Source organism: Geodermatophilus sp. SYSU D00697, from assembly GCF_054050175.1.
Map to the genome: position 1 here is coordinate 1 of NZ_JBJGYV010000001.1, position 113,376 is coordinate 113,376.

General features: G+C 75.1%; 106 protein-coding genes, 4 tRNA genes and 1 pseudogene (1 of these 111 only partly in view). 58 read left to right on the forward strand and 53 right to left on the reverse strand.

Going from position 1 to position 113,376, the window contains the following annotated elements:
* Both ACI79C_RS00005 and ACI79C_RS00010 read right to left on the reverse strand, forming a co-directional pair.
* Positions 1-192, reverse strand: a pseudogene (locus tag ACI79C_RS00005) (valine dehydrogenase); the annotation flags it as partial.
* 400 nt (positions 193-592) lie between these two features.
* On the reverse strand, positions 593-916 hold the full coding sequence (locus ACI79C_RS00010; protein ID WP_456943561.1) for a hypothetical protein: 324 nt from the start codon (positions 914-916) through the stop codon (positions 593-595).
* 222 nt (positions 917-1,138) lie between these two features.
* Between ACI79C_RS00010 and ACI79C_RS00015 the strand changes: the two genes are divergently transcribed.
* Complete coding sequence (locus ACI79C_RS00015; RefSeq protein ID WP_456943562.1) at positions 1,139-1,915, forward strand: GAF and ANTAR domain-containing protein; 777 nt, start codon at positions 1,139-1,141, stop codon at positions 1,913-1,915.
* 190 nt (positions 1,916-2,105) lie between these two features.
* On the opposite strand, the gene ACI79C_RS00020 is transcribed toward ACI79C_RS00015, so the two are convergent.
* Positions 2,106-3,176: a Glu/Leu/Phe/Val family dehydrogenase gene (locus ACI79C_RS00020; RefSeq protein WP_456943563.1), complete on the reverse strand. Its 1,071-nt coding sequence runs from the start codon at positions 3,174-3,176 to the stop codon at positions 2,106-2,108.
* Between the two features lie 129 nt (positions 3,177-3,305).
* Here ACI79C_RS00020 and ACI79C_RS00025 point away from each other — a divergent pair, with 129 nt between their 5' ends.
* From ACI79C_RS00025 to ACI79C_RS00040, 4 genes are all read left to right on the forward strand, one after another.
* A complete protein-coding gene (locus ACI79C_RS00025; RefSeq protein WP_456943564.1) occupies positions 3,306-4,289 on the forward strand; it encodes a sugar ABC transporter substrate-binding protein in 984 nt (327 codons plus the stop codon).
* A 110-nt stretch (positions 4,290-4,399) separates the two neighbouring features.
* Positions 4,400-5,335 (forward strand): ABC transporter permease, encoded by a 936-nt coding sequence (locus tag ACI79C_RS00030; protein ID WP_456943565.1) that lies wholly within the window; start codon positions 4,400-4,402, stop codon positions 5,333-5,335.
* A gap of 11 nt (positions 5,336-5,346) precedes the next feature.
* On the forward strand, positions 5,347-6,150 hold the full coding sequence (locus ACI79C_RS00035; RefSeq protein WP_456943566.1) for an ATP-binding cassette domain-containing protein: 804 nt from the start codon (positions 5,347-5,349) through the stop codon (positions 6,148-6,150).
* 222 nt (positions 6,151-6,372) lie between these two features.
* Positions 6,373-7,659, forward strand: a complete 1,287-nt coding sequence (locus ACI79C_RS00040; RefSeq protein WP_456943567.1) for a M23 family metallopeptidase — start codon at positions 6,373-6,375, stop codon at positions 7,657-7,659.
* Between the two features lie 33 nt (positions 7,660-7,692).
* Here the strand turns inward: ACI79C_RS00040 and ACI79C_RS00045 are convergent, their stop codons facing one another.
* Positions 7,693-8,232 (reverse strand): hypothetical protein, encoded by a 540-nt coding sequence (locus ACI79C_RS00045; RefSeq protein WP_456943568.1) that lies wholly within the window; start codon positions 8,230-8,232, stop codon positions 7,693-7,695.
* Between the two features lie 59 nt (positions 8,233-8,291).
* On the opposite strand from ACI79C_RS00045, the gene ACI79C_RS00050 reads away from it, so the two are divergent.
* From ACI79C_RS00050 to ACI79C_RS00060, 3 genes are all read left to right on the forward strand, one after another.
* Positions 8,292-9,158: an MBL fold metallo-hydrolase gene (locus tag ACI79C_RS00050; RefSeq protein ID WP_456943569.1), complete on the forward strand. Its 867-nt coding sequence runs from the start codon at positions 8,292-8,294 to the stop codon at positions 9,156-9,158.
* Positions 9,155-10,462 (forward strand): class I adenylate-forming enzyme family protein, encoded by a 1,308-nt coding sequence (locus tag ACI79C_RS00055; protein ID WP_456943570.1) that lies wholly within the window; start codon positions 9,155-9,157, stop codon positions 10,460-10,462. Before ACI79C_RS00050 ends, ACI79C_RS00055 begins: the two co-directional genes overlap by 4 nt.
* A gap of 79 nt (positions 10,463-10,541) precedes the next feature.
* Positions 10,542-12,161, forward strand: a complete 1,620-nt coding sequence (locus ACI79C_RS00060) for a GMC family oxidoreductase (RefSeq protein ID WP_456943571.1) — start codon at positions 10,542-10,544, stop codon at positions 12,159-12,161.
* Between the two features lie 14 nt (positions 12,162-12,175).
* On the opposite strand, the gene ACI79C_RS00065 is transcribed toward ACI79C_RS00060, so the two are convergent.
* Together ACI79C_RS00065 and ACI79C_RS00070 are read right to left on the reverse strand one after the other, a co-directional pair.
* Positions 12,176-14,218, reverse strand: a complete 2,043-nt coding sequence (locus ACI79C_RS00065) for a transglycosylase domain-containing protein (RefSeq protein ID WP_456943572.1) — start codon at positions 14,216-14,218, stop codon at positions 12,176-12,178.
* Between the two features lie 158 nt (positions 14,219-14,376).
* A complete protein-coding gene (locus tag ACI79C_RS00070) occupies positions 14,377-14,580 on the reverse strand; it encodes a hypothetical protein (RefSeq protein ID WP_456943573.1) in 204 nt (67 codons plus the stop codon).
* 177 nt (positions 14,581-14,757) lie between these two features.
* On the opposite strand from ACI79C_RS00070, the gene ACI79C_RS00075 reads away from it, so the two are divergent.
* From ACI79C_RS00075 to ACI79C_RS00085, 3 genes are read left to right on the forward strand one after another with little or no spacing between them, the layout of a single operon-like run.
* The gene (locus ACI79C_RS00075; RefSeq protein WP_456943574.1) at positions 14,758-15,447 is read left to right on the forward strand and encodes a phosphodiesterase; all 690 of its coding nucleotides are present in this window, start codon (positions 14,758-14,760) and stop codon (positions 15,445-15,447) included.
* A gap of 10 nt (positions 15,448-15,457) precedes the next feature.
* Positions 15,458-15,937, forward strand: a complete 480-nt coding sequence (locus tag ACI79C_RS00080) for a helix-turn-helix domain-containing protein (RefSeq protein WP_456943575.1) — start codon at positions 15,458-15,460, stop codon at positions 15,935-15,937.
* Complete coding sequence (locus tag ACI79C_RS00085) at positions 15,934-16,362, forward strand: VOC family protein (RefSeq protein WP_456943576.1); 429 nt, start codon at positions 15,934-15,936, stop codon at positions 16,360-16,362. Before ACI79C_RS00080 ends, ACI79C_RS00085 begins: the two co-directional genes overlap by 4 nt.
* A 44-nt stretch (positions 16,363-16,406) precedes the next feature.
* On the opposite strand, the gene ACI79C_RS00090 is transcribed toward ACI79C_RS00085, so the two are convergent.
* Positions 16,407-18,989, reverse strand: coding sequence for an ATP-binding protein (locus ACI79C_RS00090; protein ID WP_456943577.1), 2,583 nt, complete (start codon positions 18,987-18,989; stop codon positions 16,407-16,409).
* Positions 18,990-19,156: 167 nt separating this feature from the next.
* On the opposite strand from ACI79C_RS00090, the gene ACI79C_RS00095 reads away from it, so the two are divergent.
* The 3 genes from ACI79C_RS00095 to ACI79C_RS00105 all read left to right on the forward strand — a co-directional run bounded on the left by ACI79C_RS00095 (position 19,157) and on the right by ACI79C_RS00105 (position 22,925).
* Positions 19,157-20,038 carry a hypothetical protein gene (locus ACI79C_RS00095; protein WP_456943578.1) on the forward strand — a complete coding sequence of 294 codons (882 nt, stop codon included), beginning with the start codon at positions 19,157-19,159 and terminating at the stop codon, positions 20,036-20,038.
* A complete protein-coding gene (locus ACI79C_RS00100) occupies positions 20,035-21,729 on the forward strand; it encodes an FAD-dependent oxidoreductase (RefSeq protein ID WP_456943579.1) in 1,695 nt (564 codons plus the stop codon). Before ACI79C_RS00095 ends, ACI79C_RS00100 begins: the two co-directional genes overlap by 4 nt.
* 155 nt (positions 21,730-21,884) lie before the next feature.
* On the forward strand, positions 21,885-22,925 hold the full coding sequence (locus ACI79C_RS00105) for a glycosyltransferase (RefSeq protein ID WP_456943580.1): 1,041 nt from the start codon (positions 21,885-21,887) through the stop codon (positions 22,923-22,925).
* Here the strand turns inward: ACI79C_RS00105 and ACI79C_RS00110 are convergent.
* The 4 genes from ACI79C_RS00110 to ACI79C_RS00125 form a co-directional block, all read right to left on the reverse strand.
* The gene (locus ACI79C_RS00110; RefSeq protein WP_456943581.1) at positions 22,871-23,353 is read right to left on the reverse strand and encodes an N-acetyltransferase family protein; all 483 of its coding nucleotides are present in this window, start codon (positions 23,351-23,353) and stop codon (positions 22,871-22,873) included. The genes ACI79C_RS00105 and ACI79C_RS00110 overlap by 55 nt on opposite strands.
* A 51-nt stretch (positions 23,354-23,404) precedes the next feature.
* Positions 23,405-23,478 (reverse strand) — tRNA-Phe (locus ACI79C_RS00115).
* Between the two features lie 23 nt (positions 23,479-23,501).
* A tRNA-Asp gene (locus ACI79C_RS00120) sits at positions 23,502-23,575 on the reverse strand.
* 23 nt (positions 23,576-23,598) lie between these two features.
* Positions 23,599-23,671 (reverse strand) — tRNA-Glu (locus ACI79C_RS00125).
* Between the two features lie 1,578 nt (positions 23,672-25,249).
* On the opposite strand from ACI79C_RS00125, the gene ACI79C_RS00130 reads away from it, so the two are divergent.
* On the forward strand, positions 25,250-25,930 hold the full coding sequence (locus tag ACI79C_RS00130) for an AMIN-like domain-containing (lipo)protein (RefSeq protein ID WP_456943582.1): 681 nt from the start codon (positions 25,250-25,252) through the stop codon (positions 25,928-25,930).
* Between the two features lie 36 nt (positions 25,931-25,966).
* Here the strand turns inward: ACI79C_RS00130 and ACI79C_RS00135 are convergent, their stop codons facing one another.
* Genes ACI79C_RS00135 through ACI79C_RS00145 form a run of 3 tightly spaced genes read right to left on the reverse strand, consistent with a single transcriptional unit; the run spans position 25,967 to position 28,411 of the window.
* The gene (locus tag ACI79C_RS00135; protein WP_456943583.1) at positions 25,967-26,305 is read right to left on the reverse strand and encodes a hypothetical protein; all 339 of its coding nucleotides are present in this window, start codon (positions 26,303-26,305) and stop codon (positions 25,967-25,969) included.
* 23 nt (positions 26,306-26,328) lie between these two features.
* Positions 26,329-27,858 carry a metallophosphoesterase family protein gene (locus tag ACI79C_RS00140; protein ID WP_456943584.1) on the reverse strand — a complete coding sequence of 510 codons (1,530 nt, stop codon included), beginning with the start codon at positions 27,856-27,858 and terminating at the stop codon, positions 26,329-26,331.
* A 52-nt stretch (positions 27,859-27,910) separates the two neighbouring features.
* On the reverse strand, positions 27,911-28,411 hold the full coding sequence (locus ACI79C_RS00145) for a GtrA family protein (RefSeq protein ID WP_456943585.1): 501 nt from the start codon (positions 28,409-28,411) through the stop codon (positions 27,911-27,913).
* A 164-nt stretch (positions 28,412-28,575) separates the two neighbouring features.
* Between ACI79C_RS00145 and ACI79C_RS00150 the strand changes: the two genes are divergently transcribed.
* The 5 genes from ACI79C_RS00150 (at position 28,576) to ACI79C_RS00170 (ending at position 32,262) form a co-directional block, all read left to right on the forward strand.
* Positions 28,576-29,034, forward strand: a complete 459-nt coding sequence (locus ACI79C_RS00150) for a VanZ family protein (protein WP_456943586.1) — start codon at positions 28,576-28,578, stop codon at positions 29,032-29,034.
* Between the two features lie 10 nt (positions 29,035-29,044).
* Positions 29,045-29,926 carry a Rieske 2Fe-2S domain-containing protein gene (locus ACI79C_RS00155; RefSeq protein ID WP_456943587.1) on the forward strand — a complete coding sequence of 294 codons (882 nt, stop codon included), beginning with the start codon at positions 29,045-29,047 and terminating at the stop codon, positions 29,924-29,926.
* Between the two features lie 25 nt (positions 29,927-29,951).
* Positions 29,952-30,818: a hypothetical protein gene (locus ACI79C_RS00160; protein WP_456943588.1), complete on the forward strand. Its 867-nt coding sequence runs from the start codon at positions 29,952-29,954 to the stop codon at positions 30,816-30,818.
* Positions 30,819-31,196: 378 nt separating this feature from the next.
* Complete coding sequence (locus tag ACI79C_RS00165) at positions 31,197-31,997, forward strand: ANTAR domain-containing protein (protein WP_456943589.1); 801 nt, start codon at positions 31,197-31,199, stop codon at positions 31,995-31,997.
* 189 nt (positions 31,998-32,186) lie between these two features.
* Positions 32,187-32,262, forward strand: a tRNA-Lys gene (locus tag ACI79C_RS00170).
* Positions 32,263-32,410: 148 nt separating this feature from the next.
* Here ACI79C_RS00170 and ACI79C_RS00175 read toward each other — a convergent pair.
* A complete protein-coding gene (locus tag ACI79C_RS00175; protein ID WP_456943590.1) occupies positions 32,411-35,305 on the reverse strand; it encodes a toll/interleukin-1 receptor domain-containing protein in 2,895 nt (964 codons plus the stop codon).
* A 437-nt stretch (positions 35,306-35,742) separates the two neighbouring features.
* Between ACI79C_RS00175 and ACI79C_RS00180 the strand changes: the two genes are divergently transcribed.
* On the forward strand, positions 35,743-36,204 hold the full coding sequence (locus tag ACI79C_RS00180; RefSeq protein ID WP_456943591.1) for a PGPGW domain-containing protein: 462 nt from the start codon (positions 35,743-35,745) through the stop codon (positions 36,202-36,204).
* A 7-nt stretch (positions 36,205-36,211) separates the two neighbouring features.
* Here the strand turns inward: ACI79C_RS00180 and ACI79C_RS00185 are convergent, their stop codons facing one another.
* The 3 genes from ACI79C_RS00185 to ACI79C_RS00195 form a co-directional block, all read right to left on the reverse strand.
* Positions 36,212-36,697 carry a response regulator gene (locus tag ACI79C_RS00185; RefSeq protein WP_456943592.1) on the reverse strand — a complete coding sequence of 162 codons (486 nt, stop codon included), beginning with the start codon at positions 36,695-36,697 and terminating at the stop codon, positions 36,212-36,214.
* A 145-nt stretch (positions 36,698-36,842) separates the two neighbouring features.
* Positions 36,843-37,457: a hypothetical protein gene (locus ACI79C_RS00190; protein ID WP_456943593.1), complete on the reverse strand. Its 615-nt coding sequence runs from the start codon at positions 37,455-37,457 to the stop codon at positions 36,843-36,845.
* Positions 37,458-37,541: 84 nt separating this feature from the next.
* The gene (locus tag ACI79C_RS00195) at positions 37,542-38,336 is read right to left on the reverse strand and encodes a DUF2382 domain-containing protein (RefSeq protein ID WP_456943594.1); all 795 of its coding nucleotides are present in this window, start codon (positions 38,334-38,336) and stop codon (positions 37,542-37,544) included.
* Positions 38,337-38,610: 274 nt separating this feature from the next.
* On the opposite strand from ACI79C_RS00195, the gene ACI79C_RS00200 reads away from it, so the two are divergent.
* Positions 38,611-39,366, forward strand: a complete 756-nt coding sequence (locus ACI79C_RS00200; RefSeq protein ID WP_456943595.1) for a TetR/AcrR family transcriptional regulator C-terminal domain-containing protein — start codon at positions 38,611-38,613, stop codon at positions 39,364-39,366.
* Between the two features lie 25 nt (positions 39,367-39,391).
* On the opposite strand, the gene ACI79C_RS00205 is transcribed toward ACI79C_RS00200, so the two are convergent.
* Entirely contained in the window at positions 39,392-39,736 is a 345-nt protein-coding gene (locus ACI79C_RS00205; protein ID WP_456943596.1) for an STAS domain-containing protein, read from the reverse strand.
* Positions 39,737-40,151: 415 nt separating this feature from the next.
* Between ACI79C_RS00205 and ACI79C_RS00210 the strand changes: the two genes are divergently transcribed.
* Positions 40,152-40,397: a hypothetical protein gene (locus ACI79C_RS00210; protein ID WP_456943597.1), complete on the forward strand. Its 246-nt coding sequence runs from the start codon at positions 40,152-40,154 to the stop codon at positions 40,395-40,397.
* Complete coding sequence (locus ACI79C_RS00215) at positions 40,387-41,298, forward strand: hypothetical protein (protein WP_456943598.1); 912 nt, start codon at positions 40,387-40,389, stop codon at positions 41,296-41,298. The genes ACI79C_RS00210 and ACI79C_RS00215 overlap by 11 nt, the downstream gene beginning before the upstream one ends.
* A 6-nt stretch (positions 41,299-41,304) precedes the next feature.
* Here ACI79C_RS00215 and phaZ read toward each other — a convergent pair whose 3' ends face one another.
* The 5 genes from phaZ to ACI79C_RS00240 all read right to left on the reverse strand — a co-directional run bounded on the left by phaZ (position 41,305) and on the right by ACI79C_RS00240 (position 47,338).
* Complete coding sequence (gene phaZ / locus ACI79C_RS00220; RefSeq protein WP_456943599.1) at positions 41,305-42,141, reverse strand: poly(3-hydroxyalkanoate) depolymerase; 837 nt, start codon at positions 42,139-42,141, stop codon at positions 41,305-41,307.
* Between the two features lie 7 nt (positions 42,142-42,148).
* Complete coding sequence (locus ACI79C_RS00225; protein ID WP_456943600.1) at positions 42,149-43,873, reverse strand: PHA/PHB synthase family protein; 1,725 nt, start codon at positions 43,871-43,873, stop codon at positions 42,149-42,151.
* Between the two features lie 113 nt (positions 43,874-43,986).
* On the reverse strand, positions 43,987-45,048 hold the full coding sequence (locus tag ACI79C_RS00230) for a flippase-like domain-containing protein (protein ID WP_456943601.1): 1,062 nt from the start codon (positions 45,046-45,048) through the stop codon (positions 43,987-43,989).
* A complete protein-coding gene (locus ACI79C_RS00235) occupies positions 45,045-45,647 on the reverse strand; it encodes a hypothetical protein (RefSeq protein ID WP_456943602.1) in 603 nt (200 codons plus the stop codon). The genes ACI79C_RS00230 and ACI79C_RS00235 overlap by 4 nt, the downstream gene beginning before the upstream one ends.
* On the reverse strand, positions 45,644-47,338 hold the full coding sequence (locus ACI79C_RS00240; protein WP_456943603.1) for a phosphatase PAP2 family protein: 1,695 nt from the start codon (positions 47,336-47,338) through the stop codon (positions 45,644-45,646). Before ACI79C_RS00240 ends, ACI79C_RS00235 begins: the two co-directional genes overlap by 4 nt.
* A gap of 103 nt (positions 47,339-47,441) precedes the next feature.
* Between ACI79C_RS00240 and ACI79C_RS00245 the strand changes: the two genes are divergently transcribed.
* Positions 47,442-48,347, forward strand: a complete 906-nt coding sequence (locus ACI79C_RS00245; protein WP_456943604.1) for an ABC transporter substrate-binding protein — start codon at positions 47,442-47,444, stop codon at positions 48,345-48,347.
* Positions 48,348-48,435: 88 nt separating this feature from the next.
* Positions 48,436-49,143, forward strand: a complete 708-nt coding sequence (locus tag ACI79C_RS00250) for a hemerythrin domain-containing protein (protein WP_456943605.1) — start codon at positions 48,436-48,438, stop codon at positions 49,141-49,143.
* Between the two features lie 75 nt (positions 49,144-49,218).
* On the opposite strand, the gene ACI79C_RS00255 is transcribed toward ACI79C_RS00250, so the two are convergent.
* Positions 49,219-50,262 (reverse strand): YihY/virulence factor BrkB family protein, encoded by a 1,044-nt coding sequence (locus tag ACI79C_RS00255; protein ID WP_456943606.1) that lies wholly within the window; start codon positions 50,260-50,262, stop codon positions 49,219-49,221.
* Positions 50,263-50,369: 107 nt separating this feature from the next.
* Entirely contained in the window at positions 50,370-51,854 is a 1,485-nt protein-coding gene (locus tag ACI79C_RS00260) for an MFS transporter (RefSeq protein ID WP_456943607.1), read from the reverse strand.
* Positions 51,855-52,069: 215 nt separating this feature from the next.
* Between ACI79C_RS00260 and ACI79C_RS00265 the strand changes: the two genes are divergently transcribed.
* Positions 52,070-52,228 carry a hypothetical protein gene (locus tag ACI79C_RS00265; RefSeq protein WP_456943608.1) on the forward strand — a complete coding sequence of 53 codons (159 nt, stop codon included), beginning with the start codon at positions 52,070-52,072 and terminating at the stop codon, positions 52,226-52,228.
* A 169-nt stretch (positions 52,229-52,397) separates the two neighbouring features.
* Here the strand turns inward: ACI79C_RS00265 and ACI79C_RS00270 are convergent, their stop codons facing one another.
* The gene (locus tag ACI79C_RS00270; protein ID WP_456943609.1) at positions 52,398-54,191 is read right to left on the reverse strand and encodes an acyl-CoA dehydrogenase; all 1,794 of its coding nucleotides are present in this window, start codon (positions 54,189-54,191) and stop codon (positions 52,398-52,400) included.
* A gap of 110 nt (positions 54,192-54,301) precedes the next feature.
* On the opposite strand from ACI79C_RS00270, the gene ACI79C_RS00275 reads away from it, so the two are divergent.
* Entirely contained in the window at positions 54,302-54,778 is a 477-nt protein-coding gene (locus ACI79C_RS00275; protein WP_456943610.1) for a hypothetical protein, read from the forward strand.
* Between the two features lie 20 nt (positions 54,779-54,798).
* Entirely contained in the window at positions 54,799-55,944 is a 1,146-nt protein-coding gene (locus ACI79C_RS00280) for a zinc-dependent alcohol dehydrogenase (protein WP_456943611.1), read from the forward strand.
* A 69-nt stretch (positions 55,945-56,013) separates the two neighbouring features.
* On the opposite strand, the gene ACI79C_RS00285 is transcribed toward ACI79C_RS00280, so the two are convergent.
* Positions 56,014-57,798: an MDR family MFS transporter gene (locus ACI79C_RS00285; RefSeq protein ID WP_456943612.1), complete on the reverse strand. Its 1,785-nt coding sequence runs from the start codon at positions 57,796-57,798 to the stop codon at positions 56,014-56,016.
* Positions 57,795-58,313: a MarR family winged helix-turn-helix transcriptional regulator gene (locus ACI79C_RS00290; RefSeq protein ID WP_456943613.1), complete on the reverse strand. Its 519-nt coding sequence runs from the start codon at positions 58,311-58,313 to the stop codon at positions 57,795-57,797. Before ACI79C_RS00290 ends, ACI79C_RS00285 begins: the two co-directional genes overlap by 4 nt.
* A gap of 236 nt (positions 58,314-58,549) precedes the next feature.
* On the opposite strand from ACI79C_RS00290, the gene hrpA reads away from it, so the two are divergent.
* Positions 58,550-62,674 carry an ATP-dependent RNA helicase HrpA gene (hrpA, locus tag ACI79C_RS00295; RefSeq protein ID WP_456943614.1) on the forward strand — a complete coding sequence of 1,375 codons (4,125 nt, stop codon included), beginning with the start codon at positions 58,550-58,552 and terminating at the stop codon, positions 62,672-62,674.
* A gap of 111 nt (positions 62,675-62,785) precedes the next feature.
* Here the strand turns inward: hrpA and ACI79C_RS00300 are convergent, their stop codons facing one another.
* Positions 62,786-63,151, reverse strand: coding sequence for a hypothetical protein (locus ACI79C_RS00300; protein WP_456943615.1), 366 nt, complete (start codon positions 63,149-63,151; stop codon positions 62,786-62,788).
* A 207-nt stretch (positions 63,152-63,358) separates the two neighbouring features.
* Here ACI79C_RS00300 and ACI79C_RS00305 point away from each other — a divergent pair, with 207 nt between their 5' ends.
* Positions 63,359-63,523 carry a hypothetical protein gene (locus ACI79C_RS00305; protein WP_456943616.1) on the forward strand — a complete coding sequence of 55 codons (165 nt, stop codon included), beginning with the start codon at positions 63,359-63,361 and terminating at the stop codon, positions 63,521-63,523.
* 84 nt (positions 63,524-63,607) lie between these two features.
* Positions 63,608-64,990, forward strand: a complete 1,383-nt coding sequence (locus tag ACI79C_RS00310) for a cytochrome P450 (protein WP_456943617.1) — start codon at positions 63,608-63,610, stop codon at positions 64,988-64,990.
* Between the two features lie 31 nt (positions 64,991-65,021).
* Here the strand turns inward: ACI79C_RS00310 and ACI79C_RS00315 are convergent, their stop codons facing one another.
* The gene (locus ACI79C_RS00315; RefSeq protein WP_456943618.1) at positions 65,022-66,260 is read right to left on the reverse strand and encodes an MFS transporter; all 1,239 of its coding nucleotides are present in this window, start codon (positions 66,258-66,260) and stop codon (positions 65,022-65,024) included.
* Between the two features lie 122 nt (positions 66,261-66,382).
* On the opposite strand from ACI79C_RS00315, the gene ACI79C_RS00320 reads away from it, so the two are divergent.
* From ACI79C_RS00320 to ACI79C_RS00330, 3 genes are all read left to right on the forward strand, one after another.
* A complete protein-coding gene (locus tag ACI79C_RS00320; protein ID WP_456943619.1) occupies positions 66,383-68,668 on the forward strand; it encodes a xanthine dehydrogenase family protein molybdopterin-binding subunit in 2,286 nt (761 codons plus the stop codon).
* Positions 68,665-69,168, forward strand: a complete 504-nt coding sequence (locus ACI79C_RS00325) for a (2Fe-2S)-binding protein (protein ID WP_456943620.1) — start codon at positions 68,665-68,667, stop codon at positions 69,166-69,168. The genes ACI79C_RS00320 and ACI79C_RS00325 overlap by 4 nt, the downstream gene beginning before the upstream one ends.
* Positions 69,169-69,241: 73 nt before the next feature.
* Entirely contained in the window at positions 69,242-70,072 is an 831-nt protein-coding gene (locus tag ACI79C_RS00330; RefSeq protein ID WP_456943621.1) for an FAD binding domain-containing protein, read from the forward strand.
* Between the two features lie 194 nt (positions 70,073-70,266).
* On the opposite strand, the gene ACI79C_RS00335 is transcribed toward ACI79C_RS00330, so the two are convergent.
* From ACI79C_RS00335 to ACI79C_RS00365, 7 genes are all read right to left on the reverse strand, one after another.
* Positions 70,267-71,598 (reverse strand): sulfate adenylyltransferase subunit 1, encoded by a 1,332-nt coding sequence (locus ACI79C_RS00335; protein WP_456943622.1) that lies wholly within the window; start codon positions 71,596-71,598, stop codon positions 70,267-70,269.
* The gene (gene cysD / locus ACI79C_RS00340; RefSeq protein ID WP_456943623.1) at positions 71,598-72,506 is read right to left on the reverse strand and encodes a sulfate adenylyltransferase subunit CysD; all 909 of its coding nucleotides are present in this window, start codon (positions 72,504-72,506) and stop codon (positions 71,598-71,600) included. Before cysD ends, ACI79C_RS00335 begins: the two co-directional genes overlap by 1 nt.
* Positions 72,507-72,600: 94 nt before the next feature.
* The gene (locus ACI79C_RS00345; RefSeq protein WP_456943624.1) at positions 72,601-73,365 is read right to left on the reverse strand and encodes a 3'(2'),5'-bisphosphate nucleotidase CysQ; all 765 of its coding nucleotides are present in this window, start codon (positions 73,363-73,365) and stop codon (positions 72,601-72,603) included.
* Complete coding sequence (locus ACI79C_RS00350; protein ID WP_456943625.1) at positions 73,362-74,075, reverse strand: PaaI family thioesterase; 714 nt, start codon at positions 74,073-74,075, stop codon at positions 73,362-73,364. The genes ACI79C_RS00345 and ACI79C_RS00350 overlap by 4 nt, the downstream gene beginning before the upstream one ends.
* 30 nt (positions 74,076-74,105) lie before the next feature.
* Positions 74,106-75,689: a sensor histidine kinase gene (locus ACI79C_RS00355; protein WP_456943626.1), complete on the reverse strand. Its 1,584-nt coding sequence runs from the start codon at positions 75,687-75,689 to the stop codon at positions 74,106-74,108.
* Positions 75,686-76,408 (reverse strand): response regulator transcription factor, encoded by a 723-nt coding sequence (locus ACI79C_RS00360; RefSeq protein ID WP_456943627.1) that lies wholly within the window; start codon positions 76,406-76,408, stop codon positions 75,686-75,688. The genes ACI79C_RS00355 and ACI79C_RS00360 overlap by 4 nt, the downstream gene beginning before the upstream one ends.
* Positions 76,409-76,508: 100 nt before the next feature.
* The gene (locus ACI79C_RS00365; RefSeq protein ID WP_456943628.1) at positions 76,509-77,321 is read right to left on the reverse strand and encodes a siderophore-interacting protein; all 813 of its coding nucleotides are present in this window, start codon (positions 77,319-77,321) and stop codon (positions 76,509-76,511) included.
* 278 nt (positions 77,322-77,599) lie between these two features.
* Here ACI79C_RS00365 and ACI79C_RS00370 point away from each other — a divergent pair, with 278 nt between their 5' ends.
* Both ACI79C_RS00370 and ACI79C_RS00375 read left to right on the forward strand, forming a co-directional pair.
* Complete coding sequence (locus ACI79C_RS00370; RefSeq protein WP_456943629.1) at positions 77,600-77,809, forward strand: DUF2945 domain-containing protein; 210 nt, start codon at positions 77,600-77,602, stop codon at positions 77,807-77,809.
* A gap of 25 nt (positions 77,810-77,834) precedes the next feature.
* Positions 77,835-78,266, forward strand: coding sequence for a DUF2795 domain-containing protein (locus ACI79C_RS00375; RefSeq protein ID WP_456943630.1), 432 nt, complete (start codon positions 77,835-77,837; stop codon positions 78,264-78,266).
* A 12-nt stretch (positions 78,267-78,278) separates the two neighbouring features.
* On the opposite strand, the gene ACI79C_RS00380 is transcribed toward ACI79C_RS00375, so the two are convergent.
* Positions 78,279-79,541, reverse strand: coding sequence for a hypothetical protein (locus ACI79C_RS00380; RefSeq protein WP_456943631.1), 1,263 nt, complete (start codon positions 79,539-79,541; stop codon positions 78,279-78,281).
* A 183-nt stretch (positions 79,542-79,724) separates the two neighbouring features.
* Here ACI79C_RS00380 and ACI79C_RS00385 point away from each other — a divergent pair, with 183 nt between their 5' ends.
* A complete protein-coding gene (locus ACI79C_RS00385) occupies positions 79,725-81,953 on the forward strand; it encodes a LytR C-terminal domain-containing protein (protein WP_456943632.1) in 2,229 nt (742 codons plus the stop codon).
* A gap of 277 nt (positions 81,954-82,230) precedes the next feature.
* Here the strand turns inward: ACI79C_RS00385 and pstB are convergent, their stop codons facing one another.
* From pstB to ACI79C_RS00415, 6 genes are all read right to left on the reverse strand, one after another.
* Entirely contained in the window at positions 82,231-83,010 is a 780-nt protein-coding gene (gene pstB / locus ACI79C_RS00390) for a phosphate ABC transporter ATP-binding protein PstB (protein WP_456943633.1), read from the reverse strand.
* A 26-nt stretch (positions 83,011-83,036) separates the two neighbouring features.
* Entirely contained in the window at positions 83,037-84,116 is a 1,080-nt protein-coding gene (gene pstA / locus ACI79C_RS00395) for a phosphate ABC transporter permease PstA (protein WP_456943634.1), read from the reverse strand.
* Positions 84,116-85,066, reverse strand: a complete 951-nt coding sequence (pstC, locus tag ACI79C_RS00400) for a phosphate ABC transporter permease subunit PstC (RefSeq protein WP_456943635.1) — start codon at positions 85,064-85,066, stop codon at positions 84,116-84,118. Before pstC ends, pstA begins: the two co-directional genes overlap by 1 nt.
* A gap of 103 nt (positions 85,067-85,169) precedes the next feature.
* Positions 85,170-86,288: a phosphate ABC transporter substrate-binding protein PstS gene (gene pstS / locus ACI79C_RS00405; RefSeq protein WP_456943636.1), complete on the reverse strand. Its 1,119-nt coding sequence runs from the start codon at positions 86,286-86,288 to the stop codon at positions 85,170-85,172.
* Between the two features lie 213 nt (positions 86,289-86,501).
* Positions 86,502-87,443, reverse strand: a complete 942-nt coding sequence (gene mshD / locus ACI79C_RS00410) for a mycothiol synthase (protein WP_456943917.1) — start codon at positions 87,441-87,443, stop codon at positions 86,502-86,504.
* Positions 87,444-87,450: 7 nt separating this feature from the next.
* Positions 87,451-88,194: a winged helix-turn-helix transcriptional regulator gene (locus tag ACI79C_RS00415; protein ID WP_456943637.1), complete on the reverse strand. Its 744-nt coding sequence runs from the start codon at positions 88,192-88,194 to the stop codon at positions 87,451-87,453.
* Between the two features lie 293 nt (positions 88,195-88,487).
* Between ACI79C_RS00415 and ACI79C_RS00420 the strand changes: the two genes are divergently transcribed.
* The 5 genes from ACI79C_RS00420 to ACI79C_RS00440 all read left to right on the forward strand — a co-directional run bounded on the left by ACI79C_RS00420 (position 88,488) and on the right by ACI79C_RS00440 (position 91,787).
* Entirely contained in the window at positions 88,488-89,309 is an 822-nt protein-coding gene (locus ACI79C_RS00420) for a hypothetical protein (protein WP_456943638.1), read from the forward strand.
* Positions 89,309-89,998, forward strand: coding sequence for an LmeA family phospholipid-binding protein (locus tag ACI79C_RS00425; RefSeq protein WP_456943639.1), 690 nt, complete (start codon positions 89,309-89,311; stop codon positions 89,996-89,998). Before ACI79C_RS00420 ends, ACI79C_RS00425 begins: the two co-directional genes overlap by 1 nt.
* Positions 89,999-90,041: 43 nt before the next feature.
* Positions 90,042-90,404 (forward strand): thioredoxin family protein, encoded by a 363-nt coding sequence (locus ACI79C_RS00430; protein WP_456943640.1) that lies wholly within the window; start codon positions 90,042-90,044, stop codon positions 90,402-90,404.
* Positions 90,405-90,658: 254 nt separating this feature from the next.
* Complete coding sequence (locus ACI79C_RS00435; protein WP_456943641.1) at positions 90,659-91,492, forward strand: sulfurtransferase; 834 nt, start codon at positions 90,659-90,661, stop codon at positions 91,490-91,492.
* Position 91,493: 1 nt separating this feature from the next.
* Positions 91,494-91,787 carry a DUF1416 domain-containing protein gene (locus tag ACI79C_RS00440; RefSeq protein ID WP_456943642.1) on the forward strand — a complete coding sequence of 98 codons (294 nt, stop codon included), beginning with the start codon at positions 91,494-91,496 and terminating at the stop codon, positions 91,785-91,787.
* A gap of 73 nt (positions 91,788-91,860) precedes the next feature.
* On the opposite strand, the gene ACI79C_RS00445 is transcribed toward ACI79C_RS00440, so the two are convergent.
* Both ACI79C_RS00445 and ACI79C_RS00450 read right to left on the reverse strand, forming a co-directional pair.
* Positions 91,861-93,111: a PP2C family protein-serine/threonine phosphatase gene (locus tag ACI79C_RS00445; protein WP_456943643.1), complete on the reverse strand. Its 1,251-nt coding sequence runs from the start codon at positions 93,109-93,111 to the stop codon at positions 91,861-91,863.
* 482 nt (positions 93,112-93,593) lie between these two features.
* Positions 93,594-94,286: a TetR/AcrR family transcriptional regulator gene (locus tag ACI79C_RS00450; protein WP_456943644.1), complete on the reverse strand. Its 693-nt coding sequence runs from the start codon at positions 94,284-94,286 to the stop codon at positions 93,594-93,596.
* A 126-nt stretch (positions 94,287-94,412) separates the two neighbouring features.
* On the opposite strand from ACI79C_RS00450, the gene ACI79C_RS00455 reads away from it, so the two are divergent.
* The 3 genes from ACI79C_RS00455 to ACI79C_RS00465 all read left to right on the forward strand — a co-directional run bounded on the left by ACI79C_RS00455 (position 94,413) and on the right by ACI79C_RS00465 (position 97,770).
* Positions 94,413-95,342 carry an NAD-dependent epimerase/dehydratase family protein gene (locus ACI79C_RS00455; protein WP_456943645.1) on the forward strand — a complete coding sequence of 310 codons (930 nt, stop codon included), beginning with the start codon at positions 94,413-94,415 and terminating at the stop codon, positions 95,340-95,342.
* A 188-nt stretch (positions 95,343-95,530) separates the two neighbouring features.
* Positions 95,531-96,064: an FABP family protein gene (locus tag ACI79C_RS00460; RefSeq protein WP_456943646.1), complete on the forward strand. Its 534-nt coding sequence runs from the start codon at positions 95,531-95,533 to the stop codon at positions 96,062-96,064.
* Complete coding sequence (locus tag ACI79C_RS00465) at positions 96,061-97,770, forward strand: DUF885 domain-containing protein (protein ID WP_456943647.1); 1,710 nt, start codon at positions 96,061-96,063, stop codon at positions 97,768-97,770. Before ACI79C_RS00460 ends, ACI79C_RS00465 begins: the two co-directional genes overlap by 4 nt.
* Before the next feature lie 2 nt (positions 97,771-97,772).
* Here the strand turns inward: ACI79C_RS00465 and ACI79C_RS00470 are convergent, their stop codons facing one another.
* Both ACI79C_RS00470 and nhaA read right to left on the reverse strand, forming a co-directional pair.
* Positions 97,773-98,525 (reverse strand): hypothetical protein, encoded by a 753-nt coding sequence (locus ACI79C_RS00470; protein ID WP_456943648.1) that lies wholly within the window; start codon positions 98,523-98,525, stop codon positions 97,773-97,775.
* A 321-nt stretch (positions 98,526-98,846) separates the two neighbouring features.
* Positions 98,847-100,232, reverse strand: coding sequence for a Na+/H+ antiporter NhaA (gene nhaA, locus ACI79C_RS00475; RefSeq protein ID WP_456943649.1), 1,386 nt, complete (start codon positions 100,230-100,232; stop codon positions 98,847-98,849).
* 170 nt (positions 100,233-100,402) lie between these two features.
* Between nhaA and murD the strand changes: the two genes are divergently transcribed.
* The 11 genes from murD to ACI79C_RS00530 all read left to right on the forward strand — a co-directional run bounded on the left by murD (position 100,403) and on the right by ACI79C_RS00530 (position 109,952).
* Positions 100,403-101,737 (forward strand): UDP-N-acetylmuramoyl-L-alanine--D-glutamate ligase, encoded by a 1,335-nt coding sequence (gene murD, locus ACI79C_RS00480; RefSeq protein WP_456943650.1) that lies wholly within the window; start codon positions 100,403-100,405, stop codon positions 101,735-101,737.
* Positions 101,730-103,064, forward strand: coding sequence for a hypothetical protein (locus tag ACI79C_RS00485; RefSeq protein ID WP_456943651.1), 1,335 nt, complete (start codon positions 101,730-101,732; stop codon positions 103,062-103,064). The genes murD and ACI79C_RS00485 overlap by 8 nt, the downstream gene beginning before the upstream one ends.
* Complete coding sequence (locus tag ACI79C_RS00490) at positions 103,061-103,966, forward strand: glutamate cyclase domain-containing protein (protein WP_456943652.1); 906 nt, start codon at positions 103,061-103,063, stop codon at positions 103,964-103,966. The genes ACI79C_RS00485 and ACI79C_RS00490 overlap by 4 nt, the downstream gene beginning before the upstream one ends.
* A 10-nt stretch (positions 103,967-103,976) precedes the next feature.
* Positions 103,977-104,444 (forward strand): Fur family transcriptional regulator, encoded by a 468-nt coding sequence (locus tag ACI79C_RS00495; protein WP_456943653.1) that lies wholly within the window; start codon positions 103,977-103,979, stop codon positions 104,442-104,444.
* On the forward strand, positions 104,441-105,550 hold the full coding sequence (gene ygfZ, locus ACI79C_RS00500; RefSeq protein ID WP_456943654.1) for a CAF17-like 4Fe-4S cluster assembly/insertion protein YgfZ: 1,110 nt from the start codon (positions 104,441-104,443) through the stop codon (positions 105,548-105,550). The genes ACI79C_RS00495 and ygfZ overlap by 4 nt, the downstream gene beginning before the upstream one ends.
* A 158-nt stretch (positions 105,551-105,708) precedes the next feature.
* Positions 105,709-106,554 carry a 3-keto-5-aminohexanoate cleavage protein gene (locus ACI79C_RS00505; RefSeq protein ID WP_456943655.1) on the forward strand — a complete coding sequence of 282 codons (846 nt, stop codon included), beginning with the start codon at positions 105,709-105,711 and terminating at the stop codon, positions 106,552-106,554.
* Positions 106,551-107,108 carry an RsiG family protein gene (locus ACI79C_RS00510; protein WP_456943656.1) on the forward strand — a complete coding sequence of 186 codons (558 nt, stop codon included), beginning with the start codon at positions 106,551-106,553 and terminating at the stop codon, positions 107,106-107,108. The genes ACI79C_RS00505 and ACI79C_RS00510 overlap by 4 nt, the downstream gene beginning before the upstream one ends.
* Positions 107,109-107,200: 92 nt before the next feature.
* Positions 107,201-108,145 carry an asparaginase gene (locus tag ACI79C_RS00515; protein WP_456943657.1) on the forward strand — a complete coding sequence of 315 codons (945 nt, stop codon included), beginning with the start codon at positions 107,201-107,203 and terminating at the stop codon, positions 108,143-108,145.
* Between the two features lie 88 nt (positions 108,146-108,233).
* Positions 108,234-108,740 (forward strand): helix-turn-helix domain-containing protein, encoded by a 507-nt coding sequence (locus tag ACI79C_RS00520; protein ID WP_456943658.1) that lies wholly within the window; start codon positions 108,234-108,236, stop codon positions 108,738-108,740.
* Positions 108,737-109,483, forward strand: coding sequence for a hypothetical protein (locus ACI79C_RS00525; protein WP_456943659.1), 747 nt, complete (start codon positions 108,737-108,739; stop codon positions 109,481-109,483). The genes ACI79C_RS00520 and ACI79C_RS00525 overlap by 4 nt, the downstream gene beginning before the upstream one ends.
* Before the next feature lie 181 nt (positions 109,484-109,664).
* Positions 109,665-109,952, forward strand: coding sequence for a DUF2516 family protein (locus ACI79C_RS00530; RefSeq protein WP_456943660.1), 288 nt, complete (start codon positions 109,665-109,667; stop codon positions 109,950-109,952).
* Positions 109,953-109,959: 7 nt separating this feature from the next.
* Here the strand turns inward: ACI79C_RS00530 and ACI79C_RS00535 are convergent, their stop codons facing one another.
* The 4 genes from ACI79C_RS00535 to ACI79C_RS00550 form a co-directional block, all read right to left on the reverse strand.
* Positions 109,960-110,163: a PspC domain-containing protein gene (locus tag ACI79C_RS00535; protein ID WP_456943661.1), complete on the reverse strand. Its 204-nt coding sequence runs from the start codon at positions 110,161-110,163 to the stop codon at positions 109,960-109,962.
* 93 nt (positions 110,164-110,256) lie between these two features.
* A complete protein-coding gene (locus ACI79C_RS00540) occupies positions 110,257-111,102 on the reverse strand; it encodes a spermidine synthase (protein WP_456943662.1) in 846 nt (281 codons plus the stop codon).
* Positions 111,103-111,113: 11 nt separating this feature from the next.
* Entirely contained in the window at positions 111,114-111,878 is a 765-nt protein-coding gene (locus tag ACI79C_RS00545; RefSeq protein WP_456943663.1) for a maleylpyruvate isomerase family mycothiol-dependent enzyme, read from the reverse strand.
* Positions 111,879-111,907: 29 nt separating this feature from the next.
* The gene (locus ACI79C_RS00550) at positions 111,908-112,765 is read right to left on the reverse strand and encodes a class I SAM-dependent methyltransferase (protein WP_456943664.1); all 858 of its coding nucleotides are present in this window, start codon (positions 112,763-112,765) and stop codon (positions 111,908-111,910) included.
* Positions 112,766-112,799: 34 nt separating this feature from the next.
* Between ACI79C_RS00550 and ACI79C_RS00555 the strand changes: the two genes are divergently transcribed.
* Positions 112,800-113,376, forward strand: partial view of a UDP-N-acetylmuramate dehydrogenase gene (locus ACI79C_RS00555; protein WP_456943665.1) — the 5' portion only. Its footprint extends 431 nt past the window's final position; only the first 577 of its 1,008 coding nucleotides appear in the window; the start codon lies at positions 112,800-112,802; its stop codon lies off the right edge, out of view.

The following is a 113,376-nucleotide window of genomic DNA, read 5'->3' on the forward strand; positions in this document are numbered from 1 at the left end:
GATCGTCGCCAGCCGGTCGATGGCGGCCATCCGCTCCTCGGCCAGCCGGTCGGCCGCCACCGCCGGGGAGACGCCCTGCTCCTCCGCCGCCCGGAAGACCCGCAGCGCGACGTCGAAGATCCCGGCGGCCTCGGCCTCGGCGCGGACGGAGGAGGACCCGTGCAACTGGTGCTTCACCTGCTGGTCGCGCACAGCGAGCTCCGGGCGCCGGGGCGAGCTGCCAGGTCATGTCGGTGTAGGGGCGCTGACGGTGGTGACCGCCTCCGCTGCGTCGGACCCCGGGCCTGTTCCGAGAAGACTCGTGGTCATCGACTGCTCGGGGCGCCGCTCCAGGATCCGACCGAACGGTTCGGGGGAGACGGCCCCACTGGCCACTGTTCAACCAGCGGAACCTCGGCCGCCGGAGGGAACGGCGCCTGCCCCGGTGACCTGCCTCACACAGTAGCCCCGGGTGCTGCGGTGCACAGGACTCCACCGCCGCTCGGACGCTGAAGCGGGACCCGGACAGCCTCGGGTCAGCATGTCGGCGTTCGCGCGGAGTCTCCCGACCTGTGCCGGCAGTGCCGGAGGCGGCTTCGCTCGCCGTGCCGGATCAGCGGTCGAGGGGGCCCTTGAGCAGGGAGGAGACGCGCTGGCGAGTGACGCCGAACAGCCGGGCGATCACGTCCATGGTCAGACCCTCACCGTGGAGCGCGCGGGCCTCGGCGCGTCGCCAGCGACTCCCCGCGTCGGCGAGCTGGGACAGGGTGTCGCTGATCAGTTCCACGATCAGCGGGCGCGGCTCAGTCGGCACGATCTCCCGATAGGAGGCGCCGGCTGCTCGCTGGTCCCGGATGTAGGCCGCGCGCTCGAGGATCTGCTCGCCATTGGTGATCATCTGGCGCGCGGTGGCGCACACCTCGTCCAGCGCCGTCATCGCCGGATCCTCCGAGGGGTCTGGCCGCCGCACTGTGTCTCCTGTCGGTTGGAGGCCACGCCGCTGCTCGGTGCTCGCACCCCAGGATAGTTGGCGCGCAAGGTCCGTTGCAGCAAGGACCATTGCCGCAATGGCCAGTGCCGCAAGGCCCGTTGCTGTCCGGGGGGTCACGTGCCACCGTCGGCTTGTCGTCAGTGGGAGCGGGGGCCTCGGAGGTGTCCGATGGTCGATCTCGCCCAGGTCATGTGCGACCTCGCCGCCCAGCTGCGCACCGGGCGGCATCCGCCGGTGCAGACGACGCTGGAGGCGATCACCGCCGCCGCCGTGGAGGCCGTGCCCGGCGCCGAGGACGCCGGCATCAGCTTCGTGGTCGGCCGCTCCAGGATCGAGGCCCAGGCGCCCACCGGGGAGCGACCCAGGGCCCTGGACAGGCTGCAGGACCAACTCGGGCAGGGCCCGTGCTACTCGGCGATCCGCGAGCACGAGACGGTGCACGCCCCGGACGTGGCCACCGAGGACCGCTGGCCCCGCTTCGCCGCCGTCGCGAGCGAGGGTGGGGTGGGCAGCATGTTGACCGTGCGGCTTCACGACACCGCGGATGCGACGCTCGGCGCGCTGAATCTCTACGCCAGCACCCCGAACGCCTTCGACGCCGACTCCGAGGCCATCGCACGGATCTTCGCCGTTCATGCCGCGCTCGCGTTGGCCGCCGCCGAACGCGAGGAGCACCTGGAGGCGGCGCTGCGCAGCCGCGACCGGATCGGTCAGGCCAAGGGCATCCTCATGGAGCGGTACAAGCTCACACCCGAGCGGGCCTTCGCCGTGCTCGCAAGCATCTCCTCGGCCACCAACCGCAAGCTCAGGGACATCGCCGACGAGATCACCACCACCGGCGCCATCCCCACGGACCCACGCGATCGCCCAGTCCACCGCCGGAGCGGGCAGCATCCTGACACCGCACTCACCGCCCTCGACCGGCCCCCACAGCCACGCGGGTGACCGTCCAGTCCGGGACTGGAGATCGCTGCCGTCCGGCCTGACGGCGATGGCGCTCGGGTCACCTGTCCCCATGGGTCCGAGCCTGTGACGTGACCCTGAGGGTCAGCGTCACCACGCTGTTCTCCGGTGGAGGTCGACCGCGAGTGGAGCGGCGTGAGCGTCCGCGGAACGTCCGTGTCGAGGCGCCCGCTCACCAGTCACGCGACAGTCGGATGGCCCGGAGCCGGCCGACGTCGGCCATCCGCTCCTCGGCCAGCCGGTCGGCCGCCACCGCCGGGGAGACGCCCTGCTCCTCCGCCGCCCGGAAGACCCGCAGCGCGACGTCGAAGATCCCGGCGGCCTTGGCCTCGGCGCGGGCGAAGGAGAACCCGTGGCGCTCGTCCTCGACCTGGATCACCCCGCCGGCGTTCACCAGGTAGTCGGGGGCGTAGAGGATGCCGCGGCGCACCAGTTGCTCGGCGATCCCGTCGTGCGCCAGCTGGTTGTTGGCCCCGCCGCACACGATCTCGGCCTCCAGCACCGACACCGTCTCGTCGTCGAGGGCGCCGCCCAGGGCGCAGGGGGCGTAGACGTCGGCGGAGGTGCGGACCAGCGTCGCGGTGTCGGCGACCGCGTCCACCCCGGGGTGGCGGGCGAGCACCCGCTCCACCGCCCGCGCGTCGACGTCGGTCACGACCACGTCGGCGCCGTCCTCGACGAGCCGGTCGACCAGCCAGCTGCCGACCTTGCCGACACCCGCGACGGCCACGGTGCGTCCCGCGAGGGAGGGCTTGCCCCAGCGGTGCTGGGCGGCGGCCCGCATGCCCTGGAACACGCCGTAGGCGGTGAGCACCGAGGAGTCGCCACAGCCGCCGTGGGCCTCCGACCGGCCGTGCGCGTACCGGGTCTCCCGGGCCACCACGTCGAGGTCGGCGTTGTAGGTGCCGACGTCGCACGCGGTCAGGTACCGGCCGCCGAGGGACTCGACGAACCGGCCGTAGGCGCGCAGCAGGGCCTCGGTCTTGTCCCGGTGCGGGTCGCCGATGATGACCGCCTTGCCGCCGCCGAGGTCCAGGCCGGCCAGGCTGTTCTTGTAGGCCATGGCCTTGGACAGGGCCAGCGCGTCGGCCACGGCGGCCTCCTCGCTGGGGTAGGGGTAGAACCGCGTGCCGCCCAGCGCGGGCCCCAGCGCCGTCGAGTAGATCGCGATGACCGCCCGCAGCCCCGAGCCCGGGTCGGAGCAGAAGACGACCTGTTCGTGACCGGAGCCGAGAACGTCCACGGTGGCGAGCGTAGAACGCCGGCGTCCGCCCGACCGGGGTCCCGGAGGTGGGCTCACGCCGCGCGCGCCCGGGGAGCCGGGCATGATCCTGGGGCGACACCCGCACGGCGACCGGAGGACGACGGACCCATGGCTGCACCCAAGCGACTGCTGGCGTTCGTGGTGGCCGCGCCGCTGGTGCTCTCCGCCTGCACGACCGGGGGCGGGGGCGACGACGGCGGCAGCGGCGGCGGGACCGGAGGCGGAGGCGGAGGCGACCTGTCCTTCGCGGTGGTCACCCACGGGTCGGCGGGCGACGCCTTCTGGGACGTCGTGCAGAACGGCGCCGAGGCCGCGGGGGAGGACCTCGGGGTGTCGGTGGACTACCAGAGCGACGGTGACCCGCAGCGCCAGTCGCAGCTCATCGACGCCGCGGTCAACCAGGACGTCGACGGGATCGTGGTCTCGATGGCCAACCCGGACGCGCTGCAGGACTCCGTCGAGGCCGCCGTCGCGGCGGGCATCCCGGTGGTGACCATCAACTCCGGCGGGGACCGCTCGGCCGAGTTCGGCGCCATCGGCCACGTCGGGCAGGACGAGGCGATCGCCGGGCAGGGGGCCGGCCAGCGGCTGGCCGCCGACGGGCGGCGCAACGTGCTGTGCGTCGTGCACGAGGCCGGCAACATCGGGCTCGAGCAGCGCTGCGCGGGCGCGGCGGAGGGGCTGGGTGCGCCGCTGACCCCGCTGCAGGTGGACATCAACGACCTGCAGACGGCGCAGTCGACGATCACCTCCCAGCTGCAGAGCGACCCGAGCATCGACGGCGTCCTCGCGCTGAACTCGGCCGTCGCCGCGGTGGCCGTGGCCGCCGTCTCGGACGCCGGTTCGCAGGCGCAGGTCGCCACCTTCGACCTCAACCAGGACGTCATCAGCGGCATCCAGGCCGGCGAGGTCTCCTTCGCCGTCGACCAGCAGCAGTACGAGCAGGGCTACCTGCCGATCGTGATGCTCAAGCTCTACGCGGAGAACCTGAACACCGTCGGGGGTGGGCAGCCGGTCCTGACCGGGCCGGCCATCGTCGACGAGTCCAACGTCGACGCGATCGCCGACCTGGCCACGGCCGGCACGCGCTGAGCGCCGCCACGGCGCCCGCCCAGCGGGCCGACGAGCGCGTCGCCGCCGTCGGCCCGCTGCGCCGGCTGCTGGTCAAGCCCGAGCTCGGTGCCCTCATCGGCGCCGTCTTCGTGTTCGCGTTCTTCGCGGTGCAGTCGCCGGTGTTCCGGTCCCCCGGCGGGGTGGCCAACTGGCTGGACCCGGCCTCGACGCTGGGCATCATGGCCGTCGCCGTCGCGCTGCTCATGATCGGCGGGCACTTCGACCTGTCGGCCGGCGTGATGACCGGGACCACCGCGCTGACCGTCGGCATCGTCGCCACCGAGCTCGGCCAGCACATCTGGGTGGCGATCGCCGTCGCGCTGGTGCTGGCCCTGGCCGTCGGGTTCCTCAACGGCTGGCTGGTCACCCGCACCGGCCTGCCCAGCTTCATCATCACGCTGGGCACCTTCCTCATGCTCCAGGGCCTCAACCTGGGCCTGACCAAGCTGTTCACCGGCACGGTGACCGCCGGCGGCATCGCCGGCGCTCCCGGCTACGGCAGCGCCGAGTGGGTCTTCGCCTCCCGGATGCAGATCGCCGGGGTGGAGTTCCGGGTGGCGATCCTGTGGTGGGTGCTGTTCACGGCGCTGGCCACGTGGGTGCTGCTGCGCACCCGGTTCGGCAACTGGGTGTTCGCCACCGGGGGCGACGACGTGGCGGCGCGCAACGTCGGCGTCCCGGCCCGGCGGACGACGATCACGCTGTTCATGACCACCGCGGGGGCCGCCTGGTTCGTCGGCACCACCACCGCGATCCGGCTCACCTCGGTGCAGGCCAACACCGGCATCGGCCAGGAGCTGATCTACATCGTCGCCGCCGTCATCGGCGGCTGCCTGCTCACCGGCGGCTTCGGCTCGGCGGTCGGCGCTTCGCTGGGGGCGCTCATCTTCGGCATGACCCAGCTCGGCATCGTCTACCTGCGCTGGGACGCCGACTGGTTCTACTTCTTCCTCGGGGTGATGCTGCTGCTCGCCGTCCTGGCCAACCGGCTGGTCCGCCGCTACGCCGAGGCGGCGCGGCGGTGACCGGGACGGGGGTGGGTGAGGGGCCAGCACTGCTGGAGCTGCGGGACGTCGGCAAGGACTTCGGCTCGGTCATCGCCCTGGACGGCGTGAGCACCACCGTCCGCGCCGGCGAGGTGACCTGCGTGCTCGGCGACAACGGCGCCGGCAAGTCCACGCTGATCAAGATCCTGGCCGGGGTGCACCGGCCCGACCGGGGGGAGGTGCGCCTCGACGGACGGCCGGTGTCGTTCGCCGCGCCGCGCGACGCCCTCGACGCGGGGATCGCCACCGTCTACCAGGACCTGGCGATGATCCCGCTGATGGCCATCTGGCGGAACTTCTTCCTGGGCGCCGAGCCGACGAGGGGCTGGGGCCCGTTCCGCCGCTTCGACTCCGCGCGCGCCAAGGAGGTCACCCGGCGGGAGCTGCTCGCGATGGGGATCGACATCCGCGACCCGGACCAGCCGGTCGGCACGCTCTCCGGCGGTGAGCGACAGTCGGTCGCCATCGCCCGGGCGGTCCACTTCGGGGCCCGGGTGCTCATCCTCGACGAGCCGACGTCGGCCCTCGGCGTGAAGCAGGCGGGCATCGTCCTGCGCTACATCGCGCAGGCGCGCGACCGCGGGGTCGGCGTGGTCTTCATCACCCACAACCCCCACCACGCGTACCCGGTGGGCGACCGCTTCCTCCTCCTGGGCCGGGGGCACAGCCTCGGCGACTACGCGAGAGGCGAGGTCAGCGTCGAGGAGATCACCCGGATGATGGCCGGCGGCGCGGAGCTCGAGGAGCTGACGACCCAGCTGGAGCGGGCGGACCCGCAGAAAGGTCGCGGCTAGCCCTCAAGGTCACCCCGACGGGTGACGAGAACAAGAGGGACAGGAGAGGAACCGGTGCTCCGCGAGCACGGTGTGACGACTGTGCCGCGTGTTGCCTTTGTCGTCGCCTGCGGCGCTGCGACGCTGCCCCGGTTCCTCCGCACCCCTCTTCCCCAGGGAGCGCCAGTGCTGCACAGCCGTCCTCGCCGGTGCGCGACCGGGGCGCCGGCGCACCGCCCGCGGGTGCGGGCCGGTGCCGTGCGGGTGCTGCTGGCCGGTGCGGTGGCCGGCGCGGTGCTGCTGGGCGGCGCCGGCCCTGCCGCAGCCGCGCCCGAGCCGCCGCCCAACCCCACCGACGCCGAGCTCGGCGCCGCGCAGTCCGAGCAGGACGCCGCCGCCGCCGAGGTGGGCCGCATCGCCGGGCTGGTCGCCGAGGCCGAGGCGGAGCTGGAGCGCTACGCGGTCCAGGCCGAGGCCGCCGGTGCCGCCTACCTCGCCGCGGAGGAGGCCCTGACCCAGGCCCAGGAGGAGGCCGAGCGCACGGCAGCGGCGCTGCAGGAGGCCGCGGACGCCGTCGCCGCGGCCGAGTCCCGCATCGCCGGCTTCTCCCGCGACAGCTACATGAGCGGCAGCACGCTCTCCGGTGCGGCGGTCCTGCTCGACGCCGACGGCCCGGCCGAGCTGATCGAGCGGGCCGCGATGCTCGACTACGTCTCGGAGAACCAGCTCGACGTCCTCGGCCAGCTCGAGGTCGCGAAGGTGCGGCAGGCCAACGCCGACTCCGAGGCCCGCGCCGCGCGCGACCGGATGGCCGAGCTCGAGGAGGTCGCCGCCGCCGCCAAGGCCACCGCCGACGACCAGCTGGCCGCCCAGCAGAACGCCTACGCCCAGGTCTCCGCGCAGAAGGCCGAGTACGACCGGCAGCTGCAGGCCGCCCAGATCCGCCTCCTTGAGCTGCAGGGAGCCCGGGACGCCTACCAGCAGTGGCAGGCCCAGAAGGCGGCCGAGGAGGCCGCCGCGGCCGACGCCGCCCGCCGTGCCGAGCAGGAGGCCGCCGCGCAGGCCGCCGAGGCGCGCCAGCAGGCCAGCAGCTCCTCCGGGGGCGGGGGCTCCTCGGGCGGCTCGGGCCCGTACGTGAAGCCGACGTCCGGCCGCACTTCGAGCTGCTTCGGCTGGCGCTGGGGCGCCCTGCACGGCGGCGTGGACATGGCCGCGCCCATCGGCACCCCGGTCTACGCGGCCCACTCCGGCGTCGTGCAGCGCGCCGGCACCGCGACCGGCTTCGGCTACGCGGTCTACATCCGCGGGGACGACGGCGCGGTCACCGTCTACGGCCACGTCAACCGCTACTTCGTCAGCGCCGGCGAGCGCGTGGTCGCCGGTGAGGAGATCGCCGAGGTCGGCAACCGCGGCCAGTCCACCGGCCCGCACCTGCACTTCGAGGTCCACCCCAGCGGCGCCATGTACGGCAGCCAGGTCGACCCGGTGCCGTGGATGCGCGCCCGCGGGGTCTCGATCAGCGGCTGCTGACCGGCCGCTCCGTCCTCGGGACGGGGTCCTCGCTCAGCTGGCCGGCGCGGGGGTGACCGTGGACCCGCCGAGGCCGCAGGTGGCCTCCACGTAGCCCGCGACGCTGGCCTGCGCGGGGGCCAGCTGCTGGGCCACCTGCGCCTCGGCCGCGGTGAACTGCTGCTGGCCCTCGGGCGTGGACAGGTCGAGGGACGCGGCGGTGTCCTGCAGCGAGCGCAGCCCGTCGGCCACGGCCTGCCAGTCGCCGGCGATCTCCGCCGGTGGCTGCACGGCGTCGAACCCGGCGACGACGTCGGGCAGCAGGCCGGGGACCTGGTCCGGGGTCACGCCCTGGAGCGCCGCGGCGACCTGGGCGAACACCGACTCCACCCGGTCGCAGAACTCCGCGGCGGCGGGGTCGGGCGTCGCGGTCCCGCTGGGCCCCGGCTCGGCGGGGGCGCTGGTCGAGCCCGACGCGGCCGGGCTCGACGGGGCGGCCGGCTCGTCGTCCCCGGAGCTCCCGCAGGCGGTGAGCAGGACGAGGGTCGCGGCCGTCGCGACGGCCGAGCGGAACAGGGCGGCGGGGGGACGCATGGCCGGAACGCTAGCCGCCGGTCGCGCCGGGCCGGGCGGGCACGGCTAGCGTGCCGGGCGTGCACACCCCGGCCGACCCGCGTGCGACGTGGGACCTCCCGGCGCCGGGCGCCATGCCGCGCACGGCGGAGCTCGAGCCGCTCGTCACCCGCGTGCTGGCGCCCAACCCCTCGCCGATGACCCTCGACGGCACCAACACCTACCTGGTGGGCGCACCCGGCAGCGGGCAGGCCGTCCTCGTCGACCCCGGCCCCGACGACCCGGCGCACCTGGCCGCGGTCGAGGCGGCGCTGGCGGCGCGGGACGCCCGCTGCGTCGCCGTCCTCGTCACCCACCACCACGGCGACCACGCCGAGGCCGCGCTGCCGTGGGGGGAGCGCTTCGGCGCGCAGGTGGCGGCCGCCGACGCCCGCGTCGCCGGGCCCTCGGGGCGGGTCCTGACGCCCGGGGAGCAGCTGCCGCTGGCCGGGACGACGGTCGCCGTCGTCCCCACCCCGGGGCACACCGGCGACCACCTGGCGTTCCGGCTGGACTCAGGGGCGGTGCTCGTCGGCGACCACGTGCTCGGCCGCGGCACGTCGGTGGTGACCCACCCGGAGGGCGACGTCCTGGCCTACCTGGAGTCGCTGCGGCGGGTGCACGACCTGGGCCCGAGCGCGCTGTACTGCGGCCACGGGCCGGAGTTGACCGAGGACCCGGGCGCGGTGCTCGACTTCTACCTCGCCCACCGCAGGTTCCGGGAGGGCCAGCTGCTCGCCGCGATGGTGCGCGGCGCCGGGACGGTGGACGAGCTCGTGGCCGACGTCTACGCCGAGGTGCCCCGGGAGGTGTGGCCGGCCGCCGCGCAGTCGACCCGGGCGACGCTGGCCAAGCTCGCCGCCGAGGGCCACGTGGCGGTCGACGGCGACCGGGTGCGGTTGCCGTGAGCGCCGTGCCGCTGGTGACCGCCGCCGACAGCGAGCGCGACCAGCGGCGGGCGGCGGCGGCGCTGCGGGCCGCGGGGCTGCGGGCCGGTGACCGGCTGCTCGTCTCGGCGGCGTCCTCGCCGGCGCTGCTCGCGGTGGTGCTCGGGGCGCTGCGCACCGGCGTCGTCCCCGTCGTCCTCGACCCCGCCCTGCCCCCGTCCGAGCGGGCCGCGCTCGCCGAGGACGCCGACCCCGCCCTCGACGTCGGCAGCGACCCTGCGCGGCTGATGACCGGCAGTGGGGAGGCCGAGCTCGCCGAGGTCCCGCTGGCCCGGCCCATGCACTACACGTCGGGCACCACCGGCCGGCGCAAGGGCGTGTGGTCGGGGGTGCTGGCCGAGGACGACGCCCGCGCGCTGGCCGGCGAGGAGATCGACCTGTGGGGCTTCGGGCCGGGCGACCGGCACCTGGTGCTCTCCCCGCTGCACCACTCCGCGCCGCTGCGCTTCGCCGTCTCCACGCTGCTGGCCGGCGGTCAGGTGCTGCTGCCCGGCCCCTTCGACGCCGCCCGGGCCGCGCGGGTCATCAGCACGCTGCGGCCGACGACGACGTTCTGCGTGCCGACCCACCTGCAGCGGCTGACCGCGCGCGACGACGTGGACTGGTCGTCGTTCCGGCGGCTGGTGCACGCCGGGGCGCCCTGCCCCGAGCCGCTCAAGAGGGCGGTCCTGGCGGCGCTGCCCGAGGGCAGCGTGTGGGAGTTCTACGGCTCCACCGAGGCGCAGTTCACGGTCTGCTCACCGGAGGACTGGCTGGCCGCCCCGGGCAGCGTCGGCCGGGCGCGGCCGGGGCGGGCGCTGGAGACCGACGAGCGCGGCCAGCTGTGGTGCGCGGTGCCGCGGTGGGCGCGGTTCGAGTACTGGCGCGCGCCGGACAAGACCGCCGCGGCCTGGCGGGGGGACCGGGTCACCGTCGGCGACCTGGGCCGGGTCGACGGCGACGGCACCGTGTGGCTCGACGGCCGCCGCGAGGACCTGGTGATCTCCGGCGGGGTGAACGTCTACCCGGCCGAGGTGGAGGCGGTCCTCGACGCCCACCCCGGAGTGGTGGAGAGCGCCGTGGTCGGGGTGCCCGACGAGCAGTGGGGGCAGCGGGTCGTGGCCGCGTACGTGGGCAGCGCCGATCCCGCGGAGCTCGCCGGCTGGGCCCGCGAGCGGCTCGCCCCGGCCAAGCGGCCCAAGAGCCTGCACCGGGTGGCCGAGCTGCCCCGGACCTCCACCGGCAAGGTGCGCCGGCTGGACCTGCCGGGGGTCCTGGGGCTGTGACCCCGCCCGACGACAGCCGAGGGAGCATCGCAGCGAGCGCCGGCGAGCGAGGAGCGGATCGAGGCGCGGAGTCGGGCCCATGATGCCGCCGGAGTGGGACGTCGTGGTCGTGGGCGCGGGGACGTCGGGCGCGCCGCTGGCCGCCCGGCTGGCCGACGCCGGGCGGCGGGTGCTGGTGCTCGAGGCCGGCGCCGACCACGCCCGGCCCGAGGACTTCCCGCCGGAGCTGCGCGACGCCGCGACCATGGGCGCCGCGGTGCCCGGGCACCCGGCGAACTGGGACCTGACCGGGATCCTCACCGAGGACGTCACGTTCCCCGTGCCCCGCGGCCGGGTCGTGGGTGGGTCCAGCGCGCTCAACGGCGGCTACTTCATCCGCGGCACGCGGACCGACTTCGACGGCTGGGCGGCCGCCGGCAACGACCTGTGGTCCGCCGACGCCGTCCTGCCCGCGTTCGTGCGGCTGGAGGACGACCGCGACTGCGGCGACCGCCCCGGGCACGGCCGCGGCGGGCCGGTGCCGGTGCGCCGGCCCGCCGGCGGGCACCCGCTGGCCGACGCCTTCGCGGGCGCCGCCGCGGACCTCGGCTTCCCCGCCGAGCCGGACAAGAACGGCGACGGCCCGCCCGGCTACGGCCCGGTGCCGCTCAACGTCGACCGCGGCGTGCGGATCAACACGGCCATGGCGTACCTGTCCCCGCGGCGGGGGCACCCGGGGCTCGCCGTCCGCGGAGGTGTGCACGTGCGGCGGGTGCTGGTCGAGCGCGGCCGCGCGGTCGGCGTGGCCACCGAGGACGGGGTGGTCCGGGCCGGGGAGGTGGTGCTGAGCGCCGGTGCCGTCGGCTCACCGCAGCTGCTGATGCTCTCCGGCATCGGACCGGCCGACGCGCTGCGGGCGCTGGGCATCGACGTGGTGGCCGACGTCCCGGGCGTGGGCGCGGACTCCACCGACCACCCCGACCTGTACGTCACCTACCGGCCCGCCCGCCGGCTGCCCATGCCGCGCGGCCTGCACCCGCTGCACGGCGTCCTCCACACGACCGCCGACGGGTCGGCCACCGCGGGGGACCTCGAGGTGCTCCCGTGGCTCACGCCGTTCAGCCGGGTGATGGTCAGCCGCACCGCCACGGGGGTCGCCGGCGCGCTGCGCCGTCCGCGGGCCACCCTGCGCGCGCTGCGCGGGGCGTCCCTGCACCGGCTGGTCGACACCGCCCGCCGCCGGGACGACCTGTTCGTCGGGGTGGGGCTGCAGGCCGAGGACAGCCGCGGCCGGCTGTCGCTGACCTCGGCCGACCCGCACGTCCAGCCGCGGGTCGAGTACCGGTACCTGAGCGAGGAGTCCGACCGCCGGCGGATGCGGCAGGCGGTGCGGCTGGCGGCCGAGCTGCTGCGCACACCGTCCCTGGCGCCGCTGGTCGCCGAGCGGACCGGCCTGCCCGACGACGTCCTGGCCGACGACCGCGCGCTGGACCGATGGGTCCGCCGGCACCTGGCCACCGCGGTGCACCTGGCCGGGACGGCGCGGATGGGGCCCGAGGCCGACCCGGGCGCGGTGGTCGACCAGCACCTGCGGGTCCGCGGGGTCGAGGGGCTGCGGGTCGTCGACACCTCGGTCATGCCGCGGGTGACCTCGCGCGGGCCGGCCGCGACCGCGGTGATGCTCGGCGAGCGTGCTGCGGAGCTGATGACCGGCGCGTGACCCGGCCCCCCGTCTCAGGCCGGCGGGGGCGGGGGCGGCGGCCCCAGCGGGATGCCCGGCGGCGGGAAGAGGGCGGGCGGCTGGGCGGACAGGATCGGCAGCATCGCGGCGTGCCAGACCGGCGCCGCCAGACCGCCGCCGAACCCGCCGACGTCCTGGTTCTGCTTCGGGTTGAGCAGCATGACGCTGGCCGCGTACTGCGGGGTGTAGCCGACGAAGGCGACCGAGAAGCGGTCCTGGCTGGTGCCGGTCTTGGCGGCCACCTGGTGACCGGGGATGGCGGCGCGGGTGCCGGTGCCGATGGGCAGCGCGGTGTCGCCGACCAGGATCTGGTTCAGCGTGGTCGCGACCGCCGGGGGCACGGCCTCGGGGGTGCAGGAGTCGCCGGTGGGCACCGGCGACCCGTCGTCCCGGGTGAGGGGCTGCCCGTCCCGGTCCAGGATCTCGGTGACCGGAGTGGGGTCGCACTGGGTGCCGTTCGCGCCCAGCGTGGAGTAGGCGCTGGCCAGCGCGAGTGGGCTGGTCGCCTCGGCACCGAGGGTGAAGGAGCCGCGCTCCCTGGCGATGATCTCGTCGGCCACCGGGTCCAGCGAGAACAGCCCCATCCGCTGGGCCATCCGCACCGGCCCCTCCACGCTCCCCAGCTGGTCCTGGAGGGCGACGAAGTAGGTGTTGGAGGAGCGGATCAGCGCCTCGGTCATGCTCAGGGTCGGGGGGAAGTTGGGGCTGGCGTTCTCGACCACGTACGGCGCCTGGTTGTTGCGGTACACGCTGGACACGTACGGGTTGCTCGTCGTGATGACGTGGGACGGCGGGAACCCGCGCTCCAGGGCCGCGGCGGCGACGAACACCTTGTAGGTGGAGCCCGCGCCCTGGCTGGCGGCCACGCTGAGGTTCACCGACTCCTGTGCGGGGTCGTTCGCGTCGTAGCCGAAGACCCGGTTGACGCTCATCGCCTGCACGTGCCCGGTGCCCGGCTCGACCGCGGTGAAGATCGCGGCGATCGGGTCGCCCATGGGCTTGGCGGCCAGCACCGAGGCGTCCCCGGACCGCTGGATGTCCGGCCGCAGCGTGGTGCGGATGGTCAGCCCGCCGTCCTCCAGCCGCTCCTGGGAGATGCCGAGGGTCTCGGTCAGGTGGCGCTGCAGGAAGTCGCAGAAGAACCCGCCGACGACCGCGTCGACGCAGCCGTTGGGCGGGGCGGGGGCGGGCTTGGTCTCCACCGGCTGGGCGGACACGTCGGCGAGCTCCTGGCCGCTGATGTGCCCGAGGTCGTGCATGCGCTCGAGCACCTGGTTGCGCCGCTCCCGGCCCTGCTCCGGGTCGGCCAGCGGGCTGTCGGTCGCGGGGTTCTGCACGAGCCCGGCCAGCATGGCCGCCTGCGGCAGGGTCAGGTCGGCGGCGTCCACCCCGAAGTAGGCCTGGGCCGCGGCCTGGATGCCGTAGGCGCCCTCGCCGAAGTAGACGATGTTCAGGTAGCGGTTGAGGATCTCCTGCTTGTCATAGGTCTCCTCCAAGGCCAGCGCCAGCCGGGCCTCGCGCAGCTTGCGGCCCACCGTCTGCTCGGTGGCCGCCTGCCGGTCCTCGGGGGTGACCGCGGCCTGCAGCAGGGTCTGCTTGACCAGCTGCTGGGTGATGGTCGACCCGCCCTCCTGCACCGAGCCGGCGGTGGCGTTGCGGACCAGGGCGCGCAGCGTCCCCTCGACGTCGATGCCGTTGTGCTCGTGGAAACGCGAGTCCTCGATGTCGACCAGCGCCTGCTCCATGACGTCGGCGACCTGGTCGGGCCCGACCGGCGTGCGGTTGTTCCGGTAGAAGTACGTGACCACCGAGCCGTCCGCGGCCAGGACGACGGTGTTGCCCGGGGGTGTGGCGTCGGTCAGCTCGACCGGCAGGGGGGCCAGCAGGTTCGCCGAGGAGCTCGCGGCCATCCCCGGTCCGACCACCCACGGCAGCAGGACGGCGGCCACCAGGGCCCCGGTCAGTGGCAGGACGAGGAGCAGCAGGCCGAGGGCCCGCAGCCGCGGGTGGGGGCGTGCACCGACCGACCTCTGCATGTGTGACCTCGCCGTCGGCGACCCACCCGGAGTGAGCGGGTCGACGCGGTCCGATCATCGCGCACGGCGGCGTTCCGAAGAAGTCGATCAGGTGCGGGGCCGGAGCGTCCCGGCGGCGCGCTGCCCGCAGCCGCCGGGACGCCGGGTCGAGGGGCCCGTCAGCGAGCGGTGGGGATCTCCGACGTGGGTGCCGACCAGGCGTCGGGGTGGCGGCGCCCGGTGTCGGCGACCCAGCCGGGTGCGCCGCTCCCGGAGGGGACGCTGCGCCGGGCGGCGGGCCGGCCGCTCAGGCCGACGATGAGGGCCAGCAGGGCGACGAGCCCCACGAGGACACCGCCGATCACCAGGAGCGTCGTGAGCATGTACTGAACGTAGGCGCCGGACCGGTCCGGCCCACACGGCGAATGACCACGGACATCCGGCCCGGATTGCACAGGATGTGCCGGTTGACGACGCGCGAGCACGCCGTCCGTCGATGGATGCGCGGAGTCCGCGGTCCGCGGGTAGGGGCAGGGGCGATGACGTCGACTGGAGGACGCGTGCCCGACCTGCCCCTTCTCGCCGGCCGCGCGGTCGCGGTCCCCCTCGCTGTCCTCGCCCGGCTGCGGACGGGCAAGCCCATGCACCCCCGTGGCGTGGTCGTCGACGCCGTCCTCGAGCGGTCCGGCGGCCCGGCCGGCTGGGGGGTGCCCTGGCTGGCGGCCCGAGCCGAGGACCAGGTGCTGGTGCGGTTGTCCCGGGGCGCCGGGCTGCCCGCCCCGCTGCCGGACCTGCTGGGCCTCGCCGTGCGGGTACCGGCTGCCGGGGGGCCGGTGGACCTGTTGCTGTCGAGCACCGGCCGCGGCCGGCTGACGCGGCGGGTGACCGTGCCCCGGCGGGACGCCGCGACGGTCTACTCCTCGATCATGGGCTACCGCTCCGACGCCGGGACCGTGCTGCTGGCGGCGCTGCCGGAGCCGGGCACCGGGCCGCTGCCGTCGGACCCGGACCCGCTGGCGGCGGCCGTCGCGGTCCGCCGTCCGGCGTTCACCCTGGTGGCCGCGCGGGGGAGCGGGGACTGGCGGCCCTTCGGCCGGTTGCGGCTGCTGGACCCGGTCGACGAGTTCGACCCGGACCTGCGCTTCGACGCCGTCCGCCACCCGCCGCCGGGGCTGGTCCCGGACGGGCCGATGGCGCGGTTCCGCGCCCCGGCGTACGCGGCGGCGCAGGAGGCGCGTGGCCGGTCGTAGGGTCCGGGCGGTGACGGCGGCTCGTGCGGGCTCTCCCGCGCTCCGGGTCCACCTGCGCCGCGCGCGGGACCACGTCGACCGGCACTTCGCCGAGGACCTCGACCTGGAGCGGATCGCGCGGGTGGCCGGGGTCTCGAAGTACCACTTCGTCCGCTCCTTCGAGGCCGCCTACGGCGAGACGCCGATCCGGTACCTCACCCGCCGCCGGATCGAGCGCGCCCAGGACCTGCTGCGGTCGGCCAACCTGACGGTGACCGAGGTCTGCACGGCCGTCGGCTTCGCCAGCCTCGGCTCGTTCTCCTCCCGCTTCCGGCGGCTGGTGGGGGAGTCGCCGGTGGCCTACCGCGACCGGTGGGCCGCGCGGGGCGGAGCGCACGTCCCCGGCTGCCACCTGTTCATGCGCGGCGTCGTCGACCTCGGCGGGACGACCGGCACCGAGCAATCCGGGAGAAGCCAGCGGGGCGATCGGTCCGTACGGTCGACGCCATGATCACCAACATCTCGCTGGTCACGGTCTACTGCCTGGACCAGAGCGCGGCCCGCGACTTCTACGTCGACGTCCTCGGCTTCGAGCCGCGCACCGACATCACGATGGGCGAGGGCTTCCGGTGGGTGACCATCGCGCACCCCAGCCAACCCGAGCTCGAGGTGACCCTGATGACGCCGGGTCCGCCCCTGGACGACGCTGCCGCGGACTTCGTGCGGGGGCAGCTCGAGAAGGGGTCGATGGGCGGGCTCGGGCTCGCCGTCGACGACTGCCGGAAGACCTTCGAGGAGCTGTCGGCGAAGGGCGTGACCTTCCTGCAGGAGCCGGCCGAGCGGCCCTACGGCGTCGAGGCGGTCATGCGGGACGACTCGGGCAACTGGCTGGTGCTGGTCGAGCGGCGGGAGTTCACACCCGCCGACTTCGGCTGAGGAGGACCCCTCCCCGCGACCACGGAGGAGGCGGCGTCCCGGCCTCAGCCGAGTGCCGCCAGGCCCTCGTCGAGCGCCGTCCAGGGGTCGGTGGCCGCCCCGGCGGCCCGCAGCCGGCGGTCCTCCGCGGGCCCGAGGACGGCGCGGATCCCCTCGTCCAGCCGCTCGGCCAGTGGTCGCAGCGGCGGCCAGACGGCCACCCCGAGCTCGGTCCGGACCGCCTCGGCCGCCCCGGACAGCCGGGCGGCCCGGCCGGCGTCCCCGCGGGCGAGCGCCAGGGCGGAGAGCCCGTCGAGGCAGTAGGCCAGCCCCTCCAGGTCACGCAGCTGCCGGTGCAGGGCGGCGGCCTCGGCCAGGAGCGTCCGGGCCTCGCCCGCGTCGCCGGCGAGCAGCGCGTCGAGCGCGAGCTGGTCGGCCAGGGTGGCGGCGAGGTGCTCGTCGCCCAGCGAGCGGGCCAGGTCCAGGGCCTCGCGGTGGATCCGCGCGGCCTCCGCCGGCTTCTCGGCGAGCACCGCGACCGCCCCGCGGAACACCTGGGCGAAGGCCACCGACCAGGTGTCCCCGCTGGCCCGCAGCGCGTCCACGGCGGCGTCCAGGGTCGGTGCCAGGCCCGGGTCTCCCGCTGGCAGGGTCATGGCCAAGCCGTTGAGCCCGTGTCCGAGCAGCCAGGGGTCCTTCCTCGCGCGTGCATCGGCCACCAGGCGCTGCAGCAGCGGCCGGGCCTCGGCGGTCCGGCCCAGCGCCACCCGGGTGGCGCCCCGGGCCCAGAGCAGCTGGCCGGCGAGCTCGGGCGGCAGCCGCGCCGCGGAGGGCAGCTCGGCGGTGCGCTCGGCGAGGTCGGCCATGGTGGCGAGCAGGCCGCGGGCCCACCACCAGCGGGCCAGCGGAGCGGCGAGCCGGACGGCGAGCTCGGCGCGGTCGGTGGTGACCGCCCAGCGCAGCGCCGCCTGCATGTCGGCGGCCTCCGCCTCCAGCCGGGCCAGCCACGCCCCGCGCTCGGGGCCGGCGAGCCCGGGACCGGCGGCGGCGCTCACCCCGGCCAGGTGCTCGGCCAGCCGGAGCCGGGTGGCCTCCTCCTCGCCGCGCTCGCGCAGCCGCTCGGCGGCGAAGGCCCGCACCAGCGTCAGCATGCGGAAACGGGGCTCCCCGGCGCCGGTGTCGCTGGAGCTCACCAGGCTGTGGGCCACCAGCGACGAGAGCGCCTCGAGGACGTCGAGGTCGTCGTCCGCGGCGCCGACGGCCTCGGCGGTGTCGATCGTCCAGCCGCCGGCGCAGACCGACAGCCGGGCCAACAGGGCCCGCTCGGGCTCACGGAGCAGGTCATGGCTCCAGGCGATGGTGTCCCGCAGCGTGCGCTGCCGGCCGGGGGCGTCGACGTCGGGACCCCGCAGGTCCAGCGCCCGTCCCAGCCGCCGGAGGAGCGCCGCCGGCGGCAGGGTGCGCACCCGCGCGGCGGCCAGCTCCACCGCCAGCGGCAACCCGTCGAGCCGGCGGACGACCTCGGCGACCGCCGAGGCCGTCGCGTCGGTCACCGCGAAGGAGGGGTCGGCCCGCCGCGCCCGGGCCACGAACAGCTCGACCGCCGGGGCCGCTCCCACGCGGTCCGCGCGGGTCTCGCCGGGCTCCGGGACGGCCAGGGGGGTGAGCGGGACGTCGTGCTCCCCGCGCAGCCCGAGCACCGAGCGGCTGGTCACCAGCAGCTGGGTGTTGGGGCAGCGGGCGAGCAGCGCGGCGGCGGAGGGTGCCGCGCGGAGCACCTGCTCGGCGTTGTCGACCACGAGCAGCGCGTGCAGCCCGGCCAGCCGCTCGGCCACCAGGTCCAGCAGCGGACGACGGCCCTCGGCGGTCACCCCGAGCGTGGCGGCGACCGCGACGGGCACCTCGGCGGGGTCGCGCAGCGGGGCGAGGTCGATCCACCAGACGCCGTCCCGCCGCGGCACCAGCTGCTCGGCCACGGCGAGGGCGAGCCGGGTCTTGCCGGTCCCCCCGGGCCCGGTCAGGGTCACCAGGCGCACCGCGGGGTCGGCGAGCAGGCCGGTGACCAGGTCCTGCTCGGCTCCCCGGTCCACCATCGGCGTCGCGGGGGTCGGCAGCCAGCCGGCGGACAGCCCGGGCGGGGGTGCGGCGGGCGCGCCGAACCGCTCGCTGAGCAGGACGGCGAGGTCGTCGGCCACCAGCTCGCCGAGCTGCACGGGGTCGTCGTAGAAGACGGTGGACGCCCCGCCCCCGGCCTGGATGCGGGTGATCAGCTCGGTCAGCCGTGGGTCCCGGCCGGGGGCGGTGCGGCGGACGTAGATCAGCCGCGGCTTGCCGGCGGAGAGCTGGAACTCGTCCTCCAGGCCCGAGACGGCCATCCCCGGCGCGATCCAGCCGTAGCGCTCGCCGTAGACCCCGACGAAGACGTCGCTCTGCGCCAGGTAGGCGCGGTAGAGGTCGCGTGGCGGGTGGGGGCGGGCGCCGAGCTCGAAGAGCACCGGGGTGAGCCGCATCGCGGTGATGGCCTCGCGGACGGCGCGCCGTTCGGCGGCGAGCTCCTCCATGGTGGAGGAGACGAACACCTTGAGCCGCCGGTCGGGGGTCGCGATCGCGGGAGGGGCGCCGTCGGTCGCCGGTTCCGGTCCGGCCACGGCCACCTCCCGGACGGGCGCCGCCGGGGCGCCGCAGGTGCGGCCCCGTGCCCGGAGTCTAGGGAGGCCCCGGGTGCCCGGAAAGGCCGTGACAGTGCAGGACGACCGGTGGTTCGATGCCCCTGTCCGACAGCCCGCGCACGGGGACCGAGGCGCACGGAGGTCCGGTGGACGCCTCTGCCACCCACGCCGCACCACCCGCCGCACCGCCCCGCCGGCTGCTGCCGGGGATGCGGGTGCTCCTGGCCGCCTTCGCCGTGCTCACGGCCCTGGCGGTGGGCGCGCTCTACGTCCTGGCCGACCAGACCGACCGGACGTTCGCCTGGACCATCCAGCCACCCCTGACCGCCGCCTTCCTCGGCGCGGGCTACGCCGCCGGGTGCGTGCTGGTCGTGCTGTCGCTGCGCGACGGCGTGTGGGCGCGCACCCGGGTGCCGCTGCTGACGATCCTCGTGTTCGTCGTGGCCACCCTGGCCGCGACGCTGCTGCACCTCGACCGGTTCCACCTCGCCGCGGAGTTCGCGGGCCTGCCGTTCCTCGCGCGCGCGGCGGCCTGGTTCTGGCTCGGCGTCTACGTCGTCGTCCCGCTGGCGATGCTGGCGCTGCTGGCGCCGCAGGAGCGGGCGCCGGGGACCGACCCGCCGGCGCGCTCCCCCGTGCCGCGGCTGCTGCGCGGGTTGCTGGGGGTGGAGTCGGCGGCGTTGACGGTCGTGGGGGCGGCGCTGTTCGTGGCGCCGGCGACGGCGGGCGCCCTCTGGCCGTGGCCGCTGACCCCGCTGACCGGCCGCGTGGTGGCCGCCTGGCTGGTCGCCTTCGGCCTGGCGACGGCGCTGGCCGCGGTCGCGGGGGACCTGGAACGGCTGCGGACGGCGGCGATCGCCTACACCGTCTTCGGCGTCCTCGTGGCGGTGGCGGTGGTGCGGTTCCCCGGCACCGTCCGGTGGGACCAGCCCGCGGCCTGGGTCTTCACCCTCCTGGTGGTCGCGGTGGTCGGCACGGGCGCCGCGGGCTGGCGGCTGGCGCCGCGACCGGGATCGGGGCCGGCGTGATCGAGCAGTACCCGGGGGCGCTCGTCGTCGTCTGCCGGGACGAGAAGCCGCGGCTGGCCACGGTCCGCGAGCTCAAGCGGCGCTACGGGGGCGACTACGTGGTGATCGCCTGCGTCTCCGCCGACGAGGTGCCGGTCGCCCTGGCGGCGTGGGGCGACCCACCGGTGGCCGCGCTCCTCGGCGGCCTGGGCACGGAGGACCCGGACGGGCTCGCGGTGCTGCGGTCGCTGCACGCCCGGCACCCCGGCGCGCTGGCCGTGGCGCTGATCCGGTGGGGGGCCTGGGAGACCGCGCGCCCGATCTTCGAGGCGCTGACCCTCGGCCAGCTCGACCGGTGGGTCTACGCGCCCGAGGAGCAGGTCGACGAGGAGTTCCACTGCGCCATCACCGAGGTGCTCGACGAGTGGGCGAACCGCCACAACGGCGGCCGGGAGGCGGTGCGGATGATCGGGGACCGGTGGTCCCCGCGTGCCCAGCACCTGCGCGACCAGCTCACCCGCAACCGCATCCCGACCGGGTTCTACGAGGCCGACAGCCCCGAGGGGCGCGACCTCCTGGCCGGCCTGGAGCTGGACGAGCCGCGGCTGCCGGTGCTCGTGCTGCGCTTCCAGCCGGAGCGGACGGTGCTCCAGGACCCGACCGACCTGCAGCTGGCCGAGGCCTTCGGGCTGTTCCAGCCGCTGGACCCCGAGGTCGTCTGGGACGTGGTCGTCGTGGGGGCGGGCCCCGCGGGCCTGGGCGCCAGCGTGTACGCCGCGTCCGAGGGCCTGTCCACGCTGGTGCTGGAGGCCGAGGCGGTCGGCGGGCAGGCGGGGACCAGCTCGCTGATCCGCAACTACCCCGGCTTCCCGACCGGCATCAGCGGCAACCGGCTCGCGTTCAGCTCCTACCAGCAGGCCTGGGCCTTCGGCAGCACCTTCCACTTCATGCGGTTCGCACAGGGGCTGCGGACCCGGGACGGGCTGCACGTGCTCGACCTCAGCGACGGGACGTCGGTGCACGCGAAGACGGTCATCCTGGCCCTGGGCGCGAGCTGGCGGCGGATCGGCGTCCCGGACCTGGAGGCGCTGGTCGGGCGGGGCGTCTTCTACGGCGCGGCGGTGAGCGAGGCGCCGGCGATGCGGGGCCGGCACGTCTTCGTCGTCGGTGGGGGCAACTCGGCCGGGCAGGCGGCGGTGTACCTGTCCCGCTTCGCCGACCGGGTGACGGTGCTGGTCCGGCGGTCGGGGCTGGCCGAGACGATGTCGGACTACCTGATCCGTGAGCTGGAGGCGTTGCCGAACGTCGACATCCGGCCCCGGGTGCAGGTCGTGGGCGGCACCGGCACCGAGTTCCTCGAGTCCTTCGTCGTCCAGGACCTCGACTCCGGGGCGGAGACGGTCGAGAGCGGCGTGCTGTTCCTGCTCATCGGCAGCGAGCCGCGCACCGACTGGCTGGCCGGCACGCTGGCCCGGGACCGCTGGGGCTTCCTGCTCACCGGTCCCGCGCTGCGCGCCTCGGACGCGGCCCTCTTCGAGCCGCTGGAGCGTCCGCCGGCGCTGCTGGAGACCAGCACCCCGGGCGTCTTCGCCGCGGGTGACGTCCGCTCGGGGTCGGTGAAGCGGGTCGCCTCGGCGGTGGGGGAGGGCGCCCTGGCGATCACGCACGTGCACACGCACCTGGCCTCCCTGCGGGTGCCCGCGGCGCGCTGAGCCCGCGCGGCTCTCCTGACTCCTTCGGGTGTACCCGCGCACCGAGGGTGATGTCACAGGTTCGTCGCCCCGATCATGGGTAGCCGAACCGGATCAGAGTCCCGACCACCCGCCCCTGCCGTCGCAGTGCGCGGCCGCAAGAGGAGCAGCACGTCGTGAGCGCCGAGCAGAGGCACGGGATCCGGGTGGTGACCGTTCCCCACACCGACGCCTACGTCGACGCCGTCCTCCCCTCCGGGACCGTGCGCGTGGGGCCGGCGCACGACCCGAGCCCGTGGCTGGACCCGGCCTACCTGGCGGCCCACGCCGCCGAGGTCGACGTCGTCCACGTGCACGGCGGCTTCGGTCACCTGCCCGAGGACGAGATGGTCAGCTGGACCGAGACGCTGCGCCGCAGCGGGGTGCCGCTGGTCGCCACGGTGCACCAGCTGCGCGACCCCGCGCAGGCCTCCCCGCGGCGGCACGACGCCCACCTGGCGGCGCTGCTGGCGACGGCGGAGGTGGTGCTCACCCTCACCCCGGGCGCCGCGGACGAGATCGCCGAGCGGTACGGCCGGACGGCGATCGTCGTGGCGCACCCCTCCGTGGCGACCCCGGTCCCGGGGCTGGGCGCCGAGCGCGGCCTGGTGGGGCTGCCGCTGCGCTGCTACGGGCCCGCGCTGCCCGACCCTGCCGGGATGGTGCGCGCGGCGCTGTCGGGGGCGGTCAACGGGGGCGGGCGGCTGCGGGTGTTCCTCGACGACGGCGTCGAGCCGCCACCGGTGCCCGCGGCCGGTGACACCCTGGAGTACCTGCCGCGGAAGGCCGAGGCCTGGGTGGCCCAGCTCCAGGAGCTGCACGCGGTCGTGCTCCCCGAGCGCTGCGGCACGCACTCGACGGACCTGGAGGTCTGCCGGGACGTCGGCACCCGCGTGATCGCGCCCAGCTGCGGCTGGTTCGCCGACCAGTGGTCCGACGTGGTCACCTACGGCAACGACGAGGAGCAGGGCTTCGACCCGGTGTCGCTGGACGCGGCCGTCGCGGCGGCGCTGACCCGGCCGGCGCCGCGACCGGCCGACCGGGCCTGGCGGGCCGAGCAGCGGGCCGCCGTCCAGGAGGTGCACGCCCAGGTGTACGCGCAGGTGGTCGGCGACCGCGGCCGTCAGAGCGGCCGCTTGAACCCCACGTGGGAGGCGACGAACCCGAGCCGCTCGTAGAAGCGGTGCGCGTCCGCGCGGACGGCGTCCGTGGTGAGCTGCAGGAGGCCGCAGCCGCGCCGGCGCCCCTCCTCGACCACCCACCCGAAGAGCGCGGCGCCCACCCCGGCGCCGCGGCGGTCGGCGCGGACGCGCACCCCCTCGACCTGCAGACGGGTCGTGCCGCCGCGGGAGAGGCCCGGCAGGACGGTCAGCTGAGCGGTGCCGACGACGTCGGGCCCGTCGGTGACGGCGACCAGCAGGTGCGCGGGATCGGCGTCCACGGCGGCGAAGGCCTGCCGGTAGGGGGCGAGGTCGGGAGCCTCGCGGTCGCGGCCGAGCGGGTCGTCGGTGAGGAGGGCGACCAGCGCCGGGACGTCGTCCGCGGTCGCCCGGCGGAGGCCGAGCGTGCGGGACCCCACGGGGACGGTGGTGGGGAGCGAGCTCACCGCGGCAGTCTGCCCGACCCTGGGGCGGGCTCGGCGCGGGGGGAAGTGGTGTGGGCAGGGGCGGGGTCGAACCGCCGACCTCTCGCTTTTCAGGCGAGCGCTCGTACCGACTGAGCTACCTGCCCCTCCCGGTGTCTCCACCGGAGAGCGACCCTGACGGGACTCGAACCCGCGACCTCCGCCGTGACAGGGCGGCGCGCTAACCAACTGCGCTACAGGGCCTTGCTCGTACTGCTGGTGGTGCGTGCCCCCAACGGGGTTCGAACCCGTGCTACCGCCTTGAAAGGGCGGCGTCCTGGACCGCTAGACGATGGGGGCTCGTGTTCGCCGGGGGCAGCGAGAACGATACATGCTCCTGCGGGCGGCTCTGACAGGGGGTGCCCCCGGCGGGTCACTCCTCCTGACCGGCCGGCCGGCGCGCGGGGCGCGGCCGGGGCGGTGTCGGTGCAGGTCACGCGCAGTGGGCCTGGCCCGCGTCCCCGGTCGCCACCCGCGGCGGCGCCCGTCCCGGCTCCTCCCGTGTGTGCCCAGCCTCACGCAGCCTGGGTCCCCGGTCGGCGTCATGCTGCACGATGCCGGCCCTGCCGCCGTCGGCGTGCACGGGAGTCCGCCGGTGCTGTCTGCCCAGGCCTGATGCTGGCCGACGGCGCTGCGGACCGGGGGCTCCCAGGCTCGGCTGGACTGGCCGCGGGCGCGGGCGCGGGCGCGGGCGATCGCGACCGAGCTGGACTGGAAGGCCCGCGCCACCGATCCGCGGATCGTGGCCGCGGTGGAGGCCGCGGTGCTGCCCCGCGCCGCGGAGCTGTCCATCCGCCGGCTCGAGGCGGTCGTGGCCGCGGAGCTGGCCGCCCGCGACGCCGCCGCGGCCGAGTCCCGCCGCGCCGACGCCGCCCGCGGCGCCAACGTCGGAGTGCGCCCGGTCGGTGATGGGATCTCGGAGCCGGTGGCCACCATGCCGCACGAGCTGGCCGCCGCCTGCCGGCAGACCCTCGACGGGCTGACCCGGGCCGCGGCCAGGGCCGGGGACGAGCGGCCGCTGGGCGTGCTGCGCGTCGGCGCGCTGGCCGATCTGGTGCTGCGGCCCTGGGATGCCCAGCGGGAGCCGGTGGCCGCGCACCTGACCATCACCGCCCCGCTGAACGCGCTCACCCCGCAGCGGTTCCCGGGGGCGGTGCCCGCGCCGGTCGGGGAGGTGGACGGGCAGCCGATCACCGCCGCGCACCTGCGCGAGCCGCTGATCCAGCTCGACGCGGTCTGCCCCGGCGGGCTGCAGGCACCGGCCGGAGGCATCCTCACCCTGGCCCTCACCGACCCCGGCGGCGCGCTGCGGGCCACCACCCCCGGCCGGCCAGGCCGACCAGGTCCTGCGCCGCGGCTGCCCGCGGCATCCCGGCGATCCCGGCTGCGGGTGCGCGGTGCTCGACCGCCCCCCGGTCACCGGCGCCTATCGGCCCACCGCCGCCCAGCGGCTGTGGGTGAGCACCCGCGACCGCACCTGCGCCCATCCCGGCTGCGCCCATCGGGCCGGCTGGGCCGAGCTGGACCACCTGCTCCGGCACGCCCACGGCGGCCAGACCAGCTGCGCGGACCTGTGCCGCCTGTGCCGGCGCCACCACCGGCTCAAGACCCACGCCCGCGGCTGGACCCATGCCCTCACCGCCGACGGCACCCTGACCGTCACCACCCCCAGCGGCATCACCCGGACCAGCCGGCCCCCCGGCCTGCGACCGGCCCTGCCCCTCACCGGCCCCCGCGTGCTCGCCGGACCCCCACCGAAACCCCGCAACCACCCCCGGCACCCGACCCCGCCGACGACCCCCCACCCTTCTGACCCGACGGCGCGACACGGGCAGTGGGCTGCCGCGCAGCGGGCCCGGAGGCTGACACGCTCGGAGCGTGACTCGCCGTGCCACCGCTCTCCTCTGTCCGCCGCTGCTGCTCGCCGTCACCCTGCTCGCCGGGTGCGCAGAGGAGCAGGGCGGCTCGTCGACGTCCGGCTCGCCGGCCGCCGCCACCTCGTCGGTGACCGCGTCCACCGCGACCGCGACCACGGCTCCCGAGGACGAGACGGGCGGGGAGGACGCAACGGACGAGGACGCGACGGACGAGGACGCCTCCTCCGACGCTCCTCAGTTCCCCGCCAACACCGAACCGGACACGCAGGACCCGTCGGCCGACGCGCGCGGGACCGTGAGCGAGATCCGCACCGGCCGTCAGGACGGCTTCGACCGCGTGGTCTTCGAGGTCGGTGGCACCGGAACCCCCGGCTGGGACGTGCGGTACGTCGACGAGGCCAGTTCCCAGGGCAGCGGTGCACCGGTCGAGCTCGAGGGGGAGGCCGTCCTGCAGGTCACGCTCACCGGCATGGGCTATCCCTACGACACCGGCGTCGAGGAGTGGACCGGCCCGGACCCGCTGCCCGGGAGCGGCACCCAGGTGGTCACCGAGGTCGCCTGGGACGCCACCTTCGAGGGCACGTCGGTGGCCTTCATCGGCACGACCGCGCAGGCGCCGTTCCGGGTCTACGCGCTCGACAGCCCCACGCGGGTCGTGGTGGACCTCCGCGACGCCGGCTGAGGCGGCCAGCCGAGGGAGGAGGTCAGCCGAGGGAGGTCAGCCGAGGGAGGCGGTCAGCTCCACCGAGTCCGACTCGACGGTGGTGCACTCCAGCGTCAGCGGGCCGGCGCTCACGGTCTCGCCCTGCGCGCAGGACACGCTGGCGTTGCCGACGCTCAGCGAGGCCCGGCCGTCCTGGACGCCACCGAAGGCCAGGTTCGTGCCCAGGATCTCCACCTCGGAGCCGCTCCCGGAGAGCGTGACCGAGCAGGAGGAGCCGCTGCAGGAGAAGTTCTCCGAGCTGAACGAGCAACCGGCGAGCGGCAGCAGGGCCAGCGCGCCGGCGAGGGTGCCGGTGGCGAGGCGGGCGGCGCGGGTCGTGGTCGTCGCGGACATGTGCTGAGGGTAGGTCGAGGCGCTCAACCGGTCGGGGAGGCGGGCGGGGTCGTCGTCCCGCCGTCGGGCGTGCCCGTCCCGCCGTCGGGCGTGCCCGTCCCGCCGTCGGGCGTGCCCGTCCCGTCCTCCGGGGACGGCGGCGGGACCACGACGCGCTCGATGGTCACCTCGGTCTCCCCGAGCCCGCCCAGGGTGATCTCGTCGTAGGCGGTCAACGTGCCCGTCGACGGGGCGAGGTACAGGACGGTGCAGGTCAGCGGCTCGGGGTACTCGCCCTGCAGTGCGCGCAGTCCCGCCCCGCCGGTCGAGCCCTGCACCATGAGCAACGTCCCGTCGTCGAGCTCGGAGACCTCGCGCTCGTGCGTGTGCCCGGCCAGGACCAGGGGGACGACGCCGTCCAGGGGTGGTGCCTGCTTCGGGTCGTGCACCATCGCGATCGCCGGGCGCCGTGGCAGGGCGTCGGCGAACTCGGCGAGGTCCTCCCCGGTCTGCTCGAGGGACTCGGTGCCGCCGGTGGCGTCCTGGTCCGGCGTGAACCGCGGGTCGGGCGTGCCGACGACCTCGATGTCCGCGACGACAACGGCGGCGTCGTCCAGCACGGTCGTGTTGGGTTGCGCCTCGACCAGCTGTGCGGTGACGGGGGAGTCGTGGTTGCCGCGGATGAACACGTACGGGACGCCCAGCGTGCCGACGGAGGTGATGAGGCTGTTCTCCGGCTCGCTGCCCCAGTCGGTGATGTCCCCGGTGTCGAGGACGGCGTCCACCTCGAACTGGGTGACGACCTGCCGCACCAGGTCGAACCCGGCCGGGTTGAGGTGCAGGTCGGACACGTGCAGGAAGGCCACCGTGTCGTCGGCGTCCCCCGGCGCGGGCAGCGCGGAGAGCGCGGAGTACAGCGTGCTGACGTTGGAGACGAGGTCCTCCAGCGACGCCCGGTAGGCGTCGAAGCGGGCGACGATGTCCTGCGCGCTGCCGATCAGGCTGTTGGCGTTGACCAGCAGGCCGGTGTAGGTGGGCTGCGAGAGGGCCTCGGGGCGCCAGGTCGCCGCGGCCAGCCCGCCGGTCCCGGCCACCAGCCCGGCGGACAGACCCAGGGCCAGGAGCGCCTCGCGGCGCCGGCGGAGCAGCAGCAGGGACGCCGCCGTCGCGCCCGCCACCCCGGCGAGGGCGGTCAGCACGGCCACCCGCTCGACGGCGTCCCGCAGGTCCGCGCTCACCCGGTCCACCACGGTGTCGAGCCGGGCCGGGTCGCTGGCCAGCGCGGAGGCCCTGATCTCGTCCACACGGCTGAGCTGGATCTCCAGCCGGAGAGGGCCGTCGTAGGCGTCGACCTGCAGCGCGCCCAGCGGCGGGATGTCGAGGTCGGCGCCGCCACCGAACGGACGGAAGGCGAGCGTGGCGTCGAACGGCCCGATCGGCGCGTCGACCCGGCCCAGCAGCAGGATGCCCAGCCATGCGCCGGCCAGGACGATCGCCGCCCGCCCGGCCCAGCGGCCGGCACCGCGCAGCAGCCGGGAGCGTGCGGAGGCGCCAGGGGTGCTCGGCTCGCTCACCCGGACCAGGCTAGTGAGCCCGGGTGTCCGGGTGCCGGGGTGCGCCAGGCGGTCAGGCGACCTCGGTGGCGGGCGTGCGGAAGATCCAGCGCAGCGCCATGAAGCGCATGAGGCCGATCACCGCGGTGACCGTGACGACGAGCGCGACCTGGGTGAGGACGCTGACCTGGCCGGCGGAGGAGTCGAGGACGCCGAGCGCGGCGCTGGTGGCCAGCAGGCCCAGCACGGTCACGCCGCCGGCCTCCCACTGTGCGGTGAACCAGTGCACCCGCTCGTCGGCGCGGAAGGTCATCCGCCGGTGCAGCTCGTTGGCCAGGGCGGTGGACGTCGCCGTCGCGAGGAGGTGCGCGGGGAGGTAGCCCAGCCACTCGAGGGCCACGAACAGCGCGGCGTAGACCAGCGTGGTCGCCCCACCGACGAGGACGAACCGGGCGAACTGCCCGAACGTGTCCTCCGCGCGGACCCGGGCCACGACGCTGTCCACCGCCTCACCCAGGGCAGGGTGGCGGCAGATCAACGACGGGCAGGTCACGACGTTCCTCTCGACGGGCACGAGGTCCTCAGCACGAGGTCCTTTGTGCAGGCTCCACCTGGGGATCGGCTGTACGCCAGCAGTTATTCCCCTGAGGTGCGACAGAATCGTTGTGCGCCGCGTCACCTGCTGGCCTGACACGCGACGGCCAGGTCCCTCCCAGGCGCGGCGGTCACCGTCGGTCCATGGGCAGCGACCGACCGGACCAGGGCCGCCACCTCCTCGCCGCCGCGGTGGCGGCGTCGGTCGCGCTGGTGGTCGCGCTGACGCTGCTCCCCGCCGGCGGGGGTGGCTGGGCCTGGGGTGCCCCGCTGGCCGAGGCGCGGTGGTACGTGTCCGGGCTGGACTCGGGGGCCACGCTCGTGCAGCTGGTGGGCAACGTCGTCCTGCTGGTCCCCCTCGCGGTGTCCGCCGTCCTCCGGTGGCCCCTGCTGCGCCGGCGCGGGGTGCTGACCGTCAAGGCCTCCGCCGCGGGGACGGCGATCGAGCTGCTGCAGTGGGTCCTGCCGCTGGGCCGGGTCGTGTCGCCGCTGGACGCCGCGCTCGACGCCGCCGGTGCCGTCGCCGCCGGGCTGGTGGCCGCCGCGCTGGCGGGGCGGGGTCGGGTGGCCGCGCTCGGCATCGTCCCCGGTCGACGCGGGTAAGGGCCCGCCCATGAGCCTCATGGGGATCCTCGACCGGGTCGCAGACGTGACGACCTTCGACAAGGCGATCGAACCGGCCCGGCGAGCCGTGCAGGCCGCGCTGAAGCCACAGGCGCTCAAGGACTTCCTGCACGGCACGTGGCTCGGCCACCCCCTGCACCCGGTGCTGGTGCAGGTCCCCGTGGGCAGCTGGACGTCGGCGGGCCTGCTCGACGCGATCCCCCCGCTCCGGCCGGCCGCGACGGTGCTGATCGGCACGGGCGTGGCCGCCGCCGTCCCTGCGGCGCTGTCCGGCGCGGCGGACTGGTCGGAGCAGGGCTCCGGGGTGCGCCGGCTCGGCGCCCTGCACGCGGTGGGCAACACCGTCGCGCTCGGCCTGTTCATCGGCTCGCTGGTCGCCCGCGCGCGCGGCCGGGGTGGCCTCGGCCGGGTCCTCTCCTACTCGGGGCTGGGCATCGCCACCGGATCCGCGGCCGTGGGGGGGCACATGTCCTACGCGCAGTCCTCCGGCGCTTCGCACGCCGCGACCGCGGCGCGGGCGCTGTCCACGGACTGGATCGACCTCGGCCCGCTCGACGACCTGCCCGAGGGGCGCCCCGCGCTGCGCACCGGCAAGGGCGCGAGCATCGAGGTGCCGCTGGTCGCCGTCCGGCGGGGGACGCGGGTCGACGCGTTCGTCGGTGCCTGCTCGCACCTGTCCGGCCCGCTGTACGAGGGGGCGGTGGAGGAGGTGCACGGCGCCGCGTGCCTGGTCTGCCCGTGGCACGGCTCGGCGTTCGACCTGGAGGACGGCCAGCCGCGGCGCGGTCCCGCCGCCAACCCGCAGGAGAAGCTGGAGATCCGGATGGAGGCCGGCCACGTGATGGCCCGCCTGCCCGGCCACCAGCGGTAGCCCCGCGGGCCTACGCTGCGGCGCCATGAGGCGGGCGGCCGCAGCGCTGATCGCGGTCCTCTGCGCGGCCTGCAGCTCCCCCGCGGGCGGCGGTCCGGCGGGCGGCGATCCGGCCTCCCCGGCCGCCGGCGGGACGACGTCGGCGGCGCCGGCCGTCCCGGCCGTGTCCGGCATCTCGGCCGAGGTGGTCCGGCTGCGCACCGACGTGGTCGTCGGCGGCCGGGTGCAGGTGCGGGTGACCGACACCGGTGCGGAGCCGTTCGCGGTGACCGCGGTCGCCCTGGACTCGCCGGGCTTCGCCCCCCTGCCGCCGACCGCGGTCACCGCCGAGTTCGCACCGGGGCGGGTGATCGACCTGCCCACGCCCTACGGCCGGCCGGTCTGCTCGGCCGACCCCGCCCCGGTCGCGGCCCGGCTGACGGTGGCCCGGCCCGGCGGCGCACCGGAGGAGGTCCGGGTGCCGCTGACCGGCGACGACCTGGACGTCGTCCACCGCGAGGAGTGCGCCGTCGCCGCGGTGCGGGCCGTCGTCGACGTCACATTCACCGGGGTCACGGGCGCGGCCGAGGAGGTCACGGGCACCGTCGTCCTGGCAAGACGCGGGGACGACGACCGGCCGGTGACCGTCACCGACGTCCGCCGGAGCGTCCTGATGGACGTCGCCGTGGCGGAGCTGCCACTGGAGCTCGCCCCCGGTCAGGGAGAGGCGTCGGCGCCGGTGACGGTCACGCCGGCGACCTGCGAGCCGCACGTGCTCGCCGAGGTCAAGCAGCCGTTCCTCTTCCCCCTGCAGGTGGCCGTCGGGGACGACGAGGCGGTCCCCGTGCCGCTGCCGGTGGACGAGGCGCAGCAGGCCCTGCTCTGGGACCTCGTGCGGCGGGTCTGCGGCTGAGTGGAGCCGGCCCGGCCACCCCGGGGGGAACGGGGCGGCCGGGCCGGGGCCTGGCGCCGGGGAGCTTGCGCAGCTCTTCCCTGCAGACGTGACGCTACGTAACGAATACCGCAGCGCCCCATCCCCTGAGCGGGTGAAACGCCGTGAGCAACGTCACGGACCGTGAGGTTCCGGTTCGGGGCAGTCCGGGATCGCGCCCGACTGAGGGAGCTCCCCGCACGAGTGCGGCGGAGGGCTGCCGGCGCGTAGTGTGCCGGGCAGGCGCGGGGTCGGACTCGCGCCGACGCGCGTCCAACAGCGGCGTCGTGCTCGAAGGCGGGCCCACATCTGGTCCGCAGCCGAGGTCATCCCCCGGCGAAGGCGAGCCGGAGCCGTGCCGTGACCAGTGACCAGTACCCGCAGCCGTCCGGAGCGGACGAGGCCCTGGCGCGCCTGGGCCGGCTGTCCCTGCGGGGACTGTCGATGGACGACCTCCTGCAGACGGTGGCCGACCTGGCCAAGACGGTGATGCCGGGCAACCCCGAGACGTCGGTGACGCTGCTGGTCGAGGACAAGCCGACCACGGTGGTGTGGACCGACCAGCTGGCCCTCGACCTCGACGAGCGGCAGTTCGAACGCGGGCACGGGCCGTGCCTGCACGCCGCCCGCACCGGTGAGCTCACCTTGGTCGCCGACACCCGTACCGACACCCGCTGGCGGGACTACATGCCCCGCGCGGTCGAGCACGGCTGTCTCAGCTCGCTCTCGGTCCCGTTCCTCGCCGACGAGGAGGCGCAGGTCACCGGCGCGCTGAACATCTACGCCCGCCACCCCGACGCGTTCGACGCCGACAGCCGGGCGGTGGCCACCCGGTTCGCCCCGTACGCCGCCGTCGCGGCCGACAACATGCACGCCTACCAGAGCGCCCGCGACCTGGCCGAGAACCTCCAGGCGGCGCTCGACTCCCGCGCGGTCATCGACCAGGCGAAGGGTGTGCTCATCGAGCGCCACAAGCTCACCCCCGACCAGGCCTTCCACCTGCTGGCCCGGGCATCCATGCACACCAACCGCAAGGTCCACGACGTCGCCGACCACCTGGTGCGCACCGGCGAACTGCTCGGCGCCCAGACGCCCGGCGACAGCGGCCGCCCGCCGGGGAGCGGTCGCGGCCGCCCCCCGGGGGCAACGGAACACCCCTGATCAGCCGCCGACGTCCCCCGGGGGATCTCAGCGGCCAGGCCCCGTCGCTCCAGTCCAGGGGCGGCGGGGCCGACCCACCGAGCACGGGCTCCTGGCGCGGCGCACGGGTCGCGCTAGCCTCGCAGCGGGCCGCAGGCGCCGCAGACCTCTCATGTCCTCCTGAGGAGTCGGGGGCTCCCTGCTCCACCCGGGCCTCTAGCTCAACTGGCAGAGCAGCGGACTTTTAATCCGCGGGTTGTGGGTTCGATCCCCACGGGGCCCACCACGCTGACGTGCGATCTCGGCTGATACTCGACGAATCGGGATCGGCTGATGGTTGACCGGCGCCCATGACTGCAGCTCGGCCTGGCCAACCCACGTCCATGCTCTCGGCGAGTACGCATCCGTCGGGCGGTAGGGGGCTTCGCGCTGCCTCATCGCGGCATGGATGCCGGTGCGTCGACCGGAGCGCCGGCACCGGATGGCAGGTCCGGGCACGTCCGTTGGTAGCTCCTCCCCGGCAGGAACCGGTCCCACTCCACCTGACTGAGGTTCCTGGCCGCGAGTTCGCAGGCCCAGTCGATCCACTTGTCCAATCGCAGATCCCACAGCACGACCCGTCCATCGGTTCCTCCCGACGCCATCGTGGTGCCGTCCCTGCTGAGCGCGACCGCTTGCACGACGTTCGACCCATGGCCCCGCAGGGAAGGGCCGATGCGGGCCCGGTCGTCCACGTCCCACAGGAAGATCGACCCGTCGTGGCTGCTCGAGACGAGCATGGTCCCGTCGGGGGTGAAGGCCAGCCCGCTGACGAGGTCGTCGTGTCCGGTGAGGACCGCGGTGCGGTTGCCGGTCTCGATGTCCCAGAGCGTGATGTCGCCGCTGCGGACGCCCCCACCGGATGCGATCGTCCGGCCGTCCGGGCTGAGAGCCAGGCTCCAGATGCGCTCGTCCTCCCCAGCGACCAGCTCCCCCATCCGTTCCCCTCTCTCCAGGTCCCAGAGCAGGATCCGTCCGTCCGACCCGGCGCTCCCGAGCGTCCGTCCGTCCGGCGAGTAGTGCACGACGTTGACGGCCGCCTGGTGACCGGCGAGCGGTGTCATCGATCCCCGACGGACGTCCCAGACCTGCACCGTGTCCCCGTTCGCGGATGCCACGGTGGAGCCGTCCGGACTGAACGCCACTCCGACCGTCCCCGAGCTGTGCCCCAGGTCGCCCGTGCGCTCGTGGCTGTCGAGGTCCCACAGCACCACGCGGCCGCCCGAGGAGACGAGAGTCCTGCCGTCGGGACTGAGGGCCAGGCCCATGACGCCCCCGACATCGCCGGGATGCTGCAGGGGATCGCCGACCGCCGTGCCTCCCGACACGTCCCAGACGGTGATCCGACCGTCCCGATCACCCGACACCACCGTCTGCCCGTCTCGGCTGACGGCAACGGCGTTGACCCATGCGGGATGGCTGCCCGGTGACCAGCTGAGCCGCCGCTCGGTGCCGACGTCCCAGACGAGGACATCGCCCCGGGACGTGGCCGTGGCCACCCTGTCACCCTCGGGGTCGAAGGCGATCCCATAGACCAGTTCCTGCCAGTTGGTGGGGTAGGCGCCGAGCAGTTCACGCGCAGGCACGTCCCAGAAGACGACGCTGTCATCGATGCCACCCGACGCCAGGAGAGTGCCGTCGGGACTGAAGGCGATCGAGTGGAAGTCCTTGTCACCCGCTCCGATGACCCGATACGGGAAGTCGGATGCGCTCGGCCCCAGCTCGCCCTGGCGCATGGTCTCGTACCCGTTCAACGGCTCGCCTCGTGGCCGCAACGGCCCGAGGTCCCACAGGACGACGAGGCCGTCGATGCTGGAGGAGGCGAGGGTGGTCCCGGCCGCGTCGAAGAGGACGTCCTGGACACCCTCCGCCGGCGAGGTCGCGGAGTCGGTCAGGGCTCCTCGTCTGATGTCCCACAGGGCCACCTGGTCTCCCGACGCGACCGCGAGCGTCCGTCCGTCCGGGCCGAAGGCCACGTCACTCCCCGGCATCGCCGGACCCACGCGTTGCTGGGACGCCATCGACCACAGCAGGACCTCGCCGTTCCCTCCTGAAGCGACGAGATCGCCGTTCGGGCTGAAGGCCACCGCGCTGACCTGGCCTCCGTGGGTCATCTCGCGCGTCTGCTCGGGACCCGAGGGCGTCAGGTCCCACACCCGGACGCTGCCGTCGGAGTTGCCGGACACGAGCCGTCGCCCGTCCGGGCTGAAGGCGAGCGCGCCCGCCTGGCCCCGGGTGGGGAGAGTGGGTCCTTCCCGGCGGGCGTTCGCGACGTCCCAGAGCACGATCCCGCCGTCCGTTCCGTCCCCGTACGTCTCTCCCCAGGCCAGCCATCGACCAGTCGGGCTCCAGGCCAACGCCGTGAGCGGGTTGGGCCCGGTCTCCACGTCGTGGCGCAGGCCGGGTTTGCGCTCCAGCGCCGTGAGCAGTGCGCCACGTGCTTCCGGTGTATCACGGAGAGACAGCGCCTCCAGGCTCAGCAGGACCGACCGGGGCAGTTCATCGATCATGTCCATCTGCGACTGGGCGCTCAGCTGTCGTGACAGTGCGGTGTCCCGCTCGGTGCGGGCGGTGTTGCGCTGACTGACTGCGATCACGGCAGAGAGCCCGGCGAGCAGCGTCAGCACGACGAGGGTCGCAACGGCGGAGCGAACCCATCGGATCGTCCGCTTGTGCTGGCGGACGTCCTCTCCGATCAGCTCGTCCTTGGAGCGGTGGTGCAGGGGTGCCGCAACGTCCGCGATCGCGTTCCGGAACCGCGGGTTGCGCAGGGACACGTCCTCTGCGACCCGCGCCCAGCGCAGGTCGATGTAGTGGGGGCCTTCGGGGAACACGCCCTGCAGCGATGAGGGCAACGCCGTGGTCCGGCTCCAGTCGAAGTCCCCGAGGGCGTGGTTCCAGGCCAGTTCGCCGTCGGTGAGCACGATCAGGAACGTCGCGAGCGACTTGTGCTCCAGCCAGTACGAGACCTCGCGTCGGACCCAGTCGGATCGGGCCGCCTCGGGAGCGGCGAGCAGGATGAAGAACTCGGAACGATCGAGCGCTTGCTGGATCGAGGACCACAGGCCGGGGTTGGCCGACAGGCTGGCCTCGTCCCGGAACACGCGCAGCGCCCGGAGCCGGAACCAGGGCCGAGCGAACCCGTGCAGCCCGCTCTGCAGGGCCGGAGCGAGCTTGCCGTCCGCGGCATGGCTGTAGGAGATGAACGCGGCGTAGGCGTCGGCGGCTCTTCGGGCCGGTCGGCGTCTCGTGCTCTCCGGCGGCCTCGTCGGGAGGGAACCAGATCCCATGTGCTCACCTCACAGGGCTCCAGCCGAGCGGAGTCCGTGATGGTCAGACCTGTCAGTCATCCGGTGCGCCACGGCGGCCACCATGGCCACCTGGCCGCCGTCGCGGTCTGCGGACCCCAGCGGTGGCGCCTCGTGCCCGCGATCGACCGTGCCGATCCAGCGCCGCGAATGCCCACGAGGCGCCACGACGCGTCGCCTCGGGGTTGGATGGGCAGCCAGGGACCGTAGCGACTCGCAACGCCCTCACACTCCGGTTGGTCGAACGGTTCTCACTCTCCACACCACCGGGGAGCTCGCCGGTACAGCGTGGGAGCTCGGGCGTCACCATGGCGTCACGGGAACGCTTGTCGAGGTCACGGCCACCGACCCCACGTGCGCCGTCCGGCACCGGGCGGGTGGCGCTGCATGACGCCTCGACGGTTGGGCACAACCACACCGTGAAGACCGCTGCCGTCGGCGTGCTCGGCGGCTTCCTGACCCTCGCCGGCATCGCGCTGCTCGTGCTGCCCGGCCCCGGCTTCGTGCTCATCGCCGCCGGTCTGGCGGTGCTGGCCACGCGCTTCTGCTGGGCGCAGAAGCCGCTGGACTACGCCAAGGACAAGGCGCAGGAGGGCATCGAGGAGGTCGCGAAGAGCCCGTGGCGCGCCGCGGGGGCCGTGCTGGCCGCCCTGGCGCTGATCGTGCTCGGCGTGCTCGCCCTGGTGGGGGTGGACCTGCCGTTCGTGAACGCGTTCACCGCCGTCGTGCTCATCCTCTCCGGCCTCTTCCTGGTCGGGACGGTCCTCTTCGCACGCCGCCAGGAGAAGCTCGAGCGGGCCCGAGCCCACCGCCCGGCGGGCCAGCGGGGCACGGCCGGGGCCCACCGGGCGCGCCACCCGGCACCCGGGCACCGCGACTGAGATCTGGCTACCGGAGTCTGCGGGGGCTCTCGTCGAGGCGGACCGACGACGTCCCCGTCGCCGCGCGCGCCCGGCCGCCGGCGCCGTGCGCGGCGAGGGCGGCAGCCTCACTGTTCCACGCGACCCCGCCGGACGCCACGGTCCGGACGTGGTCGGCGAGGAGCGCGGGGTCGTCGGACTTGAGCAGGTAGCCGGCCACCCCCAGCGCCCTGGCCTCGGCGGCGCTCTTCGCGGTGAGCGCGCCGGTCACCATCAGGACGCGCACGTCCGGGTGGGACTCGAGCAGCAGGGCGGCCGCCTGGAGGCCGTCCATGCGCGGCATCTGGACGTCGAGCAGGACCACGTGGGGACGGGTCGCCGCGACGGCGGGACCGACCTCGTCGCCGTCCGAGCACTCGCCCACGACCTCGATGCCGGGAGCCGAGGTGAGGAGCTCCTTCAGTGCCTCGCGGACGAGGGTGTGGTCGTCGGCGACGAGGACCCGGATCGGCATGGCGCTCCTTGGATCGGTCCCCGGTCCACGGCGCGTTCGGTGCTCCAGGGCGTGCCCAGGAGCGTCGTCGCCGCCGCGCATCGTGGTCAGCCCGCTACCTGGGGTTGGATGCCCCCCAATGGAGGGGACCGCGGGGACCGGGAGGTCAGGCGTCGTGGCCGACGCGGTCGATCTTGCGGTGGTAGTGGGTGCCGAGCCTGCCGCCGAGGACGGCGCCGAGCAGGGTGGCCAGCACGGCGGCGACGCCGGCGACGATGCCCGCCGTGGTCGCGGTCTGTCCGCTGATCGGGATGCTCGGCAGGTTGAGGCGGGCCAGCACGTTGTACTCGGCGCCGATGAGGGCGGCGGCGATGGCGAGCAGGACGACCACCAGCAGGCCGATGAGCCACACCGCCAGTCCCTGCCGGGCGCCGTCGAACCGGGCCATCCGACCGGCGACGTAGCCGCCGGCGAGGTAGGCGACGAAGAGGACGACCAACAGGGCGATGCTGCCGGTGAGCCCGATGGTGTCGGCCTGCGCGGCGGCGCCGTCCGCAGGGGACACCTCGGTCAGACCGAAGGCGATGCCGGCGGCGGACAGGATCGCCAGGAGGAGGACGGCCAGCCCGTTGGCGGACAGCCAGCCGAAGAAGGCCGCGCCCCACTTGATGCCGCCGTAGCGGGCGTGCTGGGCGTCGACGGCGTCCCTCATCGGGCCGCGGGTGGCGTGCGCGCCGTCCGTGGTCGCCGAGGGAGCGGAGTCGTTCCGGCGGTCGGTCATGGCAGCTCCTCGGGCGGGACGGCGGGAACCGGGCGGGCCCGGTGAGCGCAGCTCACCAGCACCCGCCCGGCTCCGGTCGCGGCGTCAGCGGCGGCGGTCGGCCTCGTCGGCGTCGAACTCGATCTGCTCCTTGCGCACCGTGTCGCTGACCTGCTGGTGCTCGGTGACGGTCTCGGTGTCGAGGCGGACGCGCTCCACCGGCACCGCCTCCACGTCCACCACCGGACGCTCGGCGTGGAGGGTCACCTCGTGCTCCTCCTCGCTGATGGCCGGCCCGTCCAGCGCGTTGCCCACGTTGGCGTCGGTGATCGGCTCGCGCTCGACCCGGACCTCCTCGCGGGAGACCGGCACGGTCACGGTCTGGTTCTCGGTGACGACGTACTTGCGCAGCCGGGCACGGCCGGCCTCCACCCGCTGCGTGCCCACGTTCAGGTGCTCCTCGGAGCGGGTCATCGCCTGGTCGGTGGTGGGGCCGGAGGTGTCCCGGCCGACGACGCCCGGCTCGCCGCTGAGGTCGGCCCGCCCGTTCCCGTGCCGACCGCCGGCGTCCCCGGCCGCGGCGGGGGAGCCGAGCCCGTAGTAGCGGTAGAGCTCGGCCTCCTCCTCCGGCGAGAGGTGACCGTTCTCGTCCCGGACGCGCGGGGCGTCCTTGATCTTGGCCTTGTCGTAGGGGAAGCGTAGCTGGTGGTCGGCCAGGTCCGCCTGGGCGAGCGGCACGAAGGTCTCCTTGGTGCCGAACAGGCCGGTGTTGACCGTCGCCCACTCCGGGCGGCCGGTCTCGTCGTCGAGGTAGACCTCGCCGACCCTGCCGAGCTTGCTGCCGTCGCTGTCGATGGCGGTGGTGCCGATGACGGAACCGATCTGCTGCTCGCTGATCACGATCACTCCTGGGAGTCGGGGGAGGGCGCTCTTCGTCGCGTGTCCGAGACGCGGTGCGAGTGCGCTGCGGCCGGGGACACGGGCCCGCGACCCTCAGGTGCCCGCTCGGTTTACGTCGTAAACAGACGCGATCTCCCGGCGGCCCTGCCCCCTCGTACCCGGCGCCCGGCCCGGCAACCCGGAGCGGCTCCCGGTGTGCCCGGGCCGCGCTGCTCGGCTGCGGCGTTGGCGGTACAAATCAAGGACCGGGGAGGTCGAGAGGAGGGCTCGCGAGGTGGCTGAGGGTGCCGGACAGCAGGAACCCGCCAGCCCGGGTGCGCGGGCCGGCCAGCCCGCCGGCCGCGCCCCCCTCGACCGGCGCCGGGTGATCCGCGGGGCCATCCGGTTCGTCGACGAGCACGGGATCGACGCCCTGACCATGCGCCGGCTCGGCGCGTACCTCGGCGTGGAGGGGATGGCGCTCTACCGGCACGTGACCGGCCGGGACGACCTCCTCGACGGCATCGTCGAGCACGTCATCGACGAGCTCTACGGCGACCCTGACGTCTTCCTGGCCCCCCAGCACGGCTGGCAGGACTACCTGCAGCGCCTGGCCCACGGGGTCCGGCGCATCGCCCTGACCCATCCGGCCGTGTTCCCCCTGATCGCGACCCGGCCACCCGAGGCGCCCTGGATCCGGCCCCCGCTGCGGAGCCTGCGGTGGCTCGAGTCCTTCCTGGACGCGCTGACCGACCACGGGTTCCCCGACGAGGCCGCCGTCGCCGCGTACCGCGCCTACACCAGCTTCCTGCTCGGCCACCTGCTGCTCGAGGTCTCCCAGCGCGGCGTGCCGATCAGCCCCGCCGACGATCCCGACGGGGCACCGCCCGAGGAGGCCGACCCCCTGACCGAGTACCCCCACGTGCGTCGGCTCGAGCCGCTCCTCTCGCAGGACGAGTCCTCGGCGGAGTTCGAGGAGTCCCTCGAGAACCTCCTCGACCGCCTCCACCGGGTGCTGCGCGAGTCCCGGCGGCCGGGGACGATCGTCTAGCAGGCGACCTCAGGGCTGCACGACCTCAGGGCCGGGCGACCTCGAACAGGTCGAGCACGCCGGTCAGCCGGAGCGCCTGGAGCACGGTCCGGTTCGGGTTGCGCAGGCTCGGCGTGCCCCCGGCCCTCCGGTGGGGGAGGGTCTCCCGCACCAGCAGGGCCAGGCCCGCCGAGTTGATGAACGTCGCGCCCGTCGCGTCCACGGCGACCACGCCCCCCGGGGGACCGTCTGCGGCCTCGGCCCGGTCCTCCTCGAACCGCGCCACCGTCGCGGAGTCGATCTCGCCGCGCAGGTGGAGGACGTGGTCGCCGTCCTCCCGCGCGACCCACACGATGCCGGGCGGGTGTGGCGGCGTGGCGTCGAAGGTCACGAGGTCTCCTCAGCGGGCGTGGGGGGATGTGCGCTGACCGACGGGGAGCGTGGGCCCTTTACATCGTAAACAAGCCGGTGGCCCTCCCGGGGTCACCATGTGCACCTGGCGGTGGCGGCGACGTGGCCACCGCCCGTCCCCGAGGACACCCGGCGGGACACGCCGTGTCGTGGTCTCGCTCCGGCGTCACCGACCGCCGGAACCGGCCGTTCCACGCTCTGGAGCTGGGCGGATGTCGACAAGACGGCGGGTGCAGCGGCGGGTCACCGACCCCTCGGCGGGACCTCCGCAACGATCGGGTGACGGGCCCGTCCCGGCGCCCTGCGCGGCGGCCGGGACGGGCCGCTCGGGCCCTACTTTTCGGGCTGTTCGCGGCACTTCCCCGGCCGCGACGAACAGCCCCGAGGAGCCCCGTGTGAACGCGCCACCTGCACTGGCCACCCGCCCCTCCACCCCGCCAGTGGCGGCGGGTGCGGAGGACGAACTGACCCTGACGTCGCTGCTGGACCTGTTCTCCCCCGAGGAGGCCGCGGGGGCGCCGAGGTCGCTGCGCCGTTCGCTGCGATCGTCGGTCGCCCGGCTGCGGCCGTGGACGCGGGACCTGGTGGAGCGGGCCGCCCTGTGGGGCGCCGGACCGCAGGGAGCCTGGCGTGCGTGGTGACGTGGGCGAGGTGCTGCTGTTCTGGCCGGCCGTCGCCGTCCTGGGTTTCGTCGCGCTCGCCGCGGTGGTCATCGTGCTGGGCGTGAGCTCCACCGCGCGGTACCAGTTCGAGCGCAACCAGGTGCAACAGCAGCGGGCCGTCCCCGCCCGGTCCGGGTCGGCCCCGGCCCGGACCGGCGCGGCGAGCCGGCCGGGCGCCGACGGCCCGCGCGCGGACGCCGGGACGGGCGGCGGCGCCGCGGCGCCCGCCGGGCGTCGTGAGCACGGAGCCGCCGTCGGCGTGGCGACGCACCCCGCGGGCAAGCGGGCCGTCGGGCCGGGGACGGCGGCGGCGTGGTGGCTGGTCGACGGGTGGGGTGAGGGCCCCGGTGAGCGGGTCGTGGCCGGCCCGTTCGCCGACCGGATCGACGCCGACTGGGCCGCCCTCTCCGCGGATCTGTCGGCGTCGGTGGTGGCGGTCCACGGCGTGCAGCGCGCCGACGGCGCGCTGGTCCGGCGGCAGCTCCCGCAGGACCGGGCGTGGCTGAGCGAGCTCGGTGAGCAGCTGGACCGGCTGGCCGAGGAGTGGACCGAGCTGATGTCGGACGACGACGCGCTCACCACCCTGGTCGTCGAGGTGACCGCGGCGCTGGTCGAGGCGGGCCTGCCGCTGCACGACTGCGACGGGCAGGGCGCGGCCGGTGGGGTCTGCCTGACCCCGGTCCCGGGCTCCGGCGGCATCCTGGTCAGCTGGCACCAGCACGACCGGATGAGTCGGCAGCAGGTGCGGGGCGCGACGATGGACGCGGCGGTCCAGCGGACGATGAACGCCGCGGTGGCCGACCTGCTCGCGCAGATGGGCTTCGGGGTCGACGCCTCCGGGTCGGCCGGCTGCCCGCTGGTCACCGCGGCCCGGGGGTGAGCCGGGTCAGGCGGTCCGGTCCAGGAAGCGCTCGACCACGGGGGCCAGCTCGTCGGCCTCGGTGATCAGCGCCAGGTGCCCGCCGCGGTAGAGGTGCAGCGAGGCGTCGGGGATCAGCCGGGCCAGGATGTGCGCGTTGGCCACCGGGATGATCGGGTCGTCGTCGCCGGCCACGACCAGGGTCGGCTGCCGGATGAGCCGGAGGAACGGCAGGCTGCTCCAGCCGGCGCTGGCCGCCAGCTGGTAGTAGTAGCCCCGCCGCGGGCCCAGCCGGCTCGCCGAGTGCAGCACCCGCGCGGCCATGGCGGGGTCGTCGCGGATCGTCCCGCCGTAGATGTCCCCGGCGATGGACCGGGTGTAGCCGGGGTCCCGGTGGCGGCGGGGGGTGAGCATCCGGGCGAGCACCCGTGGGTGCGCGGGGACCATCAGGGTGCCCGTGCCGGTCGCCGCCAGCACCAGCCGGCGGACCCGGCGGCGGTGCTGGACGGCGAAGTGCTGGGCCAGCCCGCCACCCCAGGACAGCCCCAGGACGTCGACCGGGTCGTCGTGGCCGAGCTGGCTGAGCAGCCCGGCGACGACCGGGCTGAACGTCGCCAGGACGTAGGGGACGACCGGCCGCGGGGACCCGCCCACACCGGGGACGTCGAACCGGATCACCGTGCGCCGCTGGTCGATCGCGTCGACGAAGGGCTGCAGCACCTCCAGGCTCGCCCCGATGCCGTTCATCAGCAGCAGCGGCGGGACCGACTCGTCGCCGGTGCGGACCGACACGCGCAGCGTCCGCCCGGCGACGGTGAGGGTGCGGACCACGTCGGTGGCGGGCACCGACGCGGCTCGCGGCACGCGGGGTCTACTTGTCGAAGACATACGTGCCGGGGGCGTCGGTCAGCGGCGGCAGCTCGTCACTGCCGAGGGACGACGGCGCGTCCACCTCGTCGCCGGTGCGCTCGGCCAGCCAGGAGGTGAAGTCCGGCCACCACGAGCCCTTCTGCTTCTCCGCCGAGGCCAGCCACTGCTCCGGGTCCGGCGGGGTCTGCGGGGCGACCTGGAAGGACGCCTTCGGGTTGCTCGGCGGGTTGACCAGCGAGGCGATGTGACCGCTGGTGGAGAGGATGAACCGGCTGCGCCCGCCCACCAGCTGCGTCGTCCGGTAGCAGGACTGCCACGGGCAGATGTGGTCGGCGATGCCCGCGGTGACGTAGGCGTCGACGTCCACCTTGGACAGGTCGACCGGGGACCCGAGCATGGTCGCGGCGCCGGGCTTGGCCAGCTTGTTGCCGAACGCGATGTCGATGAAGTCGCGGTGCAGGGCCGCGCTCATGCGAGTGGTGTCGCCGTTCCAGTAGAGGATGTCGAAGGCCGGCGGCGGGTTGCCCTGCAGGTAGTTGTTGACCCAGTAGTTCCACACCAGGTCGTTGGGCCGCAGCCAGGCGAACACCTCGGCCAGGGTCGCGCCGTCCAGGTAGCCCTTCTTCCGCGACTTCTCGGTCGCGTCCCGGATCGCCCCCTCGTCCATGAGCGCGCCCAGGGTGCCCGCCCGCGACCAGTCCAGGACGGCGACGGAGTAGCTGGAGGCGGCGACCCGGTCGAGTGCACCGATGTCGGCCAGGTGCGCCAGCGTCATCGCGAGGATGATCCCGCCGGAGCAGAAGCCCTGCAGCGCCGTGCGGTCGCTGCCGGTGATCCGCTCCGCGGCGTCCATGGCGTCGAGGACCGCCTGGCCGTAGGTGTCCATGCCCCAGTCGGCGTGCCGCTCGTCGGGGTTGCGCCAGGACATCATGAAGACCTGCTGCCCCGAGGCCACGTAGTGCTCGACGATGCTGCGGCCGGGCGCGAGGTCGGTGATGTAGTACTTGTTGATCGTCGGCGGCACGATCACCAGCGGCACCGACCGTACGGTCTCGGTCGTCGGCCGGTACTGGATCAGCTCGAACACCGGCGTCCGCAGGACCACCGCGCCCGGCGTGACGGCGAGGTCCTCGCCCACGGTGAAGGCATCGGGCTCCACCATCGTGGGGACCCGCGGCGGTGAGGCGAGGTCGGAGACCAGCCGCCGCAGGCCGCGCACGGCGTTGCGCCCACCGGTGTCGATGACCGCCTTCCACAGCAGCGGGTTGAGCGGGGTGTTGCTCGGGGCGAGGGCGTCGACGACGTTGGTCAGGGTGAAGCGCAGGCGCTCGTCGTCCTGCCAGTCGAGGTCGGCGTCCTCGAGGAGCTCCATCGCGGTGCGGGCGGCGACGATGTGCGCCTGCATCGCCCGGCGCATGAGCGGGTTGCCGCTCCAGGCCGGGTCGCTGAACCGCTTGTCCTTGGGCGAGGGGGCGATGTCGGAGCGGCCGGCGACGACCTTTCCCAGGTCCGAGGCCAGGGCCCCGACCCGCTGGGCGACCACGCGGGGCCGGCCGGCCAGGGACCGGCCGAACCGCAGCGTCGTGCGCGCCGGCGGGATCATCCGGCGCAGTGGTCCGCGGGCGCCGTCGACGAGCACCATGTCGAGGCCGATGGCGGCCTCGCCCGGCTCCTGGGCGACCCCGTCGGTGGTGCGGTCCTCGGGCGTGCGGGCGGCGTCGGTCATGCCGGTCTCCTCGGGGCGTCGGCTCACGGTGTGGCCACCGACACTGAACCACGGGTCACCGACGGGCGCCCGCCCGGGCGGCGTCCCCAGGCCCGTTCGGGTGGGCTCCCGCATCACACGGACTCCGGCACCAGCGCCGTCCGGGGCGCGGCGTTGGGCGGCCGGCGCCACGACCGGTTGCGCCGCCAGAACAGGTACGTGCCCAACCCGAGCGGGATCGGCAGCACGTAGGTCAGCACCCGGTAGACCAGGACCGCGGCGGCCACGAGCGCGCGGTCCCCGCCCGCCGCCGCCAGGCCCGCGATCAGCGCCACCTCCACCACGCCCAGCCCGCCGGGGGTGAAGGGGACGGCGGTGAGCAGCCGGGCGGAGGCGAAGACGGCCAGCGCCTCGACCACCCCGACGTCGCCCGCCGGGACCCCCACGACGCGCAGCGCCACCAGCAGCACGAGGAACAGCGACAGGTGGCTCACGAGCGTGGCGAGGGTGATCCAGTGCCAGCGGGCGCGCAGCAGCAGCGCCGTCCGGTCGCGGAACCGCGTCGTCGCCCGGTCCCACCCGTGCACCGGCGGCCGGCCGAACGGCCGGACCAGCGCGGAGGCGACCCGGCCGGCGACGGTGCCGATCCGGGCGGCGGTCGCCCGGCTGTACAGGAGCAGTCCGAGGAGGACGACGGCGACGGCGAGCCCGGCCAGGCCCGCCAGTCCGATCGCCACCCGACCGGCGCTCGGGGTGGACCCGAAGGCCAGCAGGCTCAGGGCCAGCACCGGGAGGGCCAGCTTGGCGACGTTGTTCCACAGGCCGGCGACGAGCAGGGAGACCGACGTCCGGGAGCGGGAGAAGCCCCACGAGGAGTTCATCGCGTAGGTGAGCCCGACCGCGATCGCCCCGCCGGCGACGACGGTGTTGGAGACCGCCGTCGTCGACAGCGTGGCGACGGTGGCCTGGCGGAGGGTCTGCCCGGGCATGGTCGCGACCACGAGGAACTGGTAGGTGGCCAGGTTCCACGCCGTGACCAGCGCGAGCAGGGCGACCTCCGCCCCGGTCATCGCGCGGACCGACGACCACACCGCCGTCAGGCTGGTGAAGTGCGGGAGGAACCAGGCCAGGACCGCGCCGGCCAGCGCCAGCGACAGCACCGGCGCCACCGCCTTCCGCCACCGGCGCCCGGTCACGGCGGCCCGCCGGCCCGGGGCGGGTCCAGCTCCAGGCGCCCCCCGCTCTCGGCGCGCACCTGCTCGGCGAGCTCGGCCCGGCGGAGGGTCCCGATGCCCTGGGTCGCCAGGGCGAGCGCCTCGGCGCGGCTCTCCCCGCCCAGGGTGAACGCGATCGTGAGGCAGCCGCCGTCGAACAGGTACATGCGCCGGCCGTGGTACTGCGGGGTCACCTGGGTGACCCGTTCGAACCGGACCATGCCGTCGCGGTCGCTGGGGACCTCGGTGGCCTCGCCGGTGTCGCACGACCCGGTCAGCGCGACCTCGATGGCGCGCACGCCGTCCCGGTCGGAGTCCAGCCAGAACCGGGCCGAGCCGCGCTGGGCCTCCAGGCCGGAGAAGTGCCACCCCAGCGGCAGCCCCTCCACGCAGGGGACCCGCGAGGCCGTGGGCACGGCCTGGGCCATGAGGACGACGCCCCCGGCCGCCCGTGCGTCGTCGCCGATGGAGCAGGCCGGCGCTGTGCCCAGCAGGGGGTCGCCCGGTGTCGCGCAGCCCGTGGCCAGCAGCGCCGCGCCGGCGACGAGGACGACCCGACGGGCGGGCCGGGAGCCGGTCACAGCGGCGAGTCCAGCAGGTCGCTCGCGACCACGGCCGCGGCGAGCAGGCCGAGCAGGGCGACCAGCGACAGCCCGGCCCGCCGCCAGCTCCACCGCTGGACCCGCACCGGGGGCAGGCGGTAGGGGAGCAGGCGGAGGAACTGCGCGTGCAGGTCGCGGCCGTCGGCGCGCAGCGACCGGCGCAGCTGCGTGGGCATGGTCAGGCCGCGGGTGGCGGCGAAGGCCTCGGCCAGCTCCTCGTCGGAGAAGCGCTGCCGCGCCCGGGCGAGGACCCGCGCCGGGTCGGTGCGCAGCGCCAGGACCAGCATCATGTTGGCCAGGTCCACCGCCTGCCGCCACGGGCTGGGCCGGATCTCCGCGAACGCCGAGTCGATGAGGTAGAGGGTGCGGTCGCGCACCAGGATGTTGGCCGGCTTGAGGTCGCGGTGCGCCACGCCGATGTCCCACATCCGCCGGACCACGGCCAGCCCCTGGTCGATCACCGCCTCGTCGACCTCGGCGTCCCCGATCTCCTGGGCGCCGCGGAGGAACTCGGTGACCAGCAGGTACTCCCGCTCCGGGGTGATCTCCACGATCCCCATCGGGTGCGGCACCGGGAGCCCGGCGTCGGTGAACAGCCGCAGCACGTAGTCCTCGTACTGGACCAGCCGGCGGACGCTGTGGAAGGGCTTCTCGTCCTCCAGCCCGCCGTAGAGCAGCGTGCGGCCGAGCTTGAACCAGCGGTCGGAGCGGACGTGCGTGGCGGCGTAGAGCTTGCCGAAGACGAAGTCCTCCCCGTCCCGGGCCTTCACCGTGATCCGCAGCGGCGTCGAGCCGCCGGACCCGGCCAGGTTGAACGGCGTGCAGGACGTGGCGAGCAGGCCGAGCTGGTCCTGCAGCGCCCGGACGATCGCCTCCCCGCGGGCGCCGGAGACGTCGAGGTGGGCCGGGCTGCCGCGGCGGTAGCGCACCGGGTGGACGTCGTTGGGCGTCATCAGCCGGAAGGCCGCCAGCGGGGTCGCGACGCCGAGGACGACGCCGGCCACGACGTCGCTCGGGTGGTCCTGGGCCAGGTACAGCCGGGAGGCCACGGTGACCGCCAGCAACCCCGTGACGGTCCACTTGGCCAGCGTCCGGGGGCGGCCGGCCGGCACGAGGGCGTACACGGTGCTGACCAGGAACGCCGTCAGCACGGTCACCGGCAGGGAGGGCATGGAGTAGCCGGACCACTCGCCCAGCAGCTCCACCTCGAAGGGGCGCGGACGCTGCAGGACCACCGTGGCCAGCGCCCCCACGTTGACCACCAGCAGGCCGACCCCGAGCCAGACGAACAGGTGGTGCCAGCGGCGGCACACCGCCAGCACGAGCAGGTTGCCCACCCACAGCGCGTGGATGACGGGCTCGGTCGCCAGCACCCCCGCCGCCTCGGCGACGTCGGTCAGCCCCGGCGAGCGCAGCGTGGCGACCGCCTGCAGCACGCGGGTGTCCGCCAGGTCGACCAGCGGCACGGTGTCGGTGGCCAGCACGACCGCCCAGGCCACCACCACGCCGGCCGACAGCCCCAGCCACCACCGGCCGGAGGCGTTGAGGTGCCGGGGCAGTGGCGGGGGCTCCCCGGAGGGACGGCGCCGGCGGCGGACGTGCTGGATCGCCGGCGGCCCGGGACGCCGGACCGGGCCCGCCTCCGGGACGGCGTGCGGCAACGACGCCATGGCGCCCGATGCTGCACCTGCGGCGGGCTCGCGGTCCATTGGGTTCGCCGCCGTCCGGCGTTAGCGTGGCCGGGCCCGTCCCCGCTCGAGGAGGGAGCCCGCGATGCGGCGTTCCCTGGCGGCCCCCGCCGCGCTGCTCCTGCTGGCCCTCCTCCTGCTGCCCGGGTGCGCGCCGGCTCCCGGGACGGCGGCCCCGCCGGCCGAGGACACGGTCCGGATCGCCTCCTACGACTTCGCCGAGAACCAGATCCTGGCCGAGGTCTACGCCGAGGCGGTGCGGCGATCGGGCCTGCCGGTGACCGTCGTGCACGGCATCGGCACCCGCGAGGTGGTGCTGCCCGCGCTGGAGCAGGGCGTCGTCGACCTCGTCGTGGACTACCTCGGCACGGCCCTGGACTTCGTCGACCCCGGGCGACCCGCGGCCCGGCGTGAGCCCGAGCACCTCCGGGCCGCCCTGGCGCGGGTGATGGCCCAGCGCGGTGCCACCGTGCTCGCCGCGGCGCCCGCCGAGGACCAGAACGGGTTCGTCGTCCGGGCCACGTGGTCGGAGCAGAACGCCGTCCGCCGGCTGTCCGACCTCGCCCTGGTCGCCTCCGGGCTGGTCTTCGGCGGTCCGCCCGAGTGCCCCGAGCGCCGGTACTGCCTGCCCGGACTGCGCGAGGTCTACGGCCTGCAGTTCGCCGAGGTGCGCGCCATGCCCTCCCGGTCGGCGACGGTGGAGGCGCTGCTGTCGGAGGAGATCGACGTCGGCCTGCTGGAGACGACCGACGCCCACCTGGCCGACGGCTCGCTGGTCCTGCTCGACGACGACCGGGGACTGCAGCCGCACGAGAACGTGGTGCCCATCGTGCGGACCGCGGTGCTGGACGAGGCCGGGGAGGGGCTGCGGACGGCGCTGGACGCGGTGAGCGCCCGGCTCTCGGGCGCCGACCTCGTGCGGCTCAACCGGCTCGTCGTCGAGGGCCGGACACCGGCGGAGGCCGCGGCACTGTGGTGGGGCGGCCGCTGAGCGAGGACCCCTGCGCCGGTCACGCATGCGCCCCGTCCGGTGCGGGCAGGAAGTGGTCCCGAACCGAGAACCGTGAGAGGTGCCTGACGTGGGCCGTTCCATCGCCGACCAGACGGACGAGGAGCTGGGAGGGCCGGGCAGCGTCCTGGTCCGCCAGCGCCGTGACCACATCGACCTCGACCGGCTCCTGCACGAGCTCGAGGGGACGACCGGCCGGGAGCAGGAGGAGGTGCTCACCCGGATCGACCGACTCGTCTTCAGCCACGCCTTCGCCGAGGAGACCGTGCTGTGGCCGGTGCTGCGCCGGGTGCTGCCCGACGGCGACGCCCTGACGCTGGGGGTGGAGGAGGAGCACCAGGAGGTCAACGAGCTGGTCAGCGAGATCGAGACCCTCGGTCACGACGACCCGCGCCGGGCGCAGCGGCTGTCCCGGCTGGTGGAGGTGCTGCGCGAGGACGTGCGGGACGAGGAGGACGTGCTCTTCCCGCGGCTGCAGGAGGAGCTCGACGCGCACCAGCTGCGGCGGCTGGGCCGGCAGTGGGAGCTCGCCCGCCGGGTGTCGCCGACCCGCGCGCACCCCACCGTCTCCCGCCGGCCGCCGGGCAACGCGCTGTCCGGCCTGCCCCTGTCGCTGATCGACCGCACCCGCGACGTGGTCGACGCCGCCGTCCGCCGGGCACCGGAGCGCCTCGCGCCGGCCGGGGAGGCGCTCAGCCGGGGCCTGGCCGGCGTGGCCGGGCTCGTCGAGCGGGTGCCGCTCTCCCGCCGGGGCGACGAGCCGCCGACGTCCCGCTGAGCAGACGACGACGGCCCCCTCCCGCTCGGGAGGGGGCCGTCGTCGTCTGCTGTCGGACCCTGCAGGGGTCCTTCCTCAGTTCGTCTGGCGCGGCTTCGGGTCGCTGCGGGCGTCGAGCTGGATCTCCTTGTGGGCCTCCGGCACGCCCTCCTTGAGCTCCTTGGTCCGCTCGATCTCGGCGTCGAGCTCGATGCCGAACAGCAGCGCCAGGTTGGTCAGCCAGAACCAGATCAGGAAGACCACGACGCCGGCCAGGGCCCCGTAGGTCTTGTTGTAGCTGCCGAAGTTGGCGACGTAGAAGGCGAACAGCGCCGAGGCGCCCGCCCACACCAGGATCGCCACGAGGGCGCCCGGGCTGACGAACCGGAAGCCGCGCAGCTTCGCGTTGGGCGTCGAGTAGTAGAGGACGGCGATCATCAGCGCCAGCAGGACGACGATCACCGGCCACTTGGCCACGTTCCAGATGGTCAGCGCGGTCTCGCCGACCCCGATCGCCTGGCCGACGGCGTCCACCACCGGGCCGCTGAGCACGAGCAGCGCCACGATGACCGCGGCGAACAGGATGCCGATCAGCGTGACCAGCAGCTGCAGCGGCTTGAGCTTCCAGATCTTGCGGCCCTCGGGCGTCTCGTAGACCACGTTCGCCGCGCGGGTGAAGGCGCCGACGTACCCGGACGCCGACCAGACGGCGCCGGCCAGGCCGAGGACCAGGCCGAAGCCGGCGGCGCCGGTGTTGCCGGCGATCTGCTGGATGACCGGGTTGAGCGTGCTGGCCGCCTGCTGCGGCACCACGGCGGTCAGCGCCGTGGTCAGCTGCTCGGGGTTGGTCAGCAGGCCCACGATCGACAGCAGGGCGATCAGCGCGGGGAACAGCGCGAGGACGCCGTAGTAGGTGAGCGCGGCGGCCCAGTCGGTGAGGTTGTCCTCGCTGAACTCCTTGAGCGTGCGCTTCAGCGTGCCGCCGGTGGTGGGCTTCTTGTCGGCCCCCTGGGGGGCGTTGTCGAAGCGGACCTCGTTGACCTTGTCGTCCTGCGGTGCGGGGTCCCCGGCGGTGTTGCCGGAGAACCGGGTGTCCTTGGCCGCGGTGTCGCTGCCGCGCGAGCCGGTGGGGCGGTTCATGGTCGTCCTCCGGTCGAGGGGGGAACTCGTCCCCGACCCGGTGCCCCGGACGGTCCTGTTCCATGCCCGCAGAGAGGGTGTCGCGACCGGTCCGTGACCTGGCGTGGTCAGCGCAGGCCGCTCACCGGCGACCACTCCCCGGCCGCGGCGGTGGCCGTCTCCACCGCACCCGGCCGCCCTCTCCCGCGGGTGCCGGCCAGCCCGGCCAGGGTCACCAGGACGACGACGGCCGCGGCTCCCGCGCCCACCAGGGCGACCGCGGTGAACGCGCCGGCCACCGGCAGCCCGGTCGCAGGGGACGTGCCCGCCGCCAGCAGGGCCACGGTGAGGGTGCTGCCGAGGGCCTGGCCCACCGACCGGGCGATGGAGTTGACCGCGTTGGCCACGCCGGTCTCCTCCGGCCGGACCGCCGACACGACGAGTGCGGGCAGCGCGGCGTAGGCGACCGTGGCCCACAGCTGGGTGAGCAGCCCGGCCAGGACCACCTGCCAGGGGAGGGCCCGCAGCAGCGCGAACAGGAGGAACCCGGCCAGCCCCGACGCCGCCCCGACCAGCAGCGTGGGCAGCGCGCCGACGCGGCCGACGACCCGCCCGGCGACCGGTGCCAGCAGCACCCCGGCGACCCCGCCGGGGAGCAGGTAGACGACGGCCGCCTCCACCACCGAGGCGCCGAACCCGTAGCCGGCCACCTCCGGCGGGGTCTGCACGAACTGGAGGACGCCGAGGAACGAGGCGAACAGGCCGATGCCGGTCATGACCCCGGCGACGGTGGGCACCACCGTGCGCGGGTCGGCCAGCATCGCCGGGCGGACCAGCGGGTCGGCCCGGCGCCGCTGCAGCAGCACCCACCCGGTCAGGACGACGACGGCGCCGGCCAGGCAGCCCAGCGTCGCCGGTGTGCGCCAGCCCCAGGCGTTGCCCTGGGACACCGGCAGCAGGAGGAGGACCAGGCCCCCGGCGAGCACGAGCGCGCCCCACCAGTCGACCCGCCCCGACCCGGCGGGCGGCCGCTGCGGCAGGACGAACCAGACCAGCACCAGCGCGAGGACGGTCGCCGCCAGGCCGATCCAGAACGGCCGGTGGTAGTCGCCGCCGTCCCGGGTGAGCAGGGCCGCGGCGACCAGGCCGATCACTCCTCCGACGGCCAGCGTGCTGCTGACCACCGACATGCCCACGCTCAGCCGCTCGGCGGGCAACTCGCGGCGCAGCACGCTGATCGAGAGCGGGAACAGCCCGTACGAGACGCCCTGCAGCACCCGCGCCACCAGCAGGGCCGGGAGGGACGACGTCGCCAGGGCGAGCAGGGTGCCCGCGGCCATCGCGACGAGGATGCCGATGACCACCGGCCGCTCGCCCCAGGCGTCACCGAGCCGGCCGAGCACCGGCGTGGACACCGCGGCCGCCAGCAGGTTGGCCGTCAGCACCCAGCCCGCGGCGGTCGGGGAGACGCCCAGCTGCGCGCCGATCGGCCCGAGGACCGGCACGACCAGGCTCTGCAGCAGCGAGAGGGCCGTGGTGCCCAGGGCCAGCGTGGCAACCAGCAGCCCCGGCCGCGGGCGCCGGCGCCGGCGCGAGGCGTCGGCGGCGGGCACGCGGGCATTCGACCACGGCCCGCTGACCTCGGTGTGCTCACCCGTCGGGGTGGGCCCCGGCGACCCGGGTGTCAGGCACGCCTTCCGAATCGACGATTGAGACGGCGGTTGGTGGGGGAAACAACCCCGTGACGACGTGCTGCGGGGGGCATGCCCCCTGCAGCGATGAGCAGATCGACTCCCGGGGGGAAGAACCGATGGTGCTGTGGCCGGCTGTGACCCTGATCGGGTTCCTGGTCCTGACCGCACTGGTGATCGTGATGGGCACCTCGTCGACGGCGCGGTACGAGCGCGAGCAGCGCGCCGCCACCGCGTCCGCCGCCCGCCCGGCCACGCGCGCCGCCGAGCCGGTGGGGATGGCCCGCGCGGCCTGACGGAGGGCCCTCCCCCCACCGGGGGAGGACCCCGTCCTCATCACCCTCGCACGCTCGGGGTGAGCCTCGGGACGGGGCCGCGGCGGGCCCTGCAGGAGGGCCGCCGAGTCGCGCGCCCCGCGCTCCCTCCCGGAGCAGCGGGGCGCCGGCGTCTCCGGGGCCCGCCCTCCTACAGCCAGGCCTCGTCGGTGTCGAGGACGGTGCGGTCCAGTGACTCCAGCAGGTCGAGGTGGGTGTGCACCTTCGGCAGCTCGTACCGGTGGAAGAAGCGCGCCGCCGCCCGCTTGCCCTGGTGGAGGTCGCTGGTGCCCTCGCCGGTGGCCAGTGCCTGCTCCAGCCACAGCCAGGCGACGACGACGTGGCCGGCCGCCTCCAGGTAGGAGGTGGAGTTGGCCAGCGTGACAGCCGGGTCCCCCGCGCCCCACAGCGTCGCGGTCACCGACCCGATGCGGGCCACCGCGGCGTCGACGTCGGCGGCGAGCGCCGCCCACTCGGTGCCGGCCGCCCGCGCCGTCGTCCGGCCGATGGTCTCGGCCAGCAGCGCCAGCCCGGCACCGCCCTGCATGACGACCTTGCGGCCGAGCAGGTCCAGCCCCTGGATCCCGTTGGTGCCCTCGTGGATCGGGTTGAGCCGGTTGTCCCGGTAGAACTGCTCGACCGGGTAGTCGCGGGTGTAGCCGTAGCCGCCGTGGACCTGGATGGCCAGGTCGTCGGCGACCGGGCCCCACTGCGACGGCCACGCCTTGGCGATCGGCGTGAGCACCTCCAGCAGCAGGCGCGCCCGGTCCCGCTCCTCCGGGGACTCCGCGGTCTGCTCCTCGTCGACCAGCCGCGCGCAGTACAGGCCCAGGGCCAGGCCGCCCTCGGCGTAGGACTTCGCGGCCAGCAGCATCCGCCGGACGTCGGTGTGCTCGACGATCCGCACCGGCGGCTGCGTGGCGTCCCGGTTGGTCGGCGGCCGGCCCTGGGTGCGGGTGCGCGCGTACTCCAGCGCGTGCAGGTAGCCGGTGTAGCCCAGCGCCGTCGCGCCCATGCCGACGCCGATCCGCGCCTCGTTCATCATCGTGAACATGTAGGCGAGCCCCCGGTGCTCCTCGCCGACGAGGAAGCCGACCGCGCCGGGCCGCCCGCCCGGGGTGTGCCCGCCCTCGCCGAGGTTGAGCAGGGTGTTCGTCGTGCCCCGGTAACCCATCTTGTGGTTGAGCCCGGCGAGGACGACGTCGTTGCGCTCACCGAGCGTCCCGTCGTCCCGCACGAGGTACTTGGGGACGACGAACAGCGAGATGCCCTTCACCCCCGGTGGTCCGCCGGGGACCTTCGCCAACACCAGGTGGACGATGTTCTCGCTGAGCTCGTGGTCGCCCGCGGAGATCCACATCTTGTTGCCGGTCAGCCGGTAGGTGCCGTCGCCCTGCCGCTCGGCCCGCGTGGTGATGTCGGCCAGCGAGGACCCGGCCTGCGGCTCGGACAGCGCCATCGTCCCGAACCAGCGGCCCTCCACCATCGGGCCGACGTAGGTGTCGATCTGCTCCTGGCTGCCGTGGGCGATGAGCAGCCGGGCGTTGGCCATGGTGAGGAACGGATAGGCCGAGGTGCCGACGTTGGCCGCCTTGAACCAGGCGAACACCGCCTGCCCGACGGTGTGCGGCAGCTGCATCCCGCCGAACCGCTCGTCGAACTCGCCGGCCATGAGCCCGGCCTCGGCGAAGACCTCCAGCGCCCGCTTCACCTCGGGGATCAGCTCGACCCGGCCGTCGACGAACCGTGGCTCGTGCTCGTCGGCCGTGCGGTTGTGGGGTGCGAAGTGGTCGGTGGCGATCCGCTCGGCGAGGTCCAGGACGGCGTCGAACGTCTCGCGGGAGTGCTCGGCGAACCGCGGCCGCTTGGTCAGGCTCTCCACGTCGAGCCACTCGTGCAGCAGGAAGTCCAGGTCGCGGCGGGACAGGATCAGCGACGAGCGCACGGGGGCCTCCAAGAGCGTGCTGCCGGGAGCTCCGCCACAGTAGGCCGGGTTGGCGGCCGCGCGGCGCTGGGTAGGGGCCGGGCCCGGCCCGCCCGCGAGGAGGAGTTCCGATGGCCCTACCGAGGATCCTCGACACCGTCCGGGGGGCGGCCGCCGGTGCCGGGGGAGCGCTGCTCGGGCGCCTCCAGCACGTGCGCCTGCCCGGCGTCGGCCAGGCGTCGGTCACCGACGACCCCGCGACCGCGGCCCGCCGCTGGCGGGCGGTCACGGTGCTCTGCCCGCCGGAGCAGGTCGGCACCGGCGCCGACCTCCCGGCGCCGCTGGCCGCCCTCGGCGACCGCGTCGAGGTGCGGGTCACCCCGGCGCCCGGCGACAGGGGTGCCGAGCTGGCCGCGCGCTACCGCGACCGCGCCTCCGACGAGGACCTCGGCCGGCTGCGCGCGGCGCTGCGGGAGGCCAAGCAGCTGATCGAGGTCGGCGAGGTGCTCCGGGTGGACCCGGCTCCGCACGGTGTCCGCAAGGCCACACCGCAGGGCGCCGCGCTCGAGGGGACGACCGCCGCGGCGGGGAAGGAGGGCGTGCTGTGAGGGCGGCGACCTGGACGGGCGTGAACGAGGTCTCCGTCGAGACCGTCCCCGACCCGCAGATCCTCAACGACCACGACGTGATCCTGCGGGTGCGGCGCACCACGACCTGCGGCTCGGACCTGCACCTGCTGGGGGGCTACATCCCGTTCATGCGGGCCGGCGACGTGCTGGGGCACGAGTTCATGGGCGAGGTCGTCGAGGTGGGCAGGGGGGTGCGCCAGCGGCGGGTCGGCGACCGCGTCGTCGTCAACTCCTTCATCGCCTGCGGCTCCTGCTGGTACTGCCGGCAGGAGCTGTACTCGCTGTGCGACAACGGCAACCCGAACCCCGGCATCACCGAGGGGCTGTGGGGGCAGAGCCCCGGCGGCTGTTTCGGCTACTCGCACGCCATGGGCGGCTGGGCCGGCAGCCACGCCGAGTACATCCGGGTGCCCTACGCCGACGTGGGCTCGTTCGTCATCCCGGACGGCGTCAGCGACGAGCGGGCCCTGTTCGCCTCCGACGCGGTGTCGACCGGCTGGATGGGCGCCGACCTGGCGGGCACGAGGCCCGGTGACACGGTCGCGGTGTGGGGCGCCGGGGGCGTGGGCCAGATGGCCGCGCGGGCGGCGATGCTGCTGGGGGCCGACCAGGTCGTCGTGGTCGACCGGCTGCCCGAGCGGCTCGCGCAGGTCCGCGAGCACGTCGGCGCCGAGACCATCGACTACTCGCAGACCGACGTCCTCGCCGAGCTGCGTGAGCGCACCGGCGGCCGCGGACCCGACGTCTGCATCGAGGCGGTCGGCATGGAGGCGCACAGCCCCGGCGTCCACGGCGTGTACGACCAGGTCAAGCAGCAGCTGCGGCTGCAGACCGACCGGCCCACCGCCGTCCGGGAGGCGATCCTGGCCTGCCGGAAGGGCGGGAGCGTGTTCGTGTTGGGCGTCTTCGCCGGCCCGGTGGACAAGTTCCCCCTCGGCGCGGCCATGAACAAGGGCCTGACCGTGCGCGGGGCCCAGGTGCACGGCCAGCGCTACATGCCGCGGATCCTCGAGCACATGGCGAGGGGCGAGCTCACCACCGAGCACCTGGCCACCCACGTGATGCCGCTGGAGGAGGCGCCCCGCGGCTACCAGGTGTTCAAGGACAAGACCGACGGCTGCGTGCGGGCGGTCTTCCTGCCCTGACCCGACGAGGAGGCCCCCACCCGCAGCAGCGGGCGGGGGCCTCCTCGTCGGGTCGGTCCGGTGGCCGGGTCAGGCGCGGTGGCGGGCGCCGTCCTCGGAGATGTCACCCGGCCGGCCGACCGGGGGTGCGGTGGACGTCGGCGCCGCGGCGCCGACCGCCTGCGCGGCCTGCCCGGCACCGTCGCCCTCCGGGGCGCCGGCCGTCTGCCGCGCGGCCTCCCGGGCGGCCTGGATGCCGGACTTGTCCGACAGCGCCAGTTGCGGCAGGAACAGGAACACGAGGAACCCGAGCGCGACCACGCACGCGGCGATGAGGAACACCAGGTCGATCGAGGTCGAGAACCCCGTCTTGAACGGCAGCGCCAGGAACGACGGCAGGTCCTGGATGAACGAGGTGTCCGACAGGTCGCCACCGCCCTGCAGCTGACCGTTCTGCAGGGCCTGCGCGACCCGCGGGTCCGTGGCCGCCGCCGAGGTCACCGACTCCTCGATCTCCACCGGCAGCCGGCTGAACAGCACGGAGAGGAACGCGGCCGTGCCGACCGTCGCGCCCATCTGGCGGAAGAACGTGACCGAGGAGGTGGCCACGCCCATCTGGGACGGCGGGACGGCGTTCTGCACCGCCAGGACCGCGGGCTGGAAGTTGAACCCGAGCCCCACGCCGAGCAGGACCATGAACGGCACGAGGGTCCAGATCGACGTCTCGGCGCCGACGACGAAGGACAGCGCCAGCAGGGCGACGGTCATCAGCGTGGTGCCGGCCAGCGGGAAGACCTTGTACTTGCCGGTCTTCGAGATCGCGATCCCCGAGCTCATCGCGCCGATCATGATGCCGGCGACCAGCGGGATCATCTGCAGGCCGGCGACCGTGGCGCTGGAGCCGTGCACGATCTGCAGGTACTGCGGCAGGAGCAGCAGGCCGCCGAACATGCCCGCGCCCACCACCACGCTGCCGAGGCTGGCGATGGTGAAGCTGCGGTTGCCGAACAGGCGCAGGGGGAGCAGCGCCTCGTCGCGGTAGGCCCGCTCGGCCAGGACGAAGAGCACGAGGCCGACGGCGCCGATGACGTAGCAGGTCAGCGAGCGGCCCGAGGCCCAGCCCCAGATCCGGCCCTGCTCGGCGACGATCAGCAGCGGCACGATGCAGGTGACCAGTGCCAGGGCACCCGGCCAGTCGATGCGGTGGTCCCGGCGCAGGTGCGGCAGGTGCAGCACGCGGTAGACAGCCAGGAAGGCGAGCAGCCCCAGCGGCACGTTGATGAAGAAGATCCAGCGCCACCCGGTCAGGCCCAGCAGGGACGACTGCCCGGCGAGGAATCCGCCGATGACCGGCCCGAGCACGCTGGAGGTGCCGAAGACGGCCATGAAGTAGCCCTGGTACCGGGACCGCTCCCGCGGCGGCACGATGTCACCGATGATCGCCAGGGCCAGCGACATCAGGCCGCCGGCGCCGATGCCCTGGATCGCCCGGTAGGCGGCCAGTTGGTACATCGAGTCCGCGATGCCGCACAGCACCGAGCCGACGACGAAGATCCCGATGGCGAACAGGTAGAACGGCCGCCGCCCGTAGATGTCGGAGAGCTTCCCGTACAGCGGGGTCGAGATCGTCGAGGTGATGAGGAAGGCCGTCGTCGCCCACGCCTGCAGGTCGAAGCCGTCCAGGTCGTCGGCGATGGTGCGGATCGCGGTGGCGACGACGGTCTGGTCGAGGGCCGCCAGGAACATCGCGACCATCAGCCCGACGATGATCGTGACGATCTGCCGGTGCGTGAAGGCGCCGTCCGAGCCCGGGGCGGCGGCCGCCGCGCGGGCGTCCCTCCGCTCGGCCGAGGTGATGCGGGTGCTGTCGGTCATGACTTCTCTCTGGGGGACGGGACGGGCGCGGTGGGCGGCTCGGTGGGCAGGGACGCGGCCAGGTCGTCCAGCAGGCGGCCGAAGAGCGTGGTGAGGGTCGTCAGGTCGGCCGCGGGCCAGTCGGCGGTGACGCGCGCGAGGTGCGCCTCGCGCTCGCCGCGCACCTGTTCCAGCGCGGCCTGGCCGGCGGCGGTGACGACCAGCCGGCTGGCGCGGCCGTCGGTCTCGTCGGCGACCCGTTGGACCAGGCCCTGCTCGATCAGCGTCGCGACGTGCCGGCTGACGGTGGACGGGTCGGCGTGGACGAGGTCGGCCAGCGCTCCCTGACGGAGCGGGCCGAGCCGGACCAGCGGAAACAGCAGGACCAGCGCGGCGCGGTCGCGTCCCTCGGGGACCTGCGCGGTCTTCAGGGCGTGCACGAGGCGCATGAACCGCGGCAACTGCTCGCCCAGCGTGCGCAGCTCGGCCAGCCGCTCGTCGTCGAGCCCGGCGGGATCCGGGGCAGCAGGGGACACGGGGACTCCGCGGGATCAGAGGTGCGGGGAACACGTGCACCGTACAACCTGTTGCTCCCATCAAACAAACAGTTGTACGGCGCATGCAAGTGAGGTGGGCCACGCTGCGGGGCCCGGCACCGGTGGGATCCTGGAGGGGCACCCGCAGGCCGGCCCGCTCACCCGCGCGGCCGGGCTCCGGCGTCCGCCCGCGCCGCGGTCGGCAGCCCGTGCCCCCGTGAGATCTGGAGAACCCCGTGACGTCCGCGCCCGACGACCTGCGCACACGGCTGGCCGGGCTCACCCTCGAGGACGAGCACCGGCTCCGCCGCCGGCTCGACGGCACCCGCCGCACCCGGGACACCGAGGCCCGGGCGCGGCAGCGGGCGGCGATCGCTGCCGACGTCGCCACGGCCGAGGAGCGGATCGCCCGCCGGCGGGCCGCCGTCCCCGCCGTCACCTACCCCACGGAGCTGCCGGTCAGCGCCCGCAGGGAGGACATCGCCGCCGCGCTGCGGACCTCCCAGGTGGTCGTCGTCGCCGGCGAGACCGGGTCGGGGAAGACCACCCAGCTGCCCAAGATCGCCCTGGAGATCGGACGGGGGGTCCGTGGCCGGATCGGGCACACCCAGCCGCGCCGGATCGCGGCGCGGACCGTCGCCGAGCGGATCGCCGAGGAGCTGGACACGCCGCTGGGCGAGGTCGTCGGCTGGAAGGTGCGCTTCACCGACCAGGTCAGTGGCACCACGCTGGTCAAGGTCATGACCGACGGCGTGCTGCTCGCCGAGATCGGCCGCGACCGGCTGCTGCGCCAGTACGACACCCTGATCATCGACGAGGCGCACGAGCGCAGCCTCAACATCGACTTCCTGCTCGGCTACCTGGCCCAGCTGCTGCCGAAGCGGCCCGACCTCAAGCTGGTCATCACCTCGGCGACCATCGACGTCGAGCGGATCGCGAAGCACTTCGCAGGACTCGGCGAGAAAGGGCAGAGCGCAGGACTCGGCGAGAAGGGGCGGAGCGCAGGACTCGGCGAGAAGGGGCGGAGCGCAGGACTCGGCGAGGAGGGGCGGAGCGCAGGACTCGGTGAGAAGGGGCAGAGCGCAGGCCTCGGCGAGAGTGGGCACGGCAGCGTGGACGGCGCCGAGGTCCCCGTCGTCGAGGTCAGCGGGCGGACCTACCCGGTGGAGGTCCGCTACCGGCCGGTCGTCGACCCCGACGCCCCCGAGGGCGACCCGGCCGCCGACCCCGACCGCGACCAGGTGAGCGCCATCGCCGACGCCGTCGACGAGCTGGTCGCCGAGGGGCCGGGCGACGTGCTGGTCTTCCTCGCCGGCGAGCGGGAGATCCGTGACACCGCCGACGTCCTCACCGAGCGCTTCCCGTCGGCCGAGGTCGTGCCGCTCTACTCCCGGCTGTCCGCGGCCGACCAGCACAAGGTGTTCGCGCCGCACACCGGACGGCGGATCGTGCTGGCCACCAACGTCGCCGAGACCTCGCTGACCGTGCCCGGCATCCGCTACGTCGTCGACACCGGCGTCGCGCGCATCTCCCGGTACAGCTCGCGGCTGAAGGTGCAGCGGCTGCCCATCGAGCCGATCAGCCAGGCGTCGGCCCGGCAGCGGTCGGGCCGCTGCGGGCGCACCTCCGCGGGCATCGCCGTCCGGCTCTACACCGAGGAGGACTTCGAGAGCCGGCCGGAGTACACCGACCCGGAGATCCTGCGCACCAGCCTGGCCTCGGTGCTGCTGCAGATGGCCGCGCTCGACCTCGGCGACGTCGCCGACTTCCCGTTCATCGACCCGCCGGACCGGCGCGCCGTCGCCGACGGCCTGGCCCTGCTCGAGGAGCTCGGCGCCCTGGACGGGGACGGCCGGCTGACCCCGACCGGCCGGGCGCTGGCCGCGCTGCCCCTGGACCCCCGGATGGCCCGCATGGTCGTCGAGGCCGACCGGCGCGGCGTCCTGGAGGAGGTCCTGGTCATCGCCGCGGGGCTGACCATCCAGGACCCCCGCGAGCGGCCCACCGAGCACCAGCAGGCCGCCGACCAGGTGCACGCCCGGTTCGCCGACGAGAACTCCGACTTCCTGGCCCTGCTCAACCTCTGGCGGTACCTCGGCGAGCAGCAGGAGGCGCTCTCGGGCAGCCAGTTCCGCCGCACGATCAAGCGGGAGTTCCTGCACTACCTGCGCATCCGTGAGTGGCAGGACCTCTACGGCCAGCTGCGCAGCACCGCCCGCCGCCTGGGCATGGCCGTCGGTGAGCTCGCCGCCGAGCCCGACGAGCGCGGCATCCACACCGCGCTGCTGGCCGGGCTGCTCTCGCACGTCGGGGTCCAGGTGGAGGACACGCGCACGCAGAGGGACGGCGACCGGCGGCGGGGCGGCCGGGAGTACCTGGGCGCCCGCAACGCCCGCTTCGTGATCGCGCCCGGCACGCCGCTGGCCAAGAAGCCGCCGCGCTGGGTGGTCGCCGCGGAGCTGGTCGAGACCAGCCGGCTGTTCGCCCGCACCGTCGCCCGCATCGACCCCGAGGTGGTCGAGCGGCTGGCCGACCACCTCGTCAAGCGGCAGTACTCCGAGCCCCGCTGGGACGCCAAGCGCGGCTCGGTGGTCGCCACCGAGCGGGTCACCCTCTACGGCATCCCGCTGGTCGTCGGCCGCCGGGTGCAGTACGGCTCGATCGACCCCGTCGTCTCCCGGGAGCTGTTCATCCGGCACGCGCTCGTGCAGGGCGAGTGGACGACGCACCACCGGTTCTGGCACGACAACGCCGAGTCGATGCGCCGCGTCGCCGAGCTGGAGGAGCGGGCCCGGCGCCGGGACATCCGGGTGGACGACGAGACGCTGTTCGAGCTCTACGACGCCCGCATCCCGGCCGACGTCGTCTCCACGCGCCACTTCGACCGGTGGTGGAAGCAGGTCCGCCGGCAGACCCCGGACCTGCTGACCTTCTCGGCGGAGATGCTGACCAACTCCGCGGCGGCCGGGCAGGTGCGGGTCGAGGACTTCCCGGACGAGGTGCCGCTCACGCAGGGCCTCACCCTGCCGCTGTCCTACGCCTTCGCGCCGGGGACCCCGCAGGACGGCGTGACGGTCGACGTCCCGCTGGCGGTGCTCGACGCCGTCGCGGAGCGGACGTCGGGAGGCTCGCTGGCCTTCACCGTGCCGGGGCTGCGCGAGGAGCTGGTCACCGCGCTGCTGCGCACCCTGCCCAAGCAGTTCCGGCGAGCGCTGGTCCCGATCCCGGACCGCGTACGCGAGGTGCTGCCGCACATCGCGGCGACCGAGCCGCTGCTGCCGGCGCTGGAGCGCGAACTGCGGCGCGCGGCCGGGGTCGTCGTCCCGCCGGACGCCTGGCAGCCCGACCAGGTGCCCGACCACCTGCGGGCCACCTTCCGGGTCGTCGACGACCGCGAGCGCGCCCTGGCCACCGGCAAGGACCTGCAGGCGCTGCGCCGCGAGGTCGCACCCCAGGCCCGGGCCAGCCTCGCGGCCGCGGCGGCCGACGTCGAGCGCACCGGTCAGACCGCGTGGACGTTCGGCACCCTGCCGCGCACCGTCGACGTCCGCCGCGGCGGGCACGTGGTCACCGCGCACCCGGCCCTGGTCGACGAGGGTGCGACCGTGGGCGTGCGCGTGGTCGCGACCGAGGCGGAGGCGACGCGGCTGTCCTGGCGCGGCGCCCGCCGGCTGCTCGTGCTCGTCGCCGGGTCCCCGACCCGCCAGGTGGTCAAGGGGCTGTCGCCGAAGACCCGCCTGGCCCTGCAGTTCAACCCGGACGGCGAGATCCCCGCGCTGGTCGACGACTGCGTGGACGCCGCCGCCGACGAGCTGATCGCCGCGGCGGGCGGTCCGCCGCGGGAGGAGGCGGCCTTCGCCGCGCTGGTGGAGACCGCGCGCGCCCAGCTGCTGCCGCTGACGACCGACGCGGTGCGCCGGGTCGAGGCGGTGCTCACCCAGGCCCGCGAGGTCGCCGTGGCGATCGGGGCCGCGCCGGGACGGCGGGTGCCCGAGGCGGCGATCGCCGACCTGCGCCGCCAGATGGGCGGCCTGCTGCACCGCGGGTTCGTCGCCTCGGCCGGGCGGCGCCGGCTGCCCGACCTGGTGCGCTACCTCAGGGCGATGGCGCACCGGCTGGAGAAGCTGCCGGCCAACGCGGTCCGCGACCAGCTGTGGATGGCGCAGGTCGCGGCGGTGACCGAGGAGTACGAGCAGCTGCGCCGCCAGGTGCCGCCGACCGGGGCGCCCGACGACCCGGTCGCGCGGGTGCGCTGGATGATCGAGGAGCTGCGGGTGGGGCTGTTCGCCCAGACGATCGGCACGCCCCGGCCGGTGTCCGAGCAGCGGGTCTACAAGGCGATCGACGCGCTCACCGCGTGAGCGGGTGACCGCTCGACGATCAGGGACCCTGATCCTCGAGCGTCCTCCCGCACCGCAGACCGTGGGGGAGGACGCGCCACGATCAGGTCACCTGATCCCCGCAGCGGGCACTCAACTGGCGACGCGGTCGCGCAGCAGGGCGGAGATGCGCTGCCGGGTCACGCCGAACAGCGCGGCGATCCGGTTGATGCTGACCTGCTCGGACTGCAGGGCGTGCGCCTGCTCGCGCCGCCACGTCCCGCCCGCGGTGGCCAGCACCGACATCACCGAGCTGATCTGCTCGACGACCAGCGGGCGGCGCTCCTCGGTGACGATGTCCAGCCAGCGCCGTCCGTCGCGGCGCTCGGCCAGGAGCTGCTCGGCCCGGTCCCGGGCGCAGCGCAGCTCGTCGAGGCAGCTGTCGAGGGCGGTCACCAGGGCGCTGAGCGCCTCGACCGCCGTGTCCGGCGGTCGCGCGCCGTTCTGCTCCGTCTCCACGACGGCTCCTTCCCGGTTCCGCACCGGTTCAGATGCGTGCAACTGCATGGCACGCTACCGGACTGCACGGCAGTTGCGTGCAACTCCTCTGACGGGCAACCGCCGTGACGCGCAACGGCTGTTGTCGCGCGGGGCCGGCAGCGGTGGTTTGCCGCCGGTGGCTGCCGGGGACGGGCGGAGGGACCGAACGAGCGAAGGGGAGTGGGCATGAGCGAGCCGACCGGCCACACCGAGAGCGCGGGCGAGGGGCTCTCGGACGAGGAGATGGTCCGCACCGTCGCCGAGCAGACCGACAGCGCGTCCGAGCACGCCGACGTGGCGGGCAAGGACTGGGACGGCGACCCGAGCGCGGCCCCGGACCCGAACAGCTGACCCGCGGCGCCCGTCCGGCCGGTCGCGGACCCGTCCGGACGGGCGCCGTCCTGCCAGACTGCGCAGGACCCCGGGAGGGCGCGCGTGGACACGAGACCGGCACCGGTGCCGACCGCGGGAGGCGAGGCCCCCGCACCCGGGACGACGGCGGCGCGTCGCCGTCCCGCCGCGCTGGGCCCCGCCCGGACGGCCGCCCGCTGGGGAGTGCGGCACGGGCTGCCCGCGGCCTACCTGTCCCGCGCGGCCCGTCGCGGTGACCTCGTCGGCCGCCTGCTGCGCGACCCCGCCCTGCGCGCCGAGCCCTACGACCTCTACGAGCAGCTCAGGGCCCGCGGGCCGCTCGTGACCAGCGCCCTCGGCCCGGTCACCACCTCGCACGCCGTGGCCTCGGAGGTGCTGCGGTCCGACCGCTTCGGCGTCGGCTTCGACTGGTCGGGTGCGCCCCGGGCGCTGCGCTGGGCGCTGCGGTTCGGGGACGAGCCGGCCGCCACCGGCGTCGCCGAGCCACCCTCCATGCTGGTCACCGACCCGCCCGACCACACCCGGTACCGACGGCTGGTCAGCCGCGCCTTCACCCCGCGGGCGACCGCGGCGGCCGAGCCGATGGTGCAGCAGACCGCCGAGGCGCTCCTCGACGCGGTGGAGCCGGCCGCCGGCGGGACGGTGGACCTCGTCGCCGCCTACGCCGCGCCGCTGCCGGTCCTGGTCATCGCCGACCTGCTGGGTGTGCCCGCCGACCGCCAGGAGGAGTTCCTGCACTGGAGGGCCGCCGCGGCGGCGACCCTCGACCCCGGGCTGCCGCTGCGCCGGTTCGTGGCGGCCGACCGTGCGATGCGGGCGCTGCACGCCTTCCTCGGCGAGCACTTCGCCCACCTGCGCCGCGACCCCGGGGAGGACCTGGTCAGCCGGCTGGTCACCGCCCCCGAGGAGGAGCGGCTCTCCGACCGGGAGCTGCACGCGACCGTGATGCTGCTGCTCGGCGCCGGCTTCGAGACGACGGTGAACCTGCTCGGCAACGCGGTGGTGCTGCTCGACGCCCACCCCGACCAGCGGGCCGCGCTGCTGGCCGACCCCGCGGGCTGGCCCGGCGCCGTCGAGGAGGTCCTCCGCCACGACAGCCCGGTGCAGATCACCGGCCGGTCGGTCCGGTCCGACGCGGTGCTGGCCGGCGTCCCGCTGCCCGCCGGCTCCCGGGTGACGCTGCTGCTCGGCGCGGCCAACCGCGACCCCGCCGTCTTCCCCGAGCCCGCCCGCTTCGACGTCGGCCGCCGCAACGCCCGCGACCACCTGGCCTTCTCCGCCGGCATCCACTACTGCCTCGGGGCCGGCCTGGCCCGGATGGAGGCGGCCGTGGCCCTGCGCGCCCTGTTCGAGCGCTTCCCCGGTCTGCGGGTGTCCGGGCGACCGGTCCGGCGGGACCTGCAGACGCTGCGCGGCTTCGAGCACCTGCCGGTGGCGCTGCGCTGACCCAGGCGCGGCCGGCTCAGGCGGGGCTGCCTCATGCGGGGCTGGGCTCGCGCGGCCGCTCCTCGACCCGCAGGACGGCGTCGCGCGCCGCGCCCCACCCGGCCCAGGTCATCGGCACGAGCAGGACCAGCAGCAGCGCCATCGGCCAGGCCCAGCCGCCGGTGCGGTCGTGCAGCCAGCCCAGCACCAGTGGGCCGGCCGCGGCCATCAGGTACCCGAGGCACTGGGCGACCCCGCCCAGCCGCGCGGCGGTCAGCGGCGTGGGGCTGCGCAGCACGATGAGGGTCAGCGCGAGCGCGAAGCCGCTGCCCTGCGCCAGTCCGAAGGCGCAGACCCACACGAGCGTGCCCGTCCCCGGAGCGACCAGCAGGCCGCCCACCCCCACCAGGTAGGCGGCGACGACGGCCAGGACCAGCGGGCGCTGGGTGCGCATCCGCCCCGCCTGGGCCGGGGCGAGCAGCGCCCCGGCCGCGCCCACCAGGTTGCACGTCCCCAGGAGGAGGCCGCCCCGGGACACCGGCACCCCGGCGTCGGCCAGCAGGGTCGGCAGCCAGGCGGCCACCGAGTAGAACTGCACGCTCTGCAGGCCCAGGTAGACGGTCACGCGGCGGGCCAGCGACTGGCGGAGCAGCACCCAGGACCCGCCGCCGGGCACGTCGCCCCGGGTCGCGCGGTGCCGCCGGCCGGTCCCGGCGGCCGGCAGCCACAGGACCAGCGCCGCCAGCGCCAGGAGCAACCACGCGGCCAGCGCCGTCCGCCAGTCCCACTCGAACGCGACCGCCAGCGGCACGGTGGCGGCCGCGCCGACGGCCGCCCCCAGGTTCAGGGACGCCGAGTACAGGCCCATGACCAGGCCGGGCCGGGCCGCCTCGCGCTTCACGTAGGCGGGCATCAGCACGTTGGCCAGCGCGATCGCCGCACCGGCGAGCAGGCTCCCGGCGTAGAGCAGGGCCACCGGGGACAGCAGCCGCAGCGCGATGCCGGCGGCGAGCAGCACCAGGGACGCCGCCACCGCGAGCTCCAGCCCGATCCGCCGCGCGAGACGGGGTGCGACGGGCGCGAAGGCGCCGAAGCAGAGCACGGGCAGAGTGGTCAGCAACCCGGCCATGGCCGAGGACAGCCCGGTGTCCGCCCGGAGGTCGCCGAGCACCGGCGCCACGGAGACGACGGCGGGGCGCTGGTTGAGCGCGACCGCCACGACGGCGGCCACGAACAGCAGCGCGGCTCCGCGGGAGCGCGTCCTCCCCCCGGCGTCCATCCTGGTCAGCACACCACACCGGAGGGTGACCCACGGACCCGGCACGGCCATTCCGCAGGGCGGGAGGGGGTTGGCGGGACGGCCTCCGGGCGGCGATAGTGACCGCGGTCTCTCGCCCGACGGAAAGTGAGCGCATGAGCATCCTCGGTACCCGCGTGGTCCGCACGGAGGACCCGCTGTTCCTCACGCGTGGTGCGACCTACACCGACGACCTGGTCGACGACCGGCTCACCGGTGCGCTGCACGCCACCTTCGTCCGTTCCCAGGTCGCGCACGGGCGGATCCTGTCCGTCGACGCCTCCGCCGCCCGCGAGGCGCCCGGGGTCGCCGCCGTCTACACCGCCGAGGACTGTGCGGACCTCGCGCCGCTCCCGGCGGGCCTGCCGATGGTCCCGCCGGCCATGCAGCGGCCGTGGCTGGCGACCGACAAGGTCCGGTTCGTCGGCGACATCGTCGCCGTCGTCCTCACCGAGGACCGCTACCAGGGCGAGGACGCCGCGGAGCTGGTCAGCGTCGACATCGACCCGCTGCCCGCCGTGGTCACCACCGCCGACGCGGCCAAGGGCGAGGTGCTGCTGTTCGAGGAGGCCGGGACGAACGTCGCGGCCGAGTTCGGTGGCCCACCGCCGGCGGACTTCTTCTCCGGCTGCGAGGTCGTCGTCACGCAGGCCTTCAAGAACCAGCGGGTGGCGCCCGTGCCGCTGGAGACCCGCGCCGCCGCCGCGGCCTGGGGCGAGGACGGCCGGGTGACGATCTGGTGCACCAACCAGGGCGCCCAGCAGGCCAAGGGCGAGATCGCCGGCTGGCTGGGCCTGGACCCGGCACGGGTCCACCTGGTCACTCCGGACGTCGGCGGCGGCTTCGGCGCGAAGATCGGCGCCGACCCGGAGTACGCCTTCGTGGCCTGGCTGGCGCAGCGGGCCGGCCGCCCGGTCCGCTGGACGGAGAACCGCTCGGAGAACCTGCTCGGCATGCTGCACGGCCGGGGGCAGGACCAGCAGGTCACCATCGGCGGGCGCCGCGACGGCACCATCGAGGCCTACGCGATCCACGTCGACCAGGAGGCCGGTGCCTACCCGCGGGTCGGGATCATCCTGCCGACCCTGACCATGCTGATGGCGTCGGCCACCTACGCGTTCCCCAAGGTGCACGCCTCGGCGCGGGCGCTGGTCAACAACGCCACCTCCATCGGCGCCTACCGCGGGGCCGGGCGGCCCGAGGCCACCGCAGCCGTCGAGCGGGCCGTCGACATGTTCGCCGCCGAGATCGGGATGGACCCGGCCGAGGTGCGCCGGAAGAACCTCGTCCCGTCGTTCTCCGAGCCGCACACCACGCCGTCGGGGGCGACCTACGACTCGGGCGAGTACGTCGCGGCGCTGGAGAAGGCGCTGGAGGCCGCCGGCTACGAGGAGCTGCGCGCCGAGCAGGCCCGCCGCCGCGAGCGCGGCGACGTCCGGCAGCTGGGCATCGGGCTGTCGACATACGTCGAGATCACCGGCGCCGACACCGGGCTGGGTGCGGCGGAGTCCGCCGAGCTCGAGGTGCACCCGGACGGGACGGCGACCGTGCTGACCGGCACCTCGCCGCACGGCCAGGGCCATGCCACCGCCTGGGCGATGCTCGCCAGCGACCAGCTGGGGATCCCGGTCGAGAAGATCACCGTCCTGCACGGTGACACCGACCGGATCCCGCGCGGCGGCGGCACGATGGGCTCGCGCAGCCTCCAGCAGGGCGGTGCGGCGGTGCACCAGGCGGCCACCGAGCTCGTCGAGCTGGCCAAGCAGCGGGCCGCCGAGCAGCTGGAGGCCGACCCGGCCGACCTCGAGGTGGACCTGTCGTCCGCCGGCCTGGCGGTGCGCGGCACCCCGGGCGCGGGTGTCACCTTCGCGCAGCTCGCCGAGCACGAGCCGCTGGTCGTGCAGACCCGGTTCGAGGCGGCGGCGCCGACCTTCCCGTTCGGCGCGCACGTCGCCGTCGTCGAGGTCGACACCGAGTCGGGCAAGGCCGAGCTGCAGCGGCTGGTCGCCGTCGACGACGCCGGCATCATCGTCAACCCACTGCTGGCCGAGGGACAGCGGCACGGCGGCTTCGCCCAGGGGGTGGCGCAGGCGCTCCTGGAGGAGGTCCTCTACGACGCCGACGGCAACCCGCAGACCGCCACGCTGGCCGACTACCCGTTCGTCTCGGCGACCGAGCTGCCCAGCTTCGAGCTGGTCGACATGGCCACGCCCACGCCCATCAACCCGCTGGGCGCCAAGGGCATCGGCGAGGCCGGGACGATCGGTTCCACGCCCGCCGTCCACAACGCCGTCATCGACGCCGTCGCACACCTCGGCGTCCGGCACATCGACATGCCCACCACGCCCATGAAGGTGTGGCGGGCCATCCAGCAGGCCCAGCAGGGAGGCAGCAACGCATGAAGGTCTCGATGACCGTCAACGGTCAGCAGCGCACCGACGAGGTGGAACCCCGCCTGCTGCTGGCGCACTACCTGCGTGAGGTCTGCGGACTGAAGGCGACCAACATCGGCTGCGACACCACCTCGTGCGGCGCGTGCACCGTCATCGTGGACGGGCTCTCGGTGAAGTCGTGCACCGTGCTGGCGGCCCAGACCGACGGCGCGCAGGTCACCACGCTGGAGGGCCTGGCCGGGCCGGACGGCGAGCTGCACCCGATGCAGAAGGCGTTCCGCGAGGAGCACGGGCTGCAGTGCGGGTTCTGCACCCCGGGCATGGTGATGGCGGCGATCGGCGTCCTGGCCGACAACCCCGACCCCAGCGACCGGGAGGTCCGGGAGGGGCTGGAGGGCAACCTCTGCCGCTGCACCGGCTACCACAACATCGTCCGGGCGGTGCAGGCCGCGGCGAAGGCCGGCCCCGCCGCCGGCCAGGTGCCGCAGTCGCAGGAGGTCGCCCGATGACCGAGCGTGCGAGGGCATCCGAGGACACCGCATCCCGGGTCGTGCACCCGACGAGCGCCAGCGAGGAGTGGGCATGATCCCTGGGCCCTTCGAGTACGTGCGGGCGGCGTCGGTCGAGGAGGCGATCGCGGCGCTGGTCGAGCACGGGGACGACGCCAAGGTCATGGCCGGTGGGCACTCGCTGCTGCCGATCATGAAGCTCCGGCTGGCCATGCCCGCGGTCGTCATCGACATCAGCCGGATCCCGGGGATGTCCTACGTGCGGGTCGAAGGCGACGAGGTGGCCATCGGCGCGGGCACCCGGCACCACGAGCTGGAGAAGGACGAGGTCGCCCGGGCCGAGGTGCCGATCCTGCCCTACGTGGCCAGCCAGGTCGGTGACCCGCAGGTGCGCCACCGCGGCACGATCGGCGGCACGGTGGCGCACAGCGACCCGGCGTCCGACCTGCCCACGGCGTTGCTCGCGCTGGGGGGCGCGGCGGTCGTGCAGGGCCCGAACGGACGCCGGAGCATCCCGCTGACCGAGTTCTGGCAGGGCTTCTTCGAGACGGCGCTCGAGGAGGACGAGCTCATCGTCGAGATCCGCGTGCCGCGCACCGGGTCGGCCGGCTGGGCGTACGAGAAGTTCACCCGCCGGGCCAACGACTGGCCGATCGTCGCCGCCGCCGCGGTCGACGGCCGGGTGGCGCTGGCCAACATGGCCGGGACGGTCGTGCGGGCCTCCGCGACGGAGGAGGCGCTGGCGCGCGGTGCCTCCATCGAGGAGGCCGCGGCGCTCGCCGACGAGGGCACCTCGCCGGGCGCCGACATGCACGCCGACCAGGAGTACCGCCGCCACCTGGCCCGGGTGCTCACCCGCCGGGCGCTGGAGAAGGCTGCCGGGGCACCCGCAGCCGCCGCCTGAGCAGCGCACGACGACGCCCCCGGGAGCCTGCGCGCTCCCGGGGGCGTCGTCGTGCGGTCAGGAGACCCGGATGAGGCTCTGGGTGTCCCTCGTGCTCCGGGGGTCCTGCAGCGCGCCTGGGGCACGAGGATCACCCCCCGGAGCGCGGCGGGACCGTTCCTCGTCCCGGCCCGCCGAGCCGCGTGGGGCCTGCGTCAGCCGGCGGGGGTGAGCATCCCCGCGCCGACGGTGGCGTTCGTGGCCTCGTCGACGAGGATGAACCGGCCGGTCACCCGGTTGCGGGTGTAGTCGTCGACGAACAGCGGCTGGGTCGTCCGCAGCCGGACCCGCCCGATGTCGTTGAGGCCCAGCTCGGTCGCGTCGGTCTGGCGGTGCAGCGTGTTGACGTCCAGCCGGTAGGCGAGGTCCTTCACCATCGCGCGCACCGTGCGCGTCGTGTGCTTGACCGCGATGCGCTGCCGGGCGCGCAGCGGCTCGTCGGCCATCCAGCAGACCAGGGCGTCGAGGTCCTGGGTGGCGGTCGGGCTGTTCTCCGTCCGGCAGACGAGGTCGCCGCGGGAGACGTCGAGGTCGTCGGTCAGCCGCACGGTGACCGCCATCGGGGGGAAGGCCTCCTCGACCGGCCCGCGGGGGCCGTCGATGCCGGCGATCGTCGTGGTCAGGCCGCTGGGCAGCACCTGGACCTCGTCGCCGGGGCGCAGCACGCCGCTGGCGACCGTGCCGGCGTAGCCCCGGTAGTCGTGGTGGGCGTCGGACTGCGGCCGGATGACGTACTGGACCGGGAACCGGGCGTCGGTGAGGTTGCGGTCGCTGGCGACGTGCACGTGCTCGAGGTGGTGGATCAGCGTCGGCCCCTCGTACCACGGGGTGTTGGGGGAGTGCTTCACCACGTTGTCGCCGTGCAGCGCGGAGATCGGGATGACCGTGAGGTCCGGGACGGCGAGCTTCGCGGCGAAGGCGCTGAACTCGTCCCGGATCGACTCGTAGGCGTCCTCGGACCAGTCGACGAGGTCCATCTTGTTGACCGCGACCACCAGGTGCGGCACCCGCAGCAGCGAGGCGAGGAACGCGTGCCGGCGGCTCTGCTCGACCATCCCCTTGCGCGCGTCGACCAGCACGATCGCGAGGTCCGCGGTCGAGGCGCCGGTGACCATGTTCCGGGTGTACTGCACGTGCCCGGGGGTGTCGGCGAGGATGAACGTCCGCCGCGGGGTGGCGAAGTAGCGGTAGGCGACGTCGATGGTGATGCCCTGCTCGCGTTCGGCCCGCAGGCCGTCGGTGAGCAGCGCGAGGTCGACGTAGTCGCCCTTGCTGGCGCGGGCGACGGCCTCGTACTGGTCCTCGAAGATCGCCTTGCTGTCGAACAGCAGCCGGCCGATCAGCGTGCTCTTGCCGTCGTCCACCGAGCCGGCGGTGGCGATGCGCAGGATGTCCTTGCGCGCCGTCGCCAGCTCGACCGCGTGCTCCGCGACGGCCGAGTGGACGTCGACGGGCTGGTCGGTGGTCGCCTCTTCGACGGGAGCCATCAGAAGTAGCCCTCCTTCTTCCGGTCCTCCATGGCGGCGTCGCTGACCTTGTCGTCGCCGCGGGTCGCGCCCCGCTCGGTCATCCGGGTCACCGCGATCTCGGCGATGACCTCCTCGACCGTCGTCGCCTCCGACCGCACGGCGGCGGTCAGGTTGGCGTCGCCGACCGTGCGGTAGCGGACCATCGCCCGGAACGGCTGCTCGCCGTCCCTGGGGCGGATGAACTCGTTGACCGCGTAGAGCATCCCCTGCCGCTCCACGACCTCCCGCTCCTGGGCGAGGTACAGCGGCGGGATGGCGACCTGCTCGCGGGCGATGTACTGCCAGATGTCCAGCTCGGTCCAGTTCGACAGCGGGAACACCCGGATGGACTCACCGAGGTGGATCCGGCCGTTGTAGAGGTCCCACAGCTCGGGGCGCTGGTTCTTCGGGTCCCACTGGCCGAACTCGTCGCGGAAGGAGAACACCCGCTCCTTGGCCCGCGCCTTGTCCTCGTCGCGGCGGGCGCCGCCGAACAGCGCGGTGAAGCCGTGCTCCTCGACCGCGTCGAGCAGCACCGGCGTCTGGATGCGGTTGCGGGAGCCGTTGGGCTCCTCCTTGACCAGGCCCTTGGCCATCGCGTCGGGCACCGAGGCGACGATCAGCGAGACGCCGAGCTCGGCGACCCGCTTGTCGCGGAACTCCAGGACGTCGGGGAAGTTCAGGCCGGTGTCGACGTGCATCACCGGGAACGGGATGCGGGCCGGCGCGAACGCCTTGCGCGCCAGCTCCAGCATCACGATCGAGTCCTTGCCGCCGGAGAACAGCAGCACGGGCCGTTCGAGCTCGGCGGCCACCTCACGGATCACGTGGATGGACTCGGCCTCCAGCGTCTCCAGTTGAGAGAGCCGGTAGTCGGGTGTCGTCACGCGTCGGTGCTCCGATGGATCGGGGGCAGGGCTCGAACCAGCACCAACCGCACCGGTCCGGGGGAGATTCCCGCCCCCAGTGTCCGCCATGGGCTCACCGCGGCGGCTGTGACCCCGCTCGCACCGCCGCCAGGAGCCGGTCGGCGAGCTCCGGACGGCACACCAGCAGGTCGGGGAGGTACGGGTCGGGCTCGTTGTAGCGCAGCGGCGAGCCGTCCAGCCGGACGGCGGTCAGCCCCGCGGCGCGGGCGACGGCGACCGGCGCGGCCGAATCCCACTGGTACATCCCCCCGGCGTGCACGTAGGCGTCCACCTCGCCCCGGACGACCGCGGTCACCTTGTACCCGGCCGAGCCCATCGGCACGACCTCGGCGTCGAGGGCGGCCGCGGCGACGTCGGCCTCCCGGGGTGGCCGGGTGCGGCTGACCGCGATGCGGGGCCGCCCGCCCGAGCCGCGCGGGACCCGGGGTGCGGGGTCGGTGACCAGGACCTCGTCCAGCCCGGGCAGGGCCACGGCGGCTGCAACCAGGTCCCCGCCCGGCCCACGCTCCCCGTCGGCCCACAGGGCGACGTGCACCGCCCAGTCCGGCCGGCCCTCGCCGTATTCCCGGGTCCCGTCGAGCGGGTCGACGATCCACACCCGGTCGGCCGAGAGTCGCTGCGGGTCGTCGACGGCCTCCTCGCTGAAGACGACGTCGTCGGGACGGCGGGCGGCGAGCAGCCCGGTGATCGCGGTCTGGGCCGCGGCGTCCCCCGCGTCACCGAGCTCACCGCCCGACAGCCGCCCCTCCCCGCGCAGCTGCACCAGGACCTCGGCCGCGGCGCGGGCGGCCGCCGCCGCCACCTCGACGTCGCTCACGACCGGTCCGCCAGGGCGGTGGCGTCCGTGGGCCGTCCCGGCGGGGCGTGCCGGCCGGAGGCGTCGGTGATGGCGCCGAAGTAGTCCGCGTGCAGCTCCTCGCGGGGCATGACGAACACCCCGGAGGCCTCGACGAGCACCCGGTCGGGCGCCTCGGCCGTCGCGATGGTGCCGCTCACGACGCACTTGCGGCCGGCCGCCTCGACGACGCGGGCGCGCAGCACCAGGGGCGTCGACAGCGGCACCGGCCGCCGGTAGTCGACCTCCAGCCGCACGGTCATGCCCCACAGGCCCGCCGCGATGGCCGCGGAACCGAGCAGCTGGTCCATGAGCATGCTGCTCATCCCGCCGTGCACGTAGCCGGGCGGCCCCTCGTAGGCCATGCCCAGCGTCGCCTCGGCGACGACGCCGTCGTCGGTGCGGCGGATGGTCAGCGGCGGCGCCACCGCGCTGCCCACGCCGCTGACCGGGTTGTAGACCCGCCGGAAGACCAGCGGGTCGTCGAGCGCCGGCAGCTGCGTCGGCGGGCGCTGCGCGGCTGCCAGCCGGGCGGTGGTGGCCCGGGCCTCCTCGGCCGCGGCGAGGAGCTCGGCCGCGGGCAGCGTGGTGCGCACCGAGGCGTCCACCAGCTCGCGCAGCGCGGTGCCGAGCTCGGTCACCGCGGCCATCAGGTCGGCATCGTAGGGCGGGCCGCCCGCGTCGGAGTCCACGGGCGGACGGTAACGAGCCGGTGCGGCCGCTCAGGCCCCGGCCCCGCGGGGCAGCGGTCCCGCGGCGCCGTCCTCGACCGGCGCGGTCCCCGGGCCGCCGGGTCCCGAGCGCGGCAGCCGCACCGTGAAGGCGGCGCCGCGGCCGGGGGCGGTGTCCAGGTGGACGGTCCCGCCGTGGGCGGCCACGAGCGCGGAGACGATCGCCAGCCCGAGGCCGGTGCCCCCCGCGGTCCGGGCACGGGCCGGGTCGGCGCGGTAGAAGCGCTCGAACACCCGCGCGGCGTCCTCGGGGGCCATGCCCGGGCCCTCGTCGGCCACCCGGAGGACGACGACGCCGCCGTCCTCGCCGTCCGCGGTCGTCGCGGGCTCGTCGGAGAGGCTGACGGTGACCGGGGCGGTCGGCGGGGTGTGCACCAGGGCGTTGGTGACCAGGTTCCCGACCACCTGGCGCAGCCGCGCCTCGTCGCCGAGCACCACCGGCAGCTCGCTGAGCCCGCTGTCCAGGTCCAGGGTGATCGGCCGTTCGGGCTGGACGGCGCGGGCGTCGTGCACCGCGTCCCCGGCCACCTCGGCGAGGTCGACGGGGGCGATCGACAGCGGGCGCTGCTGGTCGAGCCGGGCGAGCTGCAGCAGGTCCTCCACCAGGACGCCCATCCGGGCGCCCTCGGACTCGATCCGCTGCATCAGCCGCGCGGTCTCCTCGGGCGTGCCGACCGCTCCCTGCCGGTACAGCTCGGCGAACCCGCGGATGGAGGTCAGCGGGGTGCGCAGCTCGTGGCTGGCGTCCGCGACGAAGCGGCGCATCCGGTGCTCCGAGGCGCGGGCCTGCTCCTCGGAGGCCTGCTGGGCGCGGAAGGCGCGCTCGATCCGGCTCAGCATGCCGTTGAGCGCGGTGGTGAGCCGGCCGACCTCGGTCCGCTCGTCACCCTCGGGGACCCGCTGCGACAGGTCGCCGGCGGCGATCGCCCGCGCGGTGCGCTCCACCTCGGTGAGCGGACGCAGGCTGTTGCGGACCAGCACGTAGCCGGCCGTGCCCAGCAGGAACAGGACGATGAGCCCGACCACGACCTGGATGCGGACCAGCCGGCCGAGCACGCGCTCGTCACCGGCGAGGTCGGTGCCGACCAGCGCGGTCCACCCCTCGGGCAGGTCGACGGCGGCGATCCGCCAGGAGGTGTGGTCGTCCTCGGCGGGCACGGTGAAGATCCGGTCCCGCCCGGGGGGCCCGTCGTCGTCCACGCGCTCGGCGAGGACGTCGAGGTCGGGCGACCTCCCCGGGTCGTTGACCGGGCCGAGCACGAGGACGAGGTCGTCCTCCCCCGGGGGCAGGCAGCCCAGGTAGTCGGGGGAGGGGTAGCCCGGACCCCCCTCGCTGCACTGGCCGAGCACCCGCCACGGGTTCCGGGCGACGTTCTCGGCGCTCAGGCGCAGCTGGTCGTCCTGCTGCCCGGTGAGGTAGCCGCGCAGCAGCGACGTCGCGGCCAGGCCGGTGGCCGCCAGGGCCACCGTGACCAGGACGACGAGGAGGGCGACGAGGGTGATCCGCAGCGGGATGCGGGGACCACCCCGCGCGCGGGGTGGTGCCGGGTCGCTGCCGAGGTGCGGCCCGCTCACGAACCGCGGGGGAGCCGCAGCGTGTAGCCCACGCCCCGGATGGTGTGCAGCAGCCGCGGCTCGGTCGTGTCGACCTTGCGCCGCAGGTAGGAGATGTAGGACTCCACCACGTTGGCCTCGCCGTTGAAGTCGTAGTTCCAGACGTGGTCCAGGATCTGCGCCTTCGACAGCACCCGCCCGGCGTTGGCCATGAGGTAGCGCAGCAGCTTGAACTCCGTGGGGGACAGGCTGACCACCTGGCCGGCCTTGATCACCTCGTGGGACTCCTCGTCGAGCTCGATGTCGGCGAAGGACAGCCGCGGGGCCTGCGCGGCGCGCTGCTGGCCGGTGCTGCGGCGCAGCACCGCCCGGATGCGGGCGAGGACCTCGTCGAGGCTGAACGGCTTGGTCACGTAGTCGTCGCCGCCCAGGGTGAGGCCGGAGACCTTGTCCTCGTTGGCGTCGCGGGCGGTGAGGAACAGGACCGGGGTGTGCCGGCCGCTCTCCCGCAGCCGGCGGACGACGCCGAAGCCGTCCAGTCCGGGCATCATGACGTCGAGCACGAGCAGGTCGGGGCGGAACGACGCCGCCATCGCGAGCGCCTGCTGGCCGTCGGCGGCGGTGGCCACCTCGAACCCGGCGTAGCGGAGGCTGGCGGAGAGCAGCTCGCGGATGTTGGGCTCGTCGTCCACCACCAGGAGGCGCGCCTCCGGTGCCGAGCTCCTGCCGGTGCTGGTCACAGCACCTCCCGTCGAACGTGCAGCCGTCGTCATGGTCCCCAGGGTGGGAGCGGCGGCTTGGTCTCTCCTGGGCGGTACCTGTGAGGAGTCTGGACGACGGTCACCCGGTGGGTGACATGGCGCGTCCCCGCCGCCAGTACCCGATGGCGTGGTGCTGGGCCCGCCCGAGCCCCCAGCGGCCGCGCAGGTCGGCCCGGACGGTGCGGACGACGCCGGACTCGGCCGCCACCCACGCGAAGACGTCGTCCCCCGCCGGCCGGTCGATCGCGGCGACGGCGTCGGCGAGCACGGTGCTCTCCCCGGGCGGCGTGCCGCCGCGGTGCAGCCAGCGCACCTCCACGCCGTGCGGAACGGGCAGCGGCTGCTCCTCCGCGGCGTCGGCGACCTCCACCAGCGCGACCCCGCGGGTGGACGGCGGCGCCTCGGCCAGGATCCGGGTGATGGCGGGCAGGGCCGTCTCGTCGCCGGCGAGCAGCAGCCACCCGGCCGGTCGCTCGCCCAGCGGCCCCCCGCCGGCCACGGCGATCGTCGTACCGGGGCCGGCGGCCGCCGCCCATGCTGCCGCCGGCCCGTCGCCGTGCAGCACGAAGTCGATCTCCACCTCGCCGCGGTCGGGGTCCTGCCGTCGGGCGGTGTAGCTGCGCAGGCTCACCCCGTGCGAGCCGGCGGGCCAGACGATCCGTCCGTCGCGGGCGACGGCCGGCCAGCGCGGCGCGGGGTCACCCACCCGCGGCACCAGCAGCGAGATGGTCGGCCCGGCTGCGGTCACGGCGGCCGGCGTGCCCGACAGCAGCACCCGGCGCACCGAGGGGGTGACCTCGGCGACGGACACGACCGTGAGGACGTCGACCGGTCGGGTCGGGTCGGGCGCGGTCGGCGCCGGGCTGCTGGAGGCCGGGTTGCTCAGGGACATGGCACACCCAGCCTAGAACGGGCCGACCCGGCCGACCCCGGGGGAATGGGGTCGACCGGGCCGGCGATCGAGGACGGGCCCACGTCACCGTGGGTAGTCGGTCCACCCCGCCCTAGCAGGGGCGATGGGTCGGCGTCTCCGTCGACGACAACGCTACGTGATCGCCCGTCGTCCGCCACTGCCCGCACGGGTGATGCCGCGTTCCGAACGGGTGATGTGTGCCCCGGGTGCCTCGGGGGCAGGGGCAGGGGGACAGCGTCGAGCGCCGGGAGCGACTGATGGCAGACGAGTTCAGCAAGGGCGACCACGTCACCTGGAACAGCCACGGCAGCCAGGCCGAAGGCACCGTCCAGCGCAAGATCACTGAGGAGACGGAGGCGTCCGGCCGGAAGGTCAAGGCCAGCGAGGACGAGCCGCAGTACGAGGTCAAGAGCGACAAGAGTGGCAAGACGGCGGTGCACAAGCCCGGCGCTCTGCACGAGAAGTGACGGAACTACCAGGAGGAGAGCGACCGTGAGTGAGACCGGGGACCAGTTCGCCGGAGTGTCGGCGCGCAGCACCAAGCACAACCCGCGGCTCGACGAGGAGCTCGAGCACGAGACCCAGGGGATGCTCAAGGCCGAGCGCGCGACCCGCGCCGAGGAGTGGCGCGAGGTCGAACCCGTCGCGGAGGGCGACCCCGACCTGACCGCCGACCCGCAGGGCACGCTGGTCGGTGGCGTCCCGGTCGGCATGACCGAGGACGCCGTCGTCGCCCGCGCCGAGCTGGCCCGGTGGCTGGACCGCGCCGACTTCCCGAGCGACGGCCCGGCCCTGGTGGAGGCGGCCCTCGACCACCGAGCTCCCGACGCCGTCGTCGACGAGCTCCGGCGGCTGCCCGACGGCGAGACCTACGAGCGGATCGGCGACGTGGTCCGCGCCCTCGGGTACCCGACCGAGACCTGATCGGCCCGGCGGTCAGGAGTCGGGGCGCCCCGGCTCCTGACCGTCCGCGGTGACCCGGCTCTCGAGGGCCTCGCGCTCCTCGTCCTCGGCGATCTCCTCGGCGCCGCGCCGGCGGAACAGCCGGGAGCCGGGGAAGCCCTTCACCACGTGACGCAGGTCCTGCATGGTGTCGAGCAGGTCGTGGACGTCGGTGCCGACGTTCCCCAGGGACGCCACGATCGGCAGGACGTCCTCGTCGAGGTGCTGCATCAGCTGCGGCAGCCGGTCGATGAAGGTGACCACCGCCTGGACCTCGTCCGGGTCGATGCTGGTCGCCAGCCGCCGCACCGCCGGAGCGAGCGCGAGCAGCGGCTCCTCGAAGGTGTCGACCAGCGGGTCGACCCGGCCGAGCAGCCCCTCCGCGCGGGAGACGGCGCCGTCCGCCCGCGCCAGGGTCGCGCCCGTCGCGTCGATGGCGGCGTCGGCCCGTTGCTGGGTGCTCTCCACCGCGGTGATCGCGGCGTCCGCCTTCTGCTGGGTGCTCTCCACCGCGGCGATGGCGGCGTCGGCCTTGTGCTGGGTGCTCTCCACCGCGGCGATGGCGGCGTCGGCCTTGTGCTGGGTCTCGCCGACCGCGGCGATGGCGGCGTCGGCCTTGTGCTGGGTCTCGCCGACCGCGGCGATGGCGGCGTCGGCCTTGTGCTGGGTGCTCTCCACCGCGGCGATGGCGGCGTCGGCCTTGTGCTGGGTCTCGCCGACCGCGGCGATGGCGGCGTCGGCTCTCTGCTGGGTCTCGCCGACCGCGGCGATCGCGGCGTCGGCTCTCTGCTGGGTCCCGCCCACGGCGGTGATCGCGGCGTCCGCCTTCTGCTGCGTCTGCGACGCGGCGCTGACGAGCTCGTCGGCGCCGCGCTGCGTCTGCCCCACGGCCCCGATGAGCCCGTCCGCGCTGCGCTGCGTCTGCCCGACGGCGCTGATGAGGGCGTCGGCCCGGCCGCGGGTGGCGTCCACGGCGCTGATGAGGGCGTCCGCCCGGCCGCGCGTGGCGTCCACGGCGCTGATGAGGGCATCCGCCCGCCCGCGGGTGGCCTCCACGGCGGTGACCTCGCCGTCGACCCGGTCGAGGAGCCCGTCGATCCGGTCCACGGCCGAGGTCACCCGGTCCAGGAGCGTCTCGACCCGGCCGACGACGGTCCCGAGCCTCGGGACCAGCGCCAGCGCCTCGGACACGCCGTCGCGGAGGCCCTCCACCGCTGAGATCACGTCGGTCGGTCCGGGCACGAACGGCAACTTCACCCGGGGGACGCTACGGCCGCGACGAGGGTCCCGCGCGGCGATGTCCGCGCGTCGGCGGGGTCGGCGGCGATCCGCCCGTATCGTGGACAGTCGCCGCGACCGCGCGCGGGCAGTGCCGCCTGCGCCCGTGCGGAGGGACGGCACGGGCCAGGGCGACACCTCGACGATGGGAAGTCGGCACACGTGGGGGACAAGCGGACGCGCGACGACGCGGGTGACGGTCGGACGCCCGGGCGCTTCCTCGGACGGCGACGTCCGGCCCAGCAACCTCCCGCCGACCCGTCCCGCCCGGCGCGCGAGCCGATCACCGTCGAGCAGCTGATCGCCCGGCAGGGCGGTGAGGTGGGCCGCCGGCGTGCCGCGCGCACCGGCGAGATCCCGCTGCCCCTCGACCCGGGTGAGCCGGCGCCGCCGCACCGGCGCGGCCTCCCGCCCGTGCCGGCCGACGAGTCGCGTCCCCCGCGCGAGGCCGTCCGTCCCGCGCGTGAGGAACCGGCTGCCCGGCCGGCCCGCGACGCCGACCCGAGCCCGACGCCCCCGCGTGGGTTCCCGCCGGTGCCCGGCGCCGACCGGACCTCACCGGCGGGGGCCGACCGCACCGGCCGGCCGGTCGGAGAGCCGCCCGCGGAGCCCCGCCGGGAGGCCGCGCAGCTCCCGCCGGCCGCACCCCCGCCCGTCGCGCCGGCGGGCACTGGCCTGCCGCCCGTGCCGGCCGGCCTGCCACCCGTGCCGCCGTCGCCGGTGCGTGCCTCGACACCGCTGTTCCCCCCGCTGGGCGACCTGCCGCCGGGGTACCGCCCGTCCCGGCCGATCGCCCCGCTCCCGCCCATCCCCGGCCGGGACGTGCCGCTGGCGGGGGCGACCCGGCTGTCCCCACCGAGCCCGCGGGCCCGGCGGGCGGCCCGTCGCGCGGCCCGCAGCCCCGGCCGGCGCCGGCTGATCCGGGCGGCGATCGGCCTGCTGGTGGTCGCGGGCGTCGTCGTCGGCTACCACCTGGGCCTGTACTTCTACGTGGACCAGAGCATCCAGCGCGTCGCGGCGCTGGCCCCCGAGGGGCCCGAGGTGCTCGCCCCCCGGCTGCAGGAGGGCGCGGCCACCTACCTGGTCGCCGGCACCGGCCTGCCCGGCGCGGAGGGCCCGGCCGCCGTCGCCACCCTGCTGGTGCACGTGACCGCCGACGAGCAGCGCGCGGTCCTGGTCAGCGTCCCGCCCACCGCCCTCGTGGACACCCCCGCCTGCGTCGCCGCGGACGGCGAGCTCCGCGAGCCGACCAGCGAGGCGTTCGCGGGCTCCCTGCTCGACGGGGGGCCGGCCTGCATGGTCCGCGCCGTCCAGCAGATCACCGGGCTGCGGGTCGACCACTACCTCGGCGTCGACCTCACCCGCCTGCCCGGCATGGTCGACGCGCTCGGCGGGATCGGCCTGTGCCTGCCCACGGTGTCCGACGCCGTGACCGCCTCGGCCAGCCCGCTCGAGCCCGGCAGCAGCGAGCTCTCCGGCGAGCAGGCCTCCGGCTTCCTCACCCCGGGCGACGCCGGTTCCGACGTCACCGGGGCCGCGGTGGCCGAGCGGGCCCAGCTGCTGCTCACCTCCACCCTGCGGACGGCGATGTCCTGGGGCACCCTCGGCGACCCCGTCACCCTCACCCGGTTCCTCACCCGGGCCTCCGACGCCCTGACCGTCGACGAGGGGACCACGCTCGGCGACCTCCGCGCGCTGGCCGGCACGCTGGGCGACCTCTCCGGCGACGCGGTGCAGCGCGCCGGCCTGCCGGTCGCCCAGGTCGGCCACGTGCCGGCCGGGAGCGAGCAGGCCTACGTGGTGCTCGATGCCGCGGTCACCCGCTCGCTGTTCGACGAGGTCATCGACGAGGGACGGCTGCCGGAGGAGTTCGCCGCTCAGCAGGCGGCCGAGGACGCCGAGGCCCCCGCCCCCTCCGCCGAGGCCGCCCCCACGCCTGCGCCCTCCGCCGAGGCCGAGCAGCCGGCCGCTCCGCCGGCGCCGCAGCCGCTCACCGTGGCCCCCGGCGGGATCACCGTCGACGTGCTGAACGGCACCGGCACCAGCGGGCTGGCCGCCACGGCCGCCGACCAGCTCCGCGGCCAGGGCTTCGGGGTCGGGCAGGTCGGCAACGAGCCGGGCACCGTCAACGAGACCCTCGTGCGGTACGGCCCAGGCGCGGAGGAGCGGGCGCGCACCGTCGCCGCCGCCGTCCCCGGGTCCGTGCTGCAGGCCAGCGACACGATCGGCGACCGGGTGCAGCTGGTCCTCGGGCCCGACTTCTCGACCGTCGTCCCCGTCGAGGTCCCGGCCCCGCCCCAGCAGGCGGTCGCGCCGGCGGAGCCGACCGGCGACACGCTCGCCGCCCCCGCCACCGAGCCCGCCGCGAGCGAGACCCCGGTCTCCTGCTGAGGGGAGGCGGGGGACGGCACCTGGTCGCGCCGAGCGTGTCCGGGGCCTCGCGCGCTGGACCCCGGGGGCCCTGCTCCCCGCGTAGGTGACACCGCGGCCTGAGGCGGTCCCAGCGGCGCGGGGACACGACTGCGCTGGAACGCGAGAGGGGGCCACCGCGTCGAACGCGGCGACCCCCTGTCCGTCGTCCTGCCGGACGACACAGCGACCAGGTGCCGTTCCCCTGCTGCGCCGAGACCGTCCGCGGGGCCCTCCGGGCCCCACTCCTCGCCGCAGATCAGCCGAAGCGGCCGGAGATGTAGTCCTCGGTGGCCTTCTCGTCCGGGTTGCTGAAGATCTTCTCGGTCGGGTTGAACTCGATGAGCCGGCCGGGCTGGCCGACACCGTTGAGGTTGAAGAACCCGGTGTAGGAGCTCACCCGCGCGGCCTGCTGCATGTTGTGCGTGACGATGACGATGGTGAAGCGCTCCTTGAGCTCCGTCATCAGGTCCTCGATCGCCAGCGTGGAGATCGGGTCCAGGGCCGAGCAGGGCTCGTCCATCAGCAGGATCTCGGGCTCGACGGCGATCGCGCGGGCGATGCACAGCCGCTGCTGCTGGCCGCCGGACAGGCCCGACCCGGGACGGTCGAGGCGGTCCTTCACCTCGTTCCACAGGTTGGCGCCCCGCAGCGACCGCTCCACGAGGTCGTCGGTCTCGGACTTCTTCATCCGCTTGTTGTTCAGCCGGTTGCCGGCCACGACGTTCTCGTAGATCGACATGGTCGGGAACGGGTTGGGCCGCTGGAAGACCATGCCGATCTGCCGGCGCACGTTCACCGGGTCGACGTCGGCGCCGTAGAGGTCCTGGCCGTCCATGACGACCTTGCCCTCGACACGGGCGCCCGGGATCACCTCGTGCATCCGGTTGAGCGACCGCAGGAAGGTGGACTTGCCGCACCCCGACGGACCGATCAGCGCGGTGATGTTCCGCGGTTCGATGGAGACGTTGACGTTCTCCACGGCCAGGAAGTTGCCGTAGTAGATGTTCAGGTCCGAGACCTCGATGCGCTTGGCCACGTACGTGTCCTCCTGACGGGCTCCGGTCAGCGACCGGTCTTGGGGGCGAAGAAGCGGGTGATCAGGCGGGCGACGACGTTGAGCGCCATCACCAGGACGATGAGGACCAGAGCGGCCGTCCAGGCGCGCTCGATGGCGAACTCCGGCGGGAAGCCCGGCTGGGTCAGCTGGTAGAAGGCGTACACCGGCAGCGTCGCCATGCGGCCGTCGAACGGGTCGAGGTTGGTGCCGTTGATGATGCCGACGGTCACCAGCAGCGGCGCGGTCTCCCCGATGACGCGGGCCACGGCCAGGGTGATCCCGGTACCCAGGCCTGCGATCGCCGTGGGCAGGACGACCTTGACGATGGTGCGCCACTTGGGGACGCCGAGGGCGTAGCTGGCCTCGCGCAGCTCGTTCGGCACGAGCTTGAGCACCTCCTCCGACGACCGGACGACGACCGGGATCATCAGCACCGACAGCGCGACGGCGCCCATGACGCCCAGCCGGATGCCGGGGCCGAAGAAGAGCGCGAACAGGGCGAAGGCGAACAGGCCGGCGACGATCGACGGGATGCCGGTCATGACGTCGACGAAGAAGGTGATCGCCCGCTTGAGCCGGCCCGACCCGTACTCGACCAGGTAGATGGCCGTCAGCAGGCCGATCGGCACGGAGATGACGGCGGTCAGCAGGGTGATGATGACGGTGCCGAGGATCGCGTGGTACGCGCCGCCACCCTCCCCGACGACCCCGAGCAGTGAGGAGTTGAAGAACTCGCCGTCGAGGCGGGGGAGCCCGTTCTCGAGCACCGTCCAGACCAGGGACACCAGCGGGACCATGGCGATGGCGAACGCGGTGGTCACCAGGGCGGTGACCAGCCGGTCGGTGCCCTTGCGCCGTCCCTCCACCTGGCGGGAGACCAGCCAGACCAGCAGTGTGCCCAGGACGGCGCCGTAGATGACCGTGAGCGCGATGCTGAACCCGGTGAGCGCCGAGAGGACGGCACCGAGCGCGATGCCGAGGGCGTAGAGGCCCAGCGCCCCGTACCGGGGCAGCTGGCGGCTGCGGCGGACCGGCCCCTCGGGGGACGTGAGTCGCGAGGGCGCGGACTGGGTGTCGGTGCTCATCAGTTGGCTCCGGAGAAGTCGGCGCGCCGCTCGACGATCCAGCGGGCGAACATGTTGACCGCCAGGGTGATCACGAACAGCGCGAGGCCGCTGGCGATGAGCGTGTTGATCGCGATGCCCGTGGACTCGGGGAACTGCAGGGCGATGTTGGCCGCGATGGTCGACGGGTTGCTGCTGGAGATCACGTTGAACGTGATCCCGCCGGAGCCGGAGAGCACGATGGCCACGGCGAGCGTCTCGCCCAGGGCGCGCCCGAGGCCGAGCATCGCGCCGCCGATGACGCCGGACTTCCCGTAGGGGAGCACCGCCATCTTGATCATCTCCCAGCGGGTGGCGCCCAGTGCCAGGGCGGCCTCGCGGTGCAGGGCCGGGGCCTGGCTGAACACCTCGCGGGAGATCGCCGAGATGATCGGCAGGATCATGACCGCGAGGACCAGGCCGGCGGTCAGCATGGTGCGGCCGGTCGCGGACGCGGGGCCGGCGAAGAGGGGGATGAAGCCGAGGTTGTCCTCGGCCCAGGCGTAGAAGGGCACCAGGGCGGGAGCCAGCGCGGCGATGCCCCAGAAGCCGTAGACGACGCTGGGGATGGCAGCCAGCAGGTCGACGACGTAGCCCAGGCCCTGGGCCACCCGTCGGGGGGCGTAGTAGGTGATGAACAGGGCGATCGCGACGGCGAGGGGCGTGGCCACCACCAGGGCGATCACGGCGGCGATCAGCGTGCCGAAGACCAGCGGGGCGACGTAGCTGCCCAGGCCCTCGCCGCCGGGGATGTCCTCGGCGGGGGCGGTCAGCGCGGGGAGCGCCTCGCTGATCAGGAAGACGGCGACGCCGGCCAGGACCAGCAGGATGAGGATGCCGGAGCCGGTCGCGCTGGCGGCGAAGATCCGGTCACCAGGGCGGCGTACCGGCCGCGCGGTCGTGGGCTCGGACGGGGTCCTGGTCGCGGTCACCCTTGCTCCGTGGGTTGGTTCGGTCGTGTCGGGTCCGCCCGTCCCGGGCGGGGCCGTGGCCCGGGGCGTCGGAGGACGCCCCGGGCCACGGTGTGGGGCTCGGTCAGCCGGCGGTCATCGCGTCGACCGCGGACTGGGCCTGGTTGCGCAGGGCGGCCGAGATCGGGGCGCTGCCCGCGGCCTCGGCGGCGGCCTGCTGGCCCTCCTCGCTGATGACGTAACCCATGAAGGCGGAGACGGCGTCGGCCTTGGCCTGGTCGTCGTACTGGATGCAGCCGATGTGGTAGCTGACCAGCACGATCGGGTACTCGCCGGAGCCCTCGGTCTGCCGGTTCACCTCGATGGCGAAGTCGTACTGGCCGCGGCCCTCCAGGGCGGGGGAGTTCTCGACGACCGCCGCGGCGGCCTCCGGGGTCGGGGCGACGAACTCGCTGCCCACACCCACGTTGGCGATGCCCAGCTCGCCGGCCTGGCTGGCGTCGGCGTAGCCGATGGCGCCCGCGCCGGCCTGGACGGCGGCCACGACGCCCGAGGTGCCGTTCGCGGCCTCCCCACCGGGCAGCGGCCACTCGCCGTCGGGCTCGGAGGTCCACACGTCCCCGGCCGTCTGGAACAGGTAGTCGGTGAAGTTGTCCGTCGTGCCCGAGTCGTCGGCGCGGTGCACCGGGGTGATCGCCTGGTCCGGCAGCGTGACGCCGGGGTTGTCGGCGGCGATCGCCGGGTCGTTCCAGTTCGTGATCGCCCCGGAGAAGATCCCGGCGATCGTGGCGGGCTTCAGGTTCAGCTGGTCGACGCCCTCGAGGTTGTAGATGACCGCGATCGGCGAGATGTAGTTGGGCAGCTCGAAGACCTCGCCACCGCCGCAGCGCTCCTGCGCCTGCGGGAGCTCCTCGTCGTCCAGGGCGGCGTCGGAGCCCGCGAAGTCGGTGCCGCCGGCGATGAACTGCTCGCGGCCACCGCCGGAGCCGACGGGGTCGTAGCTGAAGTTGACGCCCGGCTGCTGCCCGTTGAACCCGGCCTGCCAGGCCTGCATCGCGGCCTGCTGGCTGCTCGCGCCGGCCCCGACGAGGTCGCCGCTGAGCTCCTCCGAGCTGCCGCCGCCGCTGGTGCTGCCGCCCCCGCCGGCGTTCTGCTCGTTGGCGGCGCCACACGCGGTGAGCGCGAGGCTGCCGGCCAGCGCCGCGGAGAGGGCGACGGCGCGCGACGTGGTGCTGAGCTTCAACTCAGTGCCTTTCGACTGGTGTGCCCGGACCTCGATGCCGGGCAGCAAGGAACCAACGAGCGCCGAAGGTAGGCAGCCGAGGTGGCCGCATCCGGGTGCCTCGGTGAACGAGCGGTGAACGGCTGCGGAGCGTTTCCCCACCGGGTGAGAACCAGGTCACGTCGAGCAGGTGAACGGGCGCGCGCCCCCGTTGCGGACGGAGATCGTCCGGTACTAGGCGGCCCGCCGCCAGGAGACGTCGACGGCGTGCCGGGTGAAGCCGCTGCGCTCGTAGAGCGTCACCGCGGCGGTGTTGTCCTCCTCGACGTAGAGGAGCACCTGCCGGAGACCGCGGGCGCGCAGGTGCGCCAGGCCGGTGTCGGTGAGCGCCCGGCCCAGGCCGGTGCCCTGGGCGTCGGGGTCGATGCCGAGCACGTAGACCTCGCCCACCGCCTCCGGCCCCTCGTCGCCGGGCGGGTGCACCTTGGTCCAGTGCGAGCCCAGGAGGGTGCCGCCCTCGTCGGGCTCCCCCCGCCAGGCCAGGAAGAACCCGGCCGGGTCGAACCACGGCTCGGCCTCGCGCAGCCGCAGGTCGGCCTCGGTCCAGCTGCCCTGCTCGGGGTGGGTGGCGAAGGCGCGGGCGTTGACCCGCAGCCAGGCCTGCTCGTCCCGGCCGGGCCGGAACGGTCGCACCGTCACGCCCTCGGGGAGCCGCGGCCGCGGATCGGGGTCGACGCCGGCCAGGTCGCGGCGCATCTGCAGCAGCACCCGCGCCCGCGTGTAGCCGCGGCCCGCGGCCAGCTCGGCCGACCCCGGCAGGTCGCCGTGCGCCCACACCCGCAGGGGGCGGTCGCCGGCGAGCTGCTCGAGCCGGGTCAGCAGGGCGGCGCCGACGCCCTGCCGGCGGGCGGCCGGGGAGACGACCAGCTCGGCCTCCGCGTCGCCGGTCCCGTCGCCGCCCTCGAACCGGGCGTACCCGGTGAGGGTGCCGTCGGGCGCCTCGGCCAGCACGTCGCGCCCGCCGTCCGGACCGCCGTGCTGCAACCGCAGCTCGGCCTCCTCCGAGAGGGGGCGGACGCCGTCGCCGGCCGTCGCGGCGCGCAGCAGCGCGAGCACCGCGGCGACGTCAGCCGGGTCGAGGCGCGCGACGTCCCGGACGGTGGAGGAGGAGGACAGGGCGGCCTCAGACCAGCTCTGCGTCGGAGGCGGTCTCGGCCTCGGCCCGGGCGGCGGCCGCGGTGGCGTCGGCGACCTGCTGGTCGAGCTTGTAGCCGACGTTGCGGACCGTGCCGATCAGCGCCTCGTGCTCGGTGCCGAGCTTGGCCCGCAGCCGGCGCACGTGGACGTCGACGGTCCGGGTGCCCCCGAAGTAGTCGTAGCCCCAGATCTCCTGCAGCAGCTGCGCGCGGGAGAAGACCCGGCCGGGGTGCTGGGCCAGGTACTTGAGCAGCTCGAACTCCTTGTAGGTGAGGTCGAGCGGCCGGCCGCGGAGCTTGGCCGAGTAGCTGTGCTCGTCGATGACCAGCTCGCCGGCGGTGGTCACGCCGCTGTCGCCGCCGTCGACCGGCGTGGCGGCCGCCATCCGCCGGGCGGTGGCCCACTTCAGGCGGGCGTCGACCTCGGCAGGGCCGGCGGTGTCGAGCAGGACGTCGTCGACGCCCCAGTCGGCCGACAGCGCCACGAGGCCGCCCTCGGCGAGCACGGCGACCAGCGCCGAGGCGACGCCGGTGGAGGCGAGCAGCCCGCACAGCGTGCGGGCGCCGATGAGGTCGTGGCGGGCGTCGACGAGGACGACGTCGCCGGAGTCGCCGTCGAGCAGGCTGGACAGCTCGGGCGCCACCACGCGGACCTGGTGGCCCAGCAGCCCGAGGGCGGGCAGCACCTCGGTCGTGGCCTGGCGCGCCGCGGTCATGAGCACGAGTCGCATGTCGTCTCCTCAGGGGAGCCGGGGACGAGGAGTCGTCCGGGGGCCCACGACGGCGCTGTCGAGAGACAGCAGGATAACCGACGCGTTGCAGGGACCCTGCGTCGTGACCGATCTGCAACGAGTGACGGGAGCCACGGTCGACGGCGTGCGGCCCGCAGGCGTCGACACCCCCGGGCCCACCGCGGTGCCGGCGGCCGCCGCGGGGGTCGTCACGGGGGCCGGACACGCCGAGAGCGGCGCCCCGGCCAGCTCGTCGAGCGGATCGGGTGCTGGGTGTCTGCGACGATCGACCCGTGACTGCGGCCGCACTGCGCACGAGGGCGACGGCCCGGGGGCACCACGTCCCCGCGGCCGCCCTGGCTGCCGTTGCCACGGCGTTGCTCCTGGTGCCCGCCGAGGTCGCGGGTGAGATCGGGCGGGTGGCCGCGGTCGCCGTCCTCCAGGTCGCCCTCGTCGCCGCGTGGGTGCCGGCCACCGGCATCCCGGGGCGGGTCGGTGCGCCGCTGCTGGGCCTGGCGGCGGCCGCGGGTGCCGACGCACTGGTCGTCCTCCCGGAGCGGCCCGAGCTGGGGTCGCTCCTGGCGGTCCCGGGGCTGGGCTTCCTCGCGGCCGTGCTGCACCAGATGTCCCGCCCGGCGCCGCGCCGGGACGTCGTCGGCTCGCTGGCCGGGGTCGTGCTGCTGGTCTGCGCGGTCTCGGCCCTGGCGGTGCTGCTGCTCCTGCCGGGCGAGGGCCGGGGCGGGGACGCCGCCACGACGGCCCTGCTTGTCGTCGGGACGACGATCGTCGCCGGTCACCTCGTCGACCTGGTGGTGCTCCGGCCGACCGTCGCCCCCGGCGTCTCGCGAGGGGTGCCCGGGCTCGTGCTGTCGGTGCTGGCCGGCGCCGTCGTGGCGCTGGTCCGCCACGGCACCGCGGACCTGTTCGAGGTGCTCGCCGTCCTCACGTTCGGCCTCGGGCTCGGCGGCGTCGCCGCCCTCGTCGGGCTGGCCGCGCAGTACGCAACGGTGGAGGGCCCGCGGCGGGCCTGGGCCGCGCTGCTGGTGCAGGCGGTGCTGCCGTTCGCGGCCTGTGCCCCGGTCGCCTTCTCCCTCGTCCTGCAGGACGCGTTCTGATGCGTGCCCTGCTCGTCGTCCTCCTGCTGCTGGTCGGCCTCGCCGTCGTCGCCGACCGGGTGGGCGTCGGCGTCGCCGAGGACCGCGTCGCGCAGGTCATCGCCGAGCGCGGGCAGCTCGCCGGGGAGCCGGAGGTCGACATCCGCGGGTTCCCGTTCCTGACCCAGGCGCTGGGTGGCACCTACGAGGACGTCCGCATCTCGCTGACCGCGGCCGAGCTGGGCCAGCCGCAGGGCGCGCGGGCCGACGTCTCACTGCGCGGCGTGCACGTCCCGCTGTCCGACGTGCTGTCCGGATCGGTGCAGGAGGTGCCGGTCGACCGCATCGACGGGACGGCGACGCTGTCCTACGCGCTGCTGTCCGAGCAGCTGGGCCCCGGCACCACGCTGACCCGCGAGGGCGACGGGCTGCGCGTCCAGCGGACCGTGGAGCTGGCCGGTCTGACCGTTCCCCTGACCGCGGTGGGCACGGTCGGCCTCGACGACGGCGACCTGGTCGTCGACGTCGAGGAGGCCTCTGGGGCGGGGGTGGACCTGCCGGGCTTCCTCGTGGACGAGGCCGGTGACCTGCTGGACCTGCGCTACCCCGTGCCGGAGCTGCCCTTCGGGCTGCAGCTGACCGGTGTCACCCCGGGCGACGACGGCGTCGACGTCGCCGTGGCGGCCACCGACGCGGTGCTGCGGGGCTGACCTCCCGGGAACACCCGCCCGGCAGGCCGCGGTTGTGCGGGGCGTGGGTCCCGTCGACGTGCCGTCCGACGTCCTCGCGGCGCTGGGTGTGCGCCCCGAGGAGGCCGACCTGACCGTCGTCCAGTTCTCCACGGCCTTCTGCGGGCCGTGCCGGGCGACCCGGGCGCGGCTGCGGCAGCTGGCGGCGACGCGACCGCGGCTGGCCGCCGTCGACGTCGACGCCGAGAGCCACCTCTCCGCGGTCCGCGCGCTCGACGTCCGGAGCACGCCGACGCTGCTGTTCCTCGCCCGCGACGGCCGCCTGGTGGGACGCGCCGACCGCGCGCCGCGGGCCGGCGAGCTGGCCGCGCTGGTCGATGCGCACCTCGGGCCGGGCCCGGGCACCCGGGAGGGGTGGGACGTGTGATCCGTTACCCTCGCGCCGTGGGCATCCTGCTGACCTCACGCCGCACGGTGGACCTGTGCCGCGTCGGCAGCTGCCTGTGTCCGGCCTCCTGAGCGCTGGCCCCGCCCGCCCAGAGCCGCCCGATCGACGTGCGGGCGCACGGTCGATCCCGGCGCGGAGCGCTCCGGCTCATCCCGCCCCCACCTGAACCGTCCGGCGGGTCGACCCCGGCCCGCACCACCCGACCCGCACCCACACAGGGAGGAACACCCCCCATGAGCCGCAACGACGTGCTCGTCTCCGCCGACTGGGCCCAGGAGCACCTCGGCGCCCCCGGCATCGTCTTCGTCGAGGTCGACGAGGACACCAGCGCCTACGACAAGGGCCACATCCAGGGCGCGGTCAAGCTGGACTGGAAGACCGACCTCCAGGACCCCCTGCGCCGCGACTTCGTCAGCAAGGAGCAGTTCGAGCAGCTGCTGTCCGAGCGCGGCATCAGCAACGACGACACCGTCGTCCTCTACGGCGGCAACAACAACTGGTTCGCCGCCTACGCGTACTGGTACTTCAAGCTCTACGGCCACCAGGACGTCAAGCTGGTCGACGGCGGCCGCAAGAAGTGGGAGCTCGACAGCCGCCCGCTGTCCACCGACACCGTGTCGCGGCCGGCCACGCAGTACCGGGCGCAGGAGCCCGACACCTCGATCCGCGCCTTCCGTGACGAGGTCGTGGCCGCGATCGGCCAGAAGAACCTCGTCGACGTCCGCTCGCCCGACGAGTTCGCCGGCAAGCTGGTCGCCCCCGCCCACCTGCCGCAGGAGGGCGCGCAGCGTCCGGGTCACATCCCGACCGCGGTGAACGTGCCCTGGAGCAAGGCGGCCAACGAGGACGGCACCTTCAAGAGCGACGAGGAGCTGGCCGAGCTCTACGCCGACGCCGGCCTCGACACCGGCAAGGACACCATCGCCTACTGCCGGATCGGCGAGCGCTCGAGCCACACCTGGTTCGTGCTGCGCGAGCTGCTCGGCCACCAGAACGTCAAGAACTACGACGGTTCGTGGACCGAGTACGGCTCGCTCGTCGGCGTCCCCATCGAGAAGGGGGCCTGAGATGTGCGGCGCTCCCAAGCAGGGCGGTGCCCTGGCGGGCGTGGACCTGACGACGCAGACGGTCATCCAGGGCTCGGTGTGGCACGACGGCGCGCCGGTCGCCGGGGCCTACGTCCGGCTGCTGGACTCGACCGACGAGTTCACCGCCGAGGTCGTGACCAGCCCCGAGGGCGAGTTCCGGTTCTTCGCCGCACCCGGTGAGTGGAAGCTCCGCTCCCTGGCGCCGGTCGGCAAGGGCGAGCGCCTGGTCAGCGCCGACGTCGGCCTGAACGAGACCACCGTCGCCATCGACTGACGGAGGCACCCCTCCGGGGCCCTCCGCGACAGCGCCCGCCCCGGCAGCCGCCGGGGCGGGCGCTGTCGCGTGCTCAGGAGATGTCGGGCGGCAGCCGGTTGGGACCGGCCTCCGGCGGGCGCGGGCGGTCCTCCGGATAGGCGCGGACGGCGACGATCGCGACATCGTCCGCGCCGTCCACCGGCAGCATCCGGGCCAGCAGCGCGTCGCAGAGCTCCTCGAGCGGCACCCGGCCCAGGTCGCGGAGCGCCTCGCACAGCACCGCCAGCCCCTCGTCGAGGTCGGTGTCCCGGCGCTCGACCAGGCCGTCGGTGACCAGCAGCAGGGTGTGCCCGTCGTCCAGCTCGACCGTGTGGTCGGCGCGCGGGGCGTCGGGGTCCACGCCGATCATGAGATCCGGTCGGGTCTCCAGCAGCGTGGTCGTCCCGTCGGGCGCGAGCAGGAGCGGCGGCAGGTGCCCGGCGTTGCTCCACCGCAGCACGCGGGTGCCACGCACCGGCACGTCGGGGCGGCGCTCGACCCGCGCGAGGACCACGGTCGCCAGGCTGCTCACCGCCAGCCCGCGGGCGGCGTGCTCGGCGCGGGTCAGGGTCGCTGACGGCGGCTCGTCGTTGTCGTAGGCCAGTGCGCGCAGCAGTCCGCGCAGCTGGCCCATCGCCGCCGCGGCGTCGCTGTCGTGACCCACGACGTCCCCGATGACCAGCATGGTCGCGCCGTCGGGCTGCAGGAACGCGTCGTACCAGTCGCCGCCGACCTGGGCCTCGTGCGCGGCCGGCCGGTAGCGGACCGCGATGTGCAGGTGGTCGGGCTCCGGCGGTGGCGTGAGGAGGGCCTGCTGCAGCCGGTCCGAGAGCGCTCGCTGGGTCGCGGCCCGCGCGGCCAGCTGCTGCAACTCGGCCGCCTGCCGCTGCGCGGCCAGCCGGTCGGTGAGGTCCCGGAAGGAGACGACGACGCCGGTCACCGCGCCGTCCTCCAGCATGGGGACGGCGATCAGCTCCACCGGCACCGGCCTGCCGTCGTGGTGCCAGAAGGCCTCGTGGTCGCCGGCGACCGTCCGGCCGGTGCGGAGCGCCTGCCACACCGGGCACTCCTCCCGGGGGTAGGGGGTGCCGTCGGGGCGGACGCCGTGCATCAGGTCGTGCTGGTCCAGGCCCAGTTGCTCGGCGGCCGGGCGACCGGTGATCCGCACGGCGGCGGGGTTGACGAACTCGACCCGGCCGGCCGCGTCCAGGCCGTAGATGCCGTCGGCGACGTTGGCCAGCACGCGCTCGTAGCGCGCCACCGCGCGGGAGAGCTGCGCCTCCACCGACCGGAGGGTCGGCACGTCGTCCGCCCCTGCTCGATGGTCCTCGATGAGGCCGCCCTCCTCGCTCCTGACACCTGCTCCGGCACGCGCCGCAGCCGTCCAGCGTGCCATGCCCCGTGCCGGCGTTCCCGCCGGTGGAGGTGCGCGACCGGAGACACCCGGCAGTGCGCCGTCCGGCGTCCACGACGAGCTCCGTGCACCCGGCGTGCCCGGCGGCGGGTCGCCGTCGGCCGACTGTCGTCGGCGAGGCCGAGGACCGGCTCGGCCTCGTGGGCGGCCAGCGTCGCCTCGGCCGCCACGACCCGCTGCCGCTCCTGGGCCTTCTGCCCCTCGACAGCAGCTCCACCGGCACCGGGTGGTGACCAGCGGGTGTGTGCGCAGCACGCCGGCCAGCGCGACCTCGAACGAGGACGGGGCGGCGGTCGCTGTGACGTCTCGAACGCTGGTATGGGGTGTGACGATCTCCTGGACGCACCCGGCGGTGCCGCCGGCCCCGGGCGTCAGCCGCGGGAGAGGCCGATGAGCTGCGCCAGCTCGTCCATCGCGCGGTCGAAGTAGCGGTCGGCGTCCTCCACCGAGCCGACGAAGTGCCCGAACAGCTCGAAGCTGATCGTCCCGTAGAGCGAGCTCCAGGCCAGCAGGGCCCGCAGCCGGACGGTGTCGTCGAGGGCGGGGTGTTCCCCGCCGAGGACGGCCACCGTGTCGTCGCTGAGCAGCGTGCGGTCCCGCGCCGCCCCGGACGGCTCGGGCAGGACACCGCTGCGGGCGGCATCGCCGAGGACCCGGCCGAGGACGACGCCGACCCGGCTGGCCGCGGGGACGGTGTCGCGCGGCGCCGCGTAGCCCGGCACCGGCGACCCGTAGAGCAGGGCGTACTCGTGCGGGCGCGCCCGGGCCCACGAGCGGACGGCGCGGCAGACGGCCAGCCAGCGCTCGCGCGGCGGGGCCGCGGGGTCGTCGGCGGCCTCGGCGGCGGCACCGAGGGCGTCGTAGCCGTCGATGATCAGCCGGGTCAGCAGGTCATCCCGGCTCGGGAAGTAGCGGTACAGCGCCGACGACGCCATGCCCAGCTCCCGCGCCACCGCCCGCAGCGACAGCGCGGCGGCGCCCACCTCGGCCAGCTGCCGGCGCGCGGCGTCGGTGATCTCGGCGGTCAGCTCGGCGCGGACGCGTTCGCGGGCGGTGGGCGGCACGCCCCTCATGATCGCCCGCGCGAGCACTGTACGCAACTGCGATCACTGCTCTTGACGCCCGAACCAACGTCTGCGAGCGTGGAACGCATTCGAGAGCACCGCTCTCAGACCGACGAGGAGGTCGACATGGGACTGCACGTCATCGTGGGCAAGGGCGCCGTCGGGACGACGACCGCCGAGCTGCTGGCCGCGCGCGGGCACCGCGTGCGGGTGCTCTCCCGCAGCGGCGGCACCTCCATCGACGCGGTGGAGCACCGGCAGGTGGACGCCGCCGACCCCACCGCGCTGGCCGCCGCCGCCCGGGGCGCGGACGCCCTCTACAACGCGGTCAACCCCGCCTACCACCGATGGGCCACCGACTGGCCCCCGGTCGCCGCGGCCCTGTTGGATGCGGCCGAGCGCACCGGCGCGGTGCTGGTCACCATGTCCAACCTCTACGTCTACGGCCGGCCGACCGGCCCGATGACGCCCGAGAGCCCGCTGGCCGCCACCGACCTCAAGGGCCGGGTGCGGGTGGCGATGTGGCGCGAGGCGCTGGCCGCGCACGAGGCCGGTCGCGTCCGCGTGACCGAGGCCCGCGCCGCGGACTTCGTCGGCCCGCAGGTGCCGGCCGAGCACTCGCACCTGGTCCGGCAGCTGCCCGCCCTGCGGCGGGGCCGGCGCGCCTGGGTGGTCGGGGACCCCGACGCCCTGCGCAGCTGGGCCCACCTGCCCGACGTCGCGGCCACGCTGGCGACGCTGGGCACCGACGAGCGGGCGCTGGGCCGGGCGTGGCACGTCCCCAGCGCGCCGCCCCGTTCCCAGCGCCAGGCACTCGGCGACCTCGCCGCCGCCATGGGCAGGCCCCCGGTCCCGGTGAGCGGGATCCCGTGGGCGGTCCTGCGCGGCATCGGCCTGGTGTCGCCGGTGATGCGCGAGGTCGTCGACGTCCGTCACCAGTTCGACCAGGAGTACGTCATCGACGCCACCGCCACCACGGCCACCTTCGGGCTCACCGCCACCCCGTGGGCCGAGGTGGTGGCGGCGACGGCCGGATCGGTGCCGACGACCGCCTGAGGGAGGACCCCGTCCTCCGCAGGCTCGAGGACGGTGCCCTGGACGGGCCGTGCCGGCACGACACCAGCCGGTCCTACGGTGGAGCGCATGGTCGCTGCCTGGGTCCTCGTCACCGTGGCGTCGCTCGCCGCCCTCGGCTGCGGGTACGGCGCCGTCCGGCTCGCCGGTCGGCCGAAGGGGGCGCGTCGATGACCGACGCCACCGAGCTGCCGGTCCCCGACACCGTCGACGTCCGCTCCGGCCCGGAGGTCTCCGAGGAGCTGCTGGCGGTCCTGCCGCTGCTCGGTGAGTGGCACGGCGAGGGCCAGGCCGCCGGGGCCGAGGGCGACCACCGGTTCGGTCAGTGGATCCGGTTCAGCCACGACGGGCGGGGGTTCCTCGCCTACGAGTCGCGGACCTGGCGGCTCACCGACGACGGGCAGATCGTCGGTCCGGAGAGCCGGGAGTCCGGCTTCTGGCGGCCCCGCGGCCGCGACGACGTCGAGCTGCTGGTGGCCAGCCCCGACGGACTGGTGGAGATCTACGTCGGCCGGGCCCGGACGACGACCAGCTGGGAGCTCACCAGCGACGTCCTCGCCCGCACCCCCGACGCGCCGGACGTGGCGCGCGCCGTGCGGCTCTACGGCATCGTCGAGGGCGCGCTCATGTACGCGATCGACCGTGCGGCCGCCGACCAGCCGCTCGCGCCCACCATGTCCGCCCGCCTGGAGCGGATCCGATGACCGCAGCGCCCACCCGCCCCACCACCCCGAGGCAGGTCGCCGACCGGTACGTCGACGCCGTCTGCGACCTCGACCCGATCGTCGCCACCTCGCTGGGCACCCGTCCCGGCGACGACCGGCTGCCCGACCCCAGCCCCGCCGGGCTCGAGGCCGAGGAGCAGCTGGCCCGCGACACCCTGGCCGAGCTGGACCGGGTGCTGGCCGCGGACCCGGCACTGGCCGACGACCCGGTGGAGCGGCGCTGCGCCCGCCTGCTGCGGGAGCGGCTCGGCGCCGAGCTGGCCGCCGCCGAGGCGGGGGAGGGGCTGCGGGCGCTGTCGAACCTGACCAGCCCGGTGCACTCGGTCCGGCAGGTCTTCCTGCTCATGCCCACGGCCTCCGAGGACCACTGGGCGGTCGTCGCCCGCCGCATGGCCCGGGTGCCCGAGGCCTACCGGGGCTTCCGAGCCGCGCTGGAGGAGGGCGCCCGCCGGGGGCTGTTCGTCGCTCCGCGGCAGGTCTCCACCGTGGTCGGGCAGCTCGAGGAGTGGCTGGCCGGGCCGTTCTTCGGCCGCTTCGCCGCCGGCGGCCCCGAGGCGCTGCGCGGCGAGCTGACGGCCGCGGCGCGTGCGGCCGACGAGGCGGTGGCCGAGGTCCGGGACTTCCTCCGCGACCGCTACGCCCCGCAGGTCGAGGGGACGCCGGACGCCGTCGGCCGCGACCGCTACGCGCTGGCCGCCCGCCGCTGGACCGGCTCGGACCTCGGCGCGGGCGCCGGGCTGGAGGAGGCCTACGCCTGGGGGTGGGCCGAGCACCGGCGCATCCTCGCCGAGCAGCGCGCCGCGGCGACCGAGGTCGTCCCCGGTGTCGGCCCGACGGAGGCCATGCGCTGGCTGGACGTCCACGGCCCGGCCGTCGAGGGCGTCGAGGCCATCCGCGAGCGGCTGCAGGCCATGATGGACGAGGCGATCGCGGCCCTCGACGGCACGCACTTCGAGCTGGCCGAGCCGATCCGCCGCGTGGAGGCGATGATCGCGCCGCCGGGCAGCGCCGCCGCCCCCTACTACACCCGCCCGGCGCACGACTTCTCCCGGCCGGGCCGCACCTGGCTGCCCACCCAGGGCCGGGAGCGCTTCCCGCTGTGGGACCTGACCTCGATCTGGTACCACGAGGGCGTCCCCGGTCACCACCTGCAGCTGGCGCAGTGGGCCCTGGTGTCCGGGCAGCTGTCGACCTACCAGACCTCGCTCGGCTCGGTCGGGGCCAACGTCGAGGGCTGGGCGCTCTACGCCGAGCGGCTCATGGACGAGCTCGGCTACTTCCCCGACCCCGGGACCCGGCTGGGCTTCCTCGACGCCCAGCAGCTGCGGGCGATGCGGGTCGTCGTCGACATCGGCATGCACCTGCAGCTGCCCGTCCCCGACGACGCCGAGGGCGTGCTGGCCGACCACCGCGGACGGCCGTGGACGCCGGAGCTCGGGCGGGCGTTCTCCGGCGAGCACAGCGGCAGCAGCCCGGCCTTCCTCGACAGCGAGCTGGTCCGCTACCTGGGCCTGCCCGGCCAGGCGATCAGCTACAAGCTCGGCGAGCGGGCCTGGCTGGAGGGCCGGGAGGAGGCACGGAAGGCCCGCGGCGACGCCTTCGACCGCAAGGCCTGGCACATGGCCGCGCTGTCGCAGGGCTCGCTCGGGCTCGACGACCTCGCCGCGGAGCTCGCCGTCCTCTGAGCTCAGGGGGCGTCGAGCGGCAGCGGGTTGACCGTGTCGGCGTCCCAGGTGACCGGCTGGGTGGGGGAGGCCTCCGCCGTCTCCAGCCCCTCGGCGGCGAGGACGGCGTCGACGCAGGCCCGGCTGCCGCCGACGAAGGTGGTCACCAGGTCGATGTCGGTGGCGACGAACCACGCACGGTCGGCCGGCCACCACAGGTTGGCGCTCTGGCTGGCCGGCTCGGGGAGCAGGTTGGCCTCCGCGAGCTCCACGGGGCCGCGCAGCAGCCAGAAGGCCCGGCCGGGGAGCTCCAGGCGCGGGAGCGGCTCGAGGTGGGGGAGGGCCAGGACCTCCGCCCAGTGCGTGGACAGGCCGAACCAGCAGTCGTCGGGTGTCCCGGTGTGCCGCCGGAGGACCCGGGCGAGGGCGGCGGCGACGTGCTCGGGCAGGTGCCCGAGGGCGGGGGAGTCGTCCCACAGGGGCGACTGGTTGTCCTCGCCCAGGAACTCCATCGACCCGGTGATCGAGGTCCACTCCATGGCCGGGTGCGCGACGGTCCGGTTGGCCTCGGCCACCTCGGCCCACGACACGTCGCGGTCGTCGAGGCCCTCGTACCGGACGGCCGGGTGGAAGACGCGGGCGTGGGCCGCGAAGACCGGCGGGACCAGCGCGGCGACGGTCGCCGCCTCCTGCCCGCGCACGGCCGCGGCCACCCACGCCGCGGCGGAGACGTCCGTCTCGGCGTCGGCCTCCCTGCCCGTCCCGCCGGCGACCACCCGCGGACCTCCCCCGGAGAACGGACAACCCCCGGGCTGCTCCGCGGCGCTGACCCTGCTGGGCAGGGGAGCTGCACGCGGGCCGACTGGACAAGTGTCGGCGGCCCGGGGGTCGGGTGACTGTCCGGTTCTCGCTCGCCGCCGTACGACGGACGGGCGATCTGCCGTCGCTCAGACTGTCGTCTGAACGGGCGGCCCATCTGGACGGCGGCTAGCGGACAGCCACCTCACGAGTCCGATAAGCATGCAAAGTTCGGACCACCTCCCTTCTCGTGTACCTCGACGGTACGTCGGGGGAGCGAGGGTCGGCAACGCGGATTCTCAGCTGTCAGCGGAATCACCGACGGTGCGCCCAGGCGGTGAGCTGCCGCGCCAGTCGGGGTCGTGCTCGGCGGCGTCGTCGACGGTGCGCACCTGGTAGACGTCGGGGATGCCGTCGGCGTCCCGGTCCGCCCGCTCCTCCTCGAACATCCGCCGGTAGCGGCGGTTGCGCAGGCGCAGGATCACGGTCGCGAACAACGCGGCGAGGACCGTCCCGGTGAGGATGCCGACCTTCGCGTGGTCGTAGGTCGGCGAGCCGAGGCCGTAGGCCAGCTCGGTGATCAGCAGCGACACGGTGAAGCCGATGCCGCCCAGCAGCGCCAGGCCCACCACGTCGGGCCAGCCGAGGTTCTCGTCCAGCTGGGCGCGGGTGAATCGGGACACCAGCCAGGTCGCGGCCGTGATGCCGATCGCCTTGCCCGCGACCAGGCCGACGGTGATGCCCACGGCGACGCTGTCGGTGACCGACGCGGCCAGCCCCGAGAGCCCGTCGACCGCCACGCCCGCGGAGAAGAAGGCGAACACCGGGACGGCGACGCCTGCCGACAGCGGACGGATGCGGTGCTCGAAGTGCTCGGCCATCCCCGGTCCGGCGTCCGGACCGCCGGCGGCCTGGCTGCGCACGACGGGCACGGTGAAGGCGAGCAGCACGCCGGCCACGGTCGCGTGCACCCCGGACTCGTGCACCAGCACCCAGGTCACGGCCGCCAGCGGGAGCAGCAGCCACCATGAGCGGATGCGCTTCTGCACGAGGAAGGCGAACACCGCGAGCGGCACCAGCGCCAGCAGCAGCGGGACGACCGAGAGGTCCTCGGTGTAGAAGACCGCGATCACCACGATCGCCAGCAGGTCGTCGACGACGGCGAGGGTGAGCAGGAAGGTCCGCAGCGCGCTCGGCAGGTGGGTGCTGATCACCGCCAGGACGGCGAGGGCGAAGGCGATGTCGGTGGCCGACGGGATCGCCCACCCGCGCAGGGCGCCGTCGTCCCGGCCGAGGTTGAGGAGCACGAAGAACAGGGCGGGCACGGCCATGCCCCCGATGGCGGCGGCGACCGGCAGCGCGGCGCGGCGGGGGTCGCGCAGGTCGCCGGCGACGAACTCCCGCTTGAGCTCCAGGCCGGCGACGAAGAAGAAGATCGCGAGCAGCCCGTCGGCAGCCCACGTGCCGAGGGTCAGGTCCAGGTGGAGGGACGCCGGGCCGACCCGGGTGTCGCGCAGCGACTCGTACGCCTCCGACCAGGGCGAGTTGGCCCAGGCGAGCGCGATGGCGGCGGCGGCGAGCAGCAGTGCCCCACCCACCGTCTCCTTGCGGAGGACCGAGGCGATCCGGCTCGCCTCGGTCCAGGAGCCACGGCCGAAGAGCCGGGGGGAGGTGGGGGTCGTCACGAGGCGGCTCCAGGGGGAGGGGTCGGGTCATGGACCTGCCGACCAGACTTCCCGGCGCACCTGCCGGAGACCCTACCGGGCGCCTCCCCGAGCGGGACGGCGGCCGGGCGCACGCTCCGTACAGTGGGCGCCGTGACAGCCCGCTCCACGCCCGGTCCCTGGAGCAGCCGGTGAGGCTCGCCGAGCTCGCCGGTCGCCGGGTCGGTGTCTGGGGCCACGGCCGCGAGGGGCGCGCCGCCGTCCGCGCGGCTGCGGCCGCCGGTGCCGCCGGTGTCGTCGTGGTCGACGCGGCGCTCCCCTCGGCCGAGGACCTGCCGCCGGGCGCCGAGGCCGGCACCGACGTCGCAGCACTGGCCGGCTGTGACGTCGTCCTGCGGTCCCCGGGCATCAGCCCCTATCGCGAGGACGCCCGGGCGCTGGCCGCGCGCACGACGATGGCGTCGGGCACCGGGATCGCGCTGGCGGAGTTCGCCGCGCGGTCGGTGCCGACCCTCTGCGTCACCGGCACCAAGGGGAAGAGCACCACCAGCGCGCTCGCCGCCGCCGTCCTCACCGCCGCGGGGCGGCCCGCGGTGCACGCCGGCAACATCGGCACGCCGCTGCTCGACGTCCTGCTGGACGGGGTCGTCACCGACGGCACGTCGCTGGTCGTCGAGGTCTCCAGCTACCAGGCGGCCGCGGTCGACGGCTTCTCCGGCTTCGGTGCGGTGACCTCGCTGGCGCCCGAGCACCTCGACTGGCACCGCACGGTCGAGGCCTACTACCGCGACAAGCTGCACGTCTTCGCCGACTGCGGCCCGGCGACGGTGGTGGTCGGCGGGCAGGCCCGCGGGACCGCCGAGCGGTATCTGGACCCGGTGGTGCTCGTCGACCCCGCCGACCTCGTCGCGGAGGACGAGCTGGCCGGCTTCCGGCCGGCGCACCTGCCGGGGCTGCACAACGTGGCCAACCTGCACGTCGCGCTCGCCGCCTGCGTGCGGATGGGCGTCGACCTGGGGGGCTCCGGGGAGGCCGTCCGCCGGGCCGTGGCCGACTTCCGGGCGCTGCCCCACCGGCTCTCCCCGGTCGCCACGCGGGACGGCGTCACGTTCGTCGACGACACGCTGAGCACCACACCGGTGTCGGTGCTGGCCGCACTCGACGCGTTCGCCGGGCAGCACGTGACCCTGCTCGCCGGCGGACAGGACCGCGGCCTGGACTACGCCGACCTGGCCCGCGCCGTCGTGGCCCGCGGCGGCTCGGTGCGCGTGGTCACCGTCCCCGACACCGGCGCCCGGCTGGCCGCCGACATCCGCGCCGACGCGGCCCGCACCGGGGTCGCGGCACCGGTCACCGAGACCGCGTCCCTGGACGAGGCGATCGCCGAGGCCCTGCGGACGGCGCCGCGCGGCGGGGTCGTGCTGCTCTCGCCCGGCGCCCCCAGCTACAACCGGTACCGCAACTACGAGGAGTTGGCACGGACCTATGAGCAGATCCTCCTCGACGCCGGAGCCGACCGTGTCTGACCCCGGAGCGGATGCGGCCTTCGTCGTCGCCGAGCGCTCGCTCGACCCGGCCACCGGGGAGGCGGCGTTCACCTACTCGCTGGCCGGTGACGAGTTCACCGAGCGGCTCACCCTCGACCGCGAGCTGCTGACCGCCGCGGACCCCGCGCGCCTGGACGCCGCCCTCGACCTGGTGCACCTGGTCATGGGCACCAGCTACTACAAGCTGCGCGCGCCCGGCCGCATCGTGGTGCGGCGACCGGTCACCAAGGCCCAGCTCGCCGTCGCCGAGGCCGCCTACACGCACGGCCTGGGGGAGTTCGCCGCGGTCAACCGGCTGCCCGTGCCGCACGAGGTGGCCTGGGAGGTCGAGCTGCGGTCGGCCGACCCGGTCCCGGCGAACGTGGGCGGCCGCGGCGCGCTGCTGCCGGTCGGCGGCGGCAAGGACTCCGCGCTCGCGCTCGTCGTCGTCAGCCCGGCCACCGCCCTGGCGATCAACCCGACCGACGCCCAGCGGGACGTCACCCGCGCCGCGGGCGTGCCGCTGCTCGGCGTGCGCCGCCGGCTGGACCCGCTGCTGGCCGAGCGGACGGCGGCCGGCGGGCTCAACGGGCACGTGCCGGTCACCGCGATCAACTCGGCGATCTCCACGCTGGTGGCCGTGCTGGGCGGGTTCGACCCGGTGGTCTTCGCCAACGAGCGGTCGGCCGACGAGGAGACCCTGTCGGTGGACGGCGCGCGGGTGAACCACCAGTACTCGAAGTCCTACGAGTTCGAGCGGTTCTTCGCCGCCGCGGCCGCCGAGGTGGGAGTCGGGTACTTCAGCCTCACCCGGCAGCTGTCGGAGCTGGCCACGGTCGCCGCCGTGGCCGCCCTGCCCGGCCTGCGCGACGAGATCCTCAGCTGCAACCGCTCCTACACCCAGGAGCACCTCGGCGGCGAGGCCACCCAGCGCTGGTGCCTGCACTGCGACAAGTGCCTGTTCACCTTCCTCTGCTTCGCGGTGTTCCTGGAGCCGGCCGAGGCGACGGCGATGTTCGGCGGCAACCCGCTGGAGGACCTCTCCCTGGTCGACGGCTTCCGCACGCTGTGGGCCACCGAGAAGCCGTTCGACTGCGTGGGGGAGCGGGCCGAGAGCGCCGCGGCCATGGCGCACCTGGCCGGCAGCACGGTCTGGGGCGGGTACCCCGTCGTCCGGGCGCTCGGCGGCGAGGCGGCGTCGTTCGCCGCGGTCACCGGCGCGACCGTCGAGGGCTTCCTCGAGCCGCGGGGGGAGCACGCGGTCCCCGAGCAGCACCTCGCCACGCTGCGGCGGGTGCTCGCGGAGGCCCGCTCGCCGGTGCGGTGAGCTCCGCCACCGGGGTGGAGGCGCGGCTGGCGGCGGTCGAGCGCGCGGTCCTGCGGCCCGGCGCCCGCGACGTCAGCGGGCTCGGCGCCGCCGTCGCCGGGCAGCTCGCCCGCCTGGCCGGCAGCCTCGCCGCCGCCGGGGAGGTCCGCTCCCGGGTGGGCCTGGTGACCGGCGTCCACATCGCGTGGGCGCCCCGCCCCGCGGCCGAGACCGACGGGCCGGTGGGGACGGCGGTCCTCGCGGCGGCGCTGGCCACGCTGGGTGCCGAGCCGGTGGTCGTGACCGACGAGCCGTGCGCGGAGGTGACCGCCGCCTGCCTGGGTGTCCTCGGCGCGGGACGGCTCACGGTCGTCCCCGCGGAGGACGACGAGGCCGCGGTCGCCGGCCGCGTCGACGGCCTGGGTCTGTCGCACCTGGTCGCCGTGGAGCGCCTCGGGCCCAACGCGCAGGGCCGGGTGATGACGATGCGGGCGGTGGACATCACGCCGTCCACGGCTCCGCTGCACGCGGCGTTCACGCTCCCGGGCCTGGTCACCGGCGCGGTCGGCGACGGCGGCAACGAGATCGGCATGGGCAACGTGCCGGCCGACGTCGTCGCGGCCTGCATCGCGAACGGGGAGCGGATCGCCTGCCGGGTGCCGGTCGACGCGCTGGTGACCGCGGGCACGTCCAACTGGGGGTGCTACGCGCTGGTCGCGGCGCTCGCCGTCCTGGTCCCGCGGCGCGGCCCGGAGCTGCGCACGCTGCTCGACCCGGCCGTGGACGCCGCGGTGCTGCACGCCGCCACCGCGGCCGGCGGGATCGACGGCGTGACCGGCTCCCCGGGCGCCTCGGTCGACGGCGTCCCGGTGCCCGCCTACGCCGACCTGCTCGCGGACCTCCGCGACCTGGCGCGGGCATAGGCTCCACCGCGTGGCCGACTCGCACCGCACGGAGCTCGCCGCGCCGCTGGCCGAACGCCTGCGGGCCCGCGGCCTGCGGCTGACCACCCAGCGCCAGCGGGTGCTCGCCGCCGTCGCCGCGATCGAGCACGCCACCCCCGAGGCGATCAGCGCGCGGCTGCGGGAGGAGGCCGGCCCGGACGGCGCCGCCCCCGACACCTCCACGGTCTACCGCACCCTGGAGCTGCTGGAGCGGCTCGGCCTGGTGTGGCACACCCACCTCGGCAAGGGCGCGCCGGTCTACCACGCGGCCGAGCACCCGCACGTGCACGTCGTCTGCCAGGGTTGCGGGGAGATCTCCTCGGCCGACCCCGGGCTGCTGGACTCCGCCGCGGAACGTCTCGCGGCCGATCTGGGTTTCCAGCTCGACGTGGGGCACGTGGCGCTCTCCGGGACGTGCCGCGCCTGCCGCGAACGAGCCGACCAGGAGAAGCCATGACCACCGCGCCGTCCCCCCTGCTGTCCCTGCCCGGCGCCGTCGCCGTCGAGGACGGCTCCGTCGCGGCGCACTACGGCGACCCGCTGCGCGAGCAGCGCGCGCTCGCCGAGGGCGCCGGCCTCGTCGACCGCAGCGACCGCGACGTGCTGGCGATCCCCGGTGCCGACCGGCTGAGCTGGCTGCACAGCCTCACCACCCAGCACCTCGACCGGCTCGCCGAGGGCACCGGCACCGAGGCGCTGGTGCTCTCGCCCAACGGGCACGTCGAGCACCACCTGGTGCTCGCCGACCTGGCCGGCACCACCTGGGCCGACGTCGAGCCGGGCACCGGCGCGGCGCTGCAGACCTTCCTCGACCGGATGCGGTTCCTGCTGCGCGTCGAGCCGGCCCTGGTCACCGGGGAGTGGGCGCTGCTGTCGCTGGCCGGGCCGCGCGGGGACGCCGTCCTCACCGCCGCCGGGCTGCCCGTGCCGGCCGGCCCGTACGAGGTCCTCGCCCTCGACGGCGGCGGCTGGGTGCGGCGCGTGCCGCCGATCGGTGAGGGCGCACCGGTGGTGGACCTGCTGGTGCCCCGAGCCGAGGTCGCCGCCCGCGCCGACGCGCTGGTCGCCGCCGGCGCGACCCCCGCCGGCCTGGACGCGTACGAGGCGCTGCGGGTGGAGGCCCGCCGGCCGCGGTTCGGCGTCGACACCGACCACCGCACGATCCCCAACGAGACCGGGTGGCTGACCACCGCCGTCCACCTGGACAAGGGCTGCTACCGCGGCCAGGAGACGGTGGCGCGGGTGCACAACCTGGGCCGGCCGCCGCGGCGGCTGGTGCTGCTGCACCTCGACGGGCTCAGCGAGGAGCTCCCGCAGCCGGGCACCCCGGTGCTCGCCGGCACCCGCGAGGTCGGGCGGGCCGGGACCGTCGTGCGCCACCACGAGCTCGGCGCGGTCGCGCTGGCGCTGGTGAAGCAGTCGGTGAAGGCAGAGGCCGACCTGAGCGTGGGCGGCGCGCGGGCGTCGATCGACCCCGACGACCTGCCGGGGGAGCTGGACGACACTCGGGCGGCGGCGCGGGAACGTGTGCGGGCCGTCCGTTCTGCGACGATCCCCCGGTGAGGGTGACGCGCTCGTGAGCATCGCAGCGAGCGACGGAGCCGACAGGGAGTGAGCATCGAGCGAGCGCCAGCGAGCGAGGCGCGGAGCGACCGCGGAGGCGACCCGGTGCGGAGCGAGCGAGGAGCGGAGCGAGTGCGGAACCGAGCCAGGAGGACACGGTGAGCTCCGGCACCCTGATCACGCTCGCCCCCACGGGGGCTGAGTCCGCGAAGGCGGACGTCCCCGCGCTGCCGGTGACCGTCGACGAGGTCGTGGCCACCGCCCGCGACTGCCAGGCGCTCGGCGCCGCCGTCATCCACCTGCACATCCGGGACACCGAGACCCGGCCGACCCTCGAGCTGGGCCGGGTGCGCGAGGTGGTCGCCGCCGTCCGGGAGGCCACCGACCTGGTCGTCCAGCTGTCCACGGGCGGCGCGGTGACCGACCCGTTCGACGCGCGCCTGGCCGTCCTCGACGCCGAGCCCGACGCCGCCTCGCTGTCGCTGGGCACGGTGAACTTCGGCCGCGACGTCTTCAGCAACCCCTGGGACCTCATCGTCGAGCTGCACACCCAGATGCAGCAGCGCGGCGTCGTGCCGGAGTACGAGGTCTTCGACCTCGGCCACCTGGCGACCCTGGCCCGGCTGCTGGACAAGTACGGCCCGCCGCACGGCGGTCACGTGCACGTGGACTTCGTCATGGGCGTCCCCGGCGGCATGCCCGGGACGACGCAGGCGCTGGCCGCCTGCCTGCCGCTCCTGCCCCCGGGCGCCTCGTTCGCGGCCACCGGGGTCGGGCGCACCTCGGTGCCGGTGATGCTCGCGGCGCTGTCGGCGGGGGGGCACCTGCGGGTCGGCATGGAGGACACGCTCACCTACGCACCGGGCGAGCCGGTGCGCGACAACGCGCAACTGGTGGCCCGCGCGGCGGGGTTGGCCCGGATCGCCCAGCGCCCGCCGATGAGCATCCCGGACGCCCGCGCGTTCCTCGGCATCTCCCCCCTTCCCGTGGAGGCTTCTTCGTGACCCCCGAACCCACGCCCGCCGGTGGCGCCGCCGTCGACGCGCTGCTCGACCCCGGCTTCCTCGAGGCGGCGGTGCAGCGGCCGATGGCCGACGTCCGCCGGCTGCGCCGCCAGGCGGAGCAGGAGGAGGTCAACCTCTCCTACACGCGCCGGCTGCTGCAGGGCCGGCTCGACATCGTCCGGCGCGAGCTCCAGCGGCGGGCCGAGGACGACGGCCGGTCGCTGGTCGACCTGCTGCCGGAGATCCTGGCCGAGAAGGGGCGGGGCCCGGCGCACGGCCTCGGCCGCCACCAGACGGTGCAGCCGGCCGCGCCGGAGGAGTACGAGTCGTGGGTCAACGCCCTGACCCCGGGCGTCGACCTCTCCGCCGTCCCCGAGCTGACCGACGGCGAGCTGGAGCGGGCCGCCCGGGCGCTGGCCACCGCGGAGAGCTCGCTGTCCGAGCGCCGCCGCGGCGTGCAGCAGGTGATGGACGGCCTGGCCGCCGAGCTCGCGCGGCGGTACCGCAACGGCGAGGCCGACGTGGCCGCCCTCTTGGCCGACGAGGGCCGGTGAAGGACCAGGCTCCACGGCACGCCTCGCAGGCTCGGCGCGGACCCCTGGAGCCAGGCCGTTCCAGCACCTCGCCAGGGTGGCCGGAGAACCCCGTGCTGGCCGAGGTCTGGCGATCCGGGTTCCTCGAGTCGGTGCACCGGGGTGCGCTGGTCGTCGTCGGCCCGGACGGCGGCGTGCTGTTCTCCGCGGGGGACGTCGACCGGCTGGTGCTGCCCCGCTCGGCGAACAAGCCGGTGCAGGCCACCGCGATGCTCGCCGCCGGCTGGACACCCCGCTCCGGTCAGGAGCTGGCCATCGGGGCCGGCTCGCACACGGGCGAGGACGGCCACCGGGAGCTCGCCGCCGCGATCCTGGCCGCCGCCGGCCTGGGCCCGGACGACCTGGGCTGCCCGCCGGCTCTCCCGTCGGACGAGGGGACCCGGGCGGCCTGGCTGGCCGCGGGCCGGGAGCCCGAGCGGCTGGCGATGAACTGCTCCGGCAAGCACGCGGCGATGCTGGCCGCCTGCGTCGCGGCCGGCTGGCCGACCGAGGGCTACCTGGAGCGCGAGCACCCGCTGCAGCAGGCCGTCGAGCGGCGGCTGGGGGAGGTGGCCGGGACGCCGGTGGCGGCGGTCGTCGTGGACGGCTGCGGTGCCCCCCAGCACGCGCTGCCGCTCACCGGCCTGGCGCGCGGGGTGTCCTCGCTGGTCGAGGCCGCACCCGAGACCCGGGAGCGGTCGGTCGCCGACGCCATGCGCGCCCACCCCTGGTTCGTGGCCGGGACCGGCCGCGACGACACCGAGCTGATGCGCGCCGTCGAGGGGCTGCTGGTCAAGGTCGGCGCGGACGGCGTGCACGTGGCGGCGCTGCCCGGGCGCGGGGCGGTGGCCCTCAAGCTGGACGACGGCGGGGAGCGCGGCCGCACGCCGGCCCTGTGCGCGGGGTTGCTGCGGCTCGGTGTCCCCGCGGAGCAGCTGGCCCCGTTCGCGCGCACCGCGGTGACGGGTGGGGACGGCGTGGTCGGTGAGGTCTGCTCGGCCGCCGTCCTGCGGGGTTGAGCCGAACGCCGGACGTGTGAGGCGGCTCACGGCCTGGTGCTAGCAGAACCGCTTGCAACTGCTAGCACCGCTGGTTAGCGTCGTATCCGTGCAGACGCCCGGCGAGTTCGTCCGTGAGCAGGTGACCACGGTCCGCGAGAAGGTGGACCAGCTCGCGGGCAGCGTCGCGGAGACGGTGGCCGCCGAGCGGTCCAAGGTCTCGGCGACCAGCTCGCAGGTCGGCAACTACATCCGGGAGCAGCGCAGCGCGGCCCGGGTGTCCCTGCGCGAGCTCGCCCGCACCGCCGGCGTGAGCAACCCGTACCTCTCCCAGGTGGAGCGGGGGCTGCGCAAGCCCTCGGCGGAGATCCTGGCCGCCATCGCCAAGGGCCTGAAGATCTCGGCCGAGACGCTCTACGAGCAGGCCGGGATCCTCGACCGCCGGTCCGGCAACCCGGACACCGTCGCGGCCATCCGGTCCGACCCCTCGCTCTCCGAGCGGCACAAGGCGGTCCTGCTCGAGCTCTACGAGACCTACGTCCGCGAGCACGCCGCCAGCGAGCCCCCCGCACCCACCTCGACCCCGACCCCCAGTTCCTCGAAGGAGTCCGCATGACCGCCACCGACACCCTCAAGAAGGCCGGCCGGACCGTCGTGGTCCAGCAGAAGACCGCCCTGCTGGCCGCCGTCGGCGCCGGCGACCTCGCCGTCGAGCGCACCCGCGCCGCAGTCGGCACGCTCCGCTCGCGGGCCGAGGCCCTGCCGGGCGAGGCCCAGGTCCAGGTCGACCTGGCCGCCAAGGAGGCCCGCACCCGCGCCAACGAGGCCGCCAACCGTGCCAAGGACGCCGTCCAGTCGGCCCGCACCACCGCCGAGCACGTCGCCTCCGCCGTCCGCCCGGACGCGGTCGTCACCACCGTGTCCGGCCTGGTGAGCACCGCCCGCACCCAGGCCGTGGCCACCATCGAGACCCTCGCCCTGCGCGGCGGCAAGGTCGTCGACGAGCTGCGTCGCCAGCCGGCCGTCCGGAAGGTCGTCTTCCGCGCCGAGCGCGCCGTGGACGCCGTCGAGGACCGTCTCGAGGACGTCCTCGAGGAGACCGCCGAGGTCGTGTCCGAGGCCTCCGACGAGGTGACCTCGGTCGTCCAGAAGACCGCCGCCAAGACCGCCAAGGCCGTGGACGCGGCCGAGGAGAAGGCCGCGCAGGCGGCCGACTCGGCCAAGGCCGCGCTCGAGGAGACCGCCGAGGTGCCCGCCCCGGCCAAGCCGGCCAAGAAGAGCTCGGCGGCCCGCAAGAGCACCAAGGCCACGACCACGGCCCGCGTGAGCCGTACCCGCACCGCCAAGACCGACGCCTGAGGAAGGACCACCCTCCCGCCCACGCCTCGCAGGCTCAGGCGGAGGGACCCTGAAGGCTGGCCGTTCCAGCACGTCACCAGGGCCCCGGAGCGCACCCGCGCTCCGGGGCCCTGTGCTGTCCAGCGGCCCCGATGGGGTTGCGCACGACCGCGGACGCCGCTGTCGCGGGTACCCTCCGGGCATGCTGTCCTTCGACGGGGTCATCTACCTCGGGCTGTACTACGGGGCCCTGGCGCTCACCGCGTACGCCCTCGTCGACGCCCTCGTCCGGCCCGCCGCCGGCTACGTCGCGGCGGGCAAGCTCACCAAGCCGGCCTGGGCCGCGATCACCGGGCTGGCCCTGCTGGTCGTCTTCTGGCAGGGCCCGATGAGCTTCCTCGGCCTCCCGGCGATCATCGCCGCGATCGTCTACCTGGTCGACGTCCGGCCCGCCGTCCGCGGCCTGCGCCGGGGCGGCAGCAGCTGGTGACCGTCGGTCAGTAGCCGCGGTCCGCGGGCATGACGACCCACAGCACCAGGTAGGCCACGAACTGCGGGCCGGGCAGGATGCACGAGAGCACGAAGGCCAGCCGCAGTCCGGTGACCGACAGGCCGTAGCGCCGGGCGATGCCCGAACAGACTCCCGCGATCACCTTGTTGCGGGTGTCGCGGCGCAGGGGTGGGCGAACAGGCGAGGTCATGCGCCCGACCCTACGGTCGCAGCGTGCTCCTGCGGGCGGTTCCGGGCGAACGTCACCGAGGCCGACGGGTCAGACGCGCTGACCGAGCGCGCCTCACCGGCTGAAGACGCCCTCCGGCGGCTCCGGTGAGGCCACGGCGTCGATGTCGTGCACCGGCTGCGCCCGCCCGGCGAAGCGGTCCAGTTCCGCGCCTTCGACCACCCGGCCGGGCATCGGGTCGGCGGCGCAGCGGCGGACCAGCGCGGCGATCGGCAGGTCGGCGTCGGACCCCACCGCCACCAGGTTCCCGAAGCGCCGGCCCTTGAGGGTCCCCGGCTCGGCGAGCAGGCAGACGTGCGCGAACACGGCGCGCAGCGTGGCCACCTGGGCGCGGGCGAAGCGCAGCGGCGGGCCGTCGGCGACGTTGGCCGCGTACACGCCGCCGGGTCGCAGCACCCGCCGGGCCTGGTGCGCGTACTCGACGGTGGTCAGGTGCGCCGGGGTGCGGGCGCCGGCGAAGACGTCGCTGACCACCGCGTCGGCGCTGCCGGTCGGCAGCGCCTCCAGCCCGGCGCGGGCGTCGGCGGCCCGGACCCGGACCCGTGCCGCGCGGGGCAGCGGCAGGTGGGCGCGCACCAGGTCGGTGAGCGGCTCGTCGATCTCCACCACCCGCTGCCGGGAGCCCGGCCGGGTCACCGCGACGTAGCGCGGCAGGGTCAGCGCGCCGCCGCCGAGGTGGACGACGTCGATCGGCCGCCCCTCCTCGGCGGCCAGGTCCAGCACGTGTCCCATCCGGCGGACGTACTCGAACTCCAGGTGGGAGGGGTCCTCGAGGTCGACGTGCGACTGCGGCGTCCCGTCGACCATCAGCACCCAGGAGCCGTCCCGGTCGGCGTCGCCGAGCAACTCGGCCACCCCGCCGTCCACGGGCGTGGGGCCCGGCGGGACCACCTCGGGCACGGGGCGTCGGCTCATCGGCCGCGCAGGAGGGCCTCGGCGGCCGGATCCCCGCTGACGGAGACCTCGGCCGGGCGGCCCCACAGCCGCCGGAGCAGGGCCTCGGCGGTCGCCTCGAGCCGGGCGTCGGCGTCGCCGGTCCCGTCGCTGACCGCCACCGCGCCCCGGTCGACCTGCACCGACCACGCGCGGCCGGTGTCGGTGCAGTGCACCGCCACGGTCGCCGTCGAGGTGCGGAGCGGGTCGGTGTGCGCCCAGCGGGGGACGACGACGCGCAGCAGCTCGTCGACGCCGTCCTCGGCCAGCTCCGGGTCGACCGCGGTGACGGGGACGCCGGCGGCGACCTCGAGGTCCATCCGGTGGACGGCGTGCTCGTGCGCCTGCCGGCGGACCCAGGAGGCGGCCACCTGCTCCGCGGCGGGGCTCATGTGCCAGGCGGGGGAGTCCGGCGGCGTGGTGCGCAGGGCGTGCACCAGGTCGGCGTGGCCGGCCGCGTACCAGTCGAGCAGGTCCTCGTCCGGGGGCTGCGGCGGGGCGGCCGGGCGCTCGGTGGACCCCGCCCGCACGATCGCGGTGGCCCAGCGGTGGACGGCGCCGAGGTGGCCGACCAGGTCGCGGACGGTCCAGGCGGGGACCCACGGGACCGGGGAGTCCAGGCCCGGCGCGGCGGTCAGCCCGGCGTCGACCTCCCGGGCGAGGAGGCCGAACCGCTCGCCCTCCTCGACGACGGCCTCGATGCACCGCTGCCCGAGCGCCCCGCTGATGGCCACGGCGGTCATGGTGCCCGACCCGCCAGAGCCGGCCGCGGTCAGACCGGCGCGACGGCCGACCAGCGCACGCTGACCTCGCCCTGCCGCCAGCGGCGGGTGGAGCCGACGAACGGCCAGCCCTGCTCGGCGAGGGACTCCACGGCGGCGGTCCAGCGCTGACGGGGGCCGAACGTGGACAGCCCCGCGGCGCTCGCCCAGGCCGCGTCGAAGGCCCGGAGGAACTCGTGCACCGGCTGGCCGGGGACGTTGTGGTGGATGAGTGCCTTGGGCAGCCGCTCGGCGAGGTCGGAGGGCCGGTCGAGGTCGGCCACCCGCGCCGAGAGGGTCAGCGTGAGGGGACCGTCGGCGTCGAGGGCCACCCAGACCGCCCGCCGTCCCCACTCGTCGCAGGTGCCCTCGACCAGCAGCCCGCCGGGCCCGAGGGCGGCGCACATCGTCTCCCAGGCGCGGCCGGCGGAGTCTTCGTCGTACTGGCGCAGCACGTTGAACGCCCGGACCAGCACCGGCCGCAGCCCGGCCAGCTCGAAGCCGCCCACCCGGAAGTCGACCCGCGGTGGGTCCCGGTCGGCGGCGACCGCGGCGACCCGCTCGGGGTCGATCTCCAGGCCGACCACCTCGAGGCCGTGCACCTCCGGGGCCAGCCGGTCGACCAGCTCCAGGGTGGTCACCGCCGACGCCCCGTAGCCGAGGTCCACCACCAGCGGCCGGGCCGCGTCGCGCAGCCGCGGCACCTGGGTGGCCAGCAGCCAGCGGTCGACCCGGCGCAGCCGGTTGGCGTTGGTGGTGCCGCGGGTGGGCAGGCCCAGGGCGCGGGCCCGGCCGGCCGCCAGGCGCGGGTTGGCCTTCCTGGGGAGGCTGGCCCGGCGCTTGTGGTCCCCGCCTCCTGCCTCGCTCACCGGTCCAGAGGGTAGTCGCGGTTAGCGTGGAGCCGTGCAGGTCCGACGGAACGCCCCCCTGGCGGAGCTGACGACGCTGGCGGTGGGTGGTCCGGCGGAGCGGCTCGTCGAGGTCACCGACGCCGACGAGCTGGTCGCCGCCGTCCGCGAGGCCGACGAGGCCGGCCGCCCGCTGTTGCTGCTCGGCGGCGGCTCCAACGTCATCGCGCCCGACGCCGGCTGGCCCGGGGACGTCGTCCTCGTCCGCAGCCGCGGCGTGCGGCGCGACGGCGGGCAGCTGGTCGTGCAGGCCGGCGAGCCCTGGGACGACCTGGTGGCGTACACCGTCGACCAGCAGCTGGCCGGCATGGAGGCGATGTCGGGCATCCCCGGGTCGACCGGCGCCACGCCGGTGCAGAACGTGGGCGCCTACGGCCAGGAGGTCGCGCAGGTCATCACCGCTGTCCGGGTCTGGGACCGCGCGGAGAAGGCCGAGCGCACGCTCTCGCCCGACGAGTGCGGCTTCGCCTACCGCGACAGCCGGCTCAAGCGCGAGCCGGGGCGGTTCGTCGTCCTCGAGGTGGGCTTCGCGTTGACGCCCGGGGAGCTGTCCCGGCCGATCGGGTACGCCG

Excerpts from the sequence above, each read along its gene's own strand:
- ACI79C_RS00010 (WP_456943561.1), bottom strand. The coding sequence starts at position 916 with ATGACGGCGCTGGACGAGGTGTGCGCCACCGCGCGCCAGATGATCACC.
- ACI79C_RS00015 (WP_456943562.1), top strand. The coding sequence starts at position 1,139 with ATGGTCGATCTCGCCCAGGTCATGTGCGACCTCGCCGCCCAGCTGCGC.
- ACI79C_RS00025 (WP_456943564.1), top strand. The coding sequence starts at position 3,306 with ATGGCTGCACCCAAGCGACTGCTGGCGTTCGTGGTGGCCGCGCCGCTG.
- ACI79C_RS00045 (WP_456943568.1), bottom strand. The coding sequence starts at position 8,232 with ATGCGTCCCCCCGCCGCCCTGTTCCGCTCGGCCGTCGCGACGGCCGCG.
- ACI79C_RS00060 (WP_456943571.1), top strand. The coding sequence starts at position 10,542 with ATGATGCCGCCGGAGTGGGACGTCGTGGTCGTGGGCGCGGGGACGTCG.
- ACI79C_RS00065 (WP_456943572.1), bottom strand. The coding sequence starts at position 14,218 with ATGCAGAGGTCGGTCGGTGCACGCCCCCACCCGCGGCTGCGGGCCCTC.
- ACI79C_RS00070 (WP_456943573.1), bottom strand. The coding sequence starts at position 14,580 with ATGCTCACGACGCTCCTGGTGATCGGCGGTGTCCTCGTGGGGCTCGTC.
- ACI79C_RS00085 (WP_456943576.1), top strand. The coding sequence starts at position 15,934 with ATGATCACCAACATCTCGCTGGTCACGGTCTACTGCCTGGACCAGAGC.
- ACI79C_RS00135 (WP_456943583.1), bottom strand. The coding sequence starts at position 26,305 with ATGTCCGCGACGACCACGACCCGCGCCGCCCGCCTCGCCACCGGCACC.
- ACI79C_RS00150 (WP_456943586.1), top strand. The coding sequence starts at position 28,576 with ATGGGCAGCGACCGACCGGACCAGGGCCGCCACCTCCTCGCCGCCGCG.
- ACI79C_RS00155 (WP_456943587.1), top strand. The coding sequence starts at position 29,045 with ATGAGCCTCATGGGGATCCTCGACCGGGTCGCAGACGTGACGACCTTC.
- ACI79C_RS00160 (WP_456943588.1), top strand. The coding sequence starts at position 29,952 with ATGAGGCGGGCGGCCGCAGCGCTGATCGCGGTCCTCTGCGCGGCCTGC.
- ACI79C_RS00175 (WP_456943590.1), bottom strand. The coding sequence starts at position 35,305 with ATGGGATCTGGTTCCCTCCCGACGAGGCCGCCGGAGAGCACGAGACGC.
- ACI79C_RS00185 (WP_456943592.1), bottom strand. The coding sequence starts at position 36,697 with ATGCCGATCCGGGTCCTCGTCGCCGACGACCACACCCTCGTCCGCGAG.
- ACI79C_RS00190 (WP_456943593.1), bottom strand. The coding sequence starts at position 37,457 with ATGACCGACCGCCGGAACGACTCCGCTCCCTCGGCGACCACGGACGGC.
- ACI79C_RS00225 (WP_456943600.1), bottom strand. The coding sequence starts at position 43,873 with ATGACCGACGCCGCCCGCACGCCCGAGGACCGCACCACCGACGGGGTC.
- ACI79C_RS00240 (WP_456943603.1), bottom strand. The coding sequence starts at position 47,338 with ATGGCGTCGTTGCCGCACGCCGTCCCGGAGGCGGGCCCGGTCCGGCGT.
- ACI79C_RS00245 (WP_456943604.1), top strand. The coding sequence starts at position 47,442 with ATGCGGCGTTCCCTGGCGGCCCCCGCCGCGCTGCTCCTGCTGGCCCTC.
- ACI79C_RS00255 (WP_456943606.1), bottom strand. The coding sequence starts at position 50,262 with ATGAACCGCCCCACCGGCTCGCGCGGCAGCGACACCGCGGCCAAGGAC.
- ACI79C_RS00275 (WP_456943610.1), top strand. The coding sequence starts at position 54,302 with ATGGCCCTACCGAGGATCCTCGACACCGTCCGGGGGGCGGCCGCCGGT.
- ACI79C_RS00285 (WP_456943612.1), bottom strand. The coding sequence starts at position 57,798 with ATGACCGACAGCACCCGCATCACCTCGGCCGAGCGGAGGGACGCCCGC.
- ACI79C_RS00305 (WP_456943616.1), top strand. The coding sequence starts at position 63,359 with ATGAGCGAGCCGACCGGCCACACCGAGAGCGCGGGCGAGGGGCTCTCG.
- ACI79C_RS00320 (WP_456943619.1), top strand. The coding sequence starts at position 66,383 with ATGAGCATCCTCGGTACCCGCGTGGTCCGCACGGAGGACCCGCTGTTC.
- ACI79C_RS00325 (WP_456943620.1), top strand. The coding sequence starts at position 68,665 with ATGAAGGTCTCGATGACCGTCAACGGTCAGCAGCGCACCGACGAGGTG.
- ACI79C_RS00330 (WP_456943621.1), top strand. The coding sequence starts at position 69,242 with ATGATCCCTGGGCCCTTCGAGTACGTGCGGGCGGCGTCGGTCGAGGAG.
- ACI79C_RS00335 (WP_456943622.1), bottom strand. The coding sequence starts at position 71,598 with ATGGCTCCCGTCGAAGAGGCGACCACCGACCAGCCCGTCGACGTCCAC.
- ACI79C_RS00365 (WP_456943628.1), bottom strand. The coding sequence starts at position 77,321 with ATGTCCCTGAGCAACCCGGCCTCCAGCAGCCCGGCGCCGACCGCGCCC.
- ACI79C_RS00370 (WP_456943629.1), top strand. The coding sequence starts at position 77,600 with ATGGCAGACGAGTTCAGCAAGGGCGACCACGTCACCTGGAACAGCCAC.
- pstA (WP_456943634.1), bottom strand. The coding sequence starts at position 84,116 with ATGAGCACCGACACCCAGTCCGCGCCCTCGCGACTCACGTCCCCCGAG.
- ACI79C_RS00415 (WP_456943637.1), bottom strand. The coding sequence starts at position 88,194 with ATGCGACTCGTGCTCATGACCGCGGCGCGCCAGGCCACGACCGAGGTG.
- ACI79C_RS00425 (WP_456943639.1), top strand. The coding sequence starts at position 89,309 with ATGCGTGCCCTGCTCGTCGTCCTCCTGCTGCTGGTCGGCCTCGCCGTC.
- ACI79C_RS00435 (WP_456943641.1), top strand. The coding sequence starts at position 90,659 with ATGAGCCGCAACGACGTGCTCGTCTCCGCCGACTGGGCCCAGGAGCAC.
- ACI79C_RS00440 (WP_456943642.1), top strand. The coding sequence starts at position 91,494 with ATGTGCGGCGCTCCCAAGCAGGGCGGTGCCCTGGCGGGCGTGGACCTG.
- ACI79C_RS00455 (WP_456943645.1), top strand. The coding sequence starts at position 94,413 with ATGGGACTGCACGTCATCGTGGGCAAGGGCGCCGTCGGGACGACGACC.
- ACI79C_RS00460 (WP_456943646.1), top strand. The coding sequence starts at position 95,531 with ATGACCGACGCCACCGAGCTGCCGGTCCCCGACACCGTCGACGTCCGC.
- ACI79C_RS00465 (WP_456943647.1), top strand. The coding sequence starts at position 96,061 with ATGACCGCAGCGCCCACCCGCCCCACCACCCCGAGGCAGGTCGCCGAC.
- ygfZ (WP_456943654.1), top strand. The coding sequence starts at position 104,441 with ATGACCACCGCGCCGTCCCCCCTGCTGTCCCTGCCCGGCGCCGTCGCC.
- ACI79C_RS00525 (WP_456943659.1), top strand. The coding sequence starts at position 108,737 with ATGACCGCCACCGACACCCTCAAGAAGGCCGGCCGGACCGTCGTGGTC.
- ACI79C_RS00530 (WP_456943660.1), top strand. The coding sequence starts at position 109,665 with ATGCTGTCCTTCGACGGGGTCATCTACCTCGGGCTGTACTACGGGGCC.
- ACI79C_RS00535 (WP_456943661.1), bottom strand. The coding sequence starts at position 110,163 with ATGACCTCGCCTGTTCGCCCACCCCTGCGCCGCGACACCCGCAACAAG.
- ACI79C_RS00545 (WP_456943663.1), bottom strand. The coding sequence starts at position 111,878 with ATGACCGCCGTGGCCATCAGCGGGGCGCTCGGGCAGCGGTGCATCGAG.